Source organism: Pseudomonas sp. D1-1 (assembly GCF_051132225.1).
Lineage (GTDB): Bacteria > Pseudomonadota > Gammaproteobacteria > Pseudomonadales > Pseudomonadaceae > Aquipseudomonas.
In genome coordinates this window covers 5412844-5526909 of record NZ_CP071676.1, presented here as the reverse complement: position 1 = coordinate 5526909, position 114066 = coordinate 5412844, and the positions used below count along the sequence as shown (strand labels likewise).

The window sequence follows — 114066 nt, the reverse complement described above, 5'->3', positions numbered from 1 at the left end:
ACCGCCGGCACCCGGGAAATCGTGGTCAAGAGCCTCGGCCCGCAATTCTCGGCGGTCCAGGGCTTGTCCGGGGCAACGATCCTGGGGGACGGCCGGGTGGTGCTGATTCTCGACCTGCTCGCGCCGATCCGCGCCTTGCCCAACCAGGCGGCGCGCCGTCCGGCCGTGGTGCAAGGCGAGGGCGAGCAGCAGCGGCCTTTGCTGGTGCTGGTGGTGGACGATTCGGTAACAGTGCGCAAGGTCACCAGTCGTCTGCTGGAACGCCACGGCATGCATGTGCTCACCGCCAAGGACGGCGTGGACGCCATGGCATTGCTGGCCGAACATTCGCCGGACCTGATGCTGCTGGACATCGAGATGCCCCGCATGGATGGTTTCGAAGTGGCGACGCAAGTGCGCAACGACCCGCGCCTGGCGCATCTGCCGATCATCATGATCACCTCCCGCACCGGCCAGAAACACCGCGACCGCGCCATGGCCGTCGGCGTCAACGACTACCTGGGCAAGCCGTACCAGGAGTCGGTGCTGCTCGACAGCATCGCCCACTGGAGCAAGACCCATGCATGAGCACCGCACCAGCCATCTCACAGGTTTGTTGCTGCCGCTTGCCGACCGGCATCTGATCCTGCCGAACGTGGCCGTGGCCGAGTTGATCGACTACCAGAGCAGCGTGTTCGATCTGGACACCCCGCCCTGGTTCCTGGGCTGGGTAAGCTGGCGCGAACGGCAGATCCCGCTGCTGAGCTTCGAGTCAGCCTGCGGCCAGAAGACCGTGATCGGCGAGCGCGCTCGCATCGTCGTGCTCAATGCCCTGGGCGGCCGCCCGGAACTGCGTTTCATCGCGCTGCTGGTCCAAGGCATCCCGCGCTCCTGCAAGCTCGACACCCAGTTGAGCTACGTCGACGTGCCGCTGTGCGGATTGGAGCAGGCGGCCGTGCAAGTGGGCGAGCATGTGGCGAAAGTGCCGGATCTGCTGGCGTTGGAAGAGTTGGTGGTTGCGGCGGGGTTGGTAAGAGTTGAGTCAGCCAACTGACTAATGTAGGAGCGAGCCTGCTCGCGATAGCGGTGGGTCAGGCGACATCAATGTTGGCTTTTACACCGCCATCGCGAGCAAGCTCGCTCCCACAGGGGGACGTGGTGAGCATTGAAGTTCAGGCATGCCGCTAATCCGGCGTCGCCTCTGCCGAAGCGGATCAAATGTCGACCCTAAACCCCTGTGGGAGCGAGCTTGCTCGCGATAGCGATGGGTCAGGCGACATCAATGTTGGCTTTTACACCGCCATCGCGAGCAAGCTCGCTCCCACAAGGGCTCGTATCAATCCGGGCTAACCATTACGCCAACCGTAACGATCCGCCGCCGAGCTTGATTGATGCCCACGCCAAAACACTCCTAAGGTGAGCTCCACGACAGCGAACCCGTGGAGTGGTCATGACAACAACAATATCCCCCGACTCGCGATGGACGCGGCGGCGCAGCGAAAAGCAGCGGCGCCTGGCGTTGGTGAAGGGGCTTGCCGACGGTGTGGTGCTGCCCACCGACAAGATCGTCGCGGCGCTGGAGGCGTTGATCCTGCCCGGCGACCGTGTGGTGCTGGAGGGCAATAACCAGAAGCAGGCGGACTTCCTGTCCCGCTCTCTGGCGAAAGTCGACCCTTCGAAGCTGCATGACCTGCACATGATCATGCCCAGCGTCGGTCGTTCCGAGCACTTGGACCTGTTCGAACGCGGCATCGCCCGCAAGCTCGATTTCTCGTTCGCCGGCACGCAGAGCCTGCGCATCAGCCAGTTGCTGGAAGACGGCCTGCTGGAAATCGGCGCGATCCACACCTACATCGAGCTCTACGCCCGGCTGGTGGTCGACTTGATTCCCAACGTGGTGCTTTCGGCCGGTTTCATGGCCGACCGCGCCGGTAATATCTATACCGGTCCCAGCACCGAAGACACCCCGGCGCTGATCGAACCGGCGGCGTTCAGCGACGGTATCGTCATTGTTCAGGTCAATCAGTTGGTGGACGACGTCAGCGACCTGCCCCGCGTAGACATTCCAGCATCCTGGGTCGACTTCGTGGTGGTGGCCGACAAGCCGTTCTACATCGAGCCGCTGTTTACCCGCGACCCGCGCCACATCAAGCCCGTGCATGTCTTGATGGCAATGATGGCGATTCGCGGGATCTACGAAAAACACAACGTCCAGTCGCTCAACCACGGCATCGGTTTCAACACCGCCGCCATCGAATTGATCCTGCCGACCTACGGCGAAGCACTTGGACTGAAGGGCAAAATCTGCCGCAACTGGGCGCTCAATCCGCACCCGACGCTGATCCCGGCCATCGAAAGTGGCTGGGTCGAGAGCGTGCATTGCTTCGGCACCGAACTGGGCATGGAAAACTACATCGCCGCCCGGCCTGACGTGTTTTTTACCGGGCACGACGGTTCGCTGCGTTCCAATCGAATGGTTTGCCAACTGGCCGGGCAGTACGCGGTGGACCTGTTCATTGGCGCCACATTGCAGGTGGACGGCGACGGCCATTCCTCCACCGTGACCCGTGGCCGACTGGCCGGTTTCGGCGGCGCGCCGAACATGGGCCACGACCCGCGCGGTCGCCGTCACGGGACGCCGGCCTGGCTCGACATGCGCCACGGCGACGGCGAGGCGCCGCTGCTCGAACGCGGCAAGAAACTGGTGGTGCAGATGGTCGAAACGTTCCAGGAGGGCGGCAAACCGACCTTCGTCGACACCCTCGACGCGGTGGACGTGGCGAAGAAAGCCGGCATGCCCCTGGCGCCGATCATGATCTACGGCGACGACGTTACCCATCTGCTGACCGAAGAAGGCATCGCCTACCTGTACAAGGCCCGCTCCCTGGAAGAACGCCAGGCAATGATCGCCGCCGTGGCCGGGGTCACTGCCATCGGCCTGCGCCATGACCCGAAAGACACCGCGCGCATGCGTCGCGAAGGGCTGATCGCCTTGCCCGAAGACCTCGGAATCCGCCGCACCGACGCCACCCGCGAGTTGCTCGCGGCCAAGAGCGTGGCCGATCTGGTGGAATGGTCCGGTGGCCTCTACAACCCGCCCGCCAAGTTCAGGAGCTGGTAAATGCGCGCCCTTAATCTGCAACCCAAGACCTTATCCCTGGCTGAGCGTTTGGCCGACCTGGCAGTGGACGCGTTGATCGATGAAGCCGACCTCTCGCCCAAACCGGCCTTGGTGGACCGTCGCGGCAGCGGCGCCCACACCGATCTGCACCTGGGCCTGATGCACGCTTCGGCGTTGTCGTTGTGGCCGGCATTCAAGGAAATGGCCGAGGCCGCGTTCGACTGTGGCGAGATCGGCTTGCCACTGCGTGAAGCCCTGGGGCGCATCGGCCGGGAAGGTGAAGCCGCGATGCTCACCACCACGGGCGGTGTGAATACTCACCGGGGCGCGATCTGGGCTTTGGGCCTGTTGGTCGCTGCGGCGGCGCTGGAACCTGAGTCCAGTGGCGCTGGCGCCGTCACATTGCGTGCCGCCCGCCTGGCCTTGCTCAACGACCGTCATGCGCCTCAACCCTTGAGCCACGGTGCCCAAGTGGCCCAGCGCTACGGCGCCCGCGGTGCCCGGGAGGAAGCGCAACTGGCATTTCCGGCGGTGACAACCCTGGGCCTGCCGCAACTCAAGCGCAGCCGCGCGGCCGGCGTCGGCGAACAGAACGCCCGCCTTGACGCCTTGCTGGCAATCATGACCCGCCTGGCCGACACCTGCGTGCTCTATCGCGCCGGCGAAGCGGGTTTGCAGGCGATGCAACAGGGCGCCAGGGCGGTGCTCGACGCCGGCGGCAGTGCGAGCCTGGGCGGTCGTCGCCAGCTGCACGTGCTGGACCAACAACTGATTGCCTTGAACGCCTCGCCCGGCGGCGCCGCCGACCTGCTCGCCGCCTGCCTGTTTCTCGACCGTATCGAGCGCAGTGATGGCCTCTTTCCAGGAGTGTGCTGATGCAAACCTTATCCTTTGAATTCACCGCCGGGCAGCCGCCACGGGGCCGGGCGCTGGTCGGCTGCGTCGGCTCGGGCGATCTCGAAGTACTGATCGAACCCGGGCTGGCGGGCAAGCTGACCATCCAGGTGCAGACCTCGGTCAATGGCAGCGAGCAACGCTGGCAACACTTGTTCGCGCGCATGTTCGACGGCCAGACGCCTCCCGCGATGGCCATTGAAATCCACGATTTCGGCGCCACCCCCGGCGTGGTGCGTCTGCGCCTTGAACAAGGCTTCGAGGAGATCGGCCATGACTGACAGCGCTGCGTTGCTCAACAAGCACAGTTTCGTCGAGCTCGGTGCCCGGCAACGGGCCAAGGCCTTGCTCGATGACGGTACGTTCCGCGAACTGCTCGACCCCTTCCAGCGAATCATGTCGCCGTGGTTGCTGCGTCAGGGCGTGGTCCCGCAAAGCGACGATGGCGTAGTGATCGCCAAGGGCGAGCTCGACGGTTTGCCGGTGGTCATCGCCGCCATTGAAGGCGCGTTCCAGGGCGGCAGCCTCGGTGAAGTCGGCGGGGCAAAGATCGCCGGTGCCCTGGAGCTGGCGGCCGAGGACAATCGCAAAGGCATCCCGACCCGGGCCGTGTTGCTGCTGGAGACCGGCGGCGTGCGTTTACAGGAAGCCAACCTCGGGCTCGCGGCAATTGCCGAGATCCATTCGGCGATTATCGACCTGCGCCAATACCAGCCGGTGGTTGGCGTAGTCGCTGGCAGCGTCGGCTGTTTCGGCGGCATGTCCATCGCCGCCGGGCTGTGCAGTTATTTGCTGGTGACGCAGGAAGCGCGGCTGGGGCTGAACGGTCCGCAGGTGATCGAGCAGGAAGCCGGCATCGATGAGTACGACTCCCGCGACCGTCCGTTCATCTGGAGCCTGACCGGTGGCGAACAACGTTTCGCGACCGGGCTGGTGGACCGCTACGTCGCCGATGACGTGGCGCAGATTCGTCGTCAGGTCAGCGAACTGTTGCATCTGGGTGTGCCCACTGAACACCGCAGTGGCCAAGCCAGACTGTTCCTCCAGCGCCTGTCGCGCCTGGACACCGAGGTGCAAATCGAACCGGCAGCGGTTCGCCAGTTGTTTCAGGGAGAACGTCCATGAATACGTATTCATTGAGGGGCCTGCGCTGGTTCGAGGCCTTGAGCGGTGGCGTCAAACCGTTGGAAGGCTTGCCCGCTTCGCTGAAAGTGGCCGATGTCCAACTCGGCGAACAAACCGCGCGTCTGTTGGCTGTCGTGGCCGATCCCGCCAACCGTTTCCCTCGGGCGCGCAATGGCGAAGTCGGTTTGCTCGAAGGCTGGGGCCTGGCCAAAGCCGTGGACGACGCCATCGCGGCCGATCGCAACGCGGCCAGCAAACGTGTGCTGATCGCCATCGTCGATGTGCCGAGCCAGGCCTACGGTCGGCGTGAAGAAGCGCTGGGCATTCATCAGGCTTTGGCCGGCGCGGCGGACAGTTATGCCCGGGCCCGACTGGCCGGGCATCCAGTGATCGGCTTGCTGGTGGGCAAGGCGATGTCCGGTGCGTTCCTCGCCCACGGCTACCAGGCCAACCGGTTGATCGCCTTGCGCGACCCGGGCGTGATGGTCCATGCGATGGGCAAGGCTTCGGCAGCGCGGGTCACCCTGCGCAGCGTCGAGGAACTCGAAGCCCTGGCCGCCAGCGTGCCGCCGATGGCCTACGACATTGACAGTTTTGCCAGTCTTGGACTGCTCTGGGAGACCTTGTCGGTCGAACAGATCGAGCAGCCGACGGCGGCGGATCTGGCGCGGGTGAGCGACTGCTTGCTCCAGGCGATCAACGACGTGGCGGGCACGCCTCGGGATCTCAGCGGTCGCCTGGGCGCTGTTCACCGGGCGGCGTCCAGCCACGTTCGGCAATTGTTGAGGGCGCAATGGTGAGCACGCTCCTGGCCCATGACCTGCTCTGGGGGATGACTGCTTTGCAGTTGCCTGCGGATGCGCCGGGCTGGGCTGTCGAGTCGCTCGACCTCGGGCAACCGGTCGTGGTGCGCCGGGCGCTGTCCTCGCCTGGACACATCGCCGTGGGCTTGCGCGGTCGCTCTCGCGAACAGCGCTACGCCGCATCAATGCCGGTGGCGGCGATCCAGCGTCGGGTGCGCCCGGAGGACCTCTGCCATGTTCAATCCCCGCGCGACCTCCCGGCCTTGCAAGCGCTGGCCGAGTTGCGCCCGCTGCTCGACGCCAGTGGCTGGGCCTGGGGCGTCAGCGGCAGCGCCGGGTTTGAGCTTGCCACGGGCATCGAGGCGCTGCATGAGCGCAGCGACCTGGACTTGATCCTGCGGACGCCGCATCGCCTGGATCGCCGCCAGGCCAGGAACCTGCTGGCGCAGCTGGACGCCTCGGTCTGCGCCGTGGACCTGCAGTTGCAGACGCCCTGCGGCGCCGTCGCCCTGCGCGAGTGGGCGGGTTCGTCGCGTCGGGTCTTGCTCAAGGATGATATCCAGGCACGATTGGTCAGCGATCCATGGCAGCCATCGTGGGAGCAGGTCGCGTGAGCAGCCTCCTGGTTTTCCCCGGCCAGGGTGCACAGCGCGTGGGCATGCTCCATGGCTTGGCGCCGCAGATTCTGGACGAGGCGAGTGACGTGCTCGGGGAGGATGTCTTGCAGCTCGACACTGCCCAGGCGCTGCGATCGACTCGCGCCGTGCAGCTGTGCCTGTTGATCGCCGGTGTGGCCGCTTCCCGTCGATTGCTGGAACAGGCCCCCGCGCCGGATTACGTGGCGGGACTGTCCATCGGCGCGTACCCGGCGGCGGTCGTGGCCGAGGCGCTGGGGTTTGAGGACGCGTTGCGGCTGGTCAGTCTGCGCGGCGAACTGATGCAGCAGGCGTATCCGCAAGGCTACGGCATGACGGCAATCATCGGCCTGGACCTCGCGGCCGTGGAAACCTTGCTCGCCCAGGTGCACAGCGCAACAACGCCGGTGTACCTGGCCAACATCAACGCCGATAACCAGGTAGTCATCGCCGGCAGTGATGAAGCCATGGGCTACGTCGCCGAACGGGCTCGCAACCAAGGTGCCGGCAAGGCCTGCCGGTTGGCGGTCAGCGTACCGTCCCACTGCCCGCTGCTGGAGGCTCCGGCGCGGACGTTGGCCCAGGCCTTTGCCGAAGTACCCTTGAAAACTCCGGCGCTGGGCTATCTCAGCGGCAGTCGCGCCCGACCGGTGATAAAGGCCGACGCGCTGCGCGACGACCTGGCCTTCAACATGTGCCGCGTCGTCGACTGGCGCGGCACGGTGCAAGGCGCCTACGAGCGTGGCGTGCGTCTGCAGATCGAGTTGCCGCCCGGCGCGGTGTTGACCGGGCTGGCGCGCCGGGTGTTCGAGCAGGGCACCGTCATGGCTTATGACGGCGCGCGGCTCGACACCCTGCAAGCGCTGTTGCAAGAGGAGGGAAGCCGCCGACCCTAGACACCGACTCAAGCTGGCGAAGCACAAAAACAACAACTTCGACGATGCACTTTGAGGACTACAACAATGATTATCTATGGTGTGGCGTTTCTGGCTTTTTGTACCCTGGTGGGCATTTTCATCGGTGAGCTGCTGGGCAAACTGATTGGCGTACCGGCCAACGTTGGCGGCGTCGGCATTGCAATGCTGTTGCTGATCGGCCTGGGCAGCTACCTGAACAAACGCGGCTTGTTCAAGGGCAAGTCCGAAGCTGGCGTGGAGTTCTGGAGCGCCATCTACATTCCGATCGTGGTGGCGATGGCGGCGCAGCAAAACGTCTATGGCGCACTGAAAGGCGGGCCGATGGCGATCCTCGCCGGGACCCTTGCGGTGGTGATTGCCTTTGCGTTGGTGCCGGTGCTGGTACGCATCGGCAACAAAGACCCTCAGGCCGATGTTTCCGTCAAGACGGTCGGGTGATTGCCATGTACGAATCCATGATGAAAGTCATCACCGGCTACGGTCTGATCAGCGGGTTTGCCATTGTCGGCATCACCATGTGGGTGTCCTACTGGATCAGCAATACCTTCACCAAAGGCCGCCTGCATGGTTCGGCCATCGCGATCCTGCTGGGGCTGGTGCTCTCGTATATCGGCGGTGCAATGACCGGGGGGCAAAAAGGTGTGGTGGACATTCCACTGCTTTCCGGGATTGGTTTGCTGGGCGGCGCCATGCTGCGGGATTTCGCCATTGTCGCCACGGCGTTCGGCGTGAGTGTCGAGGAGCTCAAGCGCGCCGGTTTCGTCGGGGTGCTGGCGTTGTTCGTTGGAGTCGGCACCTCGTTCATTGCCGGCGTCGGCGTGGCGATGGCCTTCGGTTATACCGATGTGGTGAGCCTGACCACGATCGGTGCCGGAGCGGTCACCTATATCGTCGGGCCGGTGACCGGGGCGGCCATCGGAGCCAGTTCCGAGGTGATGGCATTGTCGATTGCCGCCGGGTTGATCAAGGCGATCCTGGTCATGGTGGCGACGCCGTTCGTGGCGCCATTCATCGGTCTCAACAACCCACGTAGCGCGGTGATCTTTGGTGGGCTGATGGGCACCTCCAGCGGCGTTGCCGGCGGCCTGGCGGCGACGGATCCCAAGCTCGTTCCGTATGGTTGCCTGACGGCGGCGTTCTATACCGCCCTTGGCTGCTTGCTCGGGCCTTCGCTGTTGTTCCTGATCATGCGGGGACTGATGGGGTAGGGCTTCAGTTATTCTTTGAAAGGACTGGCGTCATCGCGAGCAAGCTCGCTCCCACAGGGGATTTGTGAACACCGATCCAATGTGGGAGCGAGCTTGCTCGCGATGAAGGCGGCTGGGTCTCAAGCCTGGCGATTGGCGTACATCCGGCATTCCGCCAGCAGCGCCAGCAAGTTCGGATCGCGCTCCTTGGCCTTGAGGAACACCACGCCGATGTGCTGCTGCAACCGGTACTTTTCCTGCAACGGGATCAGCTTCACCCGGTTTTCATACACCGCCGCAATCCGGCCTGGCAGCAAGGCGTAGCCCACCCCGGAGCTGACCATGCTCAGCAGGGTGAAGATGTCGTTGACCTGCATCGCCACTTTCGGCTCGAACCCCGCCTGCTTGAACACCCGTACACCGTCCTGATGCGTGGCGAAGCCCTGGGTCAGGGTGATGAAGGTCTCGTCGCGGACCTCGGCCAAGTCGACTTCGCTGCGTTGGGCGAAGGGCGAGTCGGCGGGCGTGGCGAGGAAAATGTCATCGGAAAACAGCGCGATCTGCTCGCAATCCGGGTCGTTGACGCTGTCGTCCAGCGACACCAGGATCGCATCGACCTCCATGTTCTTGAGCTTGTACAACAGGTCGATGTTGGAGCCCATGATCAGATCGATGTTGAGCTCGCTGCGGCGGATCTTCAGGCCCATGATCAGTTGCGGCACGGTCTTGACGGTCAGTGAATACAAGGATCCCAGCTTGAAACGCTCGGCGGAAAAGCCGGCCGCCTCGCGGGTCAGGCGTACGCTTTCGACCACGTCCTGAATCAGCTTCTGCGCACGCTCCTCCAGCACATAGGCGCTTTCCAGCGGCGTGAGATTGCGGCCTTCGTGCTTGAACAACGGACAGCGCAACGCGCTCTCCAGCGAGTGAATGGCCCGATGCACGCTGACATTGCTGGTCTGCAACTCGACCGCCGCCCGCGCCAGGTTGCCGGTGCGCATGAACGCCAGGAACACCTCGAGTTTCTTCAGGGTCAATTCTTCGTCGATGAGCATGGGGCGGACTCTTGTTCGTATGGGCTGATTGTGCCCGAACCTGCCTTTGTGGCGAGGGGATTTATCCCCGTTGGGCTGCGCAGCAGCCCCAAATCCTGTCACCTCGACGTGTCAGGCTGATCGCATTCAGGCCTATTGGGGCCGCTTCGCGGCCCAGCGGGGATAAATCCCCTCGCCACGGGTTTTGTGTTTTGCGTGGGTACAAACCATTGCACTTTGACGCGCCAGGCCTGAGCCTTGGCGCCAAATTCGTAATAGGGGGGTGGGTCTGGATGTATCACGGGGAACGGCTCAACGCCTGGACGCACCTGGTGGGCGCGGTCGCCGCGTTTATCGGTGCGGTGTGGCTGCTGGTGATTGCCGGGATGGCCGGCGATCCGTGGAAGATCGTCAGCGTGGCGATCTACGGGTTCACCTTGCTGGTGCTCTACAGCGCATCGACGGTTTATCACAGCGTGCGCGGGCGCAAGAAAGAGATCATGCAGAAGGTCGATCACTTTTCGATCTATCTGCTGATTGCCGGCAGCTACACGCCGTTCTGCCTGGTAACGCTGCGCGGGCCGTGGGGCTGGACGTTGTTCGGGATCGTCTGGGGGCTGGCGGTGATCGGTATCCTGCAGGAAATCAAGCCGCGTTCCGAAGCGCGGATCCTCTCGATCGTCATCTATGCGGTGATGGGCTGGATCGTTCTGGTGGCGGTCAAACCGCTACTGGCGGCGCTGGGCAGCGCCGGGTTTGCCTGGCTGGCCTCGGGAGGCGTGCTGTATACCGTCGGCATCATCTTCTTCGCGCTCGACCATCGCCTGCGCCACGCCCATGGCATCTGGCACCTTTTTGTCATCGCCGGCAGCCTTTTGCATTTCGTGGCGATTCTGTTCTACGTGCTTTGAGCGGTCGCAAACAGGCGATCAAGTTGCGCCTGGGCCTGGCTGGCGACAATTTCCAGCAAGGCCCCCACGGTGTGGGGGGGGGCTTCATTGGCGCGGGTTACGGCGTACAAGGCAATGGGCAACGGTGGCGACAATGGCCGGATAGCCGTACGGGCGCGTGAAGCCCCCAAGGCGGTAAACGGGTCGATGACCGCCAGCCCTGCGCCGGATTCGACCATGGCCCGGGCCAGTGAATACGTCTGCACGGCAATGCTAACTCGGGGCGGCGGCTCCACTGACTTGAGGTAGCCATCCAGCCTGGCGGACAGCGGGTCGGTGCTGGACAAGCCGATCAACGGCGCGCCGGCCAGCTCCTGCAACGGCATAGGCGTGCCGATTACCGCTTCGGGCCAGTGACCGCTCGGTGCCAGGGCTACCAATACGCCGCTGGCGAGGGGCTCGGCCTTGAGGCCTGGGTGATCGGGCAATTGCAAGCTCAGGGCTACATCGATCTCGCGCATCAGCAGGTTTTGCGTCAGTTCGCGGCTGTGGGCGCTCGACAATTCGCAGACGATGTCCGGGTAGCGTCGGGTCCATTGGTGGATAGCCGTGGGCAGCAGCGACAGGGCCAAGGCCGGTGTGGCGCCGATTCGCAAGCTGTGCCCCGGCTCGCGGCGCAGGCTTTGGGCCAGGCGCCGCACGCCTTGCAGGCTTTCGCTGACCTTGTCGACCTCGCGTTCCAGCTCCAGCGCTTCGGGCGTGGCCTGCAACTTGCCGCGCACCCGCAGGAACAACGCAAACCCCAATTGCTGCTCGGCATGCTGCAGCACCTTGGTCACCGCCGGCTGGGAAACGTGCAGCAACTGGGCGGCGCCGCTGATGGAGCCGGTCTGGCGAATCGCCTGGAAAATCTCGATATGACGAAGGCGCATGGCGTGCCCATAACCTTTGTTTATAGGAAGCTCATCTTTATTCATTGTTCGAACGCTGTCACCTGGCCCTAACCTCGGGTCATTCGAAACGGATGTGAGGCGGACATGGCTCAGCGGGTATGCATCATTGGCGGCGGCGTGGTCGGCCTGGCGACGGCTTACGCGCTGGTCCGCGATGGGATCGACGTCACGCTGGTGGAGGCGCGCGATGCATTGGGCAGCGAGACCAGCTTCGCCAACGGCGGCCAATTATCCTATCGCTACGTCACGCCGCTAGCCGACGCCGGGGTGCCGTGGCAGGCCTTGGGCTGGATGTTGCGCGGCGATTCGCCGCTCAAGCTGCGTCCGCGCCTGGACCCGGCCCAGTGGCGCTGGATGGCAGCGTTCATCGCCGCATGCCGGACTTCGGTCAACCGGCGCAACGGCGCCCATCTGTTGCGCCTGGCGCTGTTGAGCCAGACGACGCTGCGGATCTGGCGCGAAGAGGATCATCTCGATGGCTTCGAGTGGCGGCGCAACGGCAAGCTGGTGACGTTTCGCAGTGCCAGCCATTTTGCGCATGCCCGGCAACGTGTGGCCGACGCTGTTCATCAGCAGGTACTGGGCCCGAACGAATGCACGACGCTGGAACCTGCGCTGGCCGGCGTGCCGTTCGTGGGCGGCATCTACACACCTGATGAGGAAGTCGCCGATTGCCATGGCTTCTGCCTGCAACTCGCGGCGCGGCTGCGCGCTTCGGGGCGCTGCGAATTCCTCTTGGGGCGCGCGGTGACCGCTATCGAGCATGCCGACGGCGCGGTGCACGCCATCAACCTGGGCGAGCAGCGTGTGGAGGTCGAGCACCTGGTAATCGCCGCCGGCCACCGCAGCGTTGCGCTGGCATTGCCAGGCGTGCGGATGCCGCTGTATCCGCTCAAGGGCTACAGCCTGACGGTGCCGATCGACGCCCGGCATCGGGCGCCGGAACTGAGCATCACCGACTACGACCGCAAGGTCGTCTACGCGCGCATCGGTGAGCAGCTGCGGGTGGCGGCCATGGTCGACATCGTCGGCTTCGACCCGGCGCCGGATCCCAGACGCCTGGCTCTGATTCGGCGCCAGGCCATGGAAACATTTCCCATGGCCGGTGATTACGATCGCGCTGTGGAATGGGCGGGCATGCGCCCGGCGACGCCTAGCGGCGTGCCACTGATCGGCGCCAGCCCTTATCGCAACCTGTGGCTCAACCTCGGCCATGGTGCCTTGGGTTTTACCCTGGCCTGCGGCAGCGGTCGCTTGCTCAGTGAAATGATCCGCCAACGCACACCTTCCATCGACCTGCAGGGCCTCACGCCCCGCGCCGCCTGATCCACCCGCAACGGAGAACAACAATGCAAAAAATCACGTTGATCGGCTGTACCTTGAGCCTGCTGCTCGGCGCCCAGGCTTTTGCCAATGAAGCGCCTCCGGCCGGCACGCTGGAAAAGATCGCCAGCAACAAAAGCATCACGCTGGGCTATCGTGACGCCTCGGTGCCGTTTTCCTATGTCGGGGACAACAGCGGCAAACCGATGGGGTATTCGGTGGAGCTGGCGGGCAAGATCGTCGAGCGCATCAAGCAGCAACTGGCGCTGCCGCAACTGAGCGTGAAGTACAACCTGGTGACTTCCCAGACACGAATCCCGCTGGTGCAGAACGGCACCGTGGATCTGGAATGCGGCTCCACCGGCGTGACCGCCGAGCGGCAGAAGCAGGTGGCGTTTTCCTACGGGTTCATTTACGTGAAGGGCCAGTTGCTCACGGCCAGGGACAGCGGCATCCGGAGTTTCGCCGACCTGCGTGGCAAGAATGTGGTGACCACCGCCGGCACGACCAACGAGCGGTTCCTGAAGAGCTACAACCAGGACAACAAAGTCGACATGTTCGTCATCAGTGCCAAGGACCATGGCGAAGCCTTCCAGATGCTCGAGACCGGCCGGGCGGCGGCGTTCTACATGGACGATGCGCTGCTCTACGGCGAACGGGCCAAGGCGCGCGATCCGCATAAATGGGTGGTGGTCGGAGAAGAGCAGTCGCGGGAAATCTACAGCTGCATGGTGCGCAAGGACGATCCGCAATTCCTGGCGCTGGTCAACGCGACCCTGGCGGACTTGTACAAGTCAGGGGAAATCAATGCCATCTACGATCGCTGGTTCCAGAAGCCGATCCCGCCCAAGGGCCTGAATCTGGAATTTCCGATGACCAGCGAGTTGAAGGCGATCATCGCCAGGCCGACCAGCGAGCCGGTGCAGTAGCCTTTGGGAGACCTGTGGGAGCGAGCCTGCTCGCGAATGCGGTGGATCAGCTTGCATTGATGCTGAATGTTGAATCGCCTTCGCGAGCAGGCTCGCTCCCACAGGTGATCTTCAGTGGTCGCGGAGCCTTAGAAATCCCCCCACAACTGCTGCGCCACCGCCAGCGCCACCACCGGCGCGGTTTCGGTACGCAGCACGCGGGGACCGAGGCGGGCGGCGTGGTAGTCGGCGGTCCTGGCCTGTTCGACTTCAGCATCCGACAACCCGCCCTCGGGGCCGATCAGGAACGCCAGGGTCGACGGCCTGGCATGACTGACCAGCGGTTCGGCGACCGGGTGCAGGACCAGTTTCAGCTCGGCGTCGGTCTGTTTCAACCAGTCGACCAGCAGCAGCGGAGGATGGATCACCGGCACACTGGAACGCCCGCATTGCTCGCAAGCGCTGATCGCCACCTGGCGCCAGTGCAGCAGACGCTTGTCGGCGCGTTCGTCCTTGAGGCGCACTTCACAGCGCTCGGTGAATATCGGGGTGATCTCGCTGACGCCCAGTTCCGTGGCCTTCTGGATCGCCCAGTCCATGCGCTCGCCCCGGGACAGGCCCTGACCGAGATGAATGCGCAAGGGCGACTCGGCCTGTCCGGCAAATTGCTCGTCGAGCTGCACGCGCACGCGCTTTTTGCCGACCTCGGCCAGGGTGCCGCGAAACTCCTGTCCGGAGCCGTCGAATACTTGCACCGCGTCGCCCTCGGCCATGCGCAGCACCCGGCCGATGTAGTGGGCCTGGGCTTCGGGCAGCTCGTGATCGCCGAGGCTCAGGGGCGTGTCGATGAAGAAGCGGGAGAGTCTCATGTTTGGTCTCTACACAATCGGATTGCGCATTGCTGCGTGGTCGGGGGCTTTGCGGTGAGCAAGCTTTTGTGGCGAGGGAGCTTGCTCCCGCTGGGCTGCGAAGCGGCCCCATTCTTGCGATTGCTGCGCAATCGAGCGGGAGCAAGCTCCCTCGCCACGGAGAAATTCGTTCACAGACGTATCAGCCCGGATCGCGATACCCCGGGTGGAAATCCTTCGGCACCGCCACGCTGACCTTGTCCCGGGTGGCGATATCGATCCCTTCGCTGGCAACTTCCGCCAGAAAATCGATCTGCTCCGGCGTAATGACATACGGCGGCAGGAAATATACAACGCTGCCCAGCGGCCGCAGCAGGGCGCCGCGCTCCAGGGCATGCTGGAAGACCGTCAGGCCGCGCCGCTCCTGCCATGGGTACGCGGTTTTGCTCGCCTTGTCCTTGACCATCTCGATGGCCAGGACCATGCCGGTCTGGCGCACTTCGGCCACGTTCGGGTGGTCGACCAGGTGGGCGGTGGCGCTGGCCATGCGCTGGGCCAGGGCCTTGTTGGTTTCGATGACATTGTCGTCTTCGAAAATATCCAGGGTCGCCAGCGCCGCCGCGCAAGCCAGCGGATTGCCCGTGTAGCTGTGGGAATGCAGGAAGGCGCGCAGGGTCGGGTAGTCGTCGTAGAACGCGCTGTAGACCTCATCGGTGGTCACGCACGCCGCCAGCGGCAGGTAGCCGCCGGTCAGGGCTTTGGACAGGCAAAGGAAGTCTGGCGTGATACCGGCCTGTTCGCAGGCAAACATCGTCCCGGTGCGGCCGAAGCCGACCGCGATTTCGTCGTGGATCAGGTGCACGCCATAGCGGTCGCAGGCTTCACGCAATAGCTTCAGGTACACCGGGTGGTACATGCGCATGCCGCCGGCGCCCTGGATCAGCGGTTCGACGATCACCGCCGCCACCGTGTCGTGGTGCTCGGCCAGGGTTTGCTCCATGGCCGCGAACATGTTTCGCGAATGTTCTTCCCAGCCCATGCCTTCGGGGCGGTGGTAGCAGTCGGGGCTCGGCACCTTGAGCGTGTCCAGCAACAACGCCTTGTAGGTTTCGGTGAACAGCGGTACATCGCCCACCGACATCGCCGCGATGGTTTCGCCGTGGTAGCTGTTGCTCAGGGTAACGAAGCGTTTCTTGTCGGGCCGGCCGCGATTGATCCAGTAATGAAAGCTCATCTTCATCGCCACTTCGATGCAGGACGAGCCGTTATCGGCATAGAAGCACCGGGTCAGGCCTTCGGGCGTCATCTTCACCAGGCGTTCGGACAACTCGATCACCGGCTGGTGGCTGAAACCGGCGAGGATCACATGCTCAAGCTGATCGACCTGATCCTTGATGCGCTGGTTGATGCGCGGGTTGGCGTGGCCGAACACATTGACCCACCAGGAACTCACCGCATCGAGGTAGCGCTTGCCTTCGAAGTCCTCAAGCCACACGCCTTCGCCGCGCCGGATAGGAATCAGCGGCAGCTGTTCGTGATCTTTCATCTGGGTGCAGGGGTGCCATAGCACGGCAAGATCGCGCTGCATCCACTGGTTATTCAGGCCCATGTACAGTCTCCTCGAGGCGGCTCGCGGCGGGCGCGGGCAAAACAATCGCGCAAGCCTATGCAATGGCGGGCCGGGGAACAACCCATTGTGTCGTCCCCACCCGTTTCAGTGAGGTGATAGACGTCGCTGGCGGCGTTTTGATGGCTGACGTATTCTTCGCCGTTCCCGGAGCCGACTGGCTCGAAAAACCGAAAATTCTTACGTAATTCCGGAGTTCGCTGAATGTCTGCTGGTTGGCTGCGCGCCTGTGCGCTGGTGATGATAGGGCTGTTCAGCGTTTCGGCGCTGGCCAAGGACAAACAACCGACGGCCATCGTCATCGGCGGCGGGCTGGCCGGGCTCACGGCGGCCTACGAGTTACAGAACAAGGGCTGGGCCGTGACCCTGCTGGAAGCCAAACCGAGCCTGGGCGGCCGTTCGGGCATGGCCACCAGCGAGTGGATCGGCAACGATAAGGTCCAGCCGGTACTGAACAAGTACGTTTCGACCTTCAAACTGAGCACCACGCCGGCGCCGGAATTCGTGCGCACCCCCAGCTATCTGATCGACGGCACCTATTTTACTGCCACCGACCTGGCGACCAAGCAGCCAGCCACGGCCGAGGCGCTCAAGCGCTACGAAACCACCCTGGATGATCTGGCCCGTTCCATCGACGACCCACTGAACCCGACGGCTACCAGTACGTTACACGCGCTCGACCAGATCACCGTGTCCAACTGGCTGGACCGCTTGCAATTGCCGGCGACCGCCCGACAGTTGGTCAACCAGGAAATCCGCACGCGCTATGACGAGCCGTCGCGCCTGTCGTTGCTGTATTTCGCCCAGCAGAACCGCGTCTATCGCGGCGTGTCCGACCGTGACCTGCGCGCCTCGCGCCTGCTCGGTGGCAGCCCGGTATTGGCCCAGGCGTTCGTCAAGCAACTGAAAACCATCAAGACGAGCTCGCCGGTGTCGGCCATTTCCCAGGACAAGGACGGCGTCACCGTCAAGGTCGGCAGCGTCGGTTACCAGGCCGACTATGTTGTACTGGCCGTGCCCTTGCGAGCATTGAACAAGATTCAGCTGACCCCGGCCCTGGATGCCCAGCACCTGGGTGCGATCAAAGGCACCAACTACGGCTGGCGCGACCAGATCATGCTCAAGTTCAAGACCCCGGTCTGGGACAGCAAGGCACGCATGTCGGGCGAGATCTACAGCAACGCTGGCCTGGGCATGATGTGGATCGAGCCGGCCATGAAGGGTGGCGCCAACGTTGTCATCAACCTGTCCGGCGACAACGCACGGGTGATGCAGGCCTTCGGCGACAAGCAGATGGTCGACCAGGTGTTGATCCGCCTCCACGCGTTTTATCCACAGGCGCGCGGTGCATTCACCGGTTATGAAATCCGCCGCTACAGCACCGACCCTGCCATGGGCGGCGCGTACCTGGCGTTTGGTCCGGGCCAGATCAGCAAGTACTGGCGCCTGTGGGAAAAACCATTGCAGCGCGTCGCCTTTGCCGGCGAACACACCGACGCGCTGTACCCAGGCACCCTGGAAGGCGCACTGCGCAGCGGCCAGCGCGCCGCCAGCCAGGTTGAAGACCTGGCGGCGGGCAAGTCGTTCGAACCACCGAAGGTCGCCCCGGCCGCAGCAGCTGCCGCCGGAGCGGTGGCGGCGAAGAAAGGCAACTTCTTCAGCAACCTGTTCGGCGGCTCGGATGACGACAAGAAGCCGGAGCCGGCCAAGGCTCCCGAGCCGGTAGCACCGCCTCCAGCGCCGGCACCGGCCCCCGTCCCAGCCCCTGCGCCGGTGGAACCACCCGCGCCGGCGCCAGCGAAGACCGAGCCAGCCAAGAAAGCCACGGCCAAGCCAGCGGCGAAGAAGCCGGCGGCCAAGGCCCCGGCTAAAAAGGCCCCGGCCAAGGCACCAGTGAAAAAGGCTGAGCCAGTGAAGAAACCCGCCGCCAAACCGGCGGCAACTACTGAGACGAAGGCTCAGTAACGTCAAGTGGAAAGAACGCTGCCGTTCACTTAAGGCAATCAATAACTCGTGGCGAGGGAGCAAACTCCCTCGCCACGGGTCGATCATTACGCCGACGTCCTGCATGTCTCGACGATATATCGGAAACTTCCCACCCTTTAACCGGAAGCGGCCGATAGAGCTCGCCGGGCCATGCGTTCAGGCTCCTTGAAAAACAGGAGTGCGTATGAAAATACTGATGGCAATGCTCGTATCGGTTTCGCTGTACGGGTGTGTGTATGGTGAATGTCGGGATCCCCTGATGATCCCGATGGTTCCGGAACGGGACCCTCAGTTGGCGTACAAATGCACCTTCGACCCATACCACCCCAAATGCTCAGTGAATTGATAATCACAGGCTTTGGCTTATAAAAACCGGGCCTCTGGTGGGAGCGAGCCTGCTCGCGATGAGGCCCTCCGGCTAAGCTGATGTCCTGGCTCCCCCGCCATCACGCAGCGCATCCGCTTTAATCTTTCCTTAACGCACTCGTTCCAGACTGATGATCGTATTTCTCGATATTTCAAAGCGAAATTTTCCGCTTTAATTCGATAGATAACTCGCTAGTCTTGGTCACAGTTTTTACAGGATATGAGCAATGCAGCTACGCAACTCTTCTTCTCGCTATGGCTGGGTCAGCATCGTTTCGCACTGGGCCGTTGCCTTGGCGGTGTATGGGCTGTTCGCGCTGGGCCTGTGGATGGTCGGGCTGGATTATTACAGCACCTGGCGCAAAGACGCGCCGGACATCCATAAGAGCATCGGCCTGGTGCTGTTGGCGGTGATGGTGCTGCGAGTGATCTGGCGTTTCGTCAGCCCGCCGCCACCGACCCTGGAGACCTATGGCCGCCTTACACGCGTCGGCGCCAGGATTGGCCATAGTGCACTGTATCTCGGGCTGTTCGCCGTGATGATCGCCGGTTACCTGATTTCCACCGCAGACGGTGTCGGGATCTCGGTGTTTGGTTTGTTTGAAGTACCCGCGCTGGTGTCCGGACTGCCCGATCAGGCAGACGTCGCCGGCCAGATCCACTTCTACCTGGCATGGGCGCTGGTAATTTTTTCCGGCCTCCATGCGTTGGCAGCATTGAAGCACCACTTTATCAACCGTGACGCGACCCTCAAGCGCATGCTGGGGCGCCAAGCCTGATGTTCAACCTCGACTCCAAAGGAATAGAAAGCATGTTGAAAAAGACGCTCGCCGCCCTGGCAATCGGTTCCGCCCTGCTGTCCGCCGGCCAGGCCATGGCCGCAGACTACGTGGTCGACAAGGAAGGCCAGCATGCCTTCGTCGACTTCAAGATCAGCCACCTGGGCTACAGCTACATCACCGGTACCTTCAAGGACATCGACGGCAAGTTCAGCTTCGACGCCGCCAAGCCTGAAGCCAGCAAGATCGAATTCAACGTCAACACCGCCAGCGTGTTCACCAACCACGCCGAACGTGACAAGCACATCGCCAGCGCTGACTTCCTGAACGCCAGCAAATTCGGCAAGGCCACCTTCGTGTCCACCAGTGTCAAGTCCACCGGCGCAAACACCGCCGATGTGACCGGTGACCTGACCCTGCTGGGCGTGACCAAGCCGGTCGTGGTCAAGGCAACCTTCCTGGGCGAAGGCAAGGACCCATGGGGTGGCTACCGTGCCGGCTTCGAAGGCACTACCACGATCAAGCGTTCCGACTTCGGCAAGCAGAAAGACCTGGGTCCGAAATCCGACGTGGTCGAGCTGTACGTGACGTTTGAAGGTGTTCAGCAGAAGTAACGTTCGCGCCTGACAAAAAAACGCCCCTGGTTTTGCGGCCTGGGGCGTTTTTTATTGTGCGGATTTCGGCGACACAGATAACCCTGTGGGAGCGAGCTTGCTCGCGATGGCGTCAGTTCTGTCACATTGATGGTGGCTGAGCCACCGCTATCGCGAGCAAGCTCGCTCCCACATTTGGAATGGTGTGGGTCAAAAAAATGCCCCGGCTCGCAAGAACCGGGGCATTTTTCATGGCTTGGAAAACTCAGCGATTGCGCGTCAGCAAGGCCGGCTTTTCGCCACGTGGACGGCTTGGCAATTGGTCCAGCTGTTCAGGCGTCGGGAAACGATCAACCTTCGATTCCTTGTGCATGATTTTCGGCTGGTTGCCACGCGGGTTCTGCACGGCAGGTTCCTGACGAGGTTGGTCATCGTCACGTGCCGGGCGGCGTGGACGGGACTCTTCGCGGCGGGCCTGGCCGTCACGTGGGGCGCCATTACGCGGACCGCTGCGCTTGCCTGGCGGAGTGCCGGTGGACGAGCCGTTGCTGTTGCGCGGTCCGTTCTGGCGACCCTGTGGCTGGCCACCGCGGGGGGCGCCGGCACCAGCGCCTGTTGCCGGGGCGCCCGGACGGCGACCGCGACCCTGGGCCGGTTTCTGCTGCGGCACGTAGTCCACGCGGTTACCGAAGTTATCGACATCGTCGTCGAGGAATTCGTCCGGGGCGCGGTCGGCGGCCGCGGCGCGCGGGGCAGGGCGTTGCTGCTCACGGGCCGGAGTGCCTTCGCGGGGCTTCTGCTCGCGGGCTGGGCGTTCGCCGCGACCGTTGCTGTTGCTGGCCGATTTTTCCTTGCCCTTGTCCTTGCCTTTGTCCTTACGACCGCCGCCACCACCGCCGCCATTCGGGCCGTCGCCACGCGGGCCACGAGGATTACGCGGATTGCGCACATCCGGACGCTCACGCACTTCAGGCTTCTCGGCCTCGATGGTGCTGGCATCAAAGCCCATCAGGTCGCCGTCAGGGATTTTCTGCTTGGTCATGCGCTCGATGCTTTTGAGCAACTTCTCTTCATCCGGCGCGACCAGGGAAATCGCCTCGCCCGAACGACCGGCCCGGCCGGTACGGCCGATACGGTGGACGTAATCTTCATCGACGTTCGGCAGCTCGAAGTTGACCACGTGAGGCAACTGGTCGATATCGAGGCCACGGGCGGCGATGTCGGTGGCTACGAGGATGCGCACTTCGCCGGCCTTGAAGTCGGCCAGGGCCTTGGTGCGGGCGTTCTGGCTCTTGTTGCCGTGGATCGCCACAGCTGGCAGGCCGTGCTTGTCCAGGTATTCGGCCAGGCGATTGGCGCCGTGCTTGGTGCGGGTGAAGACCAGGACCTGTTCCCAGGCGCCCGTGGTGATCAGGTGGGCCAGCAGGGCACGCTTGTGGCTGGCCGGCAGGCGGAACACGCGTTGCTCGATGCGCTCGACCGTGGTGTTCGGCGGCGTGACTTCGATGCGTTCCGGGTTGTGCAGCAGCTTGCCGGCAAGGTCAGTGATGTCCTTGGAGAACGTCGCCGAGAACAGCAGGTTCTGGCGCTTGGCTGGCAGGCGGGCCAGCACTTTTTTAACGTCATGGACAAAACCCATGTCGAGCATGCGGTCGGCTTCGTCCAGCACGAGGATTTCCACGTGGGACAAGTCGACGCTGCCCTGGCCGGCCAGGTCCAGCAGGCGGCCGGGGCAGGCCACCAGGACATCGACGCCACGGGCCATGGCCTGGACCTGCGGGTTCATGCCGACGCCGCCGAAGATGCAGGCGCTGACGAACTTCAGGTCACGCGCGTAGACCTTGAAGCTCTCGTGGACCTGGGCCGCCAGTTCGCGGGTTGGGGTCAGGACCAGCACGCGGGGTTGGCGCGGGCCGTGACGCTGGGATTTGTCCGGATGACCGTTGGGGAACAGCCGCTCCAGGATCGGAAGGGCGAAACCGCCGGTTTTACCAGTACCTGTCTGTGCGGCGACCATCAGGTCGCGACCTTGCAACACGGCGGGGATGGCCCGCTGTTGCACCGGGGTAGGCTGGGTGTAGCCGGCGGCTTCGATGGCGCCGACTAAAGCCTCGGAGAGACCGAGGGAAGCAAAGGACATGAGTAATCCTGTTTTTAGTGAGGGCCTGGCCCAATGGGATAGTCTTGCCTGGCGCAAATGACGGTCATTGGAAGACGTCATCCCGTCCGGTCCTGCCGGGTCTGGAAGACGGGTCCGGACAGGGCTCGCGCGGGCTGGAAGCTGCGCTGTAGCGGTGTCGGGATGCCTTTTGCAAGACCGGGCGTCCGGGCGTGAGCCTGGCGGGAAGGCCCGAGTATAACAGAGCAATCGCCGCGCGCCGCTTTCCTGCTGCTCAACGGTGTATTTCAGTGGGGTACCGGGTCTTGCGGTGCCGCCTTGCCGGCCGGGTCTGCACCATAGCGGGCGCTCAGCTCGGCATAGGCCGGTTCGCGCTTGAAACGCTTGAGTTCAGCACCGAAGCGCTGCACCAGCAAATCCATGCCGGCGCTGCGCCGTACCGCCAGGTATTGGCTTTGACGGCTCACGACCGTGGGATTTTCGCTGATCTGGTCACCCAGTTGCAGCGCCTTGAGCACATGCCGGCCCACTCGGCGGTCGGTGATGAGCAGGTCGATCCGGCCCAACTGCAACTTGCCGAAATTGGCTTCATGGGTGGGCGCGGTTTCCCGCTTGAACCGGGTCGATTCCCTGAACGCCTGGCTGTACAGATAACCCGGAGACGTGCCGACGGTCAGTCCTTCGAGCTCGTCGAGCGTGCGAAACGGATGGGGCCGGGCGTTGGCGTAGAACATCACGAACTCGACGTCCGACAGCGGTTCGCTCGGGTAGAGCAGCAGGGAGTCGCGCTCCTCGCTGCGAAAGATATCCAGTGCACCGTCTGCCAGCCCCTGTTCCAGCATCGCCAGGCAACGCTTCCAAGGCAGGAACTGCCATTCGACATCAACGCCCAGGCGCTTGAACACGATGGCGGTGGTTTCATAGTCCAGGCCCAGGGCCCTGCCGTTCTCCTCATAGACGTAGGGCGCCCAGGGTTCGGTGACGATGCGCAGCTTCTCGGCCCGGGCGCAAACGCTCAGGCACAGGAGTAACAGGACGGTCAGGAGTTGGGTAAAGACGGGCATTGTCTGAGGTTACGATGAGAGCTCATCAAATAGCTAGAGCGCTCTGGCTCGCGGGTTGGTTGCCCTTTGCCTGCAAGGCGCATGAAAAAGGCCCGGGTTTTCACCAGGGCCTTTGCGTACCGGCACTTCAGTGCCTAGCGCGGCAGCTTGAGGTTGTTCCACACAGCGAGGCTCGGCTCGGCCTGGTTCAACGTGTAGAAGTGCAGGCCCGGCGCGCCACCTTGCAACAGTCGTTCACACATGTGCGTGATGACCTCCTCGCCGAAGCGTTGGATGCTGGCCGTGTCATCGCCGTAGGCTTCCAGTTGCTTGCGGATCCAGCGCGGGATTTCCGCGCCGCAGGCGTCGGAAAAACGCGCCAGTTTGCTGTAGTTGGTGATCGGCATGATGCCCGGTACCACCGGAATGTCGACACCCAACTTGCGCACACGCTCGACGAAGTAGAAGTAGCTGTCGGCGTTGAAGAAATACTGGGTAATCGCGCTGTTGGCGCCGGCGTTGGCCTTGCGCACGAAATTGCTCAGGTCGTCTTCGAAATTGCGTGCTTGCGGATGCATCTCCGGATACGCGGCGATTTCAATATGAAAGTGCTCGCCGGTCTCCTGGCGGATGAACTCGACGAGCTCGTTGGCGTGCCGCAGTTCACCGCTGGCCATGCCCATGCCCGAGGGCAGGTCACCGCGCAGGGCGACGATACGCTTGATGCCGGCGGCCTTGTACTGGGTCAGCAGGCTACGCAGGTCATCCTTGCTATCGCCCACGCAGGACAGGTGCGGAGCGGCCGGGACTTTGACTTCGCTTTCAAGCTGCAGCACGGTATTCATCGTGCGGTCACGGGTCGAACCGCCGGCGCCATAGGTGCAGGAGAAAAAATCAGGTTTGTAGCCTGCCAGCTGTCGGGCAGTGGCAATCAGTTTTTCATGCCCAGCATCGGTCTTCGTCGGGAAGAACTCGAAGCTGTAGCGACGTTCTTGGGACATGGTCATATCCTTGGAAACTCGTAGGCCGGTGAGGCGCTCGGGCTCTTTGTGGGAGCGAGCTTGCTCGCGATTGGCATCGCCTCGGTCTGGCAGCTGGACCGGGGTGTCTGCATCGCGAGCAGGCTCGCTCCCACAAAGGAGCCGGCTCCCGCAGGGGGAGCCGCGCCGATCAGTAGCGGTAGGCGTGCGGCTTGAACGGGCCTTCGACGGTCACGCCGATGTAGTCAGCCTGTTGCTTGGTCAGCTTGGTGACCACGCCGCCGAAACCGCGGACCATTTCCAGGGCCACTTCTTCGTCGAGTTTCTTCGGCAATACTTCAACGGTCAGGCGCTCGGCTTTCTGCGCCGGTGGCAGGTCGGCGTATTTCTGGCCGAACAGGAAGATCTGGGCCAGGACCTGGTTGGCGAACGAACCGTCCATGATGCGGCTTGGGTGACCGGTGGCGTTGCCCAGGTTCACCAGGCGGCCTTCGGCCAGCAGGATCAGGTAGTCATCGTTCTGCGGGTCGAAGCTGCCGGTACCGGTGCGGTGAACCTTGTGCACCTGTGGCTTCACTTCTTCCCATGCCCAGTTCTTGCGCATGAAAGCGGTGTCGATTTCATTGTCGAAGTGACCGATGTTGCAGACCACGGCGCGCTTTTTCAGGGCCTTGAGCATGTTGGCGTCGCAGACGTTGACGTTGCCGGTGGTGGTCACGATCAGGTCGATCTTGCCCAGCAGTGCCTTGTCGACGCTGGCTTCGGTGCCGTCGTTGTTGCCGTCGATGAACGGCGATACCAGTTCGAAACCGTCCATGCAGGCTTGCATGGCGCAGATCGGATCGACTTCGGACACCTTGACGATCATGCCTTCCTGACGCAGGGACTGGGCCGAACCCTTGCCCACGTCACCGTAGCCGATCACCAGCGCCTGCTTGCCGGACAGCAAGTGGTCGGTGCCGCGCTTGATGGCGTCGTTGAGGCTGTGACGGCAACCGTACTTGTTGTCGTTCTTGCTCTTGGTCACCGAGTCGTTGACGTTGATGGCCGGAATCTTCAGCTCGCCCTTGGCCAGCATGTCCAGCAGGCGGTGGACGCCGGTGGTGGTTTCTTCGGTCACGCCGTGGACCTTGTCCAGCACGGCCGGGTATTTCTTGTGCAGCAGCTCGGTCAGGTCGCCGCCGTCGTCAAGAATCATGTTGGTGTCCCATGGCTGGCCATCCTTGAGGATGGTCTGCTCCAGGCACCATTCGTACTCTTGCTCGGTCTCGCCTTTCCAGGCAAAAACCGGGATGCCGGCAGCGGCGATCGCGGCAGCGGCCTGGTCCTGGGTCGAGAAAATGTTGCAGGACGACCAGCGCACTTCGGCACCCAGGGCAACCAGGGTTTCGATCAGCACGGCGGTCTGGATGGTCATGTGGATGCAGCCGAGGATTTTTGCGCCCTTCAATGGCTGTTCGCCAGAGTATTTGCGGCGCAGGCCCATCAGGGCTGGCATTTCGGATTCGGCGATGATGATTTCGCGACGGCCCCAGGCAGCCAGGGACATGTCAGCGACTTTGTAGTCGGTAAAAGCTGCAGGCGTGATAACAGCGCTCATGAAGAGCCTCCATTCGTAATGTATGCGAATGGGCGCCGTTGTGCGTTTAGTGCCAGTGCGGGGAACCCCGTACCAGCAACGCCCCATCCGAGCCTGACAGGTCGAGCCTGCTGCAGCGCCCCTCGGACAGGTGGCGGGAACGACCCAAAGCGTGGGCCGACGAAACGGGGGCGATTATAACGGGCTAAGCGGATCTTCCAAAGGGTTTCTGTCGGCAAATCAAAAATGCCGATGATCGTCATAGGGGCGGCGACGTAGAGCCTGCCCGCCGGGTCTGCCATGATGCGGGCATTCATCGGCCAGACGCTCAGGAGTGAACATGAATTTCCACACCCGCAAATGGGTCAAGCCCGAAGACCTCAACCCCAACGGCACGCTGTTCGGTGGCAGCCTGCTGCGCTGGATCGACGAAGAAGCGGCGATCTATGCCATCGTCCAGCTCGGTAACCAGCGTGTGGTCACCAAATACATCTCCGAAATCAACTTTGTCAGCGCCTCGCGCCAGGGCGACATCATCGAACTGGGTATCACCGCCACCGAGTTCGGCCGCACGTCCATCACCCTGACGTGCGAGGTGCGCAACAAGATCACTCGCAAGAGCATCCTGACGGTGGAAAAGATGGTATTCGTCAACCTCGGTGAAGACGGCTTGCCCGCGCCCCATGGCCGGACCGAGATCAAGTACGTCAAGGATCAGTTCAAGGACGATACCGTCGAATAGGGTCGGCGTAGTGTTCTTCGCGAGCAGGCTCGCTCCCACATTGGATTAGTCCCCACCGCCGGATCCTCTGTGGGAGCGAGCCTGCTCGCGAAGGCGGGATTACCGGCGCCGGTCATTTCCTGGCACCACTGAACAGCTCCGAGCGCCGCGTGTCGTAGGTACATCACGCCACCGGTTCAGGAGCTGTATGGACACTCATAAAGACGGCAAGACCCCTGACCTCTCGGCAGAGGAGCAGCACGAGGTCGACCGCAACCAGCCGCCACGGGCGGCGGTATTGCATGAAATCATTCGCACCCAGGGTGATCAGGAGCTGGAGCGCAGTGTCGCCGCCCTGTGGTGGTCGGCCCTGGCGGCCGGTTTGACGATGGGCTTGTCGCTGATGGCGATGGGGCTGCTCAACTCCCGGTTGCCGGACCATGAAGGCTTCAAGGTCATCGCCAGTTTTGGCTACTGCGCCGGCTTCCTGGCCGTGATCCTCGCGCGGCAGCAGTTGTTCACCGAAAACACCCTGACGGCGGTGCTGCCGATCATGAGCAAACCCACGCTGGGCAATTTCGGCCGGTTGTTCCGGTTATGGGGCGTGGTGCTGGTGGGCAACCTGTGCGGCACCTTGCTGGTGGCCTATGTGATGCTGCACCTGCCGATCTTTGACCGGCGCACCGACCTGGCCTTTCTGGACATTGGCCGCAAGGTGATGGAGAACGACGCCGGCCAGATGTTCGCCAAAGGCATCATTTCCGGCTGGATGATCGCAACCATGGTGTGGATGATCCCCTCCATGGAGAACGCCAAGATGTGGATCATTGTCCTCATCACCTACCTCATGGCGCTCGGGGATTTCACCCACATCGTCGTGGGATCGGCCGAGGTGTCTTACCTGGTGTTTGCCGGGCAGCTGTCGTGGGAGGACTTCTGGACGGTGTTCGCCGCGCCGACCCTGGCGGGAAACATCATCGGCGGCAGCTTCATCTTTGCGCTGATCAGCCACGCCCAGGTGCGCAGCGAAACCAATACGCCCCTCAGTCGGCAAGGTCTGCCGCCGCGCCGACGTGACGTTGCCGATAAATGAAGTAAAGCGCGGTCAGTACGGTGAGCCCGCCGACCAGGGCGCCGGTCCACGGCAAATCGGCGAGGTCGGCGCCGCTGGCGACCACCAGGCCGCCGATCCAGGCGCCGGCCGCGTTGCCCAGGTTGAAGGCGCTCTGGTTCAGGGTCGAGCCCAGGTTGGGGGCTTCGTGGGCCTGATCGATGATCAGCAATTGCAGGATCGGGCACAGGGCGAACGCAAAGACGCCCCACAACACCAGGGTGATCGCCGCCGGAATCACCGATTGGCTGGTCTGGCTGAACGCGGCGAGCACCAGCACCACGGCCAGCGCCATGCCCACAAGGGACGGCAGCAAGCGCCGGTCAGCCAGGCGTCCGCCCAGGAAACTCCCCGCCGTCAGGCCCACGCCGAATAACAACAGCATGACGGTGATGCCGTGGGGACTCACGCCAGTGATGTCCTGCAGGATCGGTGCGATGTAAGTGAACACGCTGAACAGGCTGGTCGAAGCCAGCACGCTCATGCCCAGCGCCAGCAGCACATTGGCCTTGCCCAGCACCTTGAACTCACTGGCGAGGTTGGCCTTGTCCATGGGAATTTCCTTGGGCAGCCACACCCATTGGGCGATGGCTGCAATCATGCCGATGACCGCTACCGCCCAGAACGTCGATCGCCAGCCGGCGTATTGACCCAAGGCCGTGCCCAGCGGCACGCCCAGCACATTCGCCAGGGTCAGGCCGGTGAACATCATTGCAATCGCCTGGGCCCGTTTGTTCGGTGCTACCAGCCCGGCGGCCACCACCGACCCGATGCCAAAAAATGCCCCGTGACAGAGCGCGGTGATGACTCGGGCAGCCATCAGCGTGACGTAGTTCGGCGCGAGGGCGCAGAGCACGTTGCCGAGAATGAACATCAGCGTCATGCCCAGCAGCGTGGCCTTGCGCGGCATGTTCGCGGTGCCGATCGCCAGGATCGGTGCGCCGAATACCACCCCCAGCGCATAGCCGGTAATCAGCAGCCCGGCGTGGGGAATGCTCACGGCCAGGTCACGGGCGACATCAGGCAACAGCCCCATGATGACGAATTCAGTCGTGCCGATGCCGAAAGCGGCGACGGCCAAAGCAAGCAAGGCGAGTGGCATGCGCAAGGTCTCTGTCTGTAGTCTTGACGCTCTGATCAGGCATACGCATGCCGATGCCTTGGTTCGAATGAACGGGCAGCAGCAGAATTATTGGAATTGATCTATGCGCAACTGAGTGCGGCGTGGTCGGGTGCAGTATAACGGTGGTGGTGCTTTTCGGCATGCGCTAGCTGAAAGAACCTTTCGGCCGGCCGCGACTCTTAGCCTGCGGGCTGGCATGCTGTGATGAAGCTCTAGCGGTGCTTGACGCTCGATTCTCGATAAAACTCAATAAGGAAATGCGGTATGACGGTAGCCCTGTGGTGCGTTTTGATTGCTTTTATCCTGCCTTACCTGTGTATCGGCATCGCCAAGGCCGGCGGCAGATACAGATTGCAAGATAACCACGACCCCCGGGATTTTCTCGACTCGCTCGAAGGCGCTCCCCGCCGTGCCTACGCCGCGCAATTGAACAGCTTTGAAATCGCCCCGTTTTTTGCCGCCGCCGTGATCGTCGCGCATCTGGCCGGCAATGCCGAGCTGGTCACCATCAATGTGCTGGCGGTGCTATTCATCACCAGCCGCCTGCTCTACGTCATTTGCTACCTGGCGGACTGGGCGATCCTGCGTTCGCTGGTGTGGTTCGTGGGGGTAGGGTTGGTACTGAGTTTCTTCTTTGTTTCGGTCTGAGGCTGTTTGTTGAATATTTGATATTTATGCGGGCCTCTTCGCGAACAGGCTCGCTCCCACAATGGATCTCAGTGAATCCGGATCCCATGTGGGAGCGAGCCTGCTCGCGAAGGGATTGCACTGTCAGCTCATCCTCAAGGATTGGCGCTGACCGCATTCGCCACCTGTGGCACTTGTGGCAGCGCCATGCCCTTGGGCCACAACATCCAGATCTGACCTTGCTGTTTCATGTCCCCGGCCAGTTGCCCGGCCGCGTCCCCGGTGCCCCAGAACAGATCCGCCCGAACTTCGCCAGAGATCGCACCCCCCGTGTCCTGGGCGGCGACGGGACGGTTCAGGGCGCTGCCATCGGGGCGAGTCGTCGACAGCCACAGCAGGCTGCCCAACGGAATCACCTTGCGATCCACCGCCACGCTGTAGCCGGCGGTAAGCGGTACATTCAACGAGCCTCGCGGGCCTTCGTTGCTGTCGGGGTTGCGGTTGAAAAATACATAGCTGGGGTTGCTGCCCAGCAACTCGGGGATCCGCTCCGGATGGGCCTTGGCCCAGGCACTGATGGTGCCCATGGTCACGTCTTCTTTTTTCAGCTCGCCCTGTTCCACCAGCCAGCGGCCGATGGGCCGGTAGGGGTGGCCATTCTGGTCGGCATAACCGATGCGCAACTGGCGGCCGTCATCGAGCCGGATGCGTCCCGAACCCTGGATCTGCAGGAATTGCAGGTTCATCGGGTCGGTGAGCCAGGCGATGACCGGCGCCTTCACGCCGTTGGCCTCGATGGTGCTGGCGTCGTCGTAGGGTTTCAGCACGCGGCCTTCGAGACGCCCGCGCAGGCGCTTGCCCTTGAGCTCCGGGTAGAGGCTGTCCAGCGCCACGACGATCATGTCCTCAGGCACACCGTAGACCGGGATATTCGCCGTGGCGGTCTGCATGAGGCTGCCGGGATAGACCGGCTCGTAGTAGCCGGTAATCAGGCCGTTGGGGCTGTTGTCGCCCGAGCGCAGGCCATAGACGTCGAGGTTCTGTTTCAGGAAGCTGCGTACCGCCGCGGCGGTTTGCGGCACATTGGCCGCCGCCGCGCAGGTCGGCCCCCAGGCCGCATCGGCCTTGAGGCGGGTGCAGGCGCTGCGCCAGGCGCCGAAGCCGGCCAGCAGGTCTTCATCGGCTACCGACGGCAGTGCCTCCCAGGGCGCGCTGACGTAGGTGGCGAGGGCATGAGTCTGAGGCTCTTCGACCTTTTCGCCGCGGTTGCAGCCGGCCAGCAGTGCAATCAGCGGTAAGGTCAACGCCAGGCCCGTGCGCCAGGACTTGAAGCGGCTGTTCATGATATTTCCTTTGCGGTCGTCCAGGCGCTGTCATGCGCCTGGCACCCGTATTGTTGATAGGGCCATTGGTGTTTTCCGACGACCCGGGGATACTAGCGGTCGTTTTCTGTCCAGAGGCCAAAATGTTTGTAAGACGATTTTCCATGGCAGTGCTGGCCTGCCTGATGCTGTCCGCCTGTGGTGGTGTCGATCCCAACTCACCATTGGGCCAGCGCAAGACGATTTTCAAGCAGATGCTCAAGACCAACGAAGAGTTGGGTGGCATGTTGCGTGGTCGTGTTCCGTTCGATGGCCCGCGTTTCGCCGAAGGCGCGGTGCAACTGGATCAACTTTCCCATGAGCCGTGGAAACATTTTCCGCAGGTGCGTGAGCAGGATCACACCAGTGCCCGGGACGAAGTCTGGCAGAAGCAGGCGCGTTTCCAGGAACTGGCCCGCAGTCTCGAAGCGGCCACCGCCGAGTTGGTGACCGCCAGTCGGGTCCAGCCCTACCGGGCCAGTAACCTGGGGCCGGCGGTGCAGAAGGTCGAGGATGCGTGCAGTGCCTGTCATAAGGAATTCCGGGACTATTGAAATCCAGCCCGGTGCTTATTTATCCAACTCGTCCACCGCTTCCTGCAGCTCCTTGCGGGACACCGCCAGCTTGTCCTTGCGCTTGTTGATTTTCTCCGCATCGCCTTTTTTCATGGCCTTTTCCAAATCGGCCTGACGGCGACTGACTTCATGCTTGGCCTCCAGCACCTTGTTTTCACGCTCCTTGCGCAGGGAAGCATCGGTGCAGTGGGTGGTGACTTCGGCCAGGGCTGTTTCCAGCCCGGCCTGCTGGTCCTGATTGCCTCGGGACCTGGCCAGTTCGATCTGGTTGATGATGCCTTGGCGCTTGGCTGCACAACCGGTCAGTTCCGGGCTCTGTTCATCCGCCATCAAGGGGGTGGCCATGGCACCGCATAAGGCCAGCAGGGCAACGGGGTACAGGAAATTCATAGCAACTCCGTATAAAAACTCACGAGCGGTCGGGACAGATGCGCAGTTGGAGCGCCTCCCGTCTCTTGGGTTCAACCGCACGGGCCGGACTAGAAGCCATCGACCCCTGCGGTGCGTAATGTTTCACTCAAGGCCAGTACCTGCGGGTCGCGAAAGAAAGCGCTCAGTTGCGCGGCGCGTCCCGGCCCGATACCCGTTTCGGCTTGCCATTGTTCAGTGTCGCGTTCAGCCAGGACCTTCCAGCGCTCCTCGAGCCTTGCCCCTCCGGTGGGCGGTACGCCAAGCGCCTTGAGCCATTGACAGAAGGGGCGCTGCCGGGCGCTGTCCAGGCTGGCGAGCAGACGTGCGCTGTTGCGTTCGCCGAAACCGGCAATGTTAGCAAGCTCGGCGGCATCAAGGGTCAACCAATCCAGCAATCCGTCCAGCTGGCCGGCGGCCAGCAGTTGCTCCCAGGTGCCGGGGCCAACATGGGGCAGGGCGAGCCCGTGCTTGCCGCTGAGCCAGTTCAGGCGCGCGAGGAACTGGCTTTCACAGCCAGGCGTCGGTTGCCAGCAGCTCAAGAAGTGATGATCGGCAGCGGCGGGGATGTCGAGGCTCCGGCGCTCGACACTGCGCAGCACGACACTGTCGAGCCGCGGAATAGTCAACCCGGCCAGGCTGATGGCGACCTGGTCGCCGGGGCGGATATCCATGCCTTCCCAGCGCCTGAGTGAGCTGACGCTTACCCGGCGAATCTGGCGGTCGTCGAGCATCACCGGCGCAAGCTCCAGCACTGGCGTAATACGCCCGGTGCGGCCGATCTTGAAACGCACATCGCGCACCTTGGCCAGCGCCTGGGCGTGTGGGTATTTCCAGGCCACGCTCCAGGAGGGCGCCCGGGCTTGCCAGCGGTCGGCGGGCGGGCGTCGACTCTGGCGCAAGACGACCCCGTCGCTGGCGAACGGCAGCGGCGTGCGGTACCAGTGGTTGCGCCAGTGTTGCGCATCGGCCAATGCCTGGATGGGCTGGCTATAAGCGGTCGCATTGGCGAAACCCAGTTCGTTCAGCGCGGCAATCCGTTCCGGCAGGGTCGCCGGCCCTTCCGGCCACTCCCACACGAACAGGCCGATGCCAGACGCCTGGTCCGCGCTCAGGTTCTTGCGGGCCATCAGCCCCGCCACGATTGATCGAGCGTTAAGGCTGCCGCTGACGGCCTGTACGTGATCGTCGAGCCGCCAGTAGAGCTCGCCCTGGACGAGCAGGTCCGCAGGTAGGCGCAACCGTTGGGGAATATCGCGGACCTTGCGTGCAGTGTTGGTCCAGTCATGTCCCTGGATGCCATCGCCGCGGCTGATCGCCTGGTGCAGGTGTCCACCGCGATAAACCAGGGTAACCGCTACGCCATCGACTTTCGGCTGGGCCCAGACGTCGTCGCGACCGTTCAACCAGATGCGCACGGCATCGGCGTCCTTGAGTTTATCCAGGCCGGTATGAGCGATCGGGTGGGGGACTTTCCCGCCAGCGGAGCGCAAGGGCGTGCCTGGCGACCCGAGGCCAAGGCAGTTGCGCCAATGTTCCAGTTGCGCCCGGGACTGATCGTAAAGCTCATCGGCCACCAGGGAGCGGCCGAGGCGGTGATAGGCGTCATCCCATGCGTCAATCTGTTGCTGGAGGACGTCGACCTGTGCCTGGGCGCGTTCGGTTGGCCCGCTCGGGCAGGGGGCCGCGATGACGGGCATGGCCAGTAAAAAGCATACAAGTGCGCGCAATAACGACAGCATCGAAGCATCCTTGCCAGGTGAAGTACTGGAAGGCTAGTCAGTGTTGCAAAAGGCGCGAGGTCCAGTGCGTTACCGGGTTTTGCCAAGCGCGATGGCGCAGCTGTGGCGGTACAGTCGGGAGTGATTTGCTCGGGCAACTGTGCCTTGAACACGTCGGTGAGCGGTGCAGAATGGACACTCGATCCGCTCTGCCAGGAGTGCAACCGATGGACCTGACCACGCTCGCGGTCTTTATCCCGGCCTGCTTTGCGCTGAACATGGCGCCGGGCCCGAACAACCTGCTGTCGATCAGCAACGCCTCGCGTTATGGTTTCGTTCGCGCCTGCAGCGGTGGCATCGGCCGCCTGCTGGCGTTTGCGATCATGATCGCCTTGGCGGCGGTGGGGCTGACGGCGGTGTTGCATACCTCGGAGCTGCTGTTCCTGGGCATCAAGCTCGTCGGTGCCGGTTATCTTTTTTATCTCGCTGTGCAGTTGTGGCGTGCGCAACCTGAGACCGCCGGCGAGGCAGAGGCCAGTTCGATGAGCATGGCCAGCCTGGCGCGCCAGGAATTCCTCGTGGCGATCGGCAATCCGAAGGCAATCCTGCTTTTTACCGCTTTCCTGCCACAGTTCGTTGACCGCGCGGGCACCGTCACCCAGCAGTTCGCGGTGCTGGGTGGGCTGTTCCTGGCATTGGAATGCGTTGCCATTGGCTTGTATTGCTACATGGGTATTTATGCCCGGCGGCTGTTCGCCCGGCCGAGTGGCAAGCGGTTGTTCAACCGGATGTGCGCGGGGTTACTGGCGAGCGCGGCTTCGTTTTTGTTGGTGGCGCGGCGGACTTGAACAGTTTGATACACCCTAAAGTTTGAAGGGGGGGCGCTTCGCACCCCAGCGGGAGCAAGCTCCCTCGCCACGAAGGCGTAAAAAAGCCCCTGGCGACCGAGTCGCCAGGGGCTTTTCACAGCCGCGGGGTATTACAGGCCGGCAGCGGCGCGCAGGGCGTCGGCGCGGTCGGTTTTTTCCCAGGTGAAGGTGGTGAAGGTATCGTCACCCACCGTCTTGGTCTGCGGCGTGCGGCCGAAGTGGCCGTAGGCTGCGGTGTCCTGGTACATCGGGTGCAGCAGATCAAGCATGGTGGTGATCGCGTACGGACGCAGGTCGAACACTTCACGGACCAATTGGATGATCTTGTCATCGCCAATCTTGCCGGTGCCGAAGGTGTTCAGCGAAATCGACGTAGGCTGGGCGACGCCGATGGCGTAGGACACCTGGATCTCGCAGCGCTCGGCCAGGCCGGCGGCAACGATGTTCTTGGCCACATAACGACCGGCGTAGGCGGCCGAGCGGTCAACCTTGGACGGGTCCTTGCCAGAGAACGCGCCGCCGCCATGACGGGCCATGCCGCCGTAGCTGTCGACGATGATCTTGCGACCGGTCAGGCCACAGTCACCCACCGGGCCACCGATGATGAACTGGCCGGTCGGGTTGATGTGGAACTGGGTATCCTTGGACAGCAGTTCGGCAGGCAGCACGTGCTTGACGATCAGCTCCATCACGCCTTCGCGCAGGTCTTTGTAGGACACTTCGGGGTTGTGCTGGGTCGACAGCACGACCGCGTCGATGCCAACCACCTTGCCACCTTCGTAACGGCAGGTCACCTGGGACTTGGCGTCCGGGCGCAGCCAAGGCAGCAGGCCGGATTTGCGCGCTTCAGCCTGGCGCTGGACCAGTTGGTGCGAAAAGGTGATCGGTGCCGGCATCAGTACGTCGGTTTCGTTGCTGGCGTAGCCGAACATCAGGCCCTGGTCACCGGCGCCCTGGTCTTCCGGCTTGGCGCGGTCAACGCCCTGGTTGATGTCCGGGGACTGCTTGCCGATGATGTTCATCACGCCGCAGGTCGCGCCGTCGAAGCCGACGTCGGAGCTGTTGTAGCCGATGCCCAGGATCACGTCGCGAACGATCTGCTCCAGGTCGACCCAGGCCGAGGTGGTGACTTCGCCGGCGATGATCGCCACGCCCGTTTTCACCAGAGTCTCGCACGCCACGCGGGCGAACTTGTCTTCAGCAATGATGGCGTCCAGCACCGCATCAGAAATCTGGTCGGCGATTTTGTCCGGATGCCCTTCAGACACGGACTCGGAGGTGAAAAGGGAGTATTCGCTCATCTCGATGTTTTCCTACAAGTTACCGATGGTGAGTGTCGCCAGCCGGTCGCTGAAAATGGCGAACCTGGATCTGGAAACCATTACGTAAGCCTACATAGAGGCTTTCCCCGGGCACGAGGCCCGCAGCGGTGGCCCAACGGGCCAGATCGTCCTGTTCAAACCCCAGCCAGAGATCACCGCAGGCCTCCTTGGCCCAACTCTGGTTGTGGCTGCATAACTCTGTCACCAACAGACTACCGCCCGGTTGCAGCAGGTTGGCCATGTGCTTGAGTGCATCGGCCGGCGCGGCAAAATGGTGAAGCACCATGTTCAATACAACACAGTCGACCTGCAGGCTCACACCGTTGAGGGCATCGGCCAGTTGCAGGCGGACATTAGCCAGGGACTCACGTTCGCACACCTGGCGGGCCAGTTCGAGCATCGCCGGGCTGTTGTCCAGCGCGGTCACCTGGCTGAAGCGCCGCGCCAGTTCCGGCAGGAATGCACCGTCGCCGGGGCCGACTTCCATCGCTGTGGCGGTGGGCTCGAAGCTCAGCTTGTCGAGCAGCGCCACGACGCTGTCACGGTATTGCGGCAGTCCTGCGATCAGGTCCTGCTGGGCGCGAAATTTCTCCGCCACCCGGGCGAAAAAATCCTGGCTGGCGGCGGCTCGTTGCCCGTGTACCTGGGCGATGCGAGCTTGCACGTCCAGCGGCAAGTCCAGTTCGTCCACCTCTTCAAGCAGCGCTGCGTGCAGCTTGCCGCCCAGCAGTTCGGTGTGGGGCAGGGCGCGGCGGTAGAAAATCGCGTTGCCTTCACGGCGCGTCGCCACCAGGTCGGCCTGGGCCAGCACCTTCAAATGGTGGCTCATGCCGGACTGGCCGATGCCGAAGATCTGCGCCAGTTCCAGAACGCCGAACGAGTCGTTGGCCAGGGCGCGCAATACATTGAGCCGCAGCGGATCGCCGCCGGCCTTGCAAAGGGCCGCCAGCTCATCGCAATCGTCATGGCGAATGGAAGGCACGCGTAAATTCATGGGCGGCAGTCTAGTGACGGGTCTGGCGCATCGCAAGGTCAATATCAAAAAGTTTTGATATTGCTCGATAAATGGCACTTCCCAGCAGCAGCTTGACTCTACCCAGCAACAGCGGAAAGGTTTCACCTGACCGATGCGGCTTTATCCGGCGCAAATATCGCCTTTGGACGAGTATCTGATTGCCCCGAGGCGGGTGGGTGAGGGAAAATGCTCGCCTTTTTCAGTTTCGTTATTCAAAACCCAGGAGATCAGCGATGCCCAGCCGTCGTGAGCGTGCCAATGCCATTCGTGCCCTCAGCATGGATGCCGTGCAGAAAGCCAACAGCGGCCATCCCGGTGCCCCCATGGGTATGGCGGATATCGCCGAGGTGCTTTGGCGCGACTACCTCAAGCACAACCCGAGCAACCCATCGTTTGCCGACCGCGACCGCTTCGTGCTGTCCAACGGCCACGGCTCGATGTTGATCTACTCGCTGCTGCACCTGACCGGCTATGACCTGTCGATCGATGACCTGAAGAACTTCCGCCAGCTGCACAGCCGCACCCCGGGCCACCCGGAATACGGCTACACCCCAGGCGTTGAAACCACCACCGGTCCGTTGGGCCAGGGCCTGGCCAACGCCGTGGGCTTCGCTTTGGCGGAAAAAGTCCTGGCGGCGCAGTTCAACCGTCCGGGCCACGACATCGTCGATCACCACACCTACGTGTTCCTGGGTGATGGCTGCATGATGGAAGGCATTTCCCACGAAGTCGCTTCCCTGGCCGGTACCCTGGGCCTGGACAAGCTGATCGCCTTCTACGATGACAACGGCATTTCCATCGACGGTGAAGTCGAAGGCTGGTTCACCGACGACACCCCCAAGCGCTTCGAAGCCTACAACTGGCTGGTGATCCGCAACGTCGACGGTCACGACCCGGAAGAAATCAAGATCGCCATCGAGACTGCGCGCAAGAGCGCCCAGCCGACACTGATCTGCTGCAAGACCACCATCGGTTTCGGTTCGCCGAACAAGCAGGGCAAGGAAGACTGCCACGGCGCGCCACTGGGTGCCGAGGAAATCGCCCTGACCCGCGCCGCGCTGAAGTGGGAACACGGCCCGTTCGAAATCCCGGCCGACATTTATGCCGAGTGGGACGCCAAGGAAAAAGGCCGCGCGGCCGAAGCCGAGTGGGACCAGCGTTTTGCCGCCTACTCCGCCGAATTCCCTGAGCTGGCCAACGAACTGGTACGTCGCCTCAGCGGCGAGTTGCCGGCCGATTTCGCCGAGAAGGCGTCTGCCTACATCGCCGAAGTCGCGGCCAAGGGCGAAACCATCGCCAGCCGCAAGGCCAGCCAGAACACCCTGAACGCCTTCGGCCCTCTGCTGCCAGAGCTGCTGGGCGGTTCGGCCGACCTGGCCGGTTCCAACCTGACCCTGTGGAAAGGCTGCAAGGGCGTAACCGCCGAAGACGCCAGCGGCAACTACATGTACTACGGCGTTCGTGAGTTCGGCATGAGCGCGATCATGAACGGCGTTGCCCTGCACGGTGGCCTGGTGCCTTACGGCGCGACCTTCCTGATGTTCATGGAATACGCCCGCAACGCTGTGCGCATGTCGGCGCTGATGAAAAAACGCATCCTGTACGTGTTCACCCACGACTCCATCGGCCTGGGCGAAGACGGCCCGACTCACCAGCCGATCGAGCAACTGGCGAGCCTGCGCTGCACGCCGAACCTGGACACCTGGCGCCCATGCGACGCCGTGGAGTCTGCTGTGGCCTGGAAACACGCCATCGAGCGCAACGACGGCCCATCGGCGCTGATCTTCTCGCGCCAGAACCTGCAGCACCAGGAACGCGACGCCGGCCAGATCGGCGACATCAGCCGTGGCGGCTACGTGCTCAAGGACTGCATCGGCGAGCCTGAGCTGATCCTGATCGCCACCGGTTCGGAAGTCGGCCTGGCCGTCCAGGCCTTCGACAAGCTGACCGGGCAGGGCCGCAACGTGCGCGTGGTCTCCATGCCTTGCACCAGCGTGTTCGACGCCCAGGATGCCGGCTACAAGCAAGCGGTGTTGCCGTTGCAGGTCAGCGCGCGGATTGCCATCGAAGCCGCTCACGCCGATTACTGGTACAAGTACGTGGGCCTGGAAGGCCGCGTGATCGGCATGACCACCTACGGTGAGTCGGCGCCTGCGTCGGCGCTGTTCGAGGAGTTCGGCTTCACCCTGGAGAACATCCTGGGGCAGGCTGAAGAGCTGCTGGAAGACTGATCTGTAATAGGTTGTCTGTGCTGACGCCATCGCGAGCAAGCTCGCTCCCAGAAGGATCTCCACCGACCCTGTGGGAGCGAGCTTGCTCGCGATAGCGGTGGTGCAGGCAATGCTGGTCTTAACGGATTCACCCCGATCAGAGAGCCCCCATGCCCCAACCGCGTCCCTACAAAGTTGCACTCAACGGCTACGGCCGTATTGGTCGTTGCGTCTTGCGTGCGTTGTTCGAGCGAGGGGCAAAGGCCGGGTTCGAGATTGTGGCCATCAACGATCTGGCTGACATGGCCAGCATCGAATACCTGACACGCTTTGACTCCACCCACGGCCGGTTTCCCGGCGAAGTGCGGGTCGAGGGCGATTGTCTGCACATTAATGGCGACTGCGTGAAGGTCCTGCGCAGCGCCACGCCCGAAGGCATCGATTGGGCGTCCCTGAACGTCGATCTGGTGCTTGAGTGCTCCGGCGCCTATAACACCCGTGACGATGGCCAGCGGTTCATCGCTGCCGGCGCGCCACGGGTGCTGTTCTCCCAGCCGATGGCCAGCGAGGCCGACGTTGACGCCACCATCGTCTACGGTGTGAACCAGGACTGCCTGACTGGCGAAGAGCTGCTGGTGTCCAACGCGTCCTGCACCACCAACTGCGGCGTGCCGCTGTTGCGCCTGCTGGACCAGGCTATCGGCCTGGAATACGTGTCGATCACCACCATCCACTCGGCGATGAATGATCAGCCGGTGATCGACGCCTATCACCACGAGGATTTGCGCCGAACCCGTTCGGCCTTCCAGTCGGTGATTCCGGTGTCCACTGGTCTGGCGCGCGGCATTGAACGGCTGCTGCCGGAACTTGCCGGGCGAATTCAGGCCAAAGCCGTGCGGGTGCCGACGGTCAACGTGTCCTGCCTCGACATCACGATGCAGACCGTGAGCGATACCGACGCCATCGAGGTCAACCGGATCCTGCGCGAAGCCGCCACCAGCGGCCCGCTCAAAGGCCTTCTGGCCTATACCGAGTTGCCTCACGCCAGTTGTGATTTCAACCACGACCCACATTCGGCCATCGTCGATGCCAGCCAGACCCGCGTTTCCGGGCCCAGGCTTGTGAACATCCTGGCCTGGTTCGACAACGAATGGGGTTTTGCCAATCGTATGCTGGACGTTGCCGAGCATTACCTGCAAACCGCTTCCAATAAACCTGCTCTCTAAACAGTTACCCAGGAATTGCGACCCATGACCGTGTTGAAGATGTCCGACCTCGATCTGCAAGGTAAGCGCGTACTGATTCGCGAAGACCTCAACGTCCCCGTCAAGGACGGTGTTGTCACCAGCGACGCGCGCATCCTGGCCTCGCTGCCGACCATCAAGCTGGCCTTGGAAAAAGGCGCGGCGGTGATGGTCTGCTCGCACCTGGGCCGTCCGACCGAAGGTGAATTCTCGGCCGAGAACAGCCTCAAGCCGGTGGCGGATTACCTGAGCAAGGCCCTGGGCCGCGACGTGCCGTTGATCGCCGATTACCTGGGCGGCGTCGACGTCAAGGCTGGCGATGTCGTGCTGTTCGAAAACGTGCGCTTCAACAAGGGCGAGAAAAAGAACGCCGATGAGCTGGCCCAGCAATACGCCGCCCTGTGCGACGTGTTCGTGATGGACGCCTTCGGCACCGCGCACCGCGCCGAGGGCTCGACCCACGGCGTGGCCAAGTTCGCCAAAGTCGCCGCCGCTGGTCCGTTGCTGGCGGCCGAGCTGGACGCGCTGGGCAAGGCCCTGGGCTCGCCAGCCCAGCCGATGGCCGCCATCGTTGCCGGCTCCAAGGTTTCGACCAAACTGGATGTGCTCAACAGCCTGAGCCAGGTCTGCAACCAGTTGATCGTCGGTGGCGGCATCGCCAACACCTTCCTCGCCGCCGCCGGTCACCCGGTAGGCAAATCCTTGTACGAGCCGGATCTGCTGGACACGGCCCGTGAAATCGCCGCCAAGGTCAGCGTACCGTTGCCCGTGGACGTGGTGGTTGCCAAGGAATTCGCCGAAAGCGCCACCGCCACCGTCAAGCTGATCGACGATGTGGCCGAGGACGACATGATCCTCGATATCGGCCCGCAAACCGCGGCGAACTTCGCCGAACTGCTGAAATCCTCCCAGACTATCCTGTGGAACGGTCCGGTCGGTGTGTTCGAGTTCGACCAGTTTGGCAACGGCACCAAGGTGCTGGCCCAGGCGATCGCCGAGAGCACTGCGTTTTCCATCGCGGGTGGTGGCGACACCCTGGCTGCCATCGATAAATATGGCGTAGCCGAGCAGATCTCCTACATTTCTACCGGTGGTGGCGCGTTCCTCGAATTCGTCGAGGGCAAAGTGCTTCCTGCCGTGGAAGTCCTGGAAAGCCGGGCCAAGGCCTGAGGCGACGTTGACCAGGCAAAGGAGTGTTCCGATGGTCAAGACGTTCATGTCGCTGATGGCCGCGACGCTGTTGGTGGCTTGCTCGAGCAGCCCGCAAGCCACCGCGCCGGATACGGCGGCGCCAGTGCCTGAGCAAGGCTGTTATCAGGCTGACTGGCAGGCCGAGACCAACCCGGTACTGAACAAGCGTTCCGGGCCGGACGGCCTGGATAAATACGAGACGCAGGCGCCGGTCAAGGAACATGGTTGCCCTTGACGGGTCAGACTCTTAACTCATGGCGAGCGGCACGGGCCGCCCGTCGAGGAACACGGATGAAAGGCTTTATCGCCGTCGTGGCGTTGGCATTGTTGGCCGGTTGCTCGCAACTGGGTTTTTTGCAGTCGTCCGAGCCTGCTGCAGAGGGCTGGACGAGTTGGACATGTGACAGCGAGGCCAAGGTGCTCTGGCGTTATGCCGATGCAGCGCGCAAGGAAGTCGATGTCCGGCTGGGCGGCGCTGACAAGGTTTATCGCCTCAAGCTCGAGCCCGGCGCCGAAGGTTCGCTGTACAGCGATGACATGCTGGCGTTGCACATCAAGGGCGAGGAAGGCCTGGCGTATTGGGTCGCCACCAATGATCTGATTGGGCGGGGCTGCAAGGCCGATTGACAGGATTCATCTGATTCACACGGATCTGAACAGGGAAGCAGATCCCATGTGGGAGCGAGCTTGCTCGCGATAGCGGTCTATCAGGCAACAGAGATGTTGAATGTGCCACCCTCATCGCGAGCAAGCTCGCTCCCACAGGGATCGCGCCAATGTTTGGGTTTGGCGATACGGAACACGCAGGCTCGGGCCAGCCCCGACCCGCAATGACTTGAATAGCCGCCGCCGCTCCGGCAGGCTGGCACGATTAACGACCCTCGACCGGGAGAGACACACTAATGGCACTTATCAGCATGCGTCAGATGCTGGACCACGCAGCCGAGTTCGGCTACGGCGTCCCAGCCTTTAACGTCAACAACCTTGAGCAGATGCGCGCCATCATGGAAGCCGCTGACAAGACTGACTCCCCGGTGATCGTCCAGGCTTCGGCCGGCGCTCGCAAATACGCCGGCGCGCCGTTCCTGCGTCACCTGATCCTGGCGGCAATCGAAGAATTCCCGCACATCCCGGTGTGCATGCACCAGGACCACGGCACCAGCCCTGACGTCTGCCAGCGCTCCATCCAACTGGGCTTCAGCTCGGTCATGATGGACGGCTCCCTGGGCGAAGACGGCAAGACCCCGACCGACTACGAATACAACGTCCGTGTCACCCAGCAAACCGTCGCCATGGCCCACGCCTGCGGCGTCTCGGTGGAAGGTGAGCTGGGTTGCCTGGGCTCGCTGGAAACCGGCATGGCCGGTGAGGAAGATGGCATCGGCGCCGAAGGCGTGCTGGATCACAGCCAGATGCTGACCGACCCGGAAGAAGCCGCCGACTTCGTCAAGAAAACCCAGGTCGACGCCCTGGCGATCGCCATTGGCACCAGCCACGGCGCCTACAAGTTCACCAAGCCGCCTACCGGCGACGTGCTGGCCATCGACCGCATCAAGGAAATCCACAAGCGCATCCCCAACACTCACTTGGTGATGCACGGTTCTTCCTCGGTACCGCAGGAGTGGCTGGCGATCATCAACCAGTACGGTGGCGACATCAAGGAAACCTACGGTGTGCCGGTCGAGGAAATCGTCGAAGGCATCAAGTACGGCGTGCGCAAGGTCAACATCGACACTGACCTGCGCCTGGCTTCCACCGGTGCCATGCGTCGTCTGATGGCGACCAATCCTAGCGAGTTTGATCCGCGTAAATTCTTCGGTGCGACCGTGACGGCGATGCGTGATGTGTGTATTGCGCGTTATGAGGCGTTTGGTACGGCGGGTAATGCGTCGAAGATCAAGCCGATCTCGCTGGAAGCCATGTATCAGCGGTATTTGAAGGGTGAGTTGAACGCTAAGGTCAACTAAGCTTTTCGCGTTATTCATTATTAAAGAACCCGCAGTGATGCGGGTTTTTTAATGCTTGGGATTTGGGTGTATATCCGTTTTTTGGGTGGTGGCTGCTTATGGTTACGCTCTTACAGCGTCTCACTTTTGAAAAGCCCGGGAGCCGGCCCAGTCAAAAGTAAGCAAAACGCTTTTGCCCCACCACTCGGTGCCTCGCCTAGGCTCGGCATGCCCTCACTCCGGCATTGCTCCGTGGGCCGCCGCGAAGGGCCGTCCCTGGCCCAGCGCGGCTAACCCGGCATCCATGCCGGGTTGCCCACTCCACAATGCCTGCGTTCGGCCAGCGTGGTTAACTGGGCGCCGAAATCAACGTCAACCGCGAGGCGGCCTGAAGCCGACCTGGTTCTGGATGGGGTCCGCGTTCCTCCTGTGGGAGCGAGCCTGCTCACGAAGAGGCCAGCCATTCAAATATCTCCTCACACATGCTCATCCGCTGTCCGCTTGCCAAGCCATAGATGATGACAGGAGGTCATGTGCATATTCTTCTGAGCAGAGTAGGATTAAATCCTATCGTCTAGGGGGGCCGTCATGCGTAGCACTCAACAATTCAGCATCACCCTGCCCAACCAAATGGCCGACCTAGTGAAAGCCAAGGTGGCCGCTGGCGAGTACGCCACTGAAAGTGAAGTCATTCGCGATGGTCTGCGCGCGCTACTGGCTCGTGATCGTGCTTTGGAAAACTGGCTTATAGGCCAGGTAGCTCCTGCTTACGATGCCTTAAAAGCTGATCCGTCGCGAGCACTAAGCGCTGATGATGTGCGCTCCCGATTGGCTGCAGAGCACCAGAACCTCACTGCAGAATCCTGATGGTCTATACCCTCAAGTTTGCACCGGAAGCCCTTGAGCAATTAGCTGCGCTCTATCGCTACATTGCCGCAGCGGCTTCGACGGAAATTGCCCATAGGTATACCGACGCTATCGTGACCTACTGTGAAGACCTTCGGACATTCCCGCACAGAGGGAACCAGAGGGACGATATACGCCCGGGGTTGCGTATAACAAACTACCGCAAACGAACTGTGATCGCCTTTACCGTTGAACCCGAACAGGTTTTCATTTTGGGCGTTTTTTACGGCGGACAGGACTTCAAGGTCGCTTTGCAGATCGAACAGGAAGATTGACGCAAGCAGCTCACCAGGAAGCCTGCTTATCCAATATCCTCATCGACTGACACCTCGCCCTCGCGAGCAGGCTCGCTCCCACAGGAGGAACGCGGACCCCATCCAGAGCCAGGTCGGCTACCAGGCCGCCTCGCGGTTGACGTTGATCTCGGCGCCCCGTTAACCACGCTGGCCGAACGCAGGCATTGCGCAGTGGGCATCCCGGCATGGATGCCGGGATAGCCGCGCTGGGCCAGGGACGGCCCTTCGCGGCGGGCCCACGGAGCAATGCCGGAGTGAGGGGATGCCGAGCCTAGGCGAGGCACCGAGTGGTGGGGCAGAGCGTTTTTGGTTACTTTTGGCGCTCTTTCCAAAAGTGACCCGCTGTAAGAGCGGAACCATAAGTAGCCGTTACAAAAAAACGGATATACACACCGATCCTGATAGCGCCGAGTCAGCCAACATTTCCGCTACAGACCCAACGCCATCGCGAGCAAGCTCGCTCCCACGGGGGATCTCCTGCAGGCAGGTTTCAGTGCTCTTCGAGCCCACGTTGCTCAATGACACCGAACACATCGGCCACATCCTGAACCAGAATCCGGGCGAAATTAGTGAGGGTATTGAGATCCCCGGCAGCCGAATCGCGCAGGGTGGTGCAGGCCATGAGCGTCAGGTAATCAAGAGTGGCATGCAAGCGTTCGCTGGCGCAGGCGTGAAGCTCGGTCAGTGGCGCGGTGCTGTCGATGAACAGGATAGGTTGGGTGGTGGCGATTGGGGTGAGTGGGGTAAAGCGGCCAAGCAATTGTTCGGTTTTCATGACAAACCTCTAACTCAAGAAAAGTAATTGCCACCGTTCGCTGCGAAACAAATTGGGTGGCAGCCATGTGCGGGTTCGCAGACCGAGGAGTTAGAGAAACCCGGCAGACCCGAAGATCTCCCACACACAGCCGCCATAAAAAGCCGAACGCAGGCGGGATGCGCCTATGTTGACTTCTGACGGTCGTGATTCTAACTCACCAGGGCTGCGAAACCCCTGCCACTGACCAAAGCCAGCAGACCAACCAAACTATAGAGTAGATTTTCCAGGCCAAAATCGACCTGTAGGACGCACCGGCCCCCGTGGTGAGGGAGCTTGCTCCCGCTCGGGGGCGCAGCCGCCGCAAAACCGCTGCATACGGTGCGTCTGACAAAAGAGGGGGCTACTTCACAGCCCGGCGGGAACAAATCCCCTCACCAAAAGGGGATGTTTCCTACGAGTTTTTAGGACGTGAAATTTCAGGTGTTGTGATCGATGTCCAATTTGCTGAACGTCACCTTGCCACCTTCGCTGGTATAGCCACTGTTGTCCTGCACATACACCCCGGCCTTGAAATACAACGGCTTGACCCGCCAGGCGGCGCCGACCGTGGTGTACCAGCTATTACCGGCGGCGGTGATGCCCAGGTCGCCGGTGCGATCCAGGTGGATCCGATAAGAAAAGGCCCGGTCAAGCTTCACGCCTGTCGCTACCGTGATGACCCGGCTTTTGCTGTCATCGGGGCGCATGCGCACCTTGGCGACGATGTTGCCGGTGTTGGTGGCGTCCTTGAATTGGTATTCCAGCTTCACCATCGGTTTGTTGCTGTCCTTGGCATGGATCTGACCAATCACGATTTTGCCGCTGCTGGGAACCTGATTGACCACCAGCGTTGCGCGCAATTGATTATCGGCCTCTGGGTAAAGCCAGTTGCGCAGGGTGCCGTCTCGGTAGGTCTCACGTAGTTCGCTGCGTGGGTAGATCGCGTTTTCGGTCTTGGTGCCGGTCACCGGCGACCAGAAATACACCGTGCTGCCTTCGGAGTTGAAGTACTTGTCCCTGAATCCATCCACCAGTCGAGGGGTTTCGATGGTTTTCGGCGGGCTGCCTTCGGGGATGCTCAGGTTCCAGGTTGCTAGATCGACCATGTTCGGATCCTTTCTGAGAAGAAGAAATGATTTACGCCACAGCCGGAGGCTCTAAGACGCGCTTTCTGCGGACGCCGGCAGGAATGCGGACAAACATTTGGCACGTTCGTACGGCGGAGGTTTGGCGTCAGCAGTCCGTCAGAGTAGGGATTGGCGATTTTGTGCCGCAGATAATTGACCGTTGGTCGGTAGCGTCAAAATTTTATTGAACGATGGCTTTTTGGCGGTGCCATCGCCACGTTGATCGAAGGGGAGCGAGTCGGCGGCGGGCAGGCAGCGATCCATGCTGCTGCTCGGGGGGAAACCTTAGAGGTTGTGATCGATATCCAGCAGGCTGAACGTGGCTTTTGCGCCTTCGGTGGCGTAACCAGCGTTGTCCTGCACGTAGACGCCTGCCTTGAAGTACAACGGTTTGGTGCTCCAGGTGTTGCTGACGGTGGCACTCCACTGATAGCCGGCGCCGTTGATGGTCAAGAGGCCTGCACGGTTGAGGTGGATCAGGTACGAGAACGGCTGGTTGAGCTTGATGCCGGTGGCGATGGTGATGACCTGGCCCGTGGCGTCGTCGGGACGCATGCGCACCTTGGCGACGATGTTGCCGGTGGAGCTGTAGGTTTTGTACTGGTATTCCAGCTTCACCATGGGGCTGGTGCTGTCCTTGGTATGGATCTGGCCAATCACCAGCTTGCCGGTGCTGGGCACCTGGCCGACGGTCAACGTGGCGGCCAGCTTGTTATCCGCAGCCGGGTACAACCAATTGCGCAACGTGCCGTCGCTGTTGGTTTCGCGCAGCTCGCTGCGAGGGTAAATGGCGTTGGCCGTCGTGGCGCCCGTGACGGGGACCCAGAAAAACACGGTGCCGGTTTCCGAGTTGAAATACTGGTTCTTGAAGCCTTGTACCAGTTGCGAAGTCTGGATGGTCGCCGGTGGTGCGCCTTCAGGAATGCTCAGGTTCCAGGTTGCGAGATCGATCATGTCGTGTGTCCTGCGTATCGGGATGTAAAAGGGTGTACGCCGTGTCGGGAGGCTTTGAACCGCCCTTTTGAGCGTCTCGAAACGCTGGGTGGGGCTTTTGTTGTTGACCGCTCGGCGAATGTTTGACGTCAATTGTTCGTCGTGGGGGTCATTGCAGTTTCTGTGCCTGAGCAGGGTGACCGTTAGTCGGCTATTTCGGGCTTTGTCTGGATGATGGCGTCATGACACCTACTGCTTTTCAAAATCCCGGTCTAGAGTGAGATCACTGTATGTTGTCCGTTTTCCCACGTAGGACGGACATGGCGTCCCGATAAGAGAAGCAGCATGGAATGCGCGCAACCCCCGTTTGGCGAAGACAGCTCCGTCCTTTTGATTGTTGATGACTACCCTGAAAACCTGCTCAGCATGCGAGCGTTGTTGCAGCGTCAGGATTGGCAGGTCATGACCGCGTCCTCGGGTGTCGAGGCCCTCAACCTGCTACTCGAACATGACATCGACCTGGTGCTGCTGGATGTGCAGATGCCGGACATGGATGGCTTCGAAGTAGCGCGTCTGATGCGTGGCAGCCAGCGCACGCGGCTCACGCCGATCATCTTCCTGACCGCCAACGAGCAGTCCCAGGACGCGGTGATCAAGGGTTACGCCAGCGGCGCGGTGGATTACCTGTTCAAGCCATTCGACCCGCAGATTCTCAAGCCCAAGGTCCACGCGTTGCTCGAGCACCAGCGCAATCGCCGGGCCTTGCAGCGTTTGAGCCAGGACCTGGAGGCAGCCAGGGCCTTTAATGCCTCGGTGCTGGATAACGCCGCCGAAGGCATCCTGGTGGTGGATGAAGGCGGTTTCATCCGTTTTGCCAACCCTTCGACGTGCCGCTTGCTCAACGCCACTGCGGACCGATTGCAAGGGATGCCCTTCCTGGATTTCCTGCAGAAACCCCATATTCCCGAGTGGATCGATTCGGATATCCATGCCGCCTATCGACGTGGCGAAACCTGGCGCTTGCACGACGCCGTGCTGCGCACCGCGCCCGGCCAGCAAGTGTCGGTGGCCTTGTCCTGTGCCCCCCTGCCTTCTGAACAAAAGGCCATGGTGGTGACGCTTCAGGACATGTCGGTGGTTCGTCATCTGCACCAGCAGCTGGAGTTCCAGGCCGTCACTGATCCCCTGACCGGTTTGCTCAACCGCAGGGGGTTCTATCAGACCGCCGAAAACCTGCTGATGCGCAGCGAACGGCTGGAAAGCAACTGGGTGCTGTTGTACCTGGACCTCGATGGCTTCAAACGGGTCAATGACTCGCTGGGCCACGATGCCGGCGACCGGGTGTTGCGCTGGGTGTCGGAACAGTTGAAGGCCTGCCTGCGCCCGTTCGATATCCTCGCGCGGCTCGGCGGCGATGAGTTCACGGCGCTGCTGGATCTTGAGGTGCCCGAGCAGGCGGCAAAGATTGCCGAGAAACTCATCGAGCGCGTCTCGGTCTGCCAGCAGATCGAAGGCATGGACGTGGCGCTGGGCGCCAGTATCGGCATCGCCACGTACCCGGACTGCGGCTCCAACCTCGACGGGTTGCTTCGCGCGTCCGACATCGCCATGTACGAGGCCAAGCGCGCCGGCCGCCAGCAGTATCGTTTCTACGATCACGAAATGAACGGCCGAGCCCGTTCACGGCTGATGCTTGAGGAAAGCGTACGTTCGGCCATCGAAAACCGCGACTTCAATATGGTCTATCAACCACAGGTCAGCATCCTCGACGGACGGACCCGAGGGTTCGAGGCGCTGCTGCGCTGGCAGCATCCCAGCGTCGGGGACGTACCGCCGGGCTTGTTCCTGCCGTTGCTGGAGGAAGCTCGGTTGATCAGTCGGCTGGGCAGCTGGATTTACCATCGCAGTGCGTCCCAGCGCAAAGTATGGGAGCGGATGTTTCCCGACGACCTGGTGTTGGGCGTGAGCCTGAGCAGTACCCAGTTCGGCATGCCCAACCTGGTGACCGAGTTGCGCCAGGTCCTGGATCGCCATGCGTTGAAGCCGCGGCAGCTGGAGGTCGAGATCACCGAAGACGCGCTGATGCGCAACCCCGACGAAACCCATAAGCAATTGCGCCTGCTGCGCCACCTGGGCGTGCGGGTGGCGCTGGACGACTTCGGTTCGGGGCCTTGCTCGCTGGCGCATCTGCGCGATCTCGAACTCGATACGCTCAAGCTTGATCGGCACTTGATCGCCCGCTTGCCGGACTCGCCCAGGGACGCTGCGCTGGCCGCCTCGGTGATCGACCTGTGCAAGCAATTGGGCTTGCGAGTGATCGCCGAGGGGGTCGAGACGCCGCAGCAGTATCACTGGCTCAAGGCCCATGGCTGTGAATATGTGCAAGGCTTCCTCGTGGCGCGGCCCTTGATGGCCGAGGACACAGATGCCTTCGCGCGACCATTCGACTGGAGCGCGGTGCCGGCCTGAATTCGCTACACTGGCGGCCTCCAGTGACTGTGTTGCCGTCCGATGACCGTGCTCAAATACCTCCAGGCGTACCCCGCCGCGCTGCAAGCCCAGGTGCAGCAACTGATTGCCGAGGATCGACTGGGCGATTACCTGCAACAACGTTATCCCGGCCGCCATCCGATCCAGAGCGACAAGGCGTTGTACGGCTATGCGCTGGATCTCAAGCAGCGCTACCTGCGTAACGCGCCGGCCATCGACAAAGTGCTGTTCGACAACCGCCTCGACCTGACCCATCGCGCGCTTGGGCTGCATACGGCGGTGTCGCGGGTACAGGGCGGCAAGCTCAAGGCCAAGAAAGAAATCCGCATTGCTTCTTTGTTCAAGGACGCAGCGCCCCAGTTTCTGGAAATGATCGTGGTGCACGAGTTGGCCCACTTCAAGGAATCGGACCACAACAAGGCTTTCTACCAGCTGTGCGAGCACATGCTGCCGGGCTATCACCAGCTGGAATTCGACCTGCGGGTGTACCTGACCTGGCGGGACCTGCAACAAGACAAGGGATGAGCGAATGGACGTCAGCAAGACCAAGAGCAGCTTCTATCGTCGACTGTACGTGGCTTACCTGATCGACAGCGGCCTGGCCAGCAACATTCCCGCGCTCACCGAAGCTACCGGCATGCCTCGGCGCACCGCCCAGGATACCGTCGTGGCGCTGGCGGACCTGGACATCCTCTGTGAATTCGAGCAGCAGGAGGGCGCGCGCAACCATGCCGGGCGGTATCGGATTCGCGATTGGGGGGCGATTGATCGGCGGTGGATCGAGCAGAATCTGCAGCGGATCAAGGCGGTGTTGGAGTATCCCTGAACTATCGGTGCCTGGGCTGGCCTCATCGCGAGCAAGCTCGCTCCCACAAAGGCCTGTTGTGGACAGAAGATTGCGTGCACCTCTGTGGGAGCGAGCTTGCTCGCGATGGCGGCCTCAGGGCCGATGCATCCCGATGTGCGGAATCCCATCCTCGAGATATTCCACGCCCACCACTTCAAACCCGTATCGCCCGTAATACCCCTGCAGATGCGCCTGGGCCGACAATGAGATCGACACGCCGGGCCAGTGCTTTTCGGCCTGCTTCAAGGCTTGTTCCATCAGTGTATGCCCCAGCCCTTGCCCTCGCGCCTCGGTGGCGATGACCACGCGGCCGATCACCACATCGCTGTTTCGCGAATGCGGATCGAGCAAACGAAGGTAAGCGACCAGGTGGTTGTCCTGCCAGGCCATCAGATGGCAGGTGTCGCCTTCCAGGTCCAGTCCGTCGACGTCCGGGTAGGCACAGTTCTGTTCGACGACGAAGACCTCGGCGCGCAGTTTCAGGATGGCGTATAGCTGTTCCTTGCTCAGGTCAGTGTGATGTTTGCAGACCCAGTCGATATCCATTTTTTGAATTTCCCAGAGAACCTGCTGCCGATATTAGGCGTCCTTGCGTCGGAAGTCTCTTTTCAATCGGTCGAAAAATCTGTGATAAAGACCAAAATGCCATCATCGATTTGTCGCGGTACTGCCTTCTTTATGTAATCTTCAATCCAGCGCTGCGCAGCGGTTTCGATGAGCTAACGTCAGGACCCGGATGCCTTGGGGAGTCCCTTGGGTTTCGGCTAAAAACAAACCGGGCTTTGAACCCGTCAAGGAAGTCAGGCATGCCGCGATTGCATCGAGCTCTTGCTTTGGTCGGGTTGCTGTTGCTGAGCCACAACGCCTGTGCGCAGAAACTGCGTCTGGTCGCCGATGCCTGGCCACCCTTTACCGACTCGACGCTGGTCAATGGCGGCCTTGCGACCGATATCGTCACCACCGCCCTGGCGCGCGCCGGTTATGCCAGTGATTTCGAGCAGGTGCCCTGGGCCCGGGCGATGCTGGGGATCAGCGAAGGGCGGTATGACGTGCTGATCAATGCCTGGTACGCCGAGGAACGCACCCATGTAGGCCAGTTCTCGGCCGAGTACCTGCTCAACCGCGTGCGGTTTATCAAGCGCAAGGACTCGCCCATCGACTTCGACAACCTGCAGCAGTTGTATGCCTATCCCATCGCCGTGGTTCGTGGCTACGCCTATTCCAAGGCGTTCGATGAGGACGAGAAGATGCAGAAAATCCCTGTGCATAATTTTGCGATGGCCGTGCGCATGCTCGCCGCCGACCGAGTGAAGCTGACGCTGGAAGACGAATACGTCGCCCGTTATTACCTGGCCCGCGAATCCGCCAAGGTGCGCAATGCCGTGGAGTTTCTACCCAAGCCGTTGAGTGAAAACAGCCTGCATATCCTGGTCAGCCTGAAGAATCCCGAGCATGAGCAGATCGTCGCCGGGTTTGATCGGGAGATTGCGGCGATGAAGGCGGATGGGAGTTATCAGAAGTTATTGAAGGCGCATGGGATGTAGGGTGCCTGGGCTGGCCCCTTCGCGAGCAAGCTCGCTCCCACAGGGTACGCATTTCAATGTGGGAGCGAGCTTGCTCGCGATGAGGCCCGCATGAACACCACAGCACTCAAGCCTCACTGGTGTCCTTGATCAGGTGCGCCGCCAGCGTCCGCAACGGCCCCAACTGCCGGCAGATCAACGCCAGTTGCGTCTGCACCAGCCGCTGGCCTTCGTCGATTTCATCGGGCATCAGCTCAAGCTCGCTGGCGAGGGCTTCTTCGTCGTCGCTCTGGATCGCGATCGGCTGTTTGCTCGCCAGGCCCTGGGCAATTTCATCGATGCTGGTCGCCAGCCTTGCTCCGGCGCCGTCGATCAGCTGCTCGCGCACCTCAGTCGGCAGTTCGGTGCCCCGGTGGGCCCCGAGCCCCGACAAGTAACTGAGCAGGGTGTGGGACAGCACCAGGAAGCGGAACCCTACGTCGGCCTCCTTACGGAAATGGCCCGGCTCCATCAGCATGTTCGCCAGCGTCGTGGACAGCGCCGCGTCGGCGTTATGGGCGTTGCGCCGGGCCAGGCGATAGGCCAGGTCGTCGCTTTTGCCCGCGGCGTATTGCTGCATGATCTGGCGCAGGTAGATGCTGTTGCAGGTCAGCGTGTTGGCCAGCACCTTGTTCAGTCGCCGGCCCTGCCAGTCTGGCAGGAACAGGAACACCGCCAGCCCGGCGATCAGGCTGCCGAGCAAGGTATCGAACAGCCGTGGCAGCAGCAGCCCGTAGCCGTCGCCGACCTGATTGAAGCAGAACAGCACCATGACGGTGATCGCGGCAGTCGCCAGGGTGTAGCGGGTGGTGCGGTTGGTAAAGAACACCACCCCGGCGGCAATGGCGAAGCACGACTGCACCAGCGGATTGGGAAACAGGTCGAACAGCGCCCAGGCCACCGTCAGGCCGATGGCGGTGCCGATGATCCGCTGGCCGAGCTTGCGCCGCGTGGCGCCGTAGTTGGGCTGGCAGACGAACAGTGTGGTGAGGATGATCCAGTAGCCCTGGGAGGGGTGGATCAGGTGCACCATCGCGTAGCCCACGCTCAGCGCCAGGGGCAGGCGCAGGGCATGACGGAACAGCAGCGACGTCGGCGTGAGCTGCGTGCGCAGGCGGACCCAGACGTCCTTGAGGTTGCGTGGCGAGCGGTCCAGCAGGCTGCTGTCAGTGGCGTCGGCGAGGGCGTCGGGGTTGCTCGCGTCGCTGAGCAGGCGGTCCATGGTGCCGAGGTTGACCGACAACGCCCGCAGCGAGCGCAACAGGCCGCGCCAGGCCGGGTTGCTCTGGATGCGCAGGTGCTCCAGGGAAGCATGCAAATCGTTCAGGGCTTCGGCGAAGCTGTCGTCGTAGACGAACGGCTGGCGCAACTGGATGGACTCGGCCAGTGCCAGGCAAGCCTTGCCTTGCTGGCGCAGCAGGCGCTGGCAGCGGAACAGTACGTCGCTGTGAAAGAACGCCTCGGCCAGGGCGTTATAGGGATAGTGCGAGGAGCTGGCGCGTTCATGGATGTCCTGGGCAAGGAAGTACAGCTTCAGGTAGCGGCTGACTTTCGAGCCCGGCCGGCCATTGCCGACGCGGTGCAGGATGATTTCCTTCGCGCTGTTGAGCGCCGCCACCACCCGGCCATTCTGCTGGGCCAGCTCCAGGCGTCGGGCCTCGATATCCAGCTGACGGATCGGCTCCAGCAGCGATGACTTGAGTTTCAGGTAGCGCCCCAGTTCGCGGAACAGGCGCGCCAGGCTCTGCTGCACCGGCTGGTTGGAAAACAGCGCGTGCCACAACACCGAGAGCAGGCCATACCAGGCGGCGCCGGCCACCAGCAACACCGGCTCATGCCAGAAGTCCGTGATCGCACCGCCGCGCTGGTCCACGCCGATCATGGTGTAGACCGAAAGAATCAGGGTAGCCGAGGCAATCGCGCCATAGCGCTCGCCCAGGGCGCCGAGCATGGTCAGACCGAAGGCCGCCAGGGCCAGGGCGACGATGAACAGGATGGGGTAGGGAAATAGCAACTCCACCGACAGCGCGGCGATGCTGAAGCACACCAGCGTCACGGCCAGCGCGTTGAGACGGCCTTGCCAGCTGTCGTCGGTCTCGGCCAATGCGCTGGCGATGATGCCGAGGAACAGCGGAATCAGCAGCGCCATCTTATCCAGGTACCAACACAGCACCATGCTGCCGGTCAGGGCAATAAACACCCGCACGCTATAGCTGAATTTATCCAACGCCCAAAGGCGACGCAGAGACTGGCTGAACGAGGTCGATGACATGAAGTGCACGGGCCTGACGGGCAATGACGCTAAATTGAGGCAGTAATGACGCCGATGCAATGGCGACGATCACATCCGGCAGCAAAAAGTGTTCCGGCATGCAAAGAATGCTTATAGCTCTGTGGCGAGGGGATTTATCCCCGCTGGGCTGCGCAGCAGCCCTGGAAGTTGAACTCAATCTTACTGACACACTGAGTTGCCTGGTTTGGGGGCCGCTTTGCAGCCCAGCGGGGATAAATCCCCTCGCCACAAAAGCAGGGTCAACATAGATTGGAATCAGACGTACTGCGCCGCCGCATACCCCGAAGCCCACGCCCATTGGAAGTTGAAGCCGCCCAGGTGACCGGTGACGTCGAGCACTTCGCCAATGAAATACAGCCCCGGGCTCTTCAGCGACTCCATGGTCTTGGAAGAAACTTCCCGAGTGTCGACGCCGCCCAGGGTCACTTCGGCGGTGCGGTAGCCTTCGGTGCCGGCGGGGACGATGTTCCAGCTCGCCAGCTTCTCGGCGATGTCCGCGAGTTCCGCGTGAGTGTATTGCTTCATCGGCTTGGAGACGAACCAGGTGTCGGCCAGCAGGTTGGCCATTTTCTTGGTGAACAACTCGCCCAACAGGGTCTTGAGTTCGCTGTTCGGGCGTTCGGCCTGTTGCTGTTGCAGCCACTGCGGCACGTCGTGGTCGGGCAGCAGGTTGATCTGCACCGTGTCGCCCGGCTCCCAGAACGACGAGATCTGCAAGATCGCCGGGCCGCTCAAGCCGCGATGGGTGAACAGGATGTTCTCGCGAAAGCTCTGCTCGTTGCAGCTCACCAGACAGTCCACCGACGTGCCCGACAGTTCGGTGCACAGGCTCTTTAACTGATCGGTGATGGTGAACGGCACCAGCCCTGCCCGGGTCGGCAGCAGCTGGTGGCCGAATTGCCTGGCCACCTGATAGCCGAAGCCAGTCGCGCCCAGGGTCGGGATCGACAGCCCGCCCGTGGCGATCACCAGGGATTGGCAAGCGATGGGCCCGAGTTTGGTTTGCAGCAGGTAGCCGTCGGCGGTCTTCTCGATCTGCTCGATCGAGGTGTCCAGGTGCAGGTCGACGCCGGCCTGGTCGCACTCATCCAGCAGCAGGCCGAGGATGTCGCTGGATTTGTTATCGCAGAACAACTGGCCGAGTTTTTTCTCGTGATAGGGCACGCCGTGCTTGGCCACCAACGCGATGAAATCCCATTGGGTATAGCGGGCCAGGGCCGACTTGCAGAAGTGCGGGTTCTGCGAGAGGAAGTTGCCCGGTTCGGTGTACATGTTGGTGAAGTTACAGCGTCCACCGCCCGACATGAGGATTTTCTTGCCGGCCTTGTTGGCGTGGTCCAGCAACATCACCTGCCGCCCGCGCCCGGCGGCGGTCAGCGCGCACATCAACCCCGCGGCGCCAGCGCCAATGATCACGACTTCGGTAGAGCGCAAAACGGTGTCCTCTCAGCTTTCCACATACTGGAATGTGGGAGCGAGCTTGCTCGCGATAACGGTAGTCCAGTCAACATCCATATGACAGAACTGGCGCCATCGCGAGCAAGCTCGCTCCCACAGTTTGATCTTTGTTGGGGCGACGACCGTTTACAGGATCCGCACCCGCAACGAGCGTCCCTTGATCTTGCCATCGTTCAGGCGCTGCAAGGCCTGTTTGGCGATACCGCGCTCCACTGCCACATAGGCCTGGAAATCGAAAATCGCGATCTTGCCCACCTGGGCGCCAGGGATGCCGGCCTCGCCGGTCAGGGCGCCGAGGATGTCGCCGGGGCGCACCTTGTCCTTGCGTCCGGCACCGATGCATAGGGTGCTCATGGCCGGCAGCAGCGGACCGCCGCCCTGGGGCTTGAGGTTGTCCAACTGGTCCCAGCTCAACGGCGACTTCTGCAGTTGCTCGATGGCCTGGGCGCGATGGGCTTCGGACGGCGCCACCAGGCTGATAGCGATGCCTTTCTCCCCGGCGCGCCCGGTGCGGCCGACGCGGTGGATATGAATCTCCGAGTCCCGGGCCAGCTCGACGTTGATCACCATGTCCAGCGCATCGATATCCAGGCCACGGGCCGCCACGTCGGTGGCGACCAATACCGAGGTGCTGCGGTTGGCGAACATCGCCAGGACCTGGTCGCGGTCGCGCTGCTCCAGGTCACCGTGCAGGCCGACGGCGGAGATGCCCTTGGACGTCAGGTGATCGACGGTTTCCTGGACCTGCTGCTTGGTGAAGCAGAACGCCACGCAGGAGGCCGGGCGGAAATGCGCCAGCACCTTGACCACCGCGTCCATGCGCTCCTCGGGAGAGATCTCGTAGAAGCGCTGCTCGATCTGGGCGTCGGAGTGCAGCGCCTCGGCCTTGACCTGCTGCGGATTGCGCATGAACTTCGACGACAGTTGCTTGATGCCCACCGGGTAGGTGGCCGAAAACAGCAGCGTCTGGCGGCGTTCCGGGGTCTGCTGGATGATGTCTTCGATGGCGTCATAGAAGCCCATGTCGAGCATGCGGTCGGCTTCGTCGAGGATCAGCGTGTTGAGGCCGTCGAGCACCAGCGAACCCTTGCGCAGGTGCTGCTGGATGCGTCCCGGCGTGCCGACGATGATGTGGGCACCGTGTTCGAGGGAGGCGATCTGCGGGCCGAAGGACACGCCGCCGCACAGGGTCAGGACCTTGATGTTGTCTTCGGCGCGGGCGAGGCGGCGGATTTCCTTGGCGACTTGGTCGGCCAGCTCACGGGTCGGGCACATCACCAGGGCCTGACAGCCAAAGAAGCGCGGGTTGATCGGGTTCAGCAGGCCGATGCCAAAGGCCGCGGTCTTGCCGCTGCCGGTCTTGGCCTGTGCGATCAGGTCCATGCCCTTGAGGATCACCGGCAAGCTTTGCGCCTGGATCGGCGTCATCTGGGCATAACCGAGTGATTCGAGGTTAGCCAGCATGGCGGCGGACAGCGGCAAAGTATTAAAAGCGGTGGCAATGGTGGTCACGGGACTGGCCTGCAAAACAAAATGTCGCGCAGTGTAGCAGCCTCGTGCCACTTTCTTCGAAAGTTCTGGACGAGCTGTGGAGGCCAAACCGCAGAACCTGTGGCGAGGGGATTTATCCCCGCTGGGTTGCGAAGCAGCCCTTTGAATGATCACCTCGGTGGATCAGGCAGATTGCATTCAGCCTTTTTTGGGTTGCTGCGCAACCCAGCGGGGATAAATCCCCTCGCCACAAAAGCTACCGACTTCAGTTGGGTCTAATGCTCGATATGCTCATCCGGCCGCTTCACCCGCCGTCCGTCCTGCTTGGACAGCTGGGAAAAAATCGTCGCCGCCAGCATCGCCATGATGCCCACGGTCACGAAGGTCAACTGGAACGCGCCCAGCACCGTGTCCACGCCGTCATTGCCGACCTGGGCGGTAAAGCCGCCGAGGAGCGCGCCGGCGCAGGCCACGCCGAGGCTCAGGGACAGTTGCGCGACCACCGACAGCAAGCTGTTGCCGCTGCTGGCGCTGGCGTCGTCCAGGTCGATCAGGGTCACGGTGTTCATCGCGGTGAATTGCAGCGAATTGATCGCCCCCAGCACCGCCAGATGCGCCAGCAGCAGCCAGTACGGCGTGTGTTCGGTGACCAGGCCCATGCTCGCCAGCATCACGCCCAGGGCCAGGGTATTGGCGGTAAGGACGATGCGATAGCCGAAGCGTTCGATCAACGGCCGGGCGACCGATTTGGCGACCATCGCCGCCGCCGCCAGGGGCAGCATGCTCATGCCCGCCTGGGACGGCGAATAGCCCAGCGCCACTTGCAACAGCAACGGCACCAGGAACGGCAACGCGCCGCTGCCCAGGCGCGCGAACAGGTTGCCGAGGATGCCCACGGCAAAGGTCCGGGTCTTGAACAGCGACGGCGGGAACAGCGCATTTTCCACGTGTCCGGCCCGCAACCAATAGGCCGCGAGGCAGGCCATGCCGCCGAACAGCAGCAACATCACGCGCAGGTGCGGAAGATGCAGTTCACCCAGGCCTTCCATGGCAATGGTGATCAAGACCATCGCCGCGCCAAACAGCAGGAACCCCAGCCCATCGAACCGCGTGCGCTCGCTGCCGCGCAGGTCCGGAATGAATTTCCAGACGGCATAGCAGCCGATTACCCCCACCGGCAGGTTGATGATGAAAATCCAGTGCCACGTCAGGTACTCGACCATCCAGCCACCCATGGTCGGGCCGATCAGCGGGCCGAGCAGGCCGGGGATGGTGATGAAACCCATGATCCTCACCAGCTCCGAACGCGGGTACGCCCGTAGAACTACCAGCCTGCCCACCGGCAGCATCAGCGCGCCACCCAGGCCCTGGACGACCCGGGCGCCGATCAGCATGCTCAACGAATTGGACAACGCGCACAGCAACGAGCCGAAGCTGAACAGCAGGATCGCGCCGAAGAAAATCTTTTTGGTGCCAAAGCGGTCGGCGATCCAGCCCGAGGCCGGGATCAGCAGGGCCACCGTGAGCATGTAGGCGATGATCACGCCTTGCATGCGCAGCGGGTTCTCCGCCAGGTCGCTGGCCATGGCAGGCAGGGCAGTGTTGAGGATGGTCCCGTCCAGGGACTGCATGAAGAAAGCGATTGCCACGACCCACGGAAGCCAGCGGGCGGTGACGGCGTCGAGCGGGGCGCGGTTGGGCATGGGACCTCTTGTGTGAAAAGTGAACAATTTCCTGTGGCGAAAACGCTTTTGTGGCGAGGGAGCTTGCTCCCGCTGGGGTGCGGAGCACCCCCAAGCCGGTGAACACGGTGTGCCTGAAATATCGCGCCGCCTGGGTTGCGACTGCTTCGCAGCCGAGCGGGAGCAAGCTCCCTCGCCACGGGATCTGCGAGTTATAGCGTCAGCGTGAGCCTCTTCACCAACGCCCCCGGCAGCAGCATCGAAGCCGTGGCCCGCTGGCTGTAGGTACTGGCCGAAAGCAGAAGTTCCCGCTCCCGCGTCAGGCCTTCGAGTTGCGAGCCGAGCAGGCTGTAGACGCTGTCGTCGAAACGCATGGTGCTCACCGGTGCCTGGATCTGGCCATCCTCGACCCAGAACGTGGCGAAACGGGTCATGCCGGTCAGGCGCGCCGCCGGTTGGTCCGAGTAGTTCAGGTACCAGAGGTTGCTGATGTACAAGCCGGTGCCGAGTTCTTCGAGAACGTGCCTTAGCGCCAGATGACCCTCTTTCATTTCCAGCGCGGTAGGGTATTCATAGCTGCTGGCGCCGTTGGCGGTAAGACCGTATTCGGCGGCGCTGCGGGAATTGACCAGCCGTGCGTTGGCCGTGCCCTTGGCAATCAGCCCGAGGTCATCGCGAGGATAACCTTCGTCGGAAAATGCCGGGCTCAGGGAGCCGCTGACCTGCTCCGTCAACCACACGTTGGGGCTGAAGTGGGCTTCGCCGGCGTAGAACTTCTGCAGCGGGCTTTGCTTGCTGGCGATTGCACGGGCCGAGAACCCGCCCCAACTGAGCATGCCCATGATTTCTTCCAGCGCGGCTGGCGCCAGGTAGGCGCGGTATTCACCGGGCGGCAGCGTACGCAGTGGTCGGCCGAGGAATTGCAGCTGTTCGCGTGCCTGTTCGAAACGTTGGGCGAACCCTTCGCTGCTCCAGGCGTGGCCTGCATAACTGGCCTTCACGGCCTGACCGTTCTCATGGAACAAGCTGAAGTCGAAATTGAAACTGTTGGCCTGATGCCAGCCGAAGGCACCCGAGGAACTGGCGAAGCCCCGGCTGATCGGCCCGGCCGCATAGAACCCCACCAGGTCCAGGCCTTCTGCGGCCCGGGTGATTTCGCCGACCGCCTGCTCCGTCTCGGGCAATGGGTGATCCTGCACATTGTTGCTCTGCCAGTGGTTGTGGTTGAGCATCAAGTAGGGATCGGCGGGCAGCAACGGCAACGTCTCGCGCAGCTGTTGCAGGCCTTCGCCCAGGCGTTGCAGATCGGTCTCGGTGTCGCCGGACAAGGTGATCTGCAAGTCGGCATGGCGGCCGTCGTTGATCAGCTTGAGGTTGATATTGGCCTGTTGGACCTGCCCGGCCTGGCGAACCTTGCCGTGGTTGAAGCGCACGAAAGCCGAAGACTCGGCGGCATAGCCGAGGGTGAACTGTTCGGGTTCGCGCAACGCATTGCGCAGCCAATCGACCAACGCCTTGAACGCCCCGGCCTCATTAGTGACGGTGCTCATCAGGCATCTCCCCCAAATACGTCAACGTTGCTGAACACGCAGGCCGGCGAAGCATGGCCGACGCGGATGACCTGGTTCGGTTCACCCTTGCCACAGTTCGGCGTGCCGAGGACCTGGGAAGTGCTGGCGTCGCCCACGGCCCTCAAGCTTTTCCAGAACTGCGCGGAAATGCCCCGGTAGTTCGGATTTTTCACCACGCCCTTGAGCTCGCCGTCTTCGATCAACTGGCCCCATTCGCAGCCAAACTGGAATTTGTTACGGGCGTCATCGATGGACCAGGAGCGGTTGGTGCGCATCAGCACGCCGTGCTCGATGCCTTGGATCAGTTGCTCCAGGGATTGGTCGCCGGGCTCGATGTTCAGGTTTGCCATGCGGTCGATGGGCGGACGATTCCAACTGCAGGCGCGGCTGTTGGCGACCCCGTCGAGGCCGGCGCGGAACTGCGACAGCGCACCGCCCAGTGGGCGCAACAGCAAGCCTTCGCGGATCAGGAACTGTTTGCTGGCAGCGCTGCCGTCGTCGTCATGGCTGTAGCTGGCCAGTTCTTCCGGGATGTCCGGGTCGAACGTCACGTTCAGCAGGTTGGAGCCGTATTGCAGGTGTCCGAAATCGCTGGTCTTGACGAAACTGGTGCCGGCGTAATTGCGCTCGTCGCCGAGGATGCGGTCCAGTTCCAGCGGGTGACCGATGGATTCGTGAATCTGCAGCATCATCTGGTCGGGCATCAGCAACAGGTCGCGTGGGCCTTGCGGGGTGTTTGGCGCCATCAGCAATTGCAGGGCTTGGTCGGCGATCTTCGGCCCGGCACCGATCAGGCCGCAGCGGTTGATCACATCGAAGCCGCCCTGCTGACCGAAGTTCTCGCGGCCCAGGGTGCGCGTCTGGCTGTCGTGCCCGTCGAAGGCGGTGACGTCCAGGGCCGGGTAGATGAAGCGCTGGGCCTGGCGCAGTTCGGCGCCGGCGCTGTTGAGGTAGATCTGTTCGACCTGGGTCAGGCCGATGCTGGCCTGCCAGTTCACCAGGCGCTCGTCCGTTGGCACCGCTGCCGATTCGTCGCCGAGCAGTTGGTAGCAATCGCTCAGTGGAGGGAACGCCTGGTCGAAGTGCGGTGAGAAATAATCGGCGCGGTCGCTGGAGACCGGCTGCTCGCGCAAGTCGAGCAAAGCGTGGGGCTTGAGCCGGCGGGCCTGTTGCTCGGCGCGTTCGAGCGCCGCTTGCAGGCCGGCCTGGGACAAATCGTTGGTGGCCGCATAGGCTTCGACGCCATTGACCCGCACGGTGAGCATCGCACCTTCGTCGCGGCTCAGGCTGGGCGGCTCGGCGACATTCTTGCGCACCGACAGGTGCTGACCGGACTCTCGGACGTAACGCAGGGAAAAGAATTCAGCGCCCGTGCGCAATGCAGCAAACCGCTGCTTGAGCTGGGGATGGAAATCGAACATGAAACCTCCTTGTCTGGAGTGACGATGCAGCGAGGTGCGGCGCGTTGACGCGGGCGGCTCTAGAGTAGGCCTGGGGTGGGGGATGGATCAAGGCAGATGGGGATTTTGCGGTGTGGCAGTCAGAGAAATATTCTGAATGGGCTGGCCCCTTCGTCGGATCGCCGCCCGGAGCAGGCTCGCTCCCACAGTAGGTTTTCAGTGGTCACAAAGCCTGTGTCCACCACCAAACCTTTGTGGGAGCGAGCCTGCTCCGGGCGGCGATCCGACGAAGGCCGCGCCTGGGTCTTGAACCTTACTGGGCGGCAGTCGCCACTTCACGCAGAGGCTTGCCACGCACCGGCGCATCGCCGGCCACATAGTACGGCGCGGTACTGCGCGGCAGGGGCTTGCGGCCGCGGATCCTGTCGGCGATTTTCTCGGCCATCATGATCGTCGGCGCGTTCAGGTTGCCGGTGGTGATGATCGGCATGATCGAGGCATCGACTACCCGCAGGCCTTGCATGCCATGCACACGGCCTTCGTCATCGACCACCGCCATGTCGTCGGTGCCCATCTTGCACGAGCAGGACGGGTGGAACGCGGTTTCGGCGTGCTCGCGGATGAACTGGTCCAGTTGCTCGTCGGTCTGCACCTCGATGCCCGGGCTGATCTCGCGGCCGCGGAACGGGTCGAGCGCCGGCTGTTGCATGATCTCGCGCGTCAGGCGGATACCATCGCGAAATTCCTGCCAGTCCTGTTCGGTGGCCATGTAGTTGAAAAGGATGCTCGGGTGCTGGCGCGGGTCCTTGGACTTGGCCTGGATACGGCCACGGCTCGGCGAACGCATGGAGCCCATGTGCGCCTGGAAGCCGTGTTCCTTCACGCCATTACTGCCGTTGTAATTGATCGCCACCGGCAGGAAGTGGTACTGGATGTTCGGCCATTCGAAGTCCGGGCGGGTGCGGATGAAACCGCCGGCCTCGAACTGGTTGCTGGCGCCGATGCCGGTGCCGTTGAATAGCCACTCGGCACCGATGGCCGGCTGGTTGTACCAGAGCAGCGACGGGTACAGCGAAACCGGCTGGGTGCAAGCGTATTGCAGGTACAGCTCCAGGTGGTCCTGGAGGTTTTCACCAACGCCCGGCAGGTCGTGGACCACCGGGATGTCGAGGCTTTCGAGCAGTTTTGCCGGACCGACGCCGGAGCGTTGCAGGATCTGCGGCGAAGCGATGGCGCCGGAGCACAGCAGCACTTCCTTGCGGGCCCGCGCTTCGACGCGCTCTTCAGCGGCGCCCACCAGGTAACGCACGCCGACCGCACGCTTGCCTTCGAACAGGATCTTGTCGGTCAGGGCGTGGGTGACGATGGTCAGGGTGGAGCGCTTCTTGGCGATGTCCAGGTAACCGCGCGCGGTACTGGCGCGACGGCCATTGGGCGTCACGGTGCGATCCATCGGACCGAAGCCTTCCTGCTGGTAGCCGTTGAGGTCTTCGGTACGTGGATAACCGGCTTGCACGCCGGCTTCGACCATGGCGTGGAACAACGGGTTGTTGCCGGGCTTGGGCGTGGTCACGCTGACCGGACCGTCGCCGCCGTGGTAGTCGTTCGGGCCGATGTCGCGGGTTTCGGCTTTACGGAAATACGGCAGGCAGTCGAGGTAGGTCCAGTCTTCCAGGCCTGGCAGCTTGGCCCAGTTGTCATAGTCCAGGGCGTTGCCGCGGATGTAGCACATGCCGTTGATCAGCGAAGAACCGCCCAGGCCCTTGCCGCGACCGCACTCCATGCGGCGGCCGTTCATGTGCGGCTCCGGGTCGGTCTCGTAGGCCCAGTTGTAGCGCCGGCCTTGCAGCGGGAACGCCAGGGCGGCGGGCATTTGCGTGCGGAAGTCCAGGCGATAGTCCGGGCCGCCGGCTTCGAGCAGCAGCACGGTGACGCCTTCGTCTTCGGTCAGGCGGGTGGCCAGGGTGTTACCGGCCGAGCCGGCACCGATGATGATGTAATCGAATTCTTGGGACATGAAATGCACCCTCTTTTGAATTGGGTTCAGGCCTGGCGAGTGCTTCGCACTCGATCGCGAGCAAGCTCGCTCCCACATTGGAATGGGAACTCCTGTGGGAGCGAGCTTGCTCGCGATGGCGGCCGCAGAGGCGACGCAGGTTTAGAACACCGACGTGTAATCGCCCATTTCGACCTGTACCGATTTGATGCGCGTGTAGTTGGTCAGCGAGCTGATGCCGTTCTCGCGGCCCACGCCCGATTGCTTGTAGCCACCGACCGGCATTTCCGCCGCGGACTCGCCCCAGGCGTTGATCCAGCAGATGCCTGCTTCGAGCTGATGGATCACGCGGTGGGCGCGGTTCAGGTCGCGGGTCACGACGCCGGCGGCCAGGCCGAAGTCAGTATCGTTGGCGCGGCGGATCACTTCTTCTTCGGTGTCGTAGGTGAGGATGCTCATCACCGGGCCGAAGATTTCTTCACGCACGATGGTCATGTCATCGGTGCAATCGGTGAATACGGTCGGTGCGACGAATGCGCCCTTGGCCAGATCGCCCTCGGTCAGGCGACCGCCGCCACACAACAGGCGCGCGCCCTCGGCCTTGCCCTTCTCGATGTAGCCCAGCACGCTTTCCATGTGGGCGAAGCTCACCAGCGGGCCGAAGTTGGTGTTTTCGTCTTCCGGATTGCCGATGCGGATGCGCGCCACGCGTTCGGCGATCTTGGCTTCGAACGCTGCCTTCAGATGGCTCGGCACGAACACGCGGGTGCCGTTGGTGCAGACCTGGCCGGAGCTGTAGAAGTTGGCCATCATCGCGGTGTCGGCGGCGCGATCCAGGTCGGCGTCGTCGAAGATGATCAGCGGCGACTTACCGCCCAGCTCCATGGTCACGTCCTTGAGCGAAGAACTCGAAGCGCTGGCCATGACTTTCTTGCCGGTGTCGGTGCCGCCGGTGAAGGAGATTTTCTCGATGCGCGGGTGCTCGGTCAGCCAGGTGCCGACTTCCCGGCCACTGCCGGTCAGCACGTTGAACACGCCCGCTGGAACACCGGCCTCGGTGTAGATCTCGGCCAGTTTCAGGGTGGTCAGCGAGGTCACTTCGCTGGGCTTGAAGATCATCGCGTTGCCGGCTGCCAGGGCCGGGGCGGACTTCCACAAGGCAATCTGGATCGGGTAGTTCCACGCGCCGATACCAGCGACCACGCCCAGGGGCTCGCGACGGGTATAGATGAACGAAGTGCTGCGCAGCGGAACCTGCTCGCCTTCGATGGCGGGCACCAGGCCGGCGTAATATTCCAGCACGTCGGCACCAGTGACGATGTCGACGTATTTGGTTTCGGAGAAGGATTTGCCGGTGTCCAGGGTTTCCAAGGCGGCCAGTTCATCGTTGCGTTCGCGCAGGATGTCGACGGCGCGGCGCAGGATGCGCGAGCGCTGCATGGCGGTCATCGCGGCCCAGATTTTCTGGCCCTTTTCGGCGCTGACCACGGCGCGCTCGACGTCCTCGAACGTCGCGCGCTGCACCAGGGCGAGTACTTCACCGTTGGCCGGGTTGATGGCTTCGAAAGTGGCGTCGCCGCTGGCATCGCTGTACGCGCCATCGATGTAGAGTTTTTGCAGTTCGAAACGGGCCATAAAGTCCTCGCAAGTGCATGAGTGGTTGGCTGGCCACCGAGCGTGTCGTTTATAGCTGACTACGCGCTGCGGTGACGGTTCAGGAGTCGAGCGGTTCTGTGTGCTCTGGCGCTCCTGCCTTGGCCAGTTGGAAATCCATGTATTCGTAAGCGATCTGGTGTGCCTGGGCGGTATCGAACGCGTCTCCCGACAGCGCCCCGCGCAGCCACAAACCGTCAATCAGAGCGGCCAGGCCCCGTGCCGCGCTGCGTGCCTGGTCAACGGGCAAGACGCGGCGGAACTGGCAACACAGGTTGGAATACAGACGGTGATCGTTGATCCGCTGCAACCTGTGCAATGACGGGTGATGCATGCTGGTGGCCCAGAAGGCCAGCCAGGTTTTCATTGCCGGCCCGTTGACCTGGCTGGCGTCGAAATTGCCTTCGATGATCACCTTCAGGTGAGCTCGCGGGCTTGGATCCGTCAGCGCTTGACGCCGCGCGGTGACGTTCTCGCTCAAGACACTCATCAGGTACTGGGCCGTGGCCGCGATCAGGCCATTCTTGTCCTGAAAGTAGTGACTGATGATGCCGTTCGAAACGCCGGCCAAACGGGCGATCAGCGCAATGCTGGCGTCCCCCATTCCGACCTGGTCGACAGCCTGCAAAGTGGCTTCGATCAACTGCTGGCGGCGGATGGGTTGCATACCGACCTTGGGCATCTGCACATCTCCTTAGGCCATCGGGCGGACGAGTCTTCGCCTGCCTTCATGAGGGCCAGTCTATTTTGTTTTGATTGAACGTTCAATCAACAAAGAATAAGCTCTGCGACAAATCGTCGCGATTTACGAAATTTCCTACGCGTAAACGGCGTAAATAAACGGACATCAAGGGCCCTCACACCCGCGCATCGCGGGGGCAAGGGCTTCCAGGGTGTCTTTATAACACCCGCCGGTCGGCTGCCAACTCATCGATCGGGCGGGTATTGCGTTGCCTAGTCCTTCTCTCGCACTGCCTGGAGCATCCGTGCAATGAGTTCTGCCTTGCTAATAAAGACCCCGCCGCAGAAGGTGACGGTCAACGGTTGGGTGTTCTACACCTCCACCGCGCTGATTCTGTTGTTGACGGCCACCCTGATCATCGCCCCGCAGGAGGCCGGCCGGTTGCTCGGCATTGCCCAGGCGTGGCTATCGCGCAGCTTCGGCTGGTACTACATGGTGGTCATCGCCGCTTACCTGGTCTTTGTGGTCGGCCTGGCGTTTTCTTCCTATGGCAAGCTCAAGCTGGGCAGCAAGGACGACACGCCGGACTTCAGTTATGGCGCCTGGGCCGGGATGCTGTTTTCCTCGGGCATCGGCATTTCGCTGTTGTACTTTGGCGCATCCGAGCCACTGGACCATTTTTTCAACCCGCCCGAAGGCGTCGCCGGTAGCAACCAGGCTGCGCGCCAGGCGGTGCAGCTGACGTTTTTGCATTGGGGCCTGCACGGCTGGGCGATCTACGCCCTTGTGGGCCTGGCCGTGGCCTATTTCGCCTACCGGCACAACCAGCCGCTGGCGCTGCGTTCGGCCTTGTATCCGCTGATGGGCGAACGCTGGGTCAAGGGCGCGGCCGGTCATGCGGTGGATGGCTTCGGCATGTTCGTGACGTTGCTGGGGCTGGTGACCAACCTGGGGATCGGTTCGCTGCAAGTCGCCTCCGGGCTGGAAAACCTGTTTGGCATGGAGCACAGCAACACCAACCTGCTGATCGTGATCATCGTGATGAGCAGCGTGGCGACCATCGCCGCCGTATCCGGCGTGGAGAACGGCATCCGCCGGCTATCCAACCTGAACATCGTGCTGTTCAGCGGTTTGCTGATCTTCGTCTTGCTGTGCGGGCCCACGCTGCACTTGCTCAATGGCTTCGTGCAGAACATTGGCGACTACCTCAACGGCGTTGTGCTCAAGACGTTCGACCTGTACGTGTATGCGGACGACAACGCCAAGTCGGGCCGCTGGATGGGCCTGTGGACGCTGTTCTACTGGGCCTGGTGGATTTCCTGGGCGCCATTTGTCGGCATGTTCATCGCGCGGATTTCCCGTGGCCGCACCGTGCGCGAGCTGGTGGCCGGTGTGCTCCTGATTCCCCTGGGCTTTACCTTGGCCTGGCTGTCGATTTTCGGTAATTCGGCGCTGGATCTGGTGATGAACCACGGTGCGGTGGAGCTGGGCAAGACCGCACTGACGCAGCCGTCGATGTCGATCTATCAGCTGTTGGAATATTACCCGGCGTCGAAAGTGGTGATCGGCGTGTCGATCTTTGTCGGTTTTGTGCTGTTCCTGACTCCGGCGGACTCCGGCGCGGTGATGATGGCCAATCTCTCGTGCACGGGCGGCAATGTCGATGAAGATGCCCCCCACTGGTTGCGGATCTTCTGGTCGGTGGTGATCACGCTGGTGACCATCGGCCTGTTGTTTGCCGGTAACTTCGAGGCGATGCAAACCATGGTCGTGCTGGCCGGGCTGCCGTTCTCGGTGGTGCTGGTATTCTTCATGTTCGGCCTGCACAAGGCCATGCGCGAGGATGTGCGGGTTGAGCAGGAGCGGGCGGAGTTGGCGGGGGTGGGGCGGGTCTATAACTGACCCCGTTCGATAGTTGTAAACACTGTTGTGGCGAGGGGATTTATCCCCGCTGGGCTGCGAAGCGGCCCCAATAGCAGCGACTCAATCTGATTTGACACTCCGAGTTGCCTGGCTCTGGGAGTGCTTCGCACTCCAGCGGGGATAAATCCCCTCACCACAAGAGCGTTTCAATTCTTGTTCCTGCACAAACAAAAACGCCGCGATCATCTCGCGGCGTTTTTGTGTGCCCGGACTCAGCCCAGGTTCTTGCCTAGCAGCGCGTGGTACAGCTCGCTGTCGCCGAGGATCCCGACGACCTTCTGGTTATCGTGGAGCACCAGCTTGTTGCCGGTCTGGTAGCGGATCTGCAAGGCGTCGCGCATGCCGATGCTGGAGTCCACCAGAGTCGGACGGCGGCCGAGGCCCTCGACGGCCTGGCCCGGTGCCCAGTTTTGCAAGTCCAGCGCGGCGCCGTTCTGGCGGGCGCCCTTGATGGTGTTGCCTTCGGCCAGGTCGAGCCAGGAATCGCCGCCCGGGTCCAGGCACACGGAACCGTTGATGCGCTTGCAGTTGTCCAGGGTGCGCATCAGGCTGCGGCCGCAGAGCACGTTGAGCGGGTTGGTATGGGCGACAAAGGTGCGCACATAGTCATCCGCCGGGTTCAGCACGATCTGTTCCGGCTTGCTGTACTGGATGATGCGGCCGTCTTTCATGATCGCGATGCGGCTGCCCAGTTTCAGGGCCTCGTCGAGGTCATGGCTGACGAATACGATGGTCTTGCTCAGCTTGCGCTGCAGCTCCAGCAGTTCGTCCTGCAGGCCTTGGCGGATCAGCGGGTCGAGGGCCGAGAAGGGTTCGTCCATGAGCAGGATATCGGCGTCCATCGCCAGGGCGCGGGCCAGGCCGACCCGTTGTTGCATGCCGCCGGACAGCTCGTCGGGCTTCTTGTTGCGCCACTGGGTCAGGCCCACCAGCTCCAGCTTTTCATCCACCAGCTTCTTGCGTTCCTTCTCCGGGCGGCCCTGCATTTCCAGGCCGAAGCTGATGTTCTCGCGCACTGTCAGCCAGGGCATCAGGGCAAATTTCTGGAAGACCATGGCGATGCGCTTGGTGCGCATCATCTTCAACTCGGCGGGGGTGCAGGAGGCGATGTCGATCTGACGGCCTTCGTGTTCGACGAACAGTTTGCCGCGACTCACTGTGTTCAAACCGTTGATGCAGCGCAACAGGCTCGACTTGCCGGAGCCGGAGAGGCCCATCAGTACGCAGATCTCGCCTTTTTCGACATCCAGGCTGGCCTTTTCCACGCCGACGATCTGCCCGGTCTGCTTCAGGATTTCGTTGCGGGTCATGCCCTTGTCGAGCAGCTTGAGGGCTTCGCGTGGATCTTTGGAGAAGATCACGTCGACCTCTTCGAAGCGGATTATGCTCATGCGTCACCCCCTACTTTGGCGTCGGGTTGTTTGCAGATTCGGTCGAGCATGATCGCCAGCAATACGATCGCCAGGCCGGCTTCGAAGCCCAGGGCGATATCGGCGGTGTTCAGTGCGTTGACCACGGGTTTGCCCAGGCCGTCGGCACCGACCAGCGCCGCAATGACCACCATCGACAGCGACAGCATGATGCATTGGGTAATGCCGGCGGCGATGCTCGGCATGGCATGGGGCAATTCAATGCGTGAGAGGAGTTGGCGACGGGAGCAGCCGAAGGCTTTGCCGGCGTCCATCAGTTCGTCCGGAACGTCGCGGATGCCCAGGTAGGTCAGGCGGATGGGCGCGGCAATGGCGAACACCACCGTGGAGATCAGGCCCGGGACCACACCCAGACCGAAGAGGGTCAGGGTAGGAATGAGGTAAACGAAGGTCGGTACGGTCTGCATCAGATCGAGCACCGGACGCATCATGGTGTAGAACATCGGCTTGTGCGCGGCAACAATGCCCAGCGGCACGCCGATCAGCACGCAGACCAGGGTCGCGAACAGCACCTGGGCGAGGGTTTCCATGGTTTCCTGCCAGTAACCCAGGTTGAGGATCAGCAGGAACGAGGCGATGACAAAAACGGTCAGGCCCCATTTGCGCTGGATAAAATGCGCCAGCAGGGCAATGAGGCCGATCAGGGCCAGGGGATTGAACCAGGTCAGCGCAAACGTCACGCCGTGAATCATCGTTTCCAGAAACATCGCAATGGCATCGAAAGTGTTGGCGCCGTTTTGCGTCAACCATTCGACAAAGCCCGCGATGTACTGGCCCAAGGGTATTTTCTGATCAATAAGCATGGTAGTGAACTTCCGCATGCAAGGAATAAACAGCCCGGGCGAGTGAACTCGCCCGGCATAAGCTTTTACTGCGCGAGCTTGGCTTTCACGGCCTCCAGGCCAGGTTTACCGTCAATGGTGGTGACGCCGGCGAGCCAGGTGTCGAGCACCTGTGGGTTTTTCTTCAGCCAGGCCTTGGCGGCGGCTTCAGGCTTCATCTTGTCGTCCAGCACGTTGCCCATCAGCGTGCTTTCCATGTCGAGGGTGAAGACCAGGTTTTTCAGCAGTTGGCCGACGTTGCCGCATTCCTGGGCGTAGCCCTTGCGCGTGTTGGTGTAGATGGTTGCCTGGCCGAAGTTCGGACCGAAGAATTCATCGCCACCGGTGAGGTATTTCATCTTGAAGCGGGTGTTCATCGGGTGCGGTTCCCAGCCCAGGAACACCACGGCGGTGTTACGACGCTGGGCGCGATCGACCTGCGACAGCATGCCGGCTTCGCTGGATTCGACGACCTTGAAGCCAGCGTCCTTGAGACCGAAGGCGTTCTTGTCGATCATGCTCTGGATCAAGCGGTTGCCGTCGTTGCCCGGTTCGATGCCGTAGATCTTGCCGTCCAGTTCCTTCTTGAACTTGGCGATGTCGGCGAAATCCTTCAGACCCTTTTCATACAGCTCTTCGGGGACGGCCAGGGTGTACTTGGCGTTCTCCAGGTTGGCGCGCACGGTTTCCACGGTGCCGGCTTCGCGGTAGGCCTTGATGTCGTTTTCCATGGTCGGCATCCAGTTGCCGAGGAAAACGTCCATGTTCTTGCCGTCGGCCAGGGATTTGTAGGTCACTGGTACGGAGATCATGGTGGTCTTGGTCTTGTAGCCGAGGGCGTCGAGCACGACGCTGGTGGTAGCGGTGGTAACGGTGATGTCCGTCCAGCCGACATCGGAGAAGTTGACGGTGCTGCACTGAGCGGGCTCTGCAGCGTTGGCCAGCATCGGAAGACTCAGCATGGCGGCCAACAACAACGGCTTGGAACCTTTCATGGGTGGACTCCTGGTGTTTTATCGGCAGTGTCCGGTCGGGGACAACCGCGCTTTTTTGCTTTTTTAATGTTGCGGTTGGTGGCGCGTGGGCACCCTGGGTGACACGCGGCCTTGCAAACGAGCCGTAACCGATCATGTACCAGTGCAAATCCGACGCCTACAGGGTGCGTCGTATCCAGTACAGGGAGGGTCGCATCCAGTGTTGGTGACGTCGTTTACAGATTTTTTCCGCCCCCGGCTGGCTTCTGACACGCAAAAAAACGTCGTAAAACCTGGGCGACAAGGGCGCGGCGCTGCTGGGCATGATTGCGTCGGTGTCAGACGTCGAAAGCCGATTCAAAAGCCGGATGATGCGGCCATCCCGGCGTTGAGCGTAGCAGCTCCGCCACCGGGCGCTCCTGCGCCCGGATGTGACCGTTCTGGAGATCCAAGGCATGGCAATCAGCGTGTTCGACCTGTTCAAGATCGGTATCGGCCCGTCCAGTTCCCATACCGTGGGCCCCATGCGCGCCGCGGCGCTGTTCGTTGAAGCGCTGCGGGCGAAGGCGCTGCTGCACGATGTGCGCCGGGTCGAGGTGCAGTTGTACGGTTCGCTGTCGGCGACCGGCATCGGCCATGGCAGCGACAACGCCACGATCATGGGGCTGATGGGCGAATGGCCTGACGCGATCGACCCGTCGCAGATCGGCACGCGCATCGAACTGCTGCGCGAAACCGGGACCTTATTGCTGGATGGGCGTCTGCCGGTGCCTTTTGTATGGCCGCGCGACATGCGCCTGATCGACGAGAACCTGCCGTTCCACCCTAACGCGATGACCTTGATTGCTGAAGGCGCCAGCGGCGAATTGCACCGCGACACCTACTATTCCATCGGCGGAGGTTTTGTTGTTGACCAGGCCCAGGCTTCCAGCGGCGTGGTGGACCTGGACAGTACCGAACTGCCGTACGATTTTTCCAGCGCCGAAGAACTCCTGGCCCTGTGCCGCACCCACAACCTGCGGGTGGCCGAGTTGATGATGGCGAATGAAAAGGTCTGGCGCTCCGAGGAAGAGATCCGCAGCGGCCTGATGAAACTCTGGCGGGCCATGCAGGATTGTGTTGAGCAAGGCCTCAAGCACGAAGGCATCCTGCCCGGCGGCCTGAACGTGCGGCGGCGGGCGGCCAAGTTGCATCGCAGCCTGCAGGAACTGAACAAACCGAACGTGATCGGCTCGACCTTGAGTGCCATGGAATGGGTCAACCTGTTCGCCCTGGCGGTCAACGAGGAAAATGCCGCCGGCGGGCGCATGGTCACGGCGCCGACCAATGGCGCGGCGGGGATCATTCCGGCGGTGCTGCACTACTTCATGAAATTCAGCGAAGCGGTGACCGACGCCAACGTGGTGGATTATTTCCTCAGCGCAGCGGCGGTGGGGATTTTGTGCAAGAAGAACGCTTCGATCTCCGGCGCCGAAGTCGGCTGCCAGGGCGAAGTCGGCTCGGCCTGCGCCATGGCGGCGGCGGGCCTGGCGGAAATCCTCGGGGCCACGCCGGAGCAATTGTGCAACGCCGCGGAAATCGGCCTGGAGCACAACCTTGGCCTGACGTGCGACCCGGTCGGCGGCCTGGTCCAGGTGCCCTGCATCGAGCGCAACGCGATTGCCGCGGTGAAAGCCATCAACGCCGCCCAAATGGCCCTGCGCGGCGACGGCCAGCACTTCATCTCCCTCGACCGGGTGATCCGCACCATGCGTGACACCGGCGCCGACATGCATGACAAATATAAAGAGACATCGCGGGGCGGGTTGGCGGTGAGTGCGGTGGAGTGTTGAACCCAAGCCTGCGCAAACTCATGTGGCGAGGGGATTTATCCCCGTTGGGCTGCGAAGCGGCCCCTGAATCGAGCTCCTCGATGCATCAGAAAAAACGCAGGGGGGCGTTTCGCGACCCAACGGGGATAAATCCCCTCGCCACAAAAGATTGTACAAACCGCTCGTAAAATGAACACCGCTGCAAAAACACGCCACGTTTTGGCGCGTCGCAAACAGACAAGACCTGACTTATCGGTCACGCCATTGTCCGCCGCGCTACCGTCCGTCCCCGCGCTTGCGGTGACATCCGCCGTGCAAGCGGCGCAGCCCAGTTACCACAAGTGCTACCGATCTGCTCACAGCCCACTGTGGCAGGTGCCTGGGGCCGTTGATGGCACTTTCAAACCAGCCCTGACAGGCCCCTTGAATAGACAGGTCGGCATGTCGTTTTCAGGATTTATTGAACGCGCATTCAAATTTAGGCATGGCAATTGCTCTGTCCTAATAAAGCCCCGTCTCACGCAAGAGAATGATGGGCAATAACAAGAGCCTCCGCCTGAGGCCATCACCCGCTTTGTGTGAGGAGATACCGCGATGACGACGTCCAACTCTGGGGCTCAACCCCAGAACCGTGCGCCTCAATCCATCGGCTTTTTGCTGCTGGACAATTTCACGCTGATTTCCCTGGCGTCCGCGGTGGAACCGCTACGCATGGCCAACCAGCTGTCCGGTCGCGAGTTGTATCGCTGGACCACCCTGACCGTCGATGGCGGGCAGGTCTGGGCCAGTGACGGTCTGCAGATCACGCCTGACGCCTCCATGCACAAAGCGCCGGCCCTCGACACCGTCATCGTCTGCGGCGGCATCGGCATCCAGCGCACCGTTACTCGTGAGCATGTCTCCTGGCTGCAAAGCCAGGCCCGGCAGTCCCGTCGCCTCGGCGCGGTCTGCACCGGCAGTTGGGCCCTGGCCTGTGCCGGCCTGCTGGACGGTTTCGATTGCAGCGTGCACTGGGAATGCCTGGCAGCCATGCAGGAAGCCTTCCCGCGGGTGTCGATGAGCACGCGGCTGTTCACCCTCGACCGCAATCGCTTCACCAGTTCCGGCGGCACCGCGCCACTGGATATGATGCTGCACTTGATCAGCCGCGATCACGGTCGCGAACTGTCGGCAGCAATCTCGGAAATGTTTGTCTATGAGCGCATCCGCAACGAGCAGGATCACCAGCGCGTGCCGCTCAAGCATATGCTCGGCACCAACCAGCCGAAGTTGCAGGAAATCGTCGCACTGATGGAGGCCAACCTCGAAGAGCCGATCGACCTGGACGAGCTGGCGGTGTATGTCGCCGTGTCCCGACGTCAGCTCGAGCGCCTGTTCCAGAAATACCTGCACTGTTCGCCGTCGCGCTACTACCTCAAGCTGCGGCTGATCCGCGCGCGGCAGCTGCTCAAGCAGACGCCGATGTCGATCATCGAAGTGGCCTCGGTGTGCGGCTTCGTCTCCACCCCGCACTTCTCCAAGTGCTACCGCGAATACTTCGGCATTCCACCGCGCGACGAGCGCGTCGGTTCCAACACTACGCAGCAGGTAGCGATGATGCCGTTGCCGCAGGCCCTGGTGCTGTCGCCATTGTCCGGCCCGCTGTCGGCCTTGAGCCAGGCGCGCAACGAGTCGACGTTTGCCAGTGTGAGGCTCTAAGACCTCAGCGCTTTCATCGCGAGCAGGCTCGCTCCCACAGGATTTGTGAACCACACAGAACCTGTGGGAGCGAGCCTGCTCGCGAATAGTCAGTTTCAGGCGCTATGGTTTTGCTGGTATTGCGCCAACGCTGGCAACAGTTGCTGGTCGATCGCCTGACGCACCGCCGGCAGGATGGTCGCGCTGCTGGTGTACATGTCCTTGACCATGCGCCGCAGTTCATTGGCGCGCGCCCGGTCCAGGCCGCGCACCGCGCATTCACAGGCCTGCTCGGCGGTCGCACCGCTGGGTATCGGCAGCCCCAGGGCCTTGAGCTGGCCCAGCAGGTCTTCCTGGTCGATCAAATCGGCGTACATCATGACGCTTTTCCTTGTTCAGGGATTGGGGTCGTGACTGGATTCTGGTAGCCGTCCGAAGCGGCGGCAAGGGCAAATCGTCGATCTGGCCTGAATGACTATGAACGGGTCGTTTTCGGCTAACTCGCCCGCCTCGGGAGTGGGCACACTGGCCCCAAGCTGAATCACGATGGTTTGGTCACCCTCGCGCAACGGCTCCTCCAGTAACGCTCCTGCCCCGATCCTGTCACGGCTTGATCGGGGATTTTTTTGTCTGTGTGAATCAGGGGGAAATGAGTTGTCTGATCGGGTGCTTTCGCGAGCAGGCTCGCTCCCACATTAGATTTTGTGATCGACACAGAACCCTGTGGGAGCGAGCCTGCTCGCGAAGAACGATGACGCGGTCTAACGCTGCAACACCAGAATCCGCGACAGCAATTCATCCCGATCGACATAACACCCCTGGAAGTGTCGCGCCCCGGAGGCTGGGTCGAACGCATTGCGCGCGTGGAGGGTGCGACGGTTGTCGAAGCACCAGAGCTGGCCGGGTTCAAGCCTCTGTACCAGGCGAAACCGAGGCTCGCGGGTCAGGGCAATGAAGCGGCGATAGGCTTGATAGAGCCTGGGCATCTGCTCCACCGACGTATCGAACGGTCCGCGCAAGAAATTCGCCATGCGGATCTCCGAGACCTGCCCCAGCGTATCCAGGGCGATGATCGGCGCCAGGCAGCGGTAGTCGCTGTGGCGATCCTTGTTGCGAAACTCCACCGGGATCTGGCACAGCGCGTCGAAGGCTTCGGCGTCTTCCCGGCGCAGCGCCTGGGCGATGGCGAAACCGTCGACGAAGATGCTCTCGCCACCGTCGGCGTCGTTCACCAGGCAATGCAGGAACTGCAAACCCGGCTGCAGTTCCCGTGTTGGCAGGTCGCTGTGCAGCGGCAGATTGAAGGCGGTATAGGCGTTGCTGTCGGCATCGGCCTTGGACTGCACGTTGAACAGCACGCCGAAATTGCTTTCGCGGATAAAGGAAATGCGCTGGGCAATCAGTTTCAGCGAGCCGGGTTCGGTGGGGACGCCCCGTACCTGGGTCAGGCCGATGTCGCGTACTGCCAGTAGCCATTTCAGCAAGGTGTCGGCGTCCTCCATCAGGGCCTGGTATTCGAACACTGGCAGTGACAGATCGTGCTGCCATAGTTGGCGTTGTGGTCTGCCCGCCAGTCGCTCGGCCCTGGATTGATCGTCATAGGCATGGGCGCGCAACCAACCCGGGTCGAAAAGGCTCTGATGGCCGTCCTGCCAAACCACGTGTAGGCAGCCCGCGCCGTCGATGTCGATTGCGCCGGGCGTCAGGTCTTCCGGGACGTCGACGATCTCCAGGACCTGCTCGCGGGTGACGCTGTAGACACACTGCGCGCAGGGGCAGTTGTCCCGCAGCCATTGATGGTGAAACGGGCTGATCCGGCCGTCGGCCCACGTGACGTGGACCCGGTCGCCCAAGGGTGTTACAGCGCTCAATGCCTGGACAAGAGGGTAGCGTCGGAAGTCGGCAATAGCGGCGGCGATGTTCATGGCGGTCTCCTGTTCGAGACTTATCGGGCGGGCGGCAAGGCGATGACGCGGCCAATGCAGGTCGGAGCCGGCAGGTCGGATTGTTCGTCGATCAGGGCTTTGAGTCGGCCCAGGGTCTGCTCGGTGAAAGGCGCTGAGCGCGGGCCGGCCAGGTCGACGTGCAGCAGCATCTGCTCATTGCCGGCCAGCTCTTTGTCTCCGCCCACCAGGTGCAGGCTGTGGTAGAGGTGCAGGCGTTTGGTGTCGTGGCCGATGAGTTGTGTGTGCACCTCTACCTCGGCCCCGAGCTTCACTTCGTGGAGGTAGTTCAGGTGCAGTTCAAGGGTGAATAGCGAATGGCCGCTGGCTTCGCGGTTCTGGCTGTCCAGGCCGAGTTGGTCCATCAGCGCGTCGGTCGCGTAGCTGAAGATCAGCAGGTAGAAGGCATCGCGCAAGTGACCGTTGTAGTCGACCCATTCCGGGAGGATGGGGGTTTGGTAGGTGGTAAGAGCGGGCATGAGGGTGGGTTCCGATTGTTGTGGCGATTGGGAGGACGCCATCGCGAGCAAGCTCGCTCCCACAGGTTTTGTAAACGACACAGAGCCAATGTGGGAGCGAGCTTGCTCGCGATGGGGCCAGACCTGCTGGCCCAAAAAACCAAGGGTTACTCGGCGAAGGCCATTCCATGCTTTTCCTTGGTGGCCTTCACCGCCTCCAGCACCGCCATCAGGCAATCATCACGATAGCGCTCCAGCGCCGAAATGCTGTGGCGCCCCAGTTGCTCGCTCGTCCCTTCCACCACATCGTCGATCAGTTTCTCGGTCAGCTCCGGCGCCGGCAGGTAGGTCCACGGCAATTGCAGCGCCGGGCCGAACTGGGCCATGAAATGGCGCATCCCGGCATCGCCGCCGGCCAGGGTGTAGGTCAGGAAAGTGCCCATGAACGACCAGCGCAGGCCGGCGCCAAAACGAATGGCATCGTCGATTTCGCCGGTGGTCGCCACGCCGTCGTTGACCAGGTGCAGGGCCTCGCGCCACAGCGCTTCGAGCAGGCGATCGGCGATGAAACCGGGGACTTCCTTGCGCACGTGCAGCGGGCGCATGCCAAGGGATTCGTAGACCTCCATCGCCGCTTGTACGGCTTCAGGCGCGGTGTGCTTGCCACCGACCACTTCCACCAGGGGCAGCAGGTAGACCGGGTTGAATGGATGCCCGACCACGCAGCGCTCCGGATGAGTGGAGTTTGCATAGAACTCGCTCGGCAAAAGCCCCGAGGTGCTCGAGCCGATCAGCGCATCCGGCTTGGCGGCGGCGCTGATCTGGGCGTGCAGCTCAAGCTTGAGCTCCAGCCGCTCGGGAGCGCTTTCCTGAATGAAATCGGCCTCGCGTACGCATTCCTCGACGGTCGCAACAAAGCGCAAGCGATCCTGCGATGCGCCGGGGGCCAGGCCGTGTTTTTCCAAGGCGCCCCAGGCGTTGGCGACGCGTTTGCGCAAGGCCGCTTCGGCACCCGGCGCCGGGTCCCAGGCGACCACGTCCAGGCCGTGGGCCAGGGCGCGGCTGATCCAACCGCTGCCGATGACGCCGCTGCCCAGGGCGGCGAAGGTTCTGATGTTGGTGATGAAGCTCATGGTGGTTTCCTGAAAAGAGTGAGGGTCACCTGTGGGAGCGAGCTTGCTCGCGATGGCGGCGGTGCATCTGACGCATCTTTGACGGTCGGACTATCGCTATCGCGAGCAAGCTCGCTCCCACAGGGAAGACGGTGGAGATTTGGTTAGCCGCGCTGGGTCAGGCCCATTTTCTTGCGGCCCTCAGCCGGCGTAAGCACGCGCGCGCCGAGGCGGCTGAGGATTTCGCCGGCACGCTCCACCAGTTGTCCATTGGTGGCGAGTACGCCTTTGTCCAGCCAGAGGTTGTCTTCCAGCCCGACCCGCACGTTGCCGCCCAGCAAAACGGCCTGTGCCGCCATCGGCATTTGCATGCGGCCGATACCGAAGCCGGCCCACACCGCGTCGGCGGGCAGGTTGTCGACCATGGCCTTCATGGTGGTGGTATCCGCCGGCGCGCCCCACGGGATACCCAGGCAGAGCTGGAACAAGGGGTTGTCCAACAGGCCTTCCTTGATCATCTGCTTGGCGAACCACAGGTGCCCGGTGTCGAAGATCTCCAGCTCGGCCTTGACCCCCAGCTCGGTGATGCGCTTGGCGCCGGCCCGCAGTTGCGCCGGGGTGGAGACGTAAATGGTGTCGCCGTCGCCGAAGTTAAGGGTGCCGCAATCCAGCGTGCAGATTTCCGGCAACAGCTCCTCGACGTGGGCCAGGCGGGTCAGTGGGCCCACCAGATCGGTGTTGGGGCCGAACTCCATGGGTTTTTCGCCGCTACCGATTTCCAGGTCGCCGCCCATGCCGGCGGTGAGATTGACGATGATGTCGACGTCGGCCTCGCGGATGCGCTCCATCACTTCGCGGTACAGCGCCACGTCGCGGCTGAATTTGCCGGTCTGTGGGTCGCGCACATGGCAGTGGACCACGGTGGCGCCGGCCTTGGCCGCTTCGACGGCCGCAGCGGCGATCTGTTTCGGGGTGACCGGCACGTGCGGGCTCCTGGCGGTCGTGTCGCCAGCACCGGTGAGTGCGCAGGTGATGATGACGTCGTGGTTCATGGTGCAGATTCCTTCAGGCGTGGTGAGTCACCGCGCAGCCCTTTGGAGCTGCGCAGAGGGATAACGGTTGATCAGTTGCTGGTCAGTTTCAGGTTGTCGATGGCCGGCTTGCCGTCGAAAGTGGTCACGCCTTCGAGCCAGCGCTGCTTGTCTTGCGGGTGGTCCTTCAGCCATTGCCGGGCGGACTCCAGTGGGTCCTTGTGGTCGAGCAGCGGCTGCATCATCCGGCTCTCGTCTTCGGCGCTGAAGGTCAGGTTGCTCAGCAGGCGGCTGACGTTCGGGCATTGCTCGGCGTAGTCCGGCGCGGTGACGGTCCAGACGCTGGCCATGCCTTCATTCGGGCCGAGGGCGTCTTCGCTGCCGGTGAGATAGGTCATCTGCACGTTGACGTTCATCGGGTGCGGCGCCCAGCCGAAGAACACCACGGCTTCCTTGCGCCGCACGGCGCGGTCTACCGCCGCGAGCATGCCGGCCTCGCTGGACTCGACCAGCTGGAACTTGCCCAGGCCAAACTGGTTCTTGGCGATCATCGCTTTGATCTGAGTGTTGGCACCGGAACCGGGCTCGATGCCGTAGATCTTGCCGGCCAGCTCTTTTTCGAATTTGGCGATATCAGCGAAGGTCTTCAGGCCCTTGTCGGCCAGGTAAGTGGGTACGGCCAGGGTGGCGCGGGCGTCCTTCAGGCTCGGCTGCTCCAGCACCTTGACCTGCTTCGCCTCGACGAACGGGGTGATGGTCTGGGTCATCAGCGGGTTCCAGTAGCCCAGGAACAGGTCCAGGCGCTGGTCGCGGATGCCGGCGAAAATGATCTGCTGGGAGGCGCTGGTCTGCTTGGTCTTGTAACCGAGGCCATCGAGCATCACTTGGGTCAAGGCGCTGGTGGCAATGACGTCGGTCCAGTTGACCACGCCCAGGCGCACGTTCTGGCAGGCAGCGGGTTCGGCTGCGAGGGCTGTCTGGTTCAGGAGAGACGTGGCGCTGATTGCAAGAACGCAGTAGCTGATCAGGTGTTTCATTGTCAGGTTCCTCGGCAGCTTGTTGTTATGGGTTCCGGCATCTGCGCGCCGGTGATGCCAAAGTACGCAGCCGGGCCCCGCGCAAAACGCACAGCGGCGACCTGCTCTTGCACTGCAGCGACCTGTGCGCTTGAAGGACGCTTGCAAGTGGCGTATCAAGGTCCGCACGCTGCCCGTCAACCGAGTGCGCTCCATGTCCCAGGATTTTTATTTCTTGTTGATGCCGGGTTTCTCGGCCATCGGTTTCATCTCGGCCATCGAGCCCTTGCGGGTCGCCAACCGTTTTCGCGGCGAGCTGTACCGCTGGCATGTACTGAGCGCCGATGGCGGTGCGGTGCTGGCGAGCAACGGCATGTCGGTCAACGCCGACGCCGCGCTGGAGCCGCTGAAGAAGGGTGCGACGCTGTGGGTCGTGGCGGGTTTCGAACCGTTGAAATTTGCCAGCCCGGCGTTGGAGCGCTGGTTGCATCGACTGGACAATGAAGGTGTCATCCTTGGCGGTATCGACACCGGCAGCGTGGTCCTGGCCGAGGCGGGGCTACTGGATGGCCACCGGGTGACGCTGCACTGGGAGGCGATCGAGGCGTTCAAGGAATCTTATCCACAGCTCGGCGTGACCCAGGAACTGTTCGAGATTGACCGCCGTCGCATCACTTGCGCCGGCGGCACCGCCTCCATCGACCTGATGCTCGACCTGATCGGCCAGGCCCACGGCCCGGAGCTGGCGATCCAGGTCAGCGAGCAATTCGTGCTCGGTCGCATTCGTCCGCGCAAGGATCACCAGCGCATGGAAATCGCCACGCGCTATGGCATCCGCAACAAGAAGCTGGTGCAGGTCATCGGCGAGATGGAGACCCATAGCGAACCGCCCTTGAGCACCCTGGCCCTGGCCGAGTCGATCAACGTGACGCGGCGTCAGCTGGAGCGCTTGTTCCGGCTGCACCTGAACGACACCCCGAGCAACTTCTACCTGCGCCTGCGCCTGGAAAAGGCCCGGCAACTGCTGCGTCAGACCGACATGAGCGTGCTGGAGGTGAGCATCGCCTGCGGGTTCGAGTCGCCGTCGTACTTCACCCGCAGCTATCGGGCACGGTTTGCCCGGTGTCCACGGGAGGATCGGCGACGGCAGGGGGATGAGCGGGAGGTGGTTTGACAGGTTTTCATAGTCTGGAAATACACCGTGGCGAGGGAGCTTGCTCCCGCTGGGCTGAAGCAGTCCCAATGTCATCGACTCAATCAAACTGACACACCAGGGTGCCGGGTTTCGGGGCCGCTGCGCAGCCCAGCGGGAGCAAGCTCCCTCGCCACGGGGGGCTGTGTTCGGCTGGGAAGGTCTATTTCTTCATCAGTGCCGAGCAGGCTGCCTTGTACGCCTCATGCTGATACTTGTTCAGCGTCGCCGGCAGGACGAAGTCGTGTTTCTTGCTCTGCGCGTTGATGGTCTGCGGCGACAGCAGCATCACCTCGCAACCTTCCAGCAACTGGAAAATGCCCTCGATCTTGAAGGTGGTCGGCCCACCGGCGAATTCGCCTTTCTTGCTGCGCTTCTTGATGGCGATGCGTTCGATGCCGTTGTCCGTCACGAACGCCCGAACCTGCGCGGCAAAGGCCTTGACGTTGGCGGCTTCGTCATCGTCGTCAAGGGCGATTTTCTTGGTACTGAGCGCGACGTGGCTCAACGCCTGCTGGTCCAGCGAAGCAACGGCGATGATCGCTTCGCTGCCTTTGATTTCGATGCCGCAGATGATCATGCTCGGGCCTTGGGTTCGGGTGGTCTGGAGCGCCAGTTTACCCACCTTGAGGCTCAACGCCTTGCGAATCTATAGCTCCAGTTGATCAGCATGGATGCCAAAGGCAGAGGCAATTTTTTCTCGTGTAGCTCGGCGAGGTTTGGCCACAGATTCTTGCTGGGCAAACGCCGGTTGGGAAATACCGAGACGCTTGGCAACTTCGTCTTGGGTCAGGTTCAAATGCTCGCGCCAGGCGCGTATGGGCGTGGCGCCGTCGACGATACGGCTAACGACTTCATGAGGAATCAGATCGGGTTCCAATTTCTGCGCAACGTATTGCGCATACGGAATGACCACAAAGGCCGGATTTCCGTCTGCGTCGTTGATGATCTGAATGTCAGTAGGTACGTTCATCGCGTTTCACCAGGCTCATGTCGAGGTATAAGTCTTTTATAAGATTTGCGAATCCTGACTTATATCTCTTCCAGGACCAACGGCCGGATGGTGTCGGGATGTTGCGCCCAATTTATTCCTGTCCAATCGACTCCAAAAACTCCGACCGGTCATCGCTCACCTGGGCCATGCAGTCGTTTTCGGCGATTTTGTAGGCGTCGCTGCCAGGTTTGGCCGGGAAGGCGGCGATCGCGCAGTCGGCTTCGCGCTGCTTTTGCCACAGTTGCTGGGCGGCCTTGATCTTGGCGGTGATGTCGTTGAGCTGGGCCTTGTCGCTGGCGTAGCGGGTTTGCAGGCGTTCGTTGAGGCTTTGCAGGTTTTCGTTGAGCAGTTGTTCGGCGGCGGCTTTGCCGTAGGCCGAACAGGCCAGGGTCTGGACGTCGTTTTCAACTTCGTCGCAGGGGTTGGGTTCGGTGTCTTCGGTCGCGTGGGCGACGGTGCTGATCAGTGCCAGGGCGAAGAAAATCGATTTCATCGGTTGTCGCTCGAGTCCGGTTGAATCCAGTGGTGCAGCGGATTCTGGCGCAAGCGCCGGGTAAAGAACAGATGGGCAGGGTGGGCCTGTCGCAGCCCATTGTCGCGGATTGACGCTTTCGGCAATTCCCCTGTCGTTTTTGCACCCGGTCGCGACGGCCCTCAGGCATATGCTGGCCCCAAAGCGCCGGCACACGATTCGGCGCATGAATCGCCAACAAGGGGACTGCCTGATGAGCCCAGCCGAATTGCACGCCGACAGCATCGTTATCGACGGGCTGATCATTGCCAAGTGGAACCGTGACCTGTTCGAAGACATGCGCAAGGGCGGCCTGACCGCAGCCAACTGCACCGTGTCGGTGTGGGAAGGTTTCCAGGCCACCATCAACAACATCGTCGCCAGCCAGAAACTGATCCGCGAAAACAGCGACCTGGTGATCCCGGTGAAGACCACCGCCGACATCCGTCGTGCCAAGGAGCAGGGCAAGACCGGCATCATCTTCGGCTTCCAGAACGCCCATGCCTTCGAGGACCAGCTCGGCTATGTCGAGATCTTCAAGCAGCTGGGCGTCGGCGTGGTGCAGATGTGCTACAACACCCAGAACCTGGTGGGCACCGGCTGCTACGAGCGCGACGGCGGCCTGTCGGGCTTCGGTCGTGAAATCGTCGCCGAGATGAACCGCGTCGGCATCATGTGCGACCTGTCCCACGTTGGTTCCAAGACTTCCGAAGAAGTCATTCTCGAATCGAAGAAGCCGGTCTGCTACTCCCACTGCCTGCCGTCCGGTCTGAAAGAGCACCCACGCAACAAGTCTGACGAGGAACTGAAGTTCATCGCCGACCACGGCGGTTTCGTCGGCGTGACCATGTTCGCGCCGTTCCTGGCCAAGGGCATCGATTCGACCATCGACGACTACGCCGAAGCCATTGAATACACCATGAACATCGTCGGCGAAGACGCCATCGGCATCGGCACTGACTTCACCCAGGGCCATGGCCAGGATTTCTTCGAGATGCTGACCCACGACAAGGGCTATGCCCGTCGTCTGACCAGCTTTGGCAAGATCATCAACCCCCTGGGCATCCGCACCGTGGGCGAGTTCCCGAACCTCACCGAGACGCTGCTCAAGCGCGGTCACCCGGAGCGGGTGGTGCGCAAGATCATGGGCGAGAACTGGGTGAACGTTCTCAAGGACGTCTGGGGCGAATAAACCCCGCCGCGTCACCGAATCCTTTACCTGCGGCCACTCGCGCCGCAGGCACATCACGAATTTCCGGAGTCACGTTTTCATGGCCAAGATCGCCCCGCAACTGCCAATCGAAGTCGACAGCGAAACCGGTGTCTGGACCTCCGACGCCCTGCCGATGCTATACGTGCCGCGGCACTTCTTCGTCAACAACCACATGGGTATCGAGGAAGTGCTGGGCGCCGATGCCTACGCCGAAATCCTCTACAAGGCCGGCTACAAATCCGCCTGGCACTGGTGCGAAAAAGAAGCCGAATGTCACGGCCTGGAAGGCGTCGCGGTGTTCGAGCATTACATGAAGCGCTTGTCCCAGCGTGGCTGGGGCCTGTTCAAGATCCAGGACATCGACCTGGATAAAGGCACCGCTAGCGTCAAGCTCGAGCATTCAGCGTTCGTCTACGTGTACGGCAAGGTCGGGCGCAAGGTCGACTATATGTTCACCGGCTGGTTCGCCGGCGCCATGGATCAGATTCTCGCCGCTCGCGGCAGCCAGATCCGCACCGTGGCCGAGCAGGTCTACGGCGGTTCCGAAGAAGGCCACGACGACGGCCTGTTCATCGTCAAGCCGTTGTAAGTCGAGGATCGCGCCATGGCTTTTGAAGCAATGTTCCAGCCGATCCAGATCGGCAAGCTGACCATCCGCAACCGCGTGCTCAGCACCGCGCACGCCGAGGTCTACGCCACCGACGGCGGCATGACCACCGACCGCTATGTGAAATATTACGAAGAGAAGGCCAAGGGCGGCATCGGCCTGGCAATCTGCGGCGGCTCGTCCGTGGTTGCCATCGACAGCCCGCAGGAATGGTGGAGTTCGGTGAACCTGTCCACCGACCGCATCATCCCGCACTTCCAGAACCTGGCCGACGCCATGCACAAGCATGGCGCCAAGATCATGATCCAGATTACCCATATGGGTCGTCGCTCGCGCTGGGACGGTTTCAACTGGCCGACCCTGATGTCGCCGTCCGGCGTGCGTGAGCCGGTGCATCGTGCGACCTGCAAGACCATCGAGCCGGAAGAAATCTGGCGGGTGATCGGCAACTACGCCCAGGCCGCGCGCCGGGCCAAGGCCGGTGGCCTGGACGGCGTCGAGCTGTCCGCCGTGCACCAGCACATGATCGACCAGTTCTGGAGCCCGCGGGTCAACAAGCGGACCGACGAGTGGGGCGGCACTTTTGAGGGGCGCATGAAGTTCGGCCTGGAAGTGTTGAAGGCCGTGCGCGCCGAAGTGGGTGACGATTTCTGCGTGGGCATGCGCCTGTGCGGCGACGAATTCCACCCGGACGGCTTGTCCCACGAGGACATGAAGCAGATCGCCAAGTACTACGACGACACCGGCATGCTCGATTTCATCGGTGTGGTGGGCTCGGGTTGCGACACCCACAACACCTTGGCCAACGTCATCCCGAACATGAGTTATCCACCGGAGCCGTTCCTGCACCTGGCCGCCGGTATCAAGGAGGTGGTCAAGGTTCCGGTGCTGCATGCGCAGAACATCAAGGACCCGAACCAGGCCACGCGGATCCTCGAGGGCGGCTACGTCGATATGGTCGGCATGACCCGCGCCCACATCGCCGACCCGCACCTGATCGCCAAGATCAAGATGGGCCAGATCGACCAGATCAAGCAGTGCGTCGGCGCCAACTACTGCATCGACCGCCAGTACCAGGGCCTGGACGTGCTGTGTATCCAGAACGCCGCGACCTCCCGTGAATACATGGGCGTGCCGCACATCATCGAGAAATCCACTGGGCCGAAACGCAAAGTCGTGGTGGTCGGTGCCGGCCCGGCCGGGATGGAAGCGGCGCGCGTGGCCGCCGAGCGTGGGCACGACGTGACGCTGTTCGAGAAGAAAGAGTTCATCGGCGGACAGATCACCACCGCCTCGAAAGCCCCGCAACGGGACCAGATCGCCGGTATCACCCGCTGGTTCCAGCTGGAGCTGGCGCGGTTGAAAGTCGACCTGCGCCTGGGCGTGGCGGCGGATGCGCCAACCATCATGGACTTGCGTCCGGACGTGGTGGTGCTGGCCGTCGGTGGCCACCCGAACGTCGAGCAGAACGAGCACTGGGGCGCCGCCGAAGGGTTGGTGGTCAGCAGCTGGGACGTACTCGACGGCAAGGTTGCACCGGGCAAGAACGTGCTGGTCTACGACACCATCTGCGAGTTCACCGGCATGTCGGTGGCCGACTTCCTCGCCGACAAGGGCAGCCAGGTCGAGATCGTCACCGACGATATCAAGCCAGGCGTGGCCATTGGCGGGACGTCGTTCCCGACCTATTACCGCAGCATGTACCCCAAGGAAGTGATCATGACCGGGGACATGATGCTGGAGAAGGTCTACCGCGAAGGCGACAAGCTGGTAGCGGTGCTGGAGAACGAATATACCGGCGCCAAGGAAGAGCGCGTGGTGGACCAGGTGGTGGTGGAGAACGGCGTGCGGCCGGACGAAGAAATCTACTACGCGCTGAAGGAGGGTTCGCGCAACAAGGGCCAGATCGACGTCGAAGCACTGTTCGCGATCAAGCCGCAACCGTGCCTTGAGCAGAGTGGCGATGGCTACCTGCTGTTCCGCATCGGCGACTGCGTGGCCCAGCGTAATACCCACGCGGCCATCTACGACGCCCTGCGGCTGTGCAAGGATTTCTAACGGCTTGTGGATAACCCTGTGGGAGCGAGCCTGCTCGCGAATGCATTTTGTCAGTCACTGTTGGATTGACTGATCCAGCGCTTTCGCGAGCAGGCTCGCTCCCACAGGAATCGGGCAAGGCATCCACGCAGTTTGGCCTGCAAGACCCTGAGGTCTTTGGGAGCAACACCTATGTTGAACACCCTTCTTCCAATCCTGCTGTTCGCAGCCCTGGGCCTCGCGGTCCTCGGTGCCTTGCGGCGGGTGAACATGTGGCGCCGGGGCCGACCGTCGAAAGTCGACCTGATCGGTGGCATCTTCGCCATGCCCAAGCGCTACATGGTGGACTTGCACCACGTGGTGGCGCGGGACAAATACATCGCCAATACCCACGTCGCCACGGCGGGCGGGTTTGTCCTGGCGGCGGTGCTGGCGATCCTGGTGCACGGTTTCGGCCTGCAGAGCCGTATCCTCGGCTATGCCTTGCTGTTCGCCACATTGCTGATGTTCAGCGGTGCGATCTTCATGGCCCTGCGTCGTCGCAATCCACCTTCGCGGCTGTCGAAGGGCCCCTGGATGCGCCTGCCGAAAAGCCTGTTCGCGTTTTCCATCAGCTTCTTCCTGGTGACCTTGCCGGTGGCCGGGATTCTGCCGGCGGACTTCGGTGGCTGGTTGCTGGTGGCGCTGTTGGGGCTGGGCGTGCTCTGGGGCGTCTCGGAGATGTTCTTCGGCATGACCTGGGGCGGGCCGATGAAGCACGCCTTCGCCGGTGCCCTGCACCTGGCCTGGCACCGCCGTGCAGAACGTTTTGGTGGCGGCCGTTCCACCGGCCTCAAGCCGCTGGACCTGAACGACCCAGCCGCACCGCTGGGTGTGGAGAAACCCAAGGATTTCACCTGGAACCAGTTGCTCGGCTTCGACGCCTGCGTACAGTGCGGCAAGTGCGAAGCGGCCTGCCCGGCGTTCGCCGCCGGCCAGCCGCTGAACCCGAAAAAGCTCATCCAGGACATGGTCGTCGGCCTGGCCGGCGGCACCGATGCGAAGTTCGCCGGCAGTCCTTACCCAGGCAAACCCGTTGGCGAGCACGGCGGTAATCCACACCAGCCGATCGTCAACGGTCTGGTGGACGCCGAGACCCTGTGGTCCTGCACCACTTGCCGGGCGTGTGTCGAGGAGTGCCCGATGATGATCGAGCACGTCGACGCCATCGTCGACATGCGCCGGCACCTGACCCTGGAAAAAGGCGCCACGCCGAACAAGGGCGCCGAGGTGCTGGAAAACCTCATCGCCACCGACAACCCTGGCGGCTTCGCCCCGGGCGGGCGGATGAACTGGGCGGCGGACTTGAACCTTAATCTGCTCAGCGAGAAGAAATCCACCGACGTGCTGTTCTGGGTCGGCGACGGTGCCTTCGACATGCGCAACCAGCGCACCTTGCGCGCCTTCGTCAAAGTCCTCAAGGCGGCGAAGATCGACTTCGCCGTGCTCGGCCTCGAAGAACGCGACAGCGGCGACGTGGCCCGGCGCCTCGGTGATGAAGCGACGTTCCAGCTGTTGGCCAAGCGCAACATCCAGACCCTGGCCAAATACCGCTTCAACCGCATCGTCACCTGCGACCCCCACAGCTTCCACGTGCTGAAAAACGAGTACGGCGCCTTCGATGGCAACTACCTGGTGCAGCACCACAGCACCTATATGGCGGAAATCATCGACGCCGGCGCGCTGAACCTCGGCCAGCACAAGGGCGACAGCGTGACTTATCACGACCCCTGCTACCTGGGCCGCTACAACGGCGAATACGAGGCACCGCGCCAGGTGCTGCGTGCGCTGGGCATCGAGGTCAAGGAGATGCAGCGCTCCGGTTTCCGTTCCCGTTGCTGCGGCGGCGGTGGCGGTGCGCCGATCACCGACATTCCGGGCAAGCAGCGTATTCCTGACATGCGCATGGAAGACATCCGCGAAACCGGCGCCGAACTGGTGGCCGTGGGTTGTCCACAGTGCACCGCGATGCTGGAAGGCGTGGTCGAACCACGACCAATGATCAAGGACATTGCCGAACTGGTGGCCGATGCGCTGCTCGAGGATACGACCCCGAGCAAGCCCGTGGCTCCGGCCAAACGTGAACCTGCGGAGGTGCATTGATGACCGACATCATCCGCCGCGACCCTCGCGCCGAGTGGATCGCCCGTAACCGGCTGCACCCGCTGCACGCGGCCATGCAACCGGTGCAGCACAGCTGGATGGGCCCTAACGGCGTCATTCGCAAGAACGTCCATGGGGTCGGCTTCATCGGCCCCAACGGCATCAAGCGCATCGACCGCAGCGGCGCCCAGCAGGGCGGCGCGACCAAGCGCACCGCGGCCACCGAAGTGCAGCTACCGCTGCATCAGGTGCCGCAACCGGCGTTTTACATCAGTGTGGTCCCGGACATGGTCGGTGGCCGTCTCAGCAGTCACGACCGCGACCTGTTGGGCCTTGCCCATCAATTGGCGGGCGCGGACGGCGCGGTCCTGGCGGTGGTCTTCGGCGAGCATAAAGAGAATGCCTTCGCCACGGCGGGCGTGGACCGCTTGCTGGTGCTTGAGGGCGAGGAATTCAGCGGTTATGCACCGGAACAACGGGTCCAAGGCCTGCGGGCTGTGGATAACCAGTTCAGCCCACGCCATTGGCTGTTGCCTGACAGCCGCAGCGGTGGCGGTGAACTGGGTCGGCGCTTCGCCGCGGCTTTGGGCGAACGCCCGGCCACTCGTGTCTGGCAGGTCAAGGGCGAAGAGTGCATCGGCCGTGCCGGTGCGGGTCTGCAAGACCTGGCTCGGCCGTTGGCGCGACTGATCCTGGCAGCGGCTGAATGCGCCGAGCCGGTTAGCGAGACCCGCCACGAGGTCTTGCCGGTGGAGTTATCCACAAGCGTGGCGCGCAGCTTGTCGCGGATCGAGGATCTTGGTGCGGTGGCGGTGGATCCGGGCGCGATCCCGATGGCCGAGGCCGAGTTCATTTTCTCCGGCGGCAACGGCGTCAAGGACTGGGAGCTTTTCCACAGGACAGCGGCGGCCTTGGGCGCAACCGAAGGTGCTTCGCGGGTGGCGGTGGACGACGGTTACATGGCTCGCGATCGCCAGGTTGGCGCCAGCGGCACCTGGGTCACCGCACGGGTCTACGTGGCCGTGGGGATTTCCGGGGCGATCCAGCACCTGCAAGGCATCGGTGCCTGCGACAAGGTGGTGGCGATCAACCTTGATCCGGGCTGCGACATGATCAAGCGCGCGGACTTGTCGGTGATCGGCGACAGCGCGGCGATTCTCCAGGCCCTGATCGCGGCGGTAGAGGCTTACCGCAACGAAGCCAGGCGTGATGCGGCTTAAGCTAAGGAAACGTTCATGAGTACCCAAGTGATCAGCCTCGTCTCCATCGGCGCCCACCCGACCTCTGGTCGGCCCCGGCGCGCCGAACAGGACGCCCGCGCCGTGGAGCTGGGCCTGCAACTGGCCGGCAATGAACTGCAAGTGCTGCATGCCGGCGACGTGGCCGAACCGGCACTGCGCGCCTACCTGGGCATGGGCCTGGATGAGCTTCACGTGTTGGATAATCCAGAGGGCGCCGATGCGTTGCCGGCGTTGACCGAATATCTGCGAGACGCTGGCGCCCAAGTGGTGCTCACCGGCAGCCAGGCGGAAACCGGTGAAGGCTCGGGCATGCTGCCGTTTCTGTTGGCGGAAAACCTCGGTTGGCCGTTGGTGGTGGGATTGGCCCAGGTCGAATCCATCGACAACGGCGTGGCCCTGGTGCTGCAAGCCTTGCCCCGCGGCCAGCGCCGTCGGCTCAAGGTGCGCCTGCCGTTTCTGGCCACTGTGGATAACGCCGCGCCCAAACCACGGCAGAGCGCCTATGGCCCGGCGCGGCGTGGAGCGTTGCAGGCGGAAGAAGTCGAAGTGGTCGACGACAGCCTGCTGGCGGTGGCAACCCTGCAACCGGCCAAGCCACGGCCCAAGCGCCTGAAGGTCATCAAGGCCAAGAGCGGCGCCGACCGCATGAAAGCCGCCACGGCCAAGGCCAGCGGCGGAGGTGGGCAGGTGCTCAAGGGTGTCACTCCGGAGGCGGGGGCCGAGGCGATTTTGAAGCTGCTGGTGGAGGAAGGGGTAGTTCGCTAGATCCAGAACCACCGAAACCCTGTGGGAGCGAGCCTGCTCGCGAATGCATTTCGTCAGTCACCGTTGCATGGCAGTTCCACCGCATTCGCGAGCAGGCTCGCTCCCACAGGGGATTGGTGGAGCCCCGCTATCTCCTGCCTAGCCCGGTGTTGTGGGAAGGTTACCCACAAACCCTGTGTGTCCGGCTGTGGATAACCTGTTCGCCCATCGCTGCACCCCACGAAAATCAGGCTCTGCGGGCTGGTGCTCAAAAAACAACCAGCGTAACTTGCGGTTTTTATTAGCTTTTGTCTGCGAGCAACGCAGCATTCCAAGCCAGACTTGCCCCCAATCTCTGTTGGCGCTTCTGTGGATAAGATGTTCGCTCAACGCTGCAACCTATGCCGTACGGGGCTTCCAGCGAGTTGATCGATTAATGATCAATCATGGACTTCAAGTAGAAAAACCACCGCAATAACACCGGGTTGGTGGCTGCTCAGCCTGTTTTCCACAAAATCGTCAAATTACCCCCAAACGCTGTTGGCGCTTCTGTGGATAACATGTTCGCTCTGTCCTCCAGGCCACGCTGTGTGGGGCTTACGGCATATTGATCAAAAACTGGTCAATCAGCCATGAAACGACTGTTTGCGAATAAGTCACGGATTTTATTCACATTAGCCCTTACAAAATTCAGATCACCTCGACACTTGTCCCCATTAGCTGTGGGTTGTCATGTGGATAACTTGTTCGTCGAACGCTACAGGTCACGGCGGGCTTAGCGCGGAATGCGATAGATCAAATTTCATACAGTTCTAAGGAACCGCCTTGACGTATGGGTGTCGCCTGTCTTCACTCATGGCACAAGGACAGCGCGACTTTATCCATGCCGGTTCAGGGAGAACGCATGATGGATAGCAAGCCCCCCAATTTGTATCCCGCTTCAGCCCCGACCTGCATGCCCACCCCTATGACCTCGTTACCCCGGCGCAACGGTCGGCGTGCCGCCAATCAGCGTGCACGCCTATAGCGCCTGAGGTTCCCTCCCATCAACACCGTTGACTGCCGCTCCAACCCATACGGGATAGCGGCCAGGCGTTCGTGCGCCTTGAAACTACAGGCAACCGCAGAGTTGCCCCTTCTGCCTGAGAGGACTTGAACATGACACGGATATCGACCCCCATCAGTGAAATCAAGGAACACTACGACGTGATCGTCATCGGTTCCGGCTACGGCGGCGGCATTGCTGCGTCGCGCCTGTCCCGGGCCGGGCGCAAGGTCTGCCTGCTGGAACGTGGCCGGGAAATCCAGCCGGGCGAATACCCCAATACGTTGCTCGCTGCCACCGAGGAGTTGCAGGTGCACGACCCCGACGGCCACATCGGTTCGCGCACCGGGCTGTTCGACCTGCACGTCAACGCCCAGCAGAACGTGGTGGTCGGGTGTGGCCTGGGCGGCACGTCACTGATCAACGCCAACGTCGCCCTGGAAGCAGAGCCCGGCGTGTTCGAGGACCCGCGCTGGCCGCTGGCGATGCGCGAGCACCGCGACACATTGCTCCAGGACGGCTACGCGCGGGCTCGGGAAATGCTCAAGCCCAACCCGTATCCGGCGTCCTCGCCGAACCTGCCCAAGCTCGACGCCCATAAGAAGTCCGCTGATTACCTCAAGCAGGGCGCGCATTTCTACAAGCCGCCGATCAACGTGACTTTCGACAAGTTGCCGAACAACCTCAACCACGTCGGCGTCGAGCAGTTGCCGTGCAATGGCTGTGGCGACTGCGTCTCGGGCTGTAACAACAAGGCCAAGAACACCACGCTGATGAATTATCTGCCGGACGCCTGGAACCATGGCACGGAGATTTTCTGCCAGGCTGAGGTGCGGCACCTGGAGCGCGATGGTGACGGCTGGATCGTGCATTTCCAGTACCTGGACGGTGGTCGCGAAATGTTCTCGGCGCCAACGCTGTTCGTGCGCGCCGATATCGTGGTGGTGTCCGCCGGCACCCTGGGCTCCACCGAGATCATGTTGCGCTCGCGAGACAAGGGCCTGCCGATGTCTGCCCAGTTGGGCGAGAACATGAGTGGCAACGGTGACATCCTCGGCTTCGGCCACAACTGCGACCAGGTCATCAACGGCATCGGTTTTGGCGCTCATTCGGCCAAGGAGCTGGAGCCGGTGGGGCCGTGTATCACCTCGGTGATCGACATGCGCACCGAAGGCGACTGGCGCAGCCGCATGGTTATCGAAGAAGGCTCGATCCCCGGCGCCCTCGGCCGGGCCATGGTGCCGAGCATGGCGGCGTTCGCCGAGATGATCGGCGTGCCCACCGACACCGGCTTCGGTGCCGCCCTAAGGTACAAGGGGCGCGAAGCCGAAAGCTTCCTGCGCGGACCGTACTACGGCGCGCTGCATAACATGCAGACCTACCTGATCATGAGTCATGACAACGGCAAGGGCCGCATGGTCCTCGATAACAAGGACCAGCTGCGCATCGACTGGTCCGGTGTCGGCGAGCAGGAAAACGTCACCCTCGGCAACGAGCGTCTGCACCAGAGCACCAAGGCCTTGGGCGGGATCTGGGTCGAAAACCCGATCTGGACCAAGCTGCTCAAGCACAGCATTGTCTCGGTCCATCCCCTGGGCGGTTGCGTGATGGGCGAGGACGCCGCCCAGGGCGTGGTCAATCACAAGGGGCAGGTGTTCAGTGGCGCCAGCGGCACCGACGTCTACCCAGGCCTGTACGTGACGGACGGCTCGGTGATCCCGACGTCCCTGGCGGTCAATCCGCTGCTGACCATTTCAGCGGTGAGTGAACGCAACATGGGCCTGCTGGCCGCCGATCGCGGTTGGCTGATCGACTACACGCTGCCGTCGGCCCCGCGCAAACCGGTGGCGGCGCCGACCCTCGGCGTGCAGTTCACCGAAACCATGAAGGGCTATTTCTCCAGCGCCTTCACCCAACCCCAGGGCACCGACCTGCCGCTTTACGAGGAAGCTGCCAAGCGCGGCAAGGCTGACAACTCGCCCATCGAATTCACGCTGACCATCACTGCTGCCGACCTTGATCGTTTGATCAAGGAGCCGGAGCACGCTGCGACCCTGGTGGGTACCCTCGACGCCCCCCTGCTGTCGGCGAAGCCGTTGGTCGCCAGCAACGGCGTGTTCAACCTGTTCGAGCAGTATCAGGATCAGGTCGGCGTGCGGCACATGAACTACGACATGAAACTGACCGCCGAAGACGGCAGCGACTATTTCTTCAGTGCGTTCAAGACTGTGCCGGAGGACAACGGCGTGCTGAACATCTGGCACGACACCAGCACCCTCTACGTCACGCTCTATCGCGGGCCGGACAAGAGCGGCGCGGTGCTCGGCGCGGGGATGATGCACATCCTGCCGGCGGATTTCGCCAAGCAGATGACCACCATGAAAGTGCTCAACGCTCGCAACGAGCGTGAGCGGGTGGAGGCGCTTGCGCGATTCGGCAAGTTTTTCGCCGGCATCCTGTGGGAGAGCTACGGCGGGGTGTTCGCCGGCGATGTCTACTTCAATCCGGACGCGCCGTCGCGCTTGAAACGGCCGCTGGATGCACCGGCCCCGGTGGTGCATTTCTTCCAGACCGAAGACCACGTCGAGCTGCGCCTGACGCGCTACCAGGCAGGCAGCAAGGGCCCGGTGATGCTGGTCCATGGCCTGGGCGTGGGCTCGAATATCTTTTCCACCGACACCATCCACACCAACCTGCTGGAGTACCTGTGCAAGCACGAGTACGACGTCTGGCTGCTGGATTTGCGGGTGAGTATCCTGCTGCCGGCCAGCAAAAACGAATGGAACGGCGATCAGGTGGCCCAATACGACTTCAAGGCCGCTATCGGGCAGATCCAGCAGGCGACCTCGGCTCGTGACGTGCAATGCGTAGTGCATTGCTACGGCGCGACGACGTTCTTCATGTCGATGCTGGCGGGCTTGCAGGGCGTGCGCTCGGTGGTCTGCTCGCAGATCGCCGCCGACACGGTGGTCGCCACCGCCACCGGATTGAAGGCCGGTTTGCATTTGCCGGGGATGCTCGATGCCATCGGCATCAAGTCCATGACGGCCTATGCCGACACCAAGGAAAGCTGGTTCAACAAACTCTACGACAAGGCCCTCAACGGCTACGCCCGGATCGAGGCCCAGGGCTACTGCACCAATCCGGTCTGCCACCGCATCACGTTCATGTATGCGTCGCTGTACCGCCACGACACCCTCAATGAAACCCTGCACGACAACCTGCATGAATTGTTCGGCGAGTCGAACATCCAGACCTTCGAGCATCTGGCGCTGATCGTGCGCAAGGGGCACCTGGTGGACTTCAAGGGCAACGACGTCTACATGCCGCATTTCGATCGGTTGAAGTTGCCGATCTGCTTCATCAGCGGCGCCGACAACCAGTGCTACTTGCCGCAGAGCACCCTCAAGACCTACGAACGGTTATGCGAGATGCACGGCCCGCAGTTGTTCAGCCGTCATGAGGTCCCCGGCTACGGCCACATCGACTGCATGTTCGGCAAGGACGCGGTGGTGGATGTGTATCCGATCATCCTCGGGCACCTGGAGAAGACGGCGCTTGGCTGAAGTATGACTATCCCGTGGCGAGGGAGCTTGCTCCCGCTCGGCTGCGAAGCAGTCGTCGCTTTTGAAGTCTTGGGGGCCGCTACGCGGCCCAGCGGGAGCAAGCTCCCTCGCCACATGGGTTTTGTGGTGAGTCAGGAATAAGGAAAAGGATGCCATGAACACTTGTATCCGCTGGTTCCAACGCATCATCTGGATCGGAATTGTCATGAACATGGTCTTCGCGATCCCGGCGTTGTTCGCGCCGGCGTTGCTGACCTCCATGCTTGGCCTGCCGCCGGTGCTGTCCGATCCCTGGCTGGAAAACGCCGGCATGTTGCTGGTGGGGATCAGCCTGTTCTACATGCCCTCGGGGTTCAACGCGCCGCGTTTCGTGGTGCATTCTTGGTTATGCGTGCTGTCGCGTCTGGTGGCGGTGGTGTTCTGGATCTACCTGATCAACACCAACAACCAGGGCCAACTGTTCGTGCCGATGTTGATGGGCGACCTGAGCATGTTCCTGATCCTGGGCGTGCTGTTGTATTTAGGCAGCCCGGCGGCCAATCGTCCGCTGGCCTTGCTCCGGGCCGGCTGGCGCGAATGGCTTCAAGGCTGGGCACATCGCTGGCAAAGCCATGGCTTCAAGGTAGGCGCGCTGATTGTGCTGCTGGTGCTTGGCTTCATCGGCTACCAGACCTGGTATCAGATGATCCGCGAGGTGCCGCAGCCGGACTTCGCCTCCGACGAAGACCATTACAAATACGCCGCCATCGGCCTGGGTATCGAGGCGCGGATTCCCTACTACTTGTTCGCCGTGCTGCCACAGATGTGCCCGGAAAAACTGCCCAAGCCAGGCGGTTATGAGGTGTTCGGCTTCCTCTATGAAAACGGCAACGACCTGCCCATCGGCATGGCCAAGCGGCAGCTCGGTTACCCCACGGTGGAGCCCAACTGCGCGCTGTGCCACACCGGTTCCTACCGGGCCAATGCCACTGACGTAGCGGTGCCGGTCGCCGCCGCGCCGGCCAATACCCTGCAATTGCAAGCCTTCCAGTGGTTCGCCTACGAGTGTGCCAGCGATCCGAAATTCACCCCGGACGCGGTGATGGCGGCGATCAACGGCAAGTTCCAGCTGGGCTTCTTCGAAAAGCTCTATAACCGCTACCTGATCATTCCGATGGCCAAGAGTGCGCTGCTCAAGCAGAAACAGGCGTACGCCTGGCAGAAGCTGCGTCCGGCCCAGGGACCGGGGCGGACCGACACGTTCAACCCGACCAAGATGGTGGTCTTCGGCTTCCCGGATGACTCGACCATCGGCACCGTGGACTTGCCGCAGGTGTGGAACCAGAAACCCCGCGAGTCCATGTACCTGCACTGGGACGGCAATAACAACAAGATCCACGAACGCAACTACGCCGCCGCCATGGCCGTGGGCGCGACGCCGGAATCGGTGCTGCCGCCGAGCTTCAACCGGGTGACCAACTGGTTGCTGGGCCACAAGCCACCGGCCTGGCCGTTCGCCCTGGATCAGGCGAAAGTCGCCCAGGGCAAACCGATCTGGGAGCAGAACTGTGCCGGTTGCCACGACTTCGGCCGCAGCGACACCGGCCAGGTCACCACCAACATCGACCAGTTGGGCACCGATCCCCATCGGCTGAATTCCTTCACCACCGGGCTGGTGGCGGCGTTCCATGGTTTCAAGAAACCGCCGTTCGACTTTGGCGCCTACCGCAAGACCCAGAGCTACAGCAACACGCCCACCGACGGCATCTGGCTGCGCGCGCCGTACCTGCATAACGGTTCGGTGCCGACCTTGTGGGATTTGCTGCAAACACCCGAGCAGCGCCCGCAGGCGTTCTACACCGGCTCCGACATCTACGACCCGCAGAAGGTTGGTTTCATCACCAGTGGCGCGCAGATGAAGGCGTCGGCTGATTTCAAGTACGACACTCGGCTCGAAGGCAACCACAACGGCGGCCACCTGTACGGCACGCAGCTGTCGGATGTCGAAAAGCGGGCTTTGATCGAATTCATGAAGACCCTGTAGACCGGGGCAAAACGAAGGAGCGTTCACATGTCATTACTGCACCATTGGGAACATGAGTTCGACAAGGTCAAGGTCCGTCTGCACGGGTTGGTCACGCGGCTGGAAATGTCCTGGAAAAAACTCGTCAACGACCTGGAGCCCGAGGAGTTCCAGGCCATCGTCAAGCTGCTCGAGCGTGGCCACGCTCAAGCCCGGCATGTCATTGATCATGGTGATTTGCCCGACGATGAACCGGCCGTGCCGTGGGAACTGGCCCACGGCCTGTCGATTCTGAAAATCGGCAACGCCACGCCTTTGCCGCAAAAGGAAGAGGAACTGCCAACCCGAGTGCTCAAGGATGGCACCTTGCTCGGTTGCCGAAAATGGGAGCTGCTGGACCTGTTGTGGAGCGAGGCGCTGCTCAAGTGGATCGAGAACCTGCGTCACCACGCACCGTTCGCGACCACCCCGGCGCTGGTGAAAATGGATAATGACGTGGTGCTGGCCATTGCCGGCGACTGGGGCACCGGCCCGTTCGACAGTCACGCACCCGCCGTGGCCGTCGCCAACCAGATGCAACTGGCCCAGGCCGATTTCACCATCCACTTGGGCGACGTGTATTACGCCGGCACCCATTCCCAGGAAGACGTCGACATGGCCGGCTGGCCCCAGGGCAGGCACGGCTCGTTCACGCTCAATTCCAATCATGAAATGTACAGCGGCGCCCACGGTTATTTCCGGGAGTTGGCCAAGCGCTTTCCGGTGCAGCAGGGCACCAGCTATTTCGCCCTGTACAACGATGACTGGCTGGTGGTTGGCCTGGACAGCGCCTACGCCTCGGACGCGATGAACCTGTACATGGACGGCACCCTCAACACCCAGCAGATCGAGTGGATGAAAAGCCTGCCCAAGGGCAAGAAACTGATGGTGCTCAGTCATCACCAGGGTTTTGATATTTCCGGACACCACAAGACCGCGCTCTACCAACCGGTGTGCGACGCCTTGGGGCGTGAGCCGGATTACTGGTATTGGGGCCATCTGCACAACGGCATCTGCTACGCGCCGCAAGGCGGGCTGCAGGCGCGTTGCGTCGGGCACGGAGCGATTCCCTACGGCACCACCAGCGAGTTGAACGGGCATCCTCGGGTGTTGTGGTCGGAAACACAATTGGCGGGGGACGAGGCGTATCCGGAGCGGGTGTTGAACGGGTATGTGAAGGTGCGGCTGGCGGGGGAGGAGATTGTCGAGACGTTTTATGGGGAGGATGGGTCGGTGCGTTGGTCTTCAAGATAATCGGATAAATATAGAGCCGCCTTCGCGAGCAGGCTCGCTCCCACATTTGATCTTCGGTGCGCCAAAGAACCTTGTGGGAGCGAGCCTGCTCGCGAAGATTTGGATTTTAGCCCTGGACCGGAACACCCTTGAGGTACGGCGCCGGCTCGGCCCCGAGGTTGTTCAGCATGCGCTCGCTGTACCAGTCGACGAAGTTAACCACGCCGAATTCGTAGGTTTTCGAGTACGGGCCCGGCTGGTAGGCGGTGGAGTTGATGCCGCGCTGGTTTTCTTCGGCCAGGCGACGGTCCTGGTCGTTGGTGGCGTCCCAGACCTGGCGCATGCGCTCTACGTCATAGTCCACGCCTTCGACCGCGTCCTTGTGCACCAGCCATTTGGTGGTGACCATGGTTTCCTGGGCGCTGATCGGCCACACCGTGAAGACGATGATGTGGTCGCCCATGCAGTGGTTCCATGAGTGCGGCAGATGAAGGATGCGCATCGAGCCCAGGTCCGGGTTCTTGATGCGGCCCATCAGTTTGGCGCAGCCCTGCTTGCCGTCCATCGTCATCGACACGGTGCCCTTGAGCAGCGGCATGCGCACGATGCGGTTGCGCAGGCCGAAGCTGGCGTGGGCGTAAGGGATCTTCTCGGCATCCCAGGCGGCGGCGGAAGCGGCCACGTGGTCCTTGAACGCCTGGTCGGCTCGCGGATCGGTGACGTCGTCCCATTCCAGCAGGGTCTTGAGCAGTTCGGGGTGCGAGGCGTTGCAGTGGTAGCACTCGCGGTTGTTTTCCAGCACCAGTTTCCAGTTGGCCTTTTCCATCAAGGTGGTTTGCACCGCCACCTTGGTGTTTTCCATGTCGTAGGGTTCCATGTAGTGGTTCAGGGTCGACAGGAAATCATCGATGGCCGGCGGGTTCTCGGCCAGGCTGATGAAGATGTAGCCGCCGGCGGTCTTCACGTTCACCGGCTTGAGGCCGTACTGCTTCATGTCGAAGTCGGCGCCCATCTCGGTGCCGGCGAACAGCAGGCGACCGTCCAGTTCGTAGGTCCATTGGTGGTAATGGCAGACCAGCTTGGCGACCTTGCCCTTGTCGCTGGTGCACAACCGCGAGCCACGGTGGCGGCAGACGTTATGGAACGCATGCACCACGCCTTCGGCGCCGCGAATCACGATGATCGGGTTCTTGCCGACCTGCAGCGTCAGGTAGTTGCCCTTGGCCGGGATTTCGCAGGTCATGCCGGCGATCAACCATTCTTTCTGAAAGATTTCCTGCATGTCGATATCAAACAGGCGCTCATCGGAGTAGAACGGCTGCGGCAGCGAAAAGGTCCGCTCGCGCTCTTGCAGCATTTGCGCGGTGGCCTTGCGTGCGGGTTCCAGCGGATCGCCCAGGCTCAGGGTAGTGGTGACGTCCATCGTTTTATCCTCATGGCCATCTCTGTGGCCGGCGAAAGTGGCTAATCAAGGGTGCTACGCAAGGCAGAAATATTGTTTATCCGTTGGGGCGAGTGTGGGGCCGCGCAGGGGCGCAACCTTATCCATGGGCGACATGGCCCAATCTGTTCCCGACGCGCGAGCCCCGGTAGTTGGGGGCTGGTCGCGATAAGTATGTGAATGTCGCAGATAGGTAAATGGCGGTGCAGGCGCCTGCGCACAATCGCCATCATGAAGGCCGACAGTCGGCCGTGGAGATCAGCATGTCCAACAATTTCCTGAACCCGGTCACCACCCAGACCTGGGCCAATGGCCGACATATCGTTCGTTGCGTCAAAGTCATCCAGGAAACCTGGGATGTGCGCACCTTTTGCTTCATGGCCGACCAGCCGATCATGTTCTTTTTCAAGCCCGGGCAGTTCGTCACCCTGGAGTTGGAAATCGAAGGCCAGCCGATCATGCGCTCCTACACGATCTCCAGTTCGCCGTCGGTGCCCTACAGCTTCTCGGTGACCATCAAGCGCGTGCCGGGGGGCAAGGTTTCCAACTGGCTGCACGACACGCTGCACGAAGGCCAGGAACTGGCGGTGCACGGGCCGGTGGGGTTGTTCAATGCCATGGATTTCCCGAGCCCGAAGGTCCTGTACCTCAGCGGTGGCGTCGGAATCACGCCATGCATGTCCATGGCCCGCTGGTTCTACGACACCAACGCCAACGTCGACATGACCTTCGTCCACAGCGCCCGCTCGCCCAAGGACATCATCTACCACCGCGAGCTGGAGCACATGGCGTCGCGGATCGATAACTTCAGCTTGCACCTGATTTGCGAAAAGCATGGTTTGGGCGAGCCGTGGGCCGGGTATCGTGGCTACCTGAATCACAAGATGCTGGAACTGATGGTGCCGGATTTCCTTGAGCGCGAAGTGTTCTGCTGCGGCCCGACGCCGTACATGAGCGCGGTCAAGCGTCTGCTGGAAGCGGCCGGCTACGACATGAAGCGCTACCACGAGGAATCCTTCGGCGCCACGCCACCGGAAGCCCGCGCCGACGCGGTGGAGCAGGCCGAACAGGCGGCGGATGCGCCTGAAGTCGACCAGGCGGACCTGCATCAGGTGGAATTCGTCGCGTCGGGCAAGAGCATCGGCGTAGCACCGGGCGAAACCGTCCACGCGGCAGCAGCCAAGCTCGGCCTGATGATTCCCAAGGCGTGCGGCATGGGCATCTGCGGCACTTGCAAGGTTATGAAGCTCGGCGGCGAAGTTGAAATGGAACACAACGGCGGCATCACCGAGGACGACGAGGCCGAGGGTTACATCCTGTCGTGCTGCAGCGTGCCGAAGGGGGATGTGCGGATCGAGTTTTAACCCGTTCTCTCAGGGGCGCGATGAGCTCTTGTGGCGAGGGGATTTATCCCCGTTGGGCTGCGAAGCGGCCCTAAAGCGATCAACTCGATCAATCTGATACATCGCGTCCGCAGATTTCAGGGCCGCTTCGCGGCCCAGCGGGGATAAATCCCCTCGCCACAGGTGAACCTGCAATATTTCCTAGCCCGCCATCACTTCCCGAATATCCGCCGCCAACTCCCGCACTCGCGCTTCTTCGGTATCCCACGAGCACATGAACCGTGCGCCGCCTTTGCCGATGAAGGTGTAGAAGCGCCAGCCCCGGGCGGTCAGTGCTGCGATGGCCGGTTCCGAGAGTTGCAGGAACACGCCGTTGGCCTGGACCGGGAACATCAGTTCGACGCCAGGAATGTCGCTGACCAGTTGCGCCAGCAATTGCGCGCAACGGTTGGCGTGGCGGGCATGCTTGAGCCAGGCGTCGTTCTGCAGCAGGCCGACCCAGGGGGCGGAGAGGAAGCGCATCTTCGAGGCCAACTGGCCGGCCTGTTTGCAGCGATAGTCGAAATCTTCCGCCAGGTCGTGGTTGAAGAAGAGGATCGCTTCGCCCACCGCCATGCCGTTTTTCGTGCCGCCGAAGCACAGCACGTCGACGCCGGCCTTCCAGGTCAGGTCGGCCGGGGTGCAGCCGAGGAAGGCGCAGGCGTTGGAGAAGCGCGCGCCGTCCATGTGCAGGTTCAGCCCCAGTTCCTTGCAGGTAACGCTGATGGCGCGGATTTCTTCCGGGGTATAGACGCTGCCGACTTCCGTGGCCTGGGTCAGGGTCACCACGCGCGGCTTGGGATAATGGATGTCCTGGCGCTTGAGGGCGATCTCGCGGATCGACTCGGGGGTCAGCTTGCCGTTTTCGGTGCGCGCCACCAAGAGCTTGGAGCCGTTGGAGAAGAACTCCGGCGCGCCGCATTCGTCGGTTTCGACGTGGGCGGTTTCCGAGCAGATCACGCTGTGGTAACTCTGGCACAGCGACGACAGGGCCAGGGAGTTGGCCGCAGTGCCGTTGAACGCGAAGAACACTTCGCAGTCGGTTTCGAACAGGGCACGGAAATCATCCGCCGCGCGGTGGGTCCATTCATCGTCGCCATAGGCGCGCTGGTGGCCCTGGTTGGCTTCTTCCATGGCCGCCCAGGCTTCGGGGCAAATACCGGAATAATTGTCGCTGGCGAATTGTTGGCTCTTGTCGGTCATGGCCTTGCTCCTTGAATAGAGAGTCCTGGGTAAGAGATCCCTGGTGGAATTCCCGGGTGAGGGGTTCCATGGTTCGGCGTGTTTGGGTCCACAGCGCCGTGGTCGATAGTGGTGCGCACTTTACCCAAGATTAGCGAGGGAGCACACGGGATGTTTAGGTCAGAAAATCACAAAATCAGCGGGCCGCAGTACGCATGAGTCAGCGCGACGCTGCGCTGGACCTGCTCAAGTGGCTGGCACTGTTGTCGATGGTCCTCGATCATCTGCGATATGTCGGTTTTTCCGCCGATTGGCTCTATGTGCCGGGGCGCTTGGCGTTTCCCTGGTTCTGCCTGGCGATGGCGGCCAACCTCTCACGCAACGGCGCCAGCTCGCTTCCGTGGCGTTATCTGGGCTGGCTGTTGCTGTTCAGCGCCATCAGTGAAATCCCCTACCGCTTGTTCGTTCCCAACCCCACGACATTGAACGTGATGCCGACGCTGGTGCTGGGATTGTTGCTGGCGCGCTGTTGGCAAACCCCCACCTTGCAGGCGCGATGCCTGGCGGTGGCGGCGCTGCTGCTGGCGGCGCTGTGTTCGTCACAGTTGATGTTCGGGTTCTACGGCGTGCTGCTGCCGTTGGCGATGTTGCTGGTGCATCGCCGGCCTTGGTATTTCGCGTTGCTACCGGGAATGGTCTGCGTGGCGGCCAATCAATGGCGGGTGTTGTATGGCGCGGCATGGCTGGGCGACACGGTGGCGCTCTGGGGGCTGGTGGCTTGTCTGATCGCGCCATGGCTTGGGCTGATGCTGTTGCGCCACGCGGGCTCTTTCCGTCCACCGGCAATGCGGCGCTGGGCATACACGCTGTACCCCGCCCATTTTCTTTTGTTGCTCGCGGTTCGCAACTGGGTGGCTTGAACTGAACCTGTGGCGAGGGGATTTATCCCCGTTGGGCTGCGAAGCAGCCCCAAGGCAGCAAACTCGGTCAGCCTGACACGCCGCGCCTGCAGGTTTCAGGGCCGCTTCGCGCCCCGGCGGGGATAAATCCCCTCGCCACACTAACCGCGTCCTGTGCCATGTCGTAAACGCACCTTTGCGTGGCGTCCATAGGCATTTGACCTGCCTGCGCCGGCCATACCATCGCATCCAAAGGGCACGACCGAAACGGTCCGTGCCTCACCGAGACGAAAGGCGCACCGCCGCCGCTGGGAGAGACGCGATGTTCAGCAAGCAAGACCAGATCCAGGGTTACGACGATGCACTGCTGGCGGCGATGAATGCCGAGGAGCAACGCCAGGAAGATCACATCGAACTGATCGCGTCGGAGAACTACACCAGCAAGCGCGTGATGCAGGCCCAGGGCAGCGGCCTGACCAACAAGTACGCCGAAGGTTACCCGGGCAAGCGCTACTACGGTGGCTGCGAGCACGTCGACAAGGTCGAAGCCCTGGCCATCGAGCGCGCCAAACAACTGTTCGGCGCCGATTACGCCAACGTCCAGCCGCATTCCGGTTCGTCGGCCAACAGCGCCGTGTACCTGGCCTTGCTGCAAGCCGGCGACACCATCCTGGGCATGAGCCTGGCCCACGGCGGTCACTTGACCCACGGTGCCAAGGTGTCGTCCTCGGGCAAGCTGTACAACGCGGTGCAATACGGAATCGACACCGCTACGGGCCTGATCGACTACGACGAAGTCGAGCGCCTGGCGGTCGAGTGCAAGCCGAAGATGATCGTGGCCGGTTTTTCTGCCTATTCCAAGACCCTGGATTTCCCACGCTTTCGCCAGATCGCCGACAAGGTCGGTGCGCTGCTGTTCGTCGACATGGCCCACGTCGCCGGCCTGGTTGCCGCCGGCCTGTACCCGAACCCGCTGCCGTACGCCGACGTGGTCACCACCACTACCCACAAGACCCTGCGCGGCCCACGCGGCGGCCTGATCCTGGCCAAGGCCAACGAAGAGATCGAGAAAAAGCTCAACGCCGCCGTATTCCCCGGGGCCCAGGGCGGTCCGCTGATGCACGTCATCGCTGGCAAGGCGGTGTGCTTCAAGGAAGCGGCGGAGCCGGGCTTCAAGGCTTACCAGCAGCAAGTGATCGACAACGCCCAGGCCATGGCGGGCGTGTTCATCAAGCGCGGCTACGATGTAGTGTCCGGCGGCACCGACAACCACCTGTTCCTGGTCAGCCTGATCCGCCAGGGCCTGACCGGCAAGGACGCGGATGCCGCCCTGGGCCGCGCCCACATCACCGTGAACAAGAACGCCGTGCCGAACGACCCGCAATCGCCGTTCGTGACCTCGGGCCTGCGCATCGGTACGCCGGCGGTGACCACCCGCGGCTTCAAGGTGACCCAGTGCGTCACGCTGGCCGGCTGGATCTGCGACATCCTCGACAACCTCGGCGACGCCGATGTCGAGGCCAATGTCGCGCAGCAAGTGGCGGCCTTGTGCGCGGACTTCCCGGTTTATCGCTGAGTCGGTTTTGGAGTAATGACTATGCAACGCTATTCGGGCTTCGGCCTCTTCAAACACTCACTCAGCCATCATGAAAACTGGCAGCGGATGTGGCGCACGCCGACCCCGAAAAAGGTCTACGACGTGGTCATAGTCGGCGGCGGCGGGCATGGTCTGGCGACCGCCTACTACCTGGCCAAGGAGCACGGCATCACCAACGTGGCCGTGGTCGAGAAGGGCTGGCTGGGCGGCGGTAACACCGCGCGCAATACCACCATCGTGCGCTCCAACTACCTGTGGGACGAATCGGCTCACCTGTACGAACACGCGATGAAACTCTGGGAAGGTCTGTCCCAGGACCTGAACTACAACGTGATGTTCTCCCAGCGTGGCGTCTACAACCTGTGCCACACATTGCAGGACATCCGTGATTCCGAGCGCCGCGTCAGCGCCAACCGCCTCAACGGCGTGGACGGCGAGCTGCTCGATGCCAAGCAAGTGGCTGACGAGATTCCGTACCTGGATTGCTCGAAGAACACCCGTTATCCGGTGATGGGCGCCACCGTCCAGCGTCGCGGCGGCGTGGCCCGTCACGATGCCGTGGCCTGGGGCTTTGCCCGGGCGGCGGACGCCTTGGGCGTGGACCTGATCCAGCAGACCGAAGTGATCGGTTTCCGCAAGGAAAACGGCGTGTGCATCGGCGTGGAGACCAACAAGGGCTTCATCGGCGCCAAGCGCGTCGGCGTGGTGACCGCAGGTAATTCCGGGCACATGGCCAAGCTTGCCGGTTTCCGCCTGCCGGTCGAATCCCATCCGCTGCAAGCGCTGGTGTCCGAGCCGATCAAGCCGATTATCGACAGCGTGATCATGTCCAACGCCGTGCACGGCTACATCAGCCAGTCCGACAAGGGCGACCTGGTGATCGGCGCCGGTATCGACGGCTACAACGGCTACGGCCAGCGTGGCTCGTACCCGGTGATCGAGCACACCATCCAGGCCATCGTCGAGATGTTCCCGGTGCTCTCGCGGGTGCGCATGAACCGCCAGTGGGGCGGCATCGTCGACACCACGCCGGACGCCTGCCCGATCATCTCCAAGACGCCAGTGCCGAACATGTTCTTCAACTGCGGTTGGGGCACCGGTGGCTTTAAAGCGACACCTGGCTCGGGCAACGTATTTGCCGCGAGTTTGGCCAAGGGCGAAATGCACCCATTGGCCGCACCTTTCTCCATCGACCGTTTCCACAACGGTGCGTTGATCGATGAACACGGCGCTGCTGCGGTTGCCCACTAACAGGAGAAATCCCCATGTTGCATATCTTCTGTCCTCACTGCTTTGAGCTGCGCTCCGAAGAGGAATTCCATGCATCCGGCCAGGCGCACATCCCGCGTCCGCTGGATCCGAACGCCTGCACCGACGAGGAGTGGGGCGACTACATGTTCTTTCGCGACAACCCTCGCGGCCTGCACCACGAGTTGTGGATCCATGCCGCCGGTTGCCGCCAGTACTTCAACGCGACCCGTGACACCGTGACCTACGAGATCCTCGAAACCTACAAGATCGGTCAAAAGCCGCAATTCACCGACAAGGCTGACAGTCCGAAAGCGGCCGCGCAGGCTCTGGGAGAGAAGGTATGAGCCAGATCAATCGCCTGTCCAACGGCGGACGGATCGACCGCAACAAAGTGCTGACATTCACCTTCAACGGCCAGAGCTACAAAGGCTTCGAAGGCGATTCCCTGGCCGCTGCGCTGCTGGCCAACGGTGTCGACATCATCGGCCGCAGCTTCAAGTATTCTCGTCCGCGCGGCATCTTTGCCGCCGGTGCGGAAGAGCCGAACGCGGTGCTGCAGATCGGCGCCACCGAAGCCACGCAGATCCCGAACGTGCGCGCCACGCAACAGGCGCTGTATCAGGGCCTGGTCGCCACCAGCACCAATGGCTGGCCGAACGTCAACAACGACATGATGGGGATTCTCGGCAAGGTCGGCGGCAAGCTGATGCCGCCGGGCTTCTACTACAAAACCTTCATGTACCCGCAATCGTTCTGGATGACTTACGAGAAGTACATCCGCAAGGCCGCAGGGTTGGGTCGCTCGCCGACCGAGAACGATCCGGACACCTACGACTACATGAACCGTCACTGCGACGTGCTGATCGTCGGCGCTGGCCCTGCTGGCCTGGCCGCTGCATTGGCCGCGGCCCGCAGCGGTGCGCGAGTGATCCTGGCCGATGAGCAAGAAGAGTTCGGCGGCAGCCTGCTCGACTCCCGCGAAAGCCTGGACGGCAAGCCGGCGACCGAGTGGGTCGCGGCGGCGGTGGCTGAACTGCGCTCGATGCCCGAGGTGGTGTTGCTGCCTCGCGCCACGGTGAACGGTTACCACGACCACAACTTCCTGACCATCCACGAGCGCCTCACCGATCACCTCGGTGACCGCGCACCGATCGGCCAGGTGCGCCAGCGCATCAACCGGGTACGCGCCAAGCGCGTGGTGCTGGCGACTGGTGCTTGCGAACGCCCGCTGGTCTACGGCAACAACGATGTGCCGGGCAACATGCTGGCGGGTGCGGTTTCTACCTACATCCGCCGCTACGGCGTGGCACCGGGCAAGAAACTGCTGCTGAGCACCAACAACGACCACGCCTATCGCGTCGCCCTGGACTGGTTCGACGCCGGCCTGCAAGTGGTGGCCGTCGCCGATGCCCGCAGCAACCCGCGTGGTGCGCTGGTGGAAGAAGCCCGCGCCAAAGGCATCCGCATCCTCACCGGCAGCGCCGTGATCGAAGCCCGTGGCAGCAAGCGCGTCACCGGTGCACGTGTCGCCGCGATCGACGTCCGCGCCCACAAGGTCACCAGCCCTGGCGAATGGCTGGACTGCGACCTGGTGGCCAGTTCCGGCGGCTACAGCCCGGTGGTCCACCTGGCTTCGCACTTGGGCGGCAAGCCGATCTGGCGTGAAGACATCCTCGGTTTCGTGCCGGGCGAAGCGCCGCAGAAACGCGTGTGCGTCGGCGGTGTGAATGGCGTCTACGGGCTCGGCGATTCCTTGGCCGACGGTTTTGAAGGCGGCGTGCGCGCGGCCAGCGAAGCCGGCTTCAAGGCTGTGGAGGGCGTGTTGCCCAAGGCCCTGAGCCGTCATGAAGAACCGACCCTGGCGTTGTTCCAGGTGCCGCATGAAAAAACCACCGCACGTGCGCCGAAGCAATTCGTCGACCTGCAGAACGACGTCACCGCCGCCGCCATCGAACTCGCCACCCGCGAAGGCTTCGAGTCGGTGGAACACGTCAAGCGCTACACCGCACTGGGCTTCGGCACCGACCAGGGCAAGCTGGGCAACGTCAACGGCCTGGCCATCGCGGCCCGTTCGCTGAACGTGAGCATCCCGCAGATGGGCACCACCATGTTCCGTCCGAACTACACGCCGGTGACTTTCGGCGCGGTGGCCGGTCGGCACTGCGGGCACATCTTCGAACCGGTGCGCTTCACCGCGCTGCATGCCTGGCATGTGAAAAACGGCGCCGAGTTCGAGGACGTCGGCCAGTGGAAACGTCCCTGGTACTTCCCGAAGAACGGCGAAGACCTGCATGCCGCGGTCAAGCGCGAATGCAAGGCCGTGCGCGACAGCGTCGGCCTGCTGGACGCCTCGACCCTGGGCAAGATCGACATCCAGGGCCCGGATGCCCGTGAGTTCCTCAACCGCATCTACACCAATGCCTGGACCAAGCTCGACGTGGGCAAGGCCCGCTACGGCCTGATGTGCAAGGAAGACGGCATGGTCTTCGACGACGGCGTGACTGCCTGTCTGGCCGACAACCACTTCCTGATGACCACCACCACTGGCGGTGCGGCCCGTGTACTGCAATGGCTGGAGATCTACCAGCAGACCGAATGGCCGGATCTGAAGGTGTATTTCACCTCGGTTACCGACCACTGGGCGACCATGACCCTGTCGGGGCCCAACAGCCGCAAGCTGCTGAGCGAAGTCACCGACATCGACCTGGACAAGGACGGCTTCCCGTTCATGACCTGGAAGGAAGGCCTGGTAGGCGGCGTGCCGGCGCGGGTGTTCCGCATCTCGTTCACCGGTGAGCTGTCGTACGAAATCAACGTGCAGGCCGACTACGCCATGGGCGTGCTCGAACAGATCGTCGAGGCCGGCAAGAAGTACAACCTGACCCCGTATGGCACCGAGACCATGCACGTGTTGCGGGCCGAGAAGGGCTTCATCATCGTCGGCCAGGACACTGACGGCTCGATGACCCCGGACGACCTGAACATGGGCTGGTGCGTCGGCCGGACCAAGCCGTTCTCGTGGATCGGCTGGCGTGGGATGAATCGCGAAGATTGCGTGCGTGAAGAGCGCAAGCAACTGGTGGGTCTCAAGCCGATCGACCCGAATGTCTGGCTGCCGGAAGGCGCGCAGCTGGTGTTCAACCCCAAGCAGGCGATCCCGATGTCGATGGTCGGCCACGTGACCTCCAGCTATGCGCATAACTCCCTGGGCTATTCGTTTGCGATGGGCGTGGTCAAGGGCGGCTTGAAGCGCCTCGGCGAGCGAGTCTTCGCCCCGCTGGCGGATGGTCGGGTGATCGAGGCAGAGATCGTTTCTTCGGTGTTCTTCGATCCGAAGGGGGATCGGCAGAACGTTTAATGGCTTGAGGTCCTGTGGGAGAACGGCGATACCGCGTCAGCTTCATCGCGAGCAAGCTCGCTCCCACAGTTGATCGCGTAACCCTGTGGGAGCGAGCTTGCTCGCGATGACGGCCTGACAGCCACCACAGGGTTTGACCCAACAGCATTCAGACAGGTGCTCCATATGACCGCAGTCAACGTGTACCAACAACGCCCCACCACCGGGGCCAAGGCCGAGTCATCGCTGCACCATGCCGACCTCGCCAGCCTGGCGGGCAAGGGCCGCAAGAACGCCGGCGTGACCGTGCGCGAGAAAAAACTCCTCGGCCACCTGACCATTCGTGGCAATGGCCACGATCCTGCGTTCGCCGCGGGCGTGCACAAGGCCCTGGGCCTGGAGTTGCCGGGTGCGCTGGCTGTCATCGTCAAGGGCGAAACCAGCCTGCAATGGCTGGGGCCGGATGAATGGCTGCTGGTGGTGCCTTCTGGCGAAGAGTTCGTCGCCGAGCAGAAACTGCGCGAAGCCCTGGGCGACCTGCACATCCAGATCGTCAACGTCAGCGGCGGCCAGCAAATCCTCGAACTGTCCGGCCCGAACGTGCGCGACGTGCTGATGAAATCCACCAGCTACGATGTACACCCAAGCAACTTTCCGGTGGGCAAGGCCGTGGGCACGGTGTTCGCCAAGTCGCAACTGGTGATCCGCCACACCGCTGAAGACACCTGGGAACTGGTGATCCGCCGCAGCTTTTCCGATTACTGGTGGCTGTGGTTGCAGGATGCGGCGGCTGAGTATGGGTTGAGCGTGCAGGCGTAAGGACTAAAGCCGACACGGCTTTTTTGTGGCGAGGGGATTTATCCCCGCTGGGCTGCGCGGCAGCCCCAAAAGCTTGATGTCATCAACCTGACACTCTGAAGTTGCAGGTCTAGGGGCTGCTTCGCAGCCCAGCGGGGATGAATCCCCTCGCCACAGGGTTCTGTGCTTAGCGGGGGATTTGTCCATAACAAACAGGAGTCACCGCAATGAGCCGCGCCCCAGATACATGGATACTGACCGCCGACTGCCCCAGCGTGCTCGGCACGGTGGATGCGGTGACCCGCTTTCTGTTCGAGCAGGGCTGCTACGTCACCGAGCACCATTCCTTCGACGACCGGCTCTCGGCGCGCTTCTTCATTCGCGTGGAGTTTCGCCAGCCTGACGGTTTCGACGAGCAGAGCTTCCGCGCCGGCCTGGCCGAGCGGGCGCAAGCCTTCGGCATGGTCTTCGAACTGACGCCGCCCAACTACCGGCCGAAAGTGGTGATCATGGTCTCCAAGGCCGATCACTGCCTCAACGACTTGCTCTACCGCCAACGCATCGGCCAGTTGTCGATGGACGTGGTGGCCGTGGTCTCCAATCACCCAGACCTCAAGCCGCTCGCCGACTGGCACCAGATTCCCTACTACCATTTCCCCCTGGATCCGAACGACAAGCCGGCCCAGGAGCGGCAGGTGTGGCAGGTGATCGAGGAGACCGGCGCCGAGCTGGTGATTCTTGCCCGCTACATGCAAGTGCTGTCGCCGGAACTGTGCCGCAAGCTCGACGGCAAGGCCATCAACATCCATCACTCATTGCTGCCGGGCTTCAAGGGCGCCAAGCCGTATCACCAGGCCTATAACAAAGGCGTGAAATTGGTGGGCGCCACGGCGCATTACATCAACAACGACCTGGACGAAGGTCCGATCATCGCCCAGGGCGTGGAAGTGGTGGACCACAGCCACTATCCCGAAGACCTGATCGCCAAGGGACGCGACATTGAAGGGCTCACCTTGGCCCGCGCGGTGGGGTACCACATTGAGCGAAGGGTGTTCCTGAACGCCAATCGCACGGTCGTTCTCTAGACCGTCATCGCGAGCAAGCTCGCTCCCACAGGATTTGTGCCGGTATACAAATTTAGTTACACCCAAAATCCTTGTGGGAGCGAGCTTGCTCGCGATGAGGCCCTCACAGACAACAGAAGAAACAAGACACAAGCACTAACCCGAGCAATCAACGCGCTGCCTGCCTGGGCAACGCAGTTCCATAAAAACAACAGCGAGGTGAAAGCATGTCTGGTAATCGTGGTGTCGTGTATCTCGGCAACGGCAAGGTCGAAGTACAGAAAATCGACTATCCCAAAATGCAGGACCCGCGTGGCAGGAAGATCGAGCACGGCGTCATCCTGCGCGTAGTCTCCACCAACATCTGCGGCTCCGACCAACACATGGTGCGCGGCCGTACCACTGCCCAGACCGGCCTGGTCCTGGGTCACGAGATCACCGGTGAAGTGATCGAAAAGGGCAGCGACGTCGAAAACCTGAAAATTGGTGATCTGGTTTCGGTGCCATTCAACGTTGCGTGCGGGCGCTGCCGTTCCTGCAAGGAGCAACACACCGGTGTCTGCCTGACGGTCAACCCGGCCCGTGCCGGCGGTGCCTACGGTTATGTCGACATGGGCGACTGGACCGGCGGCCAGGCTGAATACGTGCTGGTGCCGTACGCCGACTTCAACCTGCTGAAACTGCCGGACCGCGACAAGGCCATGGAGAAAATCCGCGACCTGACCTGCCTGTCCGACATCCTGCCGACCGGCTACCACGGCGCAGTTACCGCTGGTGTCGGCCCTGGCAGCACCGTCTACATTGCCGGCGCCGGCCCGGTTGGCCTCGCGGCTGCCGCCTCCGCCCGCTTGCTGGGTGCTGCGGTAGTGATCATCGGCGACGTCAACTCCATCCGCCTGGCTCACGCCAAGGCCCAAGGCTTTGAAATCGTCGACCTGTCTACAGACACCCCACTGCACGAGCAAATCGCCGCGCTGCTGGGCGAACCAGAAGTGGACTGCGCAGTCGATTGCGTGGGCTTCGAAGCCCGCGGCCACGGCCATGACGGCGTCAAGCACGAAGCCCCGGCCACTGTGCTCAACTCATTGATGGGCGTGGTCCGCGTGGCCGGCAAGATCGGTATTCCCGGCCTCTATGTCACCGAAGACCCGGGCGCAGTTGATGCCGCCGCAAAAATGGGCAGCCTGAGCATTCGCTTCGGCCTGGGCTGGGCCAAATCCCACAGCTTCCACACCGGCCAGACCCCGGTGATGAAGTACAACCGCCAGCTGATGCAGGCGATCATGTGGGACCGCATCAATATTGCTGAAATCGTTGGCGTGCAGGTCATCAGCCTGGATGACGCGCCGAAGGGTTATGGCGAGTTCGATGCCGGTGTGCCGAAGAAGTTTGTGATTGATCCGCATAAGTTGTTCAGTGCGGCGTAAGTTGGTTTGAAGAAAAGGGCGACTTGATGTCGCCCTTTTTATTTGCTGACGGTGGAAAGCATGCAGCATCACCGTCTTTCTTTCTGATCTTTCCTCTTAACTTGGCAGGTAGTTCGACTTCATTACCCACGCAAAAAATCCCGGTGCGTGTCCAGTTTTGTCTGTCCTGTTTAGCGGGTCCCGGCGCAATACGCGTAGACGTTCAACCCCCCGCCCCAAACGGACTCAAACTGTCCGGACTATTGAACCGCATCAACACCGGATTGAACGCCCGATAACCATTGCCCAGCAGATAGTGTCCGGTCACCGGATCCGCTCGTTCGCCGTTGAAGCCGAGCAGGCTTGGAGGGCCAACTTCCTGAGGACGATGGCCATGGCCGTGTAGGCAAGGCGCTGAGGTTGTGCTGCATCGAACGTTTGTAAAACCGAACGCTGATGATCGGTGGCGAGCAAGGTGGTTGTGCTGATTTCATTTTTCCGCTGCTGCTGGGCCAGCAACTGATCGTCGTGCTGCACGACCGAATGTTGGACCGGCCCCTGAATCTCGGTGCTCAGCCGGTCTTTCAGGTAGAAGCGTCGGATGCCGACCTGGTCCGCTACCATGCAGTCG

At 62.2% G+C, this 114066-nt stretch carries 97 protein-coding genes, 2 pseudogenes and 1 riboswitch (2 of these 100 cut by a window edge); of the genes and pseudogenes, 56 read left to right on the top strand and 43 right to left on the bottom strand.

Translation table 11 applies throughout. The annotated features are described in order from the left end of the window. From J3P86_RS24965 to madM, 11 genes are all read left to right on the top strand, one after another. A protein-coding gene (locus J3P86_RS24965) for an Hpt domain-containing protein (protein ID WP_434699067.1) crosses the window boundary here: on the top strand, positions 1-567 show its end. 5355 nt of this gene lie to the left of the window's left edge; only the last 567 of its 5922 coding nucleotides appear in the window; the start codon falls outside the window, past its left edge; the stop codon is at positions 565-567. Continuing rightward, positions 560-1033: a chemotaxis protein CheW gene (locus J3P86_RS24960; protein ID WP_434627390.1), complete on the top strand. Its 474-nt coding sequence runs from the start codon at positions 560-562 to the stop codon at positions 1031-1033. Before J3P86_RS24965 ends, J3P86_RS24960 begins: the two co-directional genes overlap by 8 nt. Before the next feature lie 396 nt (positions 1034-1429). Beyond that, positions 1430-3100, top strand: a complete 1671-nt coding sequence (gene mdcA, locus J3P86_RS24955) for a malonate decarboxylase subunit alpha (protein ID WP_434699066.1) — start codon at positions 1430-1432, stop codon at positions 3098-3100. Then, on the top strand, positions 3101-3976 hold the full coding sequence (locus J3P86_RS24950) for a triphosphoribosyl-dephospho-CoA synthase (RefSeq protein ID WP_434571206.1): 876 nt from the start codon (positions 3101-3103) through the stop codon (positions 3974-3976). Beyond that, a complete protein-coding gene (locus J3P86_RS24945; protein ID WP_305498200.1) occupies positions 3976-4275 on the top strand; it encodes a malonate decarboxylase subunit delta in 300 nt (99 codons plus the stop codon). The genes J3P86_RS24950 and J3P86_RS24945 overlap by 1 nt, the downstream gene beginning before the upstream one ends. After that, positions 4268-5119, top strand: a complete 852-nt coding sequence (locus J3P86_RS24940) for a biotin-independent malonate decarboxylase subunit beta (protein WP_434696536.1) — start codon at positions 4268-4270, stop codon at positions 5117-5119. Before J3P86_RS24945 ends, J3P86_RS24940 begins: the two co-directional genes overlap by 8 nt. After that, complete coding sequence (gene mdcE / locus J3P86_RS24935; RefSeq protein WP_434655003.1) at positions 5116-5919, top strand: biotin-independent malonate decarboxylase subunit gamma; 804 nt, start codon at positions 5116-5118, stop codon at positions 5917-5919. Before J3P86_RS24940 ends, mdcE begins: the two co-directional genes overlap by 4 nt. Continuing rightward, positions 5913-6536 carry a malonate decarboxylase holo-ACP synthase gene (locus tag J3P86_RS24930; protein WP_434699065.1) on the top strand — a complete coding sequence of 208 codons (624 nt, stop codon included), beginning with the start codon at positions 5913-5915 and terminating at the stop codon, positions 6534-6536. Before mdcE ends, J3P86_RS24930 begins: the two co-directional genes overlap by 7 nt. Beyond that, the gene (gene mdcH, locus J3P86_RS24925; protein WP_434699064.1) at positions 6533-7453 is read left to right on the top strand and encodes a malonate decarboxylase subunit epsilon; all 921 of its coding nucleotides are present in this window, start codon (positions 6533-6535) and stop codon (positions 7451-7453) included. Before J3P86_RS24930 ends, mdcH begins: the two co-directional genes overlap by 4 nt. A 66-nt stretch (positions 7454-7519) precedes the next feature. After that, positions 7520-7912: a malonate transporter subunit MadL gene (gene madL / locus J3P86_RS24920; protein ID WP_434627410.1), complete on the top strand. Its 393-nt coding sequence runs from the start codon at positions 7520-7522 to the stop codon at positions 7910-7912. Between the two features lie 5 nt (positions 7913-7917). Next, positions 7918-8682, top strand: coding sequence for a malonate transporter subunit MadM (gene madM, locus J3P86_RS24915; protein ID WP_434627413.1), 765 nt, complete (start codon positions 7918-7920; stop codon positions 8680-8682). 119 nt (positions 8683-8801) lie between these two features. Here the strand turns inward: madM and J3P86_RS24910 are convergent, their stop codons facing one another. Next, positions 8802-9716, bottom strand: coding sequence for a LysR family transcriptional regulator (locus tag J3P86_RS24910; protein ID WP_434696541.1), 915 nt, complete (start codon positions 9714-9716; stop codon positions 8802-8804). Between the two features lie 272 nt (positions 9717-9988). Here J3P86_RS24910 and trhA point away from each other — a divergent pair, with 272 nt between their 5' ends. Then, the gene (gene trhA, locus J3P86_RS24905; protein WP_305498208.1) at positions 9989-10606 is read left to right on the top strand and encodes a PAQR family membrane homeostasis protein TrhA; all 618 of its coding nucleotides are present in this window, start codon (positions 9989-9991) and stop codon (positions 10604-10606) included. On the opposite strand, the gene J3P86_RS24900 is transcribed toward trhA, so the two are convergent. After that, positions 10594-11517 (bottom strand): LysR family transcriptional regulator, encoded by a 924-nt coding sequence (locus J3P86_RS24900; protein WP_434627419.1) that lies wholly within the window; start codon positions 11515-11517, stop codon positions 10594-10596. The two genes, trhA and J3P86_RS24900, sit on opposite strands and share 13 nt — an antisense overlap. A 105-nt stretch (positions 11518-11622) precedes the next feature. On the opposite strand from J3P86_RS24900, the gene J3P86_RS24895 reads away from it, so the two are divergent. Together J3P86_RS24895 and J3P86_RS24890 are read left to right on the top strand one after the other, a co-directional pair. After that, positions 11623-12864: a D-amino acid dehydrogenase gene (locus J3P86_RS24895; protein WP_434699063.1), complete on the top strand. Its 1242-nt coding sequence runs from the start codon at positions 11623-11625 to the stop codon at positions 12862-12864. A gap of 23 nt (positions 12865-12887) precedes the next feature. Continuing rightward, complete coding sequence (locus J3P86_RS24890) at positions 12888-13790, top strand: transporter substrate-binding domain-containing protein (RefSeq protein WP_434699062.1); 903 nt, start codon at positions 12888-12890, stop codon at positions 13788-13790. Between the two features lie 128 nt (positions 13791-13918). Here the strand turns inward: J3P86_RS24890 and J3P86_RS24885 are convergent, their stop codons facing one another. Together J3P86_RS24885 and J3P86_RS24880 are read right to left on the bottom strand one after the other, a co-directional pair. Beyond that, positions 13919-14638: a 16S rRNA (uracil(1498)-N(3))-methyltransferase gene (locus J3P86_RS24885; RefSeq protein WP_434699061.1), complete on the bottom strand. Its 720-nt coding sequence runs from the start codon at positions 14636-14638 to the stop codon at positions 13919-13921. Positions 14639-14819: 181 nt separating this feature from the next. Then, positions 14820-16226: an adenosylmethionine--8-amino-7-oxononanoate transaminase gene (locus tag J3P86_RS24880; protein ID WP_434627430.1), complete on the bottom strand. Its 1407-nt coding sequence runs from the start codon at positions 16224-16226 to the stop codon at positions 14820-14822. 222 nt (positions 16227-16448) lie between these two features. On the opposite strand from J3P86_RS24880, the gene J3P86_RS24875 reads away from it, so the two are divergent. The 3 genes from J3P86_RS24875 to J3P86_RS24865 all read left to right on the top strand — a co-directional run bounded on the left by J3P86_RS24875 (position 16449) and on the right by J3P86_RS24865 (position 19989). Then, entirely contained in the window at positions 16449-18209 is a 1761-nt protein-coding gene (locus tag J3P86_RS24875) for a flavin monoamine oxidase family protein (protein WP_434699060.1), read from the top strand. A gap of 614 nt (positions 18210-18823) precedes the next feature. Further along, on the top strand, positions 18824-19375 hold the full coding sequence (locus J3P86_RS24870; RefSeq protein ID WP_434699059.1) for a cytochrome b: 552 nt from the start codon (positions 18824-18826) through the stop codon (positions 19373-19375). Positions 19376-19407: 32 nt separating this feature from the next. Beyond that, positions 19408-19989: a YceI family protein gene (locus J3P86_RS24865; protein WP_434655022.1), complete on the top strand. Its 582-nt coding sequence runs from the start codon at positions 19408-19410 to the stop codon at positions 19987-19989. 244 nt (positions 19990-20233) lie between these two features. On the opposite strand, the gene J3P86_RS24860 is transcribed toward J3P86_RS24865, so the two are convergent. The 4 genes and pseudogenes from J3P86_RS24860 to ahcY form a co-directional block, all read right to left on the bottom strand. Continuing rightward, positions 20234-22108, bottom strand: coding sequence for a DEAD/DEAH box helicase (locus J3P86_RS24860; RefSeq protein WP_434574071.1), 1875 nt, complete (start codon positions 22106-22108; stop codon positions 20234-20236). Between the two features lie 231 nt (positions 22109-22339). Further along, positions 22340-23151: pseudogene (locus J3P86_RS24855) on the bottom strand (substrate-binding periplasmic protein); the annotation flags it as partial. Between the two features lie 134 nt (positions 23152-23285). Beyond that, on the bottom strand, positions 23286-24131 hold the full coding sequence (gene metF, locus J3P86_RS24850) for a methylenetetrahydrofolate reductase [NAD(P)H] (protein WP_434699058.1): 846 nt from the start codon (positions 24129-24131) through the stop codon (positions 23286-23288). A gap of 169 nt (positions 24132-24300) precedes the next feature. Further along, the gene (ahcY, locus tag J3P86_RS24845; RefSeq protein WP_305498222.1) at positions 24301-25710 is read right to left on the bottom strand and encodes an adenosylhomocysteinase; all 1410 of its coding nucleotides are present in this window, start codon (positions 25708-25710) and stop codon (positions 24301-24303) included. A gap of 23 nt (positions 25711-25733) precedes the next feature. Then, positions 25734-25840, bottom strand: a riboswitch (S-adenosyl-L-homocysteine riboswitch). Positions 25841-26029: 189 nt separating this feature from the next. On the opposite strand from ahcY, the gene J3P86_RS24840 reads away from it, so the two are divergent. Both J3P86_RS24840 and J3P86_RS24835 read left to right on the top strand, forming a co-directional pair. Then, positions 26030-26431, top strand: coding sequence for an acyl-CoA thioesterase (locus J3P86_RS24840; protein WP_030137870.1), 402 nt, complete (start codon positions 26030-26032; stop codon positions 26429-26431). A gap of 187 nt (positions 26432-26618) precedes the next feature. After that, positions 26619-27503 (top strand): formate/nitrite transporter family protein, encoded by an 885-nt coding sequence (locus J3P86_RS24835; RefSeq protein ID WP_434627442.1) that lies wholly within the window; start codon positions 26619-26621, stop codon positions 27501-27503. Here J3P86_RS24835 and J3P86_RS24830 read toward each other — a convergent pair. Further along, the gene (locus J3P86_RS24830; RefSeq protein WP_434699057.1) at positions 27454-28623 is read right to left on the bottom strand and encodes an MFS transporter; all 1170 of its coding nucleotides are present in this window, start codon (positions 28621-28623) and stop codon (positions 27454-27456) included. The genes J3P86_RS24835 and J3P86_RS24830 overlap by 50 nt on opposite strands. A 285-nt stretch (positions 28624-28908) precedes the next feature. Here J3P86_RS24830 and J3P86_RS24825 point away from each other — a divergent pair, with 285 nt between their 5' ends. Next, positions 28909-29292, top strand: coding sequence for an MAPEG family protein (locus J3P86_RS24825; RefSeq protein WP_434699056.1), 384 nt, complete (start codon positions 28909-28911; stop codon positions 29290-29292). 134 nt (positions 29293-29426) lie between these two features. Here J3P86_RS24825 and mltA read toward each other — a convergent pair whose 3' ends face one another. Further along, positions 29427-30614 carry a murein transglycosylase A gene (gene mltA, locus J3P86_RS24820; RefSeq protein WP_434699055.1) on the bottom strand — a complete coding sequence of 396 codons (1188 nt, stop codon included), beginning with the start codon at positions 30612-30614 and terminating at the stop codon, positions 29427-29429. A 122-nt stretch (positions 30615-30736) separates the two neighbouring features. Here mltA and J3P86_RS24815 point away from each other — a divergent pair, with 122 nt between their 5' ends. After that, a complete protein-coding gene (locus tag J3P86_RS24815; RefSeq protein ID WP_434699054.1) occupies positions 30737-31186 on the top strand; it encodes a c-type cytochrome in 450 nt (149 codons plus the stop codon). Between the two features lie 15 nt (positions 31187-31201). On the opposite strand, the gene J3P86_RS24810 is transcribed toward J3P86_RS24815, so the two are convergent. Beyond that, on the bottom strand, positions 31202-31597 hold the full coding sequence (locus J3P86_RS24810; RefSeq protein ID WP_434699053.1) for a DUF1090 domain-containing protein: 396 nt from the start codon (positions 31595-31597) through the stop codon (positions 31202-31204). Between the two features lie 89 nt (positions 31598-31686). Further along, a complete protein-coding gene (gene ligB / locus J3P86_RS24805; RefSeq protein WP_434699052.1) occupies positions 31687-33357 on the bottom strand; it encodes an NAD-dependent DNA ligase LigB in 1671 nt (556 codons plus the stop codon). Positions 33358-33563: 206 nt separating this feature from the next. Here ligB and J3P86_RS24800 point away from each other — a divergent pair, with 206 nt between their 5' ends. Beyond that, positions 33564-34184: a LysE family translocator gene (locus tag J3P86_RS24800; RefSeq protein WP_434699051.1), complete on the top strand. Its 621-nt coding sequence runs from the start codon at positions 33564-33566 to the stop codon at positions 34182-34184. A gap of 131 nt (positions 34185-34315) precedes the next feature. On the opposite strand, the gene metK is transcribed toward J3P86_RS24800, so the two are convergent. Both metK and J3P86_RS24790 read right to left on the bottom strand, forming a co-directional pair. Further along, positions 34316-35506 carry a methionine adenosyltransferase gene (gene metK / locus J3P86_RS24795; RefSeq protein WP_030137860.1) on the bottom strand — a complete coding sequence of 397 codons (1191 nt, stop codon included), beginning with the start codon at positions 35504-35506 and terminating at the stop codon, positions 34316-34318. A gap of 19 nt (positions 35507-35525) precedes the next feature. After that, positions 35526-36521 (bottom strand): ArsR/SmtB family transcription factor, encoded by a 996-nt coding sequence (locus J3P86_RS24790; protein WP_434655041.1) that lies wholly within the window; start codon positions 36519-36521, stop codon positions 35526-35528. Positions 36522-36775: 254 nt separating this feature from the next. Here J3P86_RS24790 and tkt point away from each other — a divergent pair, with 254 nt between their 5' ends. The 8 genes from tkt to J3P86_RS24750 all read left to right on the top strand — a co-directional run bounded on the left by tkt (position 36776) and on the right by J3P86_RS24750 (position 44314). Further along, complete coding sequence (tkt, locus tag J3P86_RS24785) at positions 36776-38773, top strand: transketolase (RefSeq protein WP_434571242.1); 1998 nt, start codon at positions 36776-36778, stop codon at positions 38771-38773. Positions 38774-38922: 149 nt separating this feature from the next. After that, positions 38923-39978 carry an erythrose-4-phosphate dehydrogenase gene (gene epd / locus J3P86_RS24780; RefSeq protein ID WP_434699050.1) on the top strand — a complete coding sequence of 352 codons (1056 nt, stop codon included), beginning with the start codon at positions 38923-38925 and terminating at the stop codon, positions 39976-39978. 24 nt (positions 39979-40002) lie between these two features. Continuing rightward, positions 40003-41166: a phosphoglycerate kinase gene (locus J3P86_RS24775; protein ID WP_434673008.1), complete on the top strand. Its 1164-nt coding sequence runs from the start codon at positions 40003-40005 to the stop codon at positions 41164-41166. Between the two features lie 31 nt (positions 41167-41197). Then, the gene (locus J3P86_RS24770; RefSeq protein WP_434571247.1) at positions 41198-41422 is read left to right on the top strand and encodes a hypothetical protein; all 225 of its coding nucleotides are present in this window, start codon (positions 41198-41200) and stop codon (positions 41420-41422) included. Positions 41423-41478: 56 nt separating this feature from the next. After that, entirely contained in the window at positions 41479-41814 is a 336-nt protein-coding gene (locus J3P86_RS24765; RefSeq protein ID WP_434571249.1) for an MliC family protein, read from the top strand. Positions 41815-42089: 275 nt separating this feature from the next. Then, positions 42090-43154 (top strand): class II fructose-bisphosphate aldolase, encoded by a 1065-nt coding sequence (gene fba, locus J3P86_RS24760; RefSeq protein ID WP_003177554.1) that lies wholly within the window; start codon positions 42090-42092, stop codon positions 43152-43154. A gap of 567 nt (positions 43155-43721) precedes the next feature. After that, entirely contained in the window at positions 43722-44000 is a 279-nt protein-coding gene (locus tag J3P86_RS24755) for a ribbon-helix-helix domain-containing protein (protein WP_434627468.1), read from the top strand. After that, positions 44000-44314: a type II toxin-antitoxin system RelE/ParE family toxin gene (locus tag J3P86_RS24750; RefSeq protein ID WP_434627471.1), complete on the top strand. Its 315-nt coding sequence runs from the start codon at positions 44000-44002 to the stop codon at positions 44312-44314. The genes J3P86_RS24755 and J3P86_RS24750 overlap by 1 nt, the downstream gene beginning before the upstream one ends. Positions 44315-44825: 511 nt before the next feature. On the opposite strand, the gene J3P86_RS24745 is transcribed toward J3P86_RS24750, so the two are convergent. The 4 genes from J3P86_RS24745 to J3P86_RS24730 form a co-directional block, all read right to left on the bottom strand. Then, positions 44826-45110 (bottom strand): fructose-bisphosphate aldolase, encoded by a 285-nt coding sequence (locus tag J3P86_RS24745; protein ID WP_434699049.1) that lies wholly within the window; start codon positions 45108-45110, stop codon positions 44826-44828. Positions 45111-45568: 458 nt separating this feature from the next. Beyond that, positions 45569-46237, bottom strand: a complete 669-nt coding sequence (locus J3P86_RS24740) for a polysaccharide lyase family 7 protein (RefSeq protein ID WP_305498250.1) — start codon at positions 46235-46237, stop codon at positions 45569-45571. A gap of 138 nt (positions 46238-46375) precedes the next feature. Continuing rightward, positions 46376-46522 (bottom strand): hypothetical protein, encoded by a 147-nt coding sequence (locus J3P86_RS24735; protein ID WP_434627477.1) that lies wholly within the window; start codon positions 46520-46522, stop codon positions 46376-46378. Positions 46523-46543: 21 nt separating this feature from the next. Beyond that, positions 46544-47212, bottom strand: coding sequence for a polysaccharide lyase family 7 protein (locus tag J3P86_RS24730; RefSeq protein ID WP_305498252.1), 669 nt, complete (start codon positions 47210-47212; stop codon positions 46544-46546). 324 nt (positions 47213-47536) lie between these two features. On the opposite strand from J3P86_RS24730, the gene J3P86_RS24725 reads away from it, so the two are divergent. Genes J3P86_RS24725 through J3P86_RS24715 form a run of 3 tightly spaced genes read left to right on the top strand, consistent with a single transcriptional unit; the run spans position 47537 to position 50507 of the window. After that, positions 47537-49660, top strand: coding sequence for a putative bifunctional diguanylate cyclase/phosphodiesterase (locus tag J3P86_RS24725; RefSeq protein ID WP_434571255.1), 2124 nt, complete (start codon positions 47537-47539; stop codon positions 49658-49660). Between the two features lie 42 nt (positions 49661-49702). Next, complete coding sequence (locus tag J3P86_RS24720) at positions 49703-50206, top strand: M48 metallopeptidase family protein (protein WP_434571257.1); 504 nt, start codon at positions 49703-49705, stop codon at positions 50204-50206. A 4-nt stretch (positions 50207-50210) separates the two neighbouring features. Next, on the top strand, positions 50211-50507 hold the full coding sequence (locus J3P86_RS24715; RefSeq protein ID WP_305498257.1) for a winged helix-turn-helix domain-containing protein: 297 nt from the start codon (positions 50211-50213) through the stop codon (positions 50505-50507). A 114-nt stretch (positions 50508-50621) separates the two neighbouring features. On the opposite strand, the gene J3P86_RS24710 is transcribed toward J3P86_RS24715, so the two are convergent. Next, positions 50622-51074, bottom strand: a complete 453-nt coding sequence (locus J3P86_RS24710; protein WP_434627485.1) for a GNAT family N-acetyltransferase — start codon at positions 51072-51074, stop codon at positions 50622-50624. A 260-nt stretch (positions 51075-51334) separates the two neighbouring features. Between J3P86_RS24710 and J3P86_RS24705 the strand changes: the two genes are divergently transcribed. Then, positions 51335-52072, top strand: a complete 738-nt coding sequence (locus J3P86_RS24705) for a substrate-binding periplasmic protein (RefSeq protein ID WP_434571263.1) — start codon at positions 51335-51337, stop codon at positions 52070-52072. Positions 52073-52178: 106 nt separating this feature from the next. On the opposite strand, the gene yccS is transcribed toward J3P86_RS24705, so the two are convergent. The 9 genes from yccS to betI form a co-directional block, all read right to left on the bottom strand. Continuing rightward, entirely contained in the window at positions 52179-54362 is a 2184-nt protein-coding gene (yccS, locus tag J3P86_RS24700) for a YccS family putative transporter (RefSeq protein ID WP_434699048.1), read from the bottom strand. Positions 54363-54638: 276 nt separating this feature from the next. Continuing rightward, a complete protein-coding gene (locus tag J3P86_RS24695; protein WP_434699047.1) occupies positions 54639-55817 on the bottom strand; it encodes an NAD(P)/FAD-dependent oxidoreductase in 1179 nt (392 codons plus the stop codon). A 150-nt stretch (positions 55818-55967) separates the two neighbouring features. After that, the gene (dbpA, locus tag J3P86_RS24690; protein WP_305501161.1) at positions 55968-57305 is read right to left on the bottom strand and encodes an ATP-dependent RNA helicase DbpA; all 1338 of its coding nucleotides are present in this window, start codon (positions 57303-57305) and stop codon (positions 55968-55970) included. Positions 57306-57607: 302 nt separating this feature from the next. Then, on the bottom strand, positions 57608-59035 hold the full coding sequence (gene mdtD, locus J3P86_RS24685) for a multidrug transporter subunit MdtD (RefSeq protein WP_434627494.1): 1428 nt from the start codon (positions 59033-59035) through the stop codon (positions 57608-57610). 191 nt (positions 59036-59226) lie between these two features. Continuing rightward, on the bottom strand, positions 59227-60564 hold the full coding sequence (locus tag J3P86_RS24680; protein ID WP_434699046.1) for a TldD/PmbA family protein: 1338 nt from the start codon (positions 60562-60564) through the stop codon (positions 59227-59229). After that, entirely contained in the window at positions 60564-62006 is a 1443-nt protein-coding gene (locus J3P86_RS24675) for a TldD/PmbA family protein (RefSeq protein WP_434699045.1), read from the bottom strand. Before J3P86_RS24675 ends, J3P86_RS24680 begins: the two co-directional genes overlap by 1 nt. A gap of 292 nt (positions 62007-62298) precedes the next feature. Next, positions 62299-64002 carry a choline dehydrogenase gene (gene betA, locus J3P86_RS24670; protein WP_434699044.1) on the bottom strand — a complete coding sequence of 568 codons (1704 nt, stop codon included), beginning with the start codon at positions 64000-64002 and terminating at the stop codon, positions 62299-62301. 141 nt (positions 64003-64143) lie between these two features. Further along, a complete protein-coding gene (betB, locus tag J3P86_RS24665; RefSeq protein WP_434627506.1) occupies positions 64144-65616 on the bottom strand; it encodes a betaine-aldehyde dehydrogenase in 1473 nt (490 codons plus the stop codon). Between the two features lie 79 nt (positions 65617-65695). Next, positions 65696-66316 carry a transcriptional regulator BetI gene (gene betI, locus J3P86_RS24660; RefSeq protein WP_305498277.1) on the bottom strand — a complete coding sequence of 207 codons (621 nt, stop codon included), beginning with the start codon at positions 66314-66316 and terminating at the stop codon, positions 65696-65698. A gap of 366 nt (positions 66317-66682) precedes the next feature. Between betI and J3P86_RS24655 the strand changes: the two genes are divergently transcribed. Beyond that, positions 66683-68218 (top strand): BCCT family transporter, encoded by a 1536-nt coding sequence (locus tag J3P86_RS24655; protein ID WP_434631138.1) that lies wholly within the window; start codon positions 66683-66685, stop codon positions 68216-68218. Between the two features lie 233 nt (positions 68219-68451). Here the strand turns inward: J3P86_RS24655 and choV are convergent, their stop codons facing one another. From choV to J3P86_RS24640, 3 genes are all read right to left on the bottom strand, one after another. Beyond that, complete coding sequence (choV, locus tag J3P86_RS24650) at positions 68452-69630, bottom strand: choline ABC transporter ATP-binding protein (RefSeq protein ID WP_434602082.1); 1179 nt, start codon at positions 69628-69630, stop codon at positions 68452-68454. After that, complete coding sequence (gene choW, locus J3P86_RS24645) at positions 69627-70472, bottom strand: choline ABC transporter permease subunit (protein ID WP_305498280.1); 846 nt, start codon at positions 70470-70472, stop codon at positions 69627-69629. The genes choV and choW overlap by 4 nt, the downstream gene beginning before the upstream one ends. Positions 70473-70537: 65 nt before the next feature. Beyond that, positions 70538-71485, bottom strand: coding sequence for a choline ABC transporter substrate-binding protein (locus tag J3P86_RS24640; protein WP_305498281.1), 948 nt, complete (start codon positions 71483-71485; stop codon positions 70538-70540). Positions 71486-71919: 434 nt separating this feature from the next. On the opposite strand from J3P86_RS24640, the gene J3P86_RS24635 reads away from it, so the two are divergent. Then, on the top strand, positions 71920-73296 hold the full coding sequence (locus J3P86_RS24635) for an L-serine ammonia-lyase (protein WP_434699043.1): 1377 nt from the start codon (positions 71920-71922) through the stop codon (positions 73294-73296). Positions 73297-73869: 573 nt separating this feature from the next. Beyond that, positions 73870-74973 (top strand): GlxA family transcriptional regulator, encoded by a 1104-nt coding sequence (locus J3P86_RS24630; protein WP_003177576.1) that lies wholly within the window; start codon positions 73870-73872, stop codon positions 74971-74973. A gap of 95 nt (positions 74974-75068) precedes the next feature. Here the strand turns inward: J3P86_RS24630 and J3P86_RS24625 are convergent, their stop codons facing one another. The 6 genes from J3P86_RS24625 to J3P86_RS24600 all read right to left on the bottom strand — a co-directional run bounded on the left by J3P86_RS24625 (position 75069) and on the right by J3P86_RS24600 (position 80533). After that, positions 75069-75332 carry a hypothetical protein gene (locus J3P86_RS24625; protein WP_434699042.1) on the bottom strand — a complete coding sequence of 88 codons (264 nt, stop codon included), beginning with the start codon at positions 75330-75332 and terminating at the stop codon, positions 75069-75071. A gap of 381 nt (positions 75333-75713) precedes the next feature. After that, positions 75714-76877 (bottom strand): gamma-butyrobetaine dioxygenase, encoded by a 1164-nt coding sequence (locus J3P86_RS24620; protein WP_434699041.1) that lies wholly within the window; start codon positions 76875-76877, stop codon positions 75714-75716. A 20-nt stretch (positions 76878-76897) separates the two neighbouring features. Further along, positions 76898-77374, bottom strand: a complete 477-nt coding sequence (locus J3P86_RS24615) for a thioesterase family protein (RefSeq protein WP_434699040.1) — start codon at positions 77372-77374, stop codon at positions 76898-76900. Positions 77375-77520: 146 nt separating this feature from the next. Beyond that, positions 77521-78486 (bottom strand): L-carnitine dehydrogenase, encoded by a 966-nt coding sequence (locus tag J3P86_RS24610; RefSeq protein ID WP_434699039.1) that lies wholly within the window; start codon positions 78484-78486, stop codon positions 77521-77523. A gap of 143 nt (positions 78487-78629) precedes the next feature. Next, positions 78630-79517 carry a 3-keto-5-aminohexanoate cleavage protein gene (locus tag J3P86_RS24605; RefSeq protein WP_434699038.1) on the bottom strand — a complete coding sequence of 296 codons (888 nt, stop codon included), beginning with the start codon at positions 79515-79517 and terminating at the stop codon, positions 78630-78632. Between the two features lie 71 nt (positions 79518-79588). Beyond that, a complete protein-coding gene (locus tag J3P86_RS24600; RefSeq protein ID WP_434699037.1) occupies positions 79589-80533 on the bottom strand; it encodes a choline ABC transporter substrate-binding protein in 945 nt (314 codons plus the stop codon). Between the two features lie 193 nt (positions 80534-80726). Between J3P86_RS24600 and J3P86_RS24595 the strand changes: the two genes are divergently transcribed. Further along, a complete protein-coding gene (locus tag J3P86_RS24595; RefSeq protein ID WP_434627534.1) occupies positions 80727-81686 on the top strand; it encodes a GlxA family transcriptional regulator in 960 nt (319 codons plus the stop codon). 181 nt (positions 81687-81867) lie between these two features. Here the strand turns inward: J3P86_RS24595 and J3P86_RS24590 are convergent, their stop codons facing one another. The 3 genes from J3P86_RS24590 to J3P86_RS24580 form a co-directional block, all read right to left on the bottom strand. Further along, on the bottom strand, positions 81868-82284 hold the full coding sequence (locus J3P86_RS24590; RefSeq protein ID WP_434700682.1) for a DUF3010 family protein: 417 nt from the start codon (positions 82282-82284) through the stop codon (positions 81868-81870). A gap of 69 nt (positions 82285-82353) precedes the next feature. Continuing rightward, the gene (locus J3P86_RS24585; protein ID WP_305498291.1) at positions 82354-82677 is read right to left on the bottom strand and encodes a helix-turn-helix domain-containing protein; all 324 of its coding nucleotides are present in this window, start codon (positions 82675-82677) and stop codon (positions 82354-82356) included. A 112-nt stretch (positions 82678-82789) separates the two neighbouring features. Continuing rightward, a complete protein-coding gene (locus tag J3P86_RS24580; protein WP_434655090.1) occupies positions 82790-83191 on the bottom strand; it encodes a lysozyme inhibitor LprI family protein in 402 nt (133 codons plus the stop codon). A gap of 232 nt (positions 83192-83423) precedes the next feature. Here J3P86_RS24580 and J3P86_RS24575 point away from each other — a divergent pair, with 232 nt between their 5' ends. The 9 genes from J3P86_RS24575 (at position 83424) to J3P86_RS24535 (ending at position 99099) form a co-directional block, all read left to right on the top strand. Further along, positions 83424-84401 carry a dipeptidase gene (locus J3P86_RS24575; protein ID WP_030139307.1) on the top strand — a complete coding sequence of 326 codons (978 nt, stop codon included), beginning with the start codon at positions 83424-83426 and terminating at the stop codon, positions 84399-84401. A 79-nt stretch (positions 84402-84480) separates the two neighbouring features. Further along, positions 84481-85011 carry a DUF5943 domain-containing protein gene (locus J3P86_RS24570; RefSeq protein ID WP_018612374.1) on the top strand — a complete coding sequence of 177 codons (531 nt, stop codon included), beginning with the start codon at positions 84481-84483 and terminating at the stop codon, positions 85009-85011. 15 nt (positions 85012-85026) lie between these two features. Beyond that, the gene (gene dgcA / locus J3P86_RS24565; protein WP_434627543.1) at positions 85027-87087 is read left to right on the top strand and encodes a dimethylglycine demethylation protein DgcA; all 2061 of its coding nucleotides are present in this window, start codon (positions 85027-85029) and stop codon (positions 87085-87087) included. 171 nt (positions 87088-87258) lie between these two features. Further along, positions 87259-89208: a dimethylglycine demethylation protein DgcB gene (gene dgcB / locus J3P86_RS24560; protein WP_434699036.1), complete on the top strand. Its 1950-nt coding sequence runs from the start codon at positions 87259-87261 to the stop codon at positions 89206-89208. Next, the gene (locus J3P86_RS24555) at positions 89208-90428 is read left to right on the top strand and encodes an electron transfer flavoprotein subunit alpha/FixB family protein (RefSeq protein ID WP_434699035.1); all 1221 of its coding nucleotides are present in this window, start codon (positions 89208-89210) and stop codon (positions 90426-90428) included. The genes dgcB and J3P86_RS24555 overlap by 1 nt, the downstream gene beginning before the upstream one ends. Before the next feature lie 15 nt (positions 90429-90443). Then, on the top strand, positions 90444-91214 hold the full coding sequence (locus J3P86_RS24550) for an electron transfer flavoprotein subunit beta (RefSeq protein WP_434627552.1): 771 nt from the start codon (positions 90444-90446) through the stop codon (positions 91212-91214). A 1137-nt stretch (positions 91215-92351) separates the two neighbouring features. Next, positions 92352-95804, top strand: coding sequence for a GMC oxidoreductase (locus tag J3P86_RS24545; protein ID WP_434699034.1), 3453 nt, complete (start codon positions 92352-92354; stop codon positions 95802-95804). A gap of 154 nt (positions 95805-95958) precedes the next feature. Further along, positions 95959-97827 carry a hypothetical protein gene (locus J3P86_RS24540; protein WP_434699033.1) on the top strand — a complete coding sequence of 623 codons (1869 nt, stop codon included), beginning with the start codon at positions 95959-95961 and terminating at the stop codon, positions 97825-97827. Positions 97828-97854: 27 nt separating this feature from the next. Further along, positions 97855-99099: a metallophosphoesterase gene (locus J3P86_RS24535; RefSeq protein ID WP_434699032.1), complete on the top strand. Its 1245-nt coding sequence runs from the start codon at positions 97855-97857 to the stop codon at positions 99097-99099. 106 nt (positions 99100-99205) lie between these two features. On the opposite strand, the gene gbcA is transcribed toward J3P86_RS24535, so the two are convergent. After that, entirely contained in the window at positions 99206-100501 is a 1296-nt protein-coding gene (gene gbcA, locus J3P86_RS24530) for a glycine-betaine demethylase subunit GbcA (protein WP_305498304.1), read from the bottom strand. 281 nt (positions 100502-100782) lie between these two features. Here gbcA and gbcB point away from each other — a divergent pair, with 281 nt between their 5' ends. Beyond that, positions 100783-101883, top strand: coding sequence for a glycine-betaine demethylase subunit GbcB (gene gbcB, locus J3P86_RS24525; protein WP_305498306.1), 1101 nt, complete (start codon positions 100783-100785; stop codon positions 101881-101883). Positions 101884-102063: 180 nt separating this feature from the next. Here the strand turns inward: gbcB and J3P86_RS24520 are convergent, their stop codons facing one another. Next, positions 102064-103104, bottom strand: coding sequence for a threonine aldolase family protein (locus tag J3P86_RS24520; RefSeq protein ID WP_434699031.1), 1041 nt, complete (start codon positions 103102-103104; stop codon positions 102064-102066). A 194-nt stretch (positions 103105-103298) separates the two neighbouring features. Here J3P86_RS24520 and J3P86_RS24515 point away from each other — a divergent pair, with 194 nt between their 5' ends. From J3P86_RS24515 to fdhA, 8 genes are all read left to right on the top strand, one after another. Beyond that, positions 103299-104003, top strand: a complete 705-nt coding sequence (locus J3P86_RS24515) for a TraX family protein (RefSeq protein WP_434699030.1) — start codon at positions 103299-103301, stop codon at positions 104001-104003. Between the two features lie 301 nt (positions 104004-104304). Continuing rightward, the gene (glyA, locus tag J3P86_RS24510) at positions 104305-105558 is read left to right on the top strand and encodes a serine hydroxymethyltransferase (protein WP_434699029.1); all 1254 of its coding nucleotides are present in this window, start codon (positions 104305-104307) and stop codon (positions 105556-105558) included. Positions 105559-105579: 21 nt separating this feature from the next. Next, a complete protein-coding gene (locus J3P86_RS24505; RefSeq protein ID WP_305498311.1) occupies positions 105580-106830 on the top strand; it encodes a sarcosine oxidase subunit beta in 1251 nt (416 codons plus the stop codon). Positions 106831-106844: 14 nt separating this feature from the next. Beyond that, a complete protein-coding gene (locus tag J3P86_RS24500; protein WP_434602065.1) occupies positions 106845-107174 on the top strand; it encodes a sarcosine oxidase subunit delta in 330 nt (109 codons plus the stop codon). Then, positions 107171-110188, top strand: coding sequence for a sarcosine oxidase subunit alpha (locus J3P86_RS24495; protein WP_434699028.1), 3018 nt, complete (start codon positions 107171-107173; stop codon positions 110186-110188). The genes J3P86_RS24500 and J3P86_RS24495 overlap by 4 nt, the downstream gene beginning before the upstream one ends. A 165-nt stretch (positions 110189-110353) precedes the next feature. Then, positions 110354-110986 carry a sarcosine oxidase subunit gamma gene (locus J3P86_RS24490; RefSeq protein WP_434699027.1) on the top strand — a complete coding sequence of 211 codons (633 nt, stop codon included), beginning with the start codon at positions 110354-110356 and terminating at the stop codon, positions 110984-110986. 206 nt (positions 110987-111192) lie between these two features. After that, positions 111193-112050, top strand: a complete 858-nt coding sequence (gene purU, locus J3P86_RS24485) for a formyltetrahydrofolate deformylase (protein WP_434571318.1) — start codon at positions 111193-111195, stop codon at positions 112048-112050. A gap of 206 nt (positions 112051-112256) precedes the next feature. Further along, positions 112257-113456 carry a formaldehyde dehydrogenase, glutathione-independent gene (gene fdhA, locus J3P86_RS24480; protein ID WP_003177608.1) on the top strand — a complete coding sequence of 400 codons (1200 nt, stop codon included), beginning with the start codon at positions 112257-112259 and terminating at the stop codon, positions 113454-113456. A gap of 126 nt (positions 113457-113582) precedes the next feature. Here the strand turns inward: fdhA and J3P86_RS24475 are convergent. Further along, positions 113583-114066: pseudogene (locus tag J3P86_RS24475) on the bottom strand (RHS repeat-associated core domain-containing protein); its annotated part runs 62 nt beyond the window's last position; the annotation flags it as partial.

What these genes read in the sequence shown, in the direction of transcription:
- J3P86_RS24605 (WP_434699038.1), bottom strand. Translation starts at nt 79,517, where the DNA reads ATGAACCACGACGTCATCATCACCTGCGCACTCACCGGTGCTGGCGAC.
- J3P86_RS24770 (WP_434571247.1), top strand. Translation starts at nt 41,198, where the DNA reads ATGGTCAAGACGTTCATGTCGCTGATGGCCGCGACGCTGTTGGTGGCT.
- choV (WP_434602082.1), bottom strand. Translation starts at nt 69,630, where the DNA reads ATGAGCATAATCCGCTTCGAAGAGGTCGACGTGATCTTCTCCAAAGAT.
- J3P86_RS24860 (WP_434574071.1), bottom strand. Translation starts at nt 22,108, where the DNA reads ATGTCCTTTGCTTCCCTCGGTCTCTCCGAGGCTTTAGTCGGCGCCATC.
- mdcE (WP_434655003.1), top strand. Translation starts at nt 5,116, where the DNA reads ATGAATACGTATTCATTGAGGGGCCTGCGCTGGTTCGAGGCCTTGAGC.
- mltA (WP_434699055.1), bottom strand. Translation starts at nt 30,614, where the DNA reads ATGAACAGCCGCTTCAAGTCCTGGCGCACGGGCCTGGCGTTGACCTTA.
- J3P86_RS24815 (WP_434699054.1), top strand. Translation starts at nt 30,737, where the DNA reads ATGTTTGTAAGACGATTTTCCATGGCAGTGCTGGCCTGCCTGATGCTG.
- J3P86_RS24575 (WP_030139307.1), top strand. Translation starts at nt 83,424, where the DNA reads ATGAGCCCAGCCGAATTGCACGCCGACAGCATCGTTATCGACGGGCTG.
- J3P86_RS24765 (WP_434571249.1), top strand. Translation starts at nt 41,479, where the DNA reads ATGAAAGGCTTTATCGCCGTCGTGGCGTTGGCATTGTTGGCCGGTTGC.
- gbcB (WP_305498306.1), top strand. Translation starts at nt 100,783, where the DNA reads ATGTCCAACAATTTCCTGAACCCGGTCACCACCCAGACCTGGGCCAAT.
- J3P86_RS24885 (WP_434699061.1), bottom strand. Translation starts at nt 14,638, where the DNA reads ATGAGACTCTCCCGCTTCTTCATCGACACGCCCCTGAGCCTCGGCGAT.
- J3P86_RS24875 (WP_434699060.1), top strand. Translation starts at nt 16,449, where the DNA reads ATGTCTGCTGGTTGGCTGCGCGCCTGTGCGCTGGTGATGATAGGGCTG.
- J3P86_RS24835 (WP_434627442.1), top strand. Translation starts at nt 26,619, where the DNA reads ATGGACACTCATAAAGACGGCAAGACCCCTGACCTCTCGGCAGAGGAG.
- J3P86_RS24930 (WP_434699065.1), top strand. Translation starts at nt 5,913, where the DNA reads ATGGTGAGCACGCTCCTGGCCCATGACCTGCTCTGGGGGATGACTGCT.
- J3P86_RS24735 (WP_434627477.1), bottom strand. Translation starts at nt 46,522, where the DNA reads ATGGATCGCTGCCTGCCCGCCGCCGACTCGCTCCCCTTCGATCAACGT.
- J3P86_RS24940 (WP_434696536.1), top strand. Translation starts at nt 4,268, where the DNA reads ATGACTGACAGCGCTGCGTTGCTCAACAAGCACAGTTTCGTCGAGCTC.
- betI (WP_305498277.1), bottom strand. Translation starts at nt 66,316, where the DNA reads ATGCCCAAGGTCGGTATGCAACCCATCCGCCGCCAGCAGTTGATCGAA.
- J3P86_RS24740 (WP_305498250.1), bottom strand. Translation starts at nt 46,237, where the DNA reads ATGGTCGATCTAGCAACCTGGAACCTGAGCATCCCCGAAGGCAGCCCG.
- J3P86_RS24720 (WP_434571257.1), top strand. Translation starts at nt 49,703, where the DNA reads ATGACCGTGCTCAAATACCTCCAGGCGTACCCCGCCGCGCTGCAAGCC.
- tkt (WP_434571242.1), top strand. Translation starts at nt 36,776, where the DNA reads ATGCCCAGCCGTCGTGAGCGTGCCAATGCCATTCGTGCCCTCAGCATG.
- J3P86_RS24620 (WP_434699041.1), bottom strand. Translation starts at nt 76,877, where the DNA reads ATGAACATCGCCGCCGCTATTGCCGACTTCCGACGCTACCCTCTTGTC.
- madM (WP_434627413.1), top strand. Translation starts at nt 7,918, where the DNA reads ATGTACGAATCCATGATGAAAGTCATCACCGGCTACGGTCTGATCAGC.
- J3P86_RS24910 (WP_434696541.1), bottom strand. Translation starts at nt 9,716, where the DNA reads ATGCTCATCGACGAAGAATTGACCCTGAAGAAACTCGAGGTGTTCCTG.
- J3P86_RS24825 (WP_434699056.1), top strand. Translation starts at nt 28,909, where the DNA reads ATGACGGTAGCCCTGTGGTGCGTTTTGATTGCTTTTATCCTGCCTTAC.
- J3P86_RS24610 (WP_434699039.1), bottom strand. Translation starts at nt 78,486, where the DNA reads ATGAGCTTCATCACCAACATCAGAACCTTCGCCGCCCTGGGCAGCGGC.
- J3P86_RS24585 (WP_305498291.1), bottom strand. Translation starts at nt 82,677, where the DNA reads ATGAACGTACCTACTGACATTCAGATCATCAACGACGCAGACGGAAAT.
- J3P86_RS24570 (WP_018612374.1), top strand. Translation starts at nt 84,481, where the DNA reads ATGGCCAAGATCGCCCCGCAACTGCCAATCGAAGTCGACAGCGAAACC.
- choW (WP_305498280.1), bottom strand. Translation starts at nt 70,472, where the DNA reads ATGCTTATTGATCAGAAAATACCCTTGGGCCAGTACATCGCGGGCTTT.
- ligB (WP_434699052.1), bottom strand. Translation starts at nt 33,357, where the DNA reads ATGCTGTCGTTATTGCGCGCACTTGTATGCTTTTTACTGGCCATGCCC.
- purU (WP_434571318.1), top strand. Translation starts at nt 111,193, where the DNA reads ATGAGCCGCGCCCCAGATACATGGATACTGACCGCCGACTGCCCCAGC.
- dgcA (WP_434627543.1), top strand. Translation starts at nt 85,027, where the DNA reads ATGGCTTTTGAAGCAATGTTCCAGCCGATCCAGATCGGCAAGCTGACC.
- J3P86_RS24790 (WP_434655041.1), bottom strand. Translation starts at nt 36,521, where the DNA reads ATGAATTTACGCGTGCCTTCCATTCGCCATGACGATTGCGATGAGCTG.
- J3P86_RS24490 (WP_434699027.1), top strand. Translation starts at nt 110,354, where the DNA reads ATGACCGCAGTCAACGTGTACCAACAACGCCCCACCACCGGGGCCAAG.
- J3P86_RS24600 (WP_434699037.1), bottom strand. Translation starts at nt 80,533, where the DNA reads ATGAAACACCTGATCAGCTACTGCGTTCTTGCAATCAGCGCCACGTCT.
- J3P86_RS24680 (WP_434699046.1), bottom strand. Translation starts at nt 60,564, where the DNA reads ATGAGCACCGTCACTAATGAGGCCGGGGCGTTCAAGGCGTTGGTCGAT.
- J3P86_RS24840 (WP_030137870.1), top strand. Translation starts at nt 26,030, where the DNA reads ATGAATTTCCACACCCGCAAATGGGTCAAGCCCGAAGACCTCAACCCC.
- trhA (WP_305498208.1), top strand. Translation starts at nt 9,989, where the DNA reads ATGTATCACGGGGAACGGCTCAACGCCTGGACGCACCTGGTGGGCGCG.
- fdhA (WP_003177608.1), top strand. Translation starts at nt 112,257, where the DNA reads ATGTCTGGTAATCGTGGTGTCGTGTATCTCGGCAACGGCAAGGTCGAA.
- J3P86_RS24890 (WP_434699062.1), top strand. Translation starts at nt 12,888, where the DNA reads ATGCAAAAAATCACGTTGATCGGCTGTACCTTGAGCCTGCTGCTCGGC.
- J3P86_RS24550 (WP_434627552.1), top strand. Translation starts at nt 90,444, where the DNA reads ATGAGTACCCAAGTGATCAGCCTCGTCTCCATCGGCGCCCACCCGACC.
- yccS (WP_434699048.1), bottom strand. Translation starts at nt 54,362, where the DNA reads ATGTCATCGACCTCGTTCAGCCAGTCTCTGCGTCGCCTTTGGGCGTTG.
- mdcA (WP_434699066.1), top strand. Translation starts at nt 1,430, where the DNA reads ATGACAACAACAATATCCCCCGACTCGCGATGGACGCGGCGGCGCAGC.
- J3P86_RS24515 (WP_434699030.1), top strand. Translation starts at nt 103,299, where the DNA reads ATGAGTCAGCGCGACGCTGCGCTGGACCTGCTCAAGTGGCTGGCACTG.
- metK (WP_030137860.1), bottom strand. Translation starts at nt 35,506, where the DNA reads ATGAGCGAATACTCCCTTTTCACCTCCGAGTCCGTGTCTGAAGGGCAT.
- dgcB (WP_434699036.1), top strand. Translation starts at nt 87,259, where the DNA reads ATGTTGAACACCCTTCTTCCAATCCTGCTGTTCGCAGCCCTGGGCCTC.
- J3P86_RS24950 (WP_434571206.1), top strand. Translation starts at nt 3,101, where the DNA reads ATGCGCGCCCTTAATCTGCAACCCAAGACCTTATCCCTGGCTGAGCGT.
- gbcA (WP_305498304.1), bottom strand. Translation starts at nt 100,501, where the DNA reads ATGGACGTCACCACTACCCTGAGCCTGGGCGATCCGCTGGAACCCGCA.
- J3P86_RS24715 (WP_305498257.1), top strand. Translation starts at nt 50,211, where the DNA reads ATGGACGTCAGCAAGACCAAGAGCAGCTTCTATCGTCGACTGTACGTG.
- J3P86_RS24880 (WP_434627430.1), bottom strand. Translation starts at nt 16,226, where the DNA reads ATGGGCCTGAATAACCAGTGGATGCAGCGCGATCTTGCCGTGCTATGG.
- J3P86_RS24495 (WP_434699028.1), top strand. Translation starts at nt 107,171, where the DNA reads ATGAGCCAGATCAATCGCCTGTCCAACGGCGGACGGATCGACCGCAAC.
- J3P86_RS24595 (WP_434627534.1), top strand. Translation starts at nt 80,727, where the DNA reads ATGTCCCAGGATTTTTATTTCTTGTTGATGCCGGGTTTCTCGGCCATC.
- J3P86_RS24745 (WP_434699049.1), bottom strand. Translation starts at nt 45,110, where the DNA reads ATGAAAACCGAACAATTGCTTGGCCGCTTTACCCCACTCACCCCAATC.
- betA (WP_434699044.1), bottom strand. Translation starts at nt 64,002, where the DNA reads ATGTCCCAAGAATTCGATTACATCATCATCGGTGCCGGCTCGGCCGGT.
- J3P86_RS24870 (WP_434699059.1), top strand. Translation starts at nt 18,824, where the DNA reads ATGCAGCTACGCAACTCTTCTTCTCGCTATGGCTGGGTCAGCATCGTT.
- fba (WP_003177554.1), top strand. Translation starts at nt 42,090, where the DNA reads ATGGCACTTATCAGCATGCGTCAGATGCTGGACCACGCAGCCGAGTTC.
- J3P86_RS24580 (WP_434655090.1), bottom strand. Translation starts at nt 83,191, where the DNA reads ATGAAATCGATTTTCTTCGCCCTGGCACTGATCAGCACCGTCGCCCAC.
- J3P86_RS24675 (WP_434699045.1), bottom strand. Translation starts at nt 62,006, where the DNA reads ATGTTCGATTTCCATCCCCAGCTCAAGCAGCGGTTTGCTGCATTGCGC.
- mdtD (WP_434627494.1), bottom strand. Translation starts at nt 59,035, where the DNA reads ATGCCCAACCGCGCCCCGCTCGACGCCGTCACCGCCCGCTGGCTTCCG.
- madL (WP_434627410.1), top strand. Translation starts at nt 7,520, where the DNA reads ATGATTATCTATGGTGTGGCGTTTCTGGCTTTTTGTACCCTGGTGGGC.
- betB (WP_434627506.1), bottom strand. Translation starts at nt 65,616, where the DNA reads ATGGCCCGTTTCGAACTGCAAAAACTCTACATCGATGGCGCGTACAGC.
- J3P86_RS24615 (WP_434699040.1), bottom strand. Translation starts at nt 77,374, where the DNA reads ATGCCCGCTCTTACCACCTACCAAACCCCCATCCTCCCGGAATGGGTC.
- J3P86_RS24960 (WP_434627390.1), top strand. Translation starts at nt 560, where the DNA reads ATGCATGAGCACCGCACCAGCCATCTCACAGGTTTGTTGCTGCCGCTT.
- J3P86_RS24630 (WP_003177576.1), top strand. Translation starts at nt 73,870, where the DNA reads ATGACGACGTCCAACTCTGGGGCTCAACCCCAGAACCGTGCGCCTCAA.
- J3P86_RS24755 (WP_434627468.1), top strand. Translation starts at nt 43,722, where the DNA reads ATGCGTAGCACTCAACAATTCAGCATCACCCTGCCCAACCAAATGGCC.
- J3P86_RS24555 (WP_434699035.1), top strand. Translation starts at nt 89,208, where the DNA reads ATGACCGACATCATCCGCCGCGACCCTCGCGCCGAGTGGATCGCCCGT.
- J3P86_RS24945 (WP_305498200.1), top strand. Translation starts at nt 3,976, where the DNA reads ATGCAAACCTTATCCTTTGAATTCACCGCCGGGCAGCCGCCACGGGGC.
- epd (WP_434699050.1), top strand. Translation starts at nt 38,923, where the DNA reads ATGCCCCAACCGCGTCCCTACAAAGTTGCACTCAACGGCTACGGCCGT.
- J3P86_RS24705 (WP_434571263.1), top strand. Translation starts at nt 51,335, where the DNA reads ATGCCGCGATTGCATCGAGCTCTTGCTTTGGTCGGGTTGCTGTTGCTG.
- J3P86_RS24810 (WP_434699053.1), bottom strand. Translation starts at nt 31,597, where the DNA reads ATGAATTTCCTGTACCCCGTTGCCCTGCTGGCCTTATGCGGTGCCATG.
- J3P86_RS24730 (WP_305498252.1), bottom strand. Translation starts at nt 47,212, where the DNA reads ATGATCGATCTCGCAACCTGGAACCTGAGCATTCCTGAAGGCGCACCA.
- J3P86_RS24540 (WP_434699033.1), top strand. Translation starts at nt 95,959, where the DNA reads ATGAACACTTGTATCCGCTGGTTCCAACGCATCATCTGGATCGGAATT.
- J3P86_RS24625 (WP_434699042.1), bottom strand. Translation starts at nt 75,332, where the DNA reads ATGATGTACGCCGATTTGATCGACCAGGAAGACCTGCTGGGCCAGCTC.
- J3P86_RS24535 (WP_434699032.1), top strand. Translation starts at nt 97,855, where the DNA reads ATGTCATTACTGCACCATTGGGAACATGAGTTCGACAAGGTCAAGGTC.
- J3P86_RS24505 (WP_305498311.1), top strand. Translation starts at nt 105,580, where the DNA reads ATGCAACGCTATTCGGGCTTCGGCCTCTTCAAACACTCACTCAGCCAT.
- metF (WP_434699058.1), bottom strand. Translation starts at nt 24,131, where the DNA reads ATGTCCCAAGAACGTCGCTACAGCTTCGAGTTCTTCCCGACGAAGACC.
- J3P86_RS24520 (WP_434699031.1), bottom strand. Translation starts at nt 103,104, where the DNA reads ATGACCGACAAGAGCCAACAATTCGCCAGCGACAATTATTCCGGTATT.
- J3P86_RS24750 (WP_434627471.1), top strand. Translation starts at nt 44,000, where the DNA reads ATGGTCTATACCCTCAAGTTTGCACCGGAAGCCCTTGAGCAATTAGCT.
- J3P86_RS24635 (WP_434699043.1), top strand. Translation starts at nt 71,920, where the DNA reads ATGGCAATCAGCGTGTTCGACCTGTTCAAGATCGGTATCGGCCCGTCC.
- J3P86_RS24830 (WP_434699057.1), bottom strand. Translation starts at nt 28,623, where the DNA reads ATGCCACTCGCCTTGCTTGCTTTGGCCGTCGCCGCTTTCGGCATCGGC.
- J3P86_RS24590 (WP_434700682.1), bottom strand. Translation starts at nt 82,284, where the DNA reads ATGATCATCTGCGGCATCGAAATCAAAGGCAGCGAAGCGATCATCGCC.
- J3P86_RS24865 (WP_434655022.1), top strand. Translation starts at nt 19,408, where the DNA reads ATGTTGAAAAAGACGCTCGCCGCCCTGGCAATCGGTTCCGCCCTGCTG.
- J3P86_RS24800 (WP_434699051.1), top strand. Translation starts at nt 33,564, where the DNA reads ATGGACCTGACCACGCTCGCGGTCTTTATCCCGGCCTGCTTTGCGCTG.
- J3P86_RS24775 (WP_434673008.1), top strand. Translation starts at nt 40,003, where the DNA reads ATGACCGTGTTGAAGATGTCCGACCTCGATCTGCAAGGTAAGCGCGTA.
- J3P86_RS24710 (WP_434627485.1), bottom strand. Translation starts at nt 51,074, where the DNA reads ATGGATATCGACTGGGTCTGCAAACATCACACTGACCTGAGCAAGGAA.
- ahcY (WP_305498222.1), bottom strand. Translation starts at nt 25,710, where the DNA reads ATGAGCGCTGTTATCACGCCTGCAGCTTTTACCGACTACAAAGTCGCT.
- dbpA (WP_305501161.1), bottom strand. Translation starts at nt 57,305, where the DNA reads ATGCTGGCTAACCTCGAATCACTCGGTTATGCCCAGATGACGCCGATC.
- J3P86_RS24500 (WP_434602065.1), top strand. Translation starts at nt 106,845, where the DNA reads ATGTTGCATATCTTCTGTCCTCACTGCTTTGAGCTGCGCTCCGAAGAG.
- glyA (WP_434699029.1), top strand. Translation starts at nt 104,305, where the DNA reads ATGTTCAGCAAGCAAGACCAGATCCAGGGTTACGACGATGCACTGCTG.
- J3P86_RS24900 (WP_434627419.1), bottom strand. Translation starts at nt 11,517, where the DNA reads ATGCGCCTTCGTCATATCGAGATTTTCCAGGCGATTCGCCAGACCGGC.
- J3P86_RS24895 (WP_434699063.1), top strand. Translation starts at nt 11,623, where the DNA reads ATGGCTCAGCGGGTATGCATCATTGGCGGCGGCGTGGTCGGCCTGGCG.
- J3P86_RS24545 (WP_434699034.1), top strand. Translation starts at nt 92,352, where the DNA reads ATGACACGGATATCGACCCCCATCAGTGAAATCAAGGAACACTACGAC.
- J3P86_RS24640 (WP_305498281.1), bottom strand. Translation starts at nt 71,485, where the DNA reads ATGAAAGGTTCCAAGCCGTTGTTGTTGGCCGCCATGCTGAGTCTTCCG.
- J3P86_RS24725 (WP_434571255.1), top strand. Translation starts at nt 47,537, where the DNA reads ATGGAATGCGCGCAACCCCCGTTTGGCGAAGACAGCTCCGTCCTTTTG.